At 60.2% G+C, this 111,509-nt stretch carries 114 protein-coding genes, 1 tRNA gene and 3 pseudogenes (1 of these 118 cut by a window edge); 45 read left to right on the forward strand and 73 right to left on the reverse strand.

Annotated elements, in window-relative coordinates:
- Positions 1-119 precede the first annotated feature (119 nt).
- The 4 genes from guaA to AB7933_RS27960 form a co-directional block, all read right to left on the reverse strand.
- On the reverse strand, positions 120-1,697 hold the full coding sequence (gene guaA, locus AB7933_RS27945) for a glutamine-hydrolyzing GMP synthase (RefSeq protein WP_024077274.1): 1,578 nt from the start codon (positions 1,695-1,697) through the stop codon (positions 120-122).
- Between the two features lie 82 nt (positions 1,698-1,779).
- Positions 1,780-3,249 (reverse strand): IMP dehydrogenase, encoded by a 1,470-nt coding sequence (guaB, locus tag AB7933_RS27950; RefSeq protein ID WP_017530001.1) that lies wholly within the window; start codon positions 3,247-3,249, stop codon positions 1,780-1,782.
- A gap of 104 nt (positions 3,250-3,353) precedes the next feature.
- Positions 3,354-3,902, reverse strand: a complete 549-nt coding sequence (locus tag AB7933_RS27955) for a hypothetical protein (RefSeq protein WP_024077275.1) — start codon at positions 3,900-3,902, stop codon at positions 3,354-3,356.
- Positions 3,903-4,039: 137 nt separating this feature from the next.
- Positions 4,040-4,807, reverse strand: a complete 768-nt coding sequence (locus AB7933_RS27960) for a sulfite exporter TauE/SafE family protein (protein ID WP_024077276.1) — start codon at positions 4,805-4,807, stop codon at positions 4,040-4,042.
- 99 nt (positions 4,808-4,906) lie between these two features.
- Between AB7933_RS27960 and AB7933_RS27965 the strand changes: the two genes are divergently transcribed.
- The 4 genes from AB7933_RS27965 to leuA all read left to right on the forward strand — a co-directional run bounded on the left by AB7933_RS27965 (position 4,907) and on the right by leuA (position 10,015).
- Positions 4,907-5,797 (forward strand): LysR family transcriptional regulator, encoded by an 891-nt coding sequence (locus AB7933_RS27965; RefSeq protein WP_024077277.1) that lies wholly within the window; start codon positions 4,907-4,909, stop codon positions 5,795-5,797.
- Between the two features lie 10 nt (positions 5,798-5,807).
- Complete coding sequence (xseA, locus tag AB7933_RS27970) at positions 5,808-7,187, forward strand: exodeoxyribonuclease VII large subunit (RefSeq protein ID WP_024077278.1); 1,380 nt, start codon at positions 5,808-5,810, stop codon at positions 7,185-7,187.
- Positions 7,188-7,190: 3 nt separating this feature from the next.
- Positions 7,191-8,012, forward strand: a complete 822-nt coding sequence (locus AB7933_RS27975; RefSeq protein WP_024077279.1) for a peptidoglycan DD-metalloendopeptidase family protein — start codon at positions 7,191-7,193, stop codon at positions 8,010-8,012.
- Between the two features lie 323 nt (positions 8,013-8,335).
- Positions 8,336-10,015 (forward strand): 2-isopropylmalate synthase, encoded by a 1,680-nt coding sequence (gene leuA / locus AB7933_RS27980; protein WP_024077281.1) that lies wholly within the window; start codon positions 8,336-8,338, stop codon positions 10,013-10,015.
- Positions 10,016-10,185: 170 nt separating this feature from the next.
- On the opposite strand, the gene AB7933_RS27985 is transcribed toward leuA, so the two are convergent.
- The 21 genes from AB7933_RS27985 to trmJ form a co-directional block, all read right to left on the reverse strand.
- Positions 10,186-10,977, reverse strand: a complete 792-nt coding sequence (locus AB7933_RS27985; protein WP_024077282.1) for an amidohydrolase — start codon at positions 10,975-10,977, stop codon at positions 10,186-10,188.
- Complete coding sequence (locus tag AB7933_RS27990; protein WP_024077283.1) at positions 10,965-12,113, reverse strand: pyridoxal phosphate-dependent aminotransferase; 1,149 nt, start codon at positions 12,111-12,113, stop codon at positions 10,965-10,967. Before AB7933_RS27990 ends, AB7933_RS27985 begins: the two co-directional genes overlap by 13 nt.
- Positions 12,114-12,227: 114 nt before the next feature.
- On the reverse strand, positions 12,228-13,697 hold the full coding sequence (gene der, locus AB7933_RS27995; protein WP_041161016.1) for a ribosome biogenesis GTPase Der: 1,470 nt from the start codon (positions 13,695-13,697) through the stop codon (positions 12,228-12,230).
- Positions 13,698-13,957: 260 nt separating this feature from the next.
- Positions 13,958-15,109, reverse strand: a complete 1,152-nt coding sequence (gene bamB, locus AB7933_RS28000; RefSeq protein ID WP_024077286.1) for an outer membrane protein assembly factor BamB — start codon at positions 15,107-15,109, stop codon at positions 13,958-13,960.
- Complete coding sequence (locus AB7933_RS28005; RefSeq protein ID WP_305452419.1) at positions 15,102-15,743, reverse strand: YfgM family protein; 642 nt, start codon at positions 15,741-15,743, stop codon at positions 15,102-15,104. Before AB7933_RS28005 ends, bamB begins: the two co-directional genes overlap by 8 nt.
- 41 nt (positions 15,744-15,784) lie before the next feature.
- Entirely contained in the window at positions 15,785-17,074 is a 1,290-nt protein-coding gene (gene hisS / locus AB7933_RS28010) for a histidine--tRNA ligase (RefSeq protein ID WP_024077288.1), read from the reverse strand.
- Positions 17,075-17,097: 23 nt separating this feature from the next.
- On the reverse strand, positions 17,098-18,207 hold the full coding sequence (gene ispG, locus AB7933_RS28015; RefSeq protein ID WP_024077289.1) for a flavodoxin-dependent (E)-4-hydroxy-3-methylbut-2-enyl-diphosphate synthase: 1,110 nt from the start codon (positions 18,205-18,207) through the stop codon (positions 17,098-17,100).
- 2 nt (positions 18,208-18,209) lie between these two features.
- The gene (locus tag AB7933_RS28020) at positions 18,210-19,232 is read right to left on the reverse strand and encodes a RodZ domain-containing protein (protein ID WP_024077290.1); all 1,023 of its coding nucleotides are present in this window, start codon (positions 19,230-19,232) and stop codon (positions 18,210-18,212) included.
- A complete protein-coding gene (pilW, locus tag AB7933_RS28025) occupies positions 19,232-19,990 on the reverse strand; it encodes a type IV pilus biogenesis/stability protein PilW (RefSeq protein WP_024077291.1) in 759 nt (252 codons plus the stop codon). The genes AB7933_RS28020 and pilW overlap by 1 nt, the downstream gene beginning before the upstream one ends.
- Before the next feature lie 12 nt (positions 19,991-20,002).
- Positions 20,003-21,151 (reverse strand): 23S rRNA (adenine(2503)-C(2))-methyltransferase RlmN, encoded by a 1,149-nt coding sequence (gene rlmN, locus AB7933_RS28030; RefSeq protein ID WP_024077292.1) that lies wholly within the window; start codon positions 21,149-21,151, stop codon positions 20,003-20,005.
- Between the two features lie 28 nt (positions 21,152-21,179).
- Positions 21,180-21,605 (reverse strand): nucleoside-diphosphate kinase, encoded by a 426-nt coding sequence (gene ndk / locus AB7933_RS28035; RefSeq protein WP_017846179.1) that lies wholly within the window; start codon positions 21,603-21,605, stop codon positions 21,180-21,182.
- A 91-nt stretch (positions 21,606-21,696) separates the two neighbouring features.
- A complete protein-coding gene (gene iscX / locus AB7933_RS28040; protein ID WP_017846180.1) occupies positions 21,697-21,897 on the reverse strand; it encodes a Fe-S cluster assembly protein IscX in 201 nt (66 codons plus the stop codon).
- Positions 21,898-21,911: 14 nt separating this feature from the next.
- Positions 21,912-22,253: an ISC system 2Fe-2S type ferredoxin gene (gene fdx / locus AB7933_RS28045; RefSeq protein WP_003175958.1), complete on the reverse strand. Its 342-nt coding sequence runs from the start codon at positions 22,251-22,253 to the stop codon at positions 21,912-21,914.
- Between the two features lie 3 nt (positions 22,254-22,256).
- Positions 22,257-24,119: a Fe-S protein assembly chaperone HscA gene (gene hscA / locus AB7933_RS28050; protein ID WP_024077293.1), complete on the reverse strand. Its 1,863-nt coding sequence runs from the start codon at positions 24,117-24,119 to the stop codon at positions 22,257-22,259.
- Between the two features lie 51 nt (positions 24,120-24,170).
- Positions 24,171-24,692 carry a co-chaperone HscB gene (gene hscB, locus AB7933_RS28055; protein ID WP_024077294.1) on the reverse strand — a complete coding sequence of 174 codons (522 nt, stop codon included), beginning with the start codon at positions 24,690-24,692 and terminating at the stop codon, positions 24,171-24,173.
- A gap of 8 nt (positions 24,693-24,700) precedes the next feature.
- Complete coding sequence (gene iscA / locus AB7933_RS28060; RefSeq protein ID WP_024077295.1) at positions 24,701-25,024, reverse strand: iron-sulfur cluster assembly protein IscA; 324 nt, start codon at positions 25,022-25,024, stop codon at positions 24,701-24,703.
- A gap of 28 nt (positions 25,025-25,052) precedes the next feature.
- Positions 25,053-25,439: a Fe-S cluster assembly scaffold IscU gene (gene iscU, locus AB7933_RS28065; protein ID WP_003209682.1), complete on the reverse strand. Its 387-nt coding sequence runs from the start codon at positions 25,437-25,439 to the stop codon at positions 25,053-25,055.
- A 99-nt stretch (positions 25,440-25,538) separates the two neighbouring features.
- Positions 25,539-26,753, reverse strand: a complete 1,215-nt coding sequence (locus AB7933_RS28070; protein WP_024077296.1) for an IscS subfamily cysteine desulfurase — start codon at positions 26,751-26,753, stop codon at positions 25,539-25,541.
- 50 nt (positions 26,754-26,803) lie between these two features.
- On the reverse strand, positions 26,804-27,295 hold the full coding sequence (gene iscR / locus AB7933_RS28075) for a Fe-S cluster assembly transcriptional regulator IscR (protein ID WP_003238451.1): 492 nt from the start codon (positions 27,293-27,295) through the stop codon (positions 26,804-26,806).
- A 301-nt stretch (positions 27,296-27,596) separates the two neighbouring features.
- Positions 27,597-28,379 (reverse strand): serine O-acetyltransferase, encoded by a 783-nt coding sequence (gene cysE, locus AB7933_RS28080; protein WP_024077298.1) that lies wholly within the window; start codon positions 28,377-28,379, stop codon positions 27,597-27,599.
- Positions 28,380-28,381: 2 nt separating this feature from the next.
- Positions 28,382-29,152, reverse strand: a complete 771-nt coding sequence (trmJ, locus tag AB7933_RS28085; RefSeq protein WP_024077299.1) for a tRNA (cytosine(32)/uridine(32)-2'-O)-methyltransferase TrmJ — start codon at positions 29,150-29,152, stop codon at positions 28,382-28,384.
- A gap of 145 nt (positions 29,153-29,297) precedes the next feature.
- Here trmJ and suhB point away from each other — a divergent pair, with 145 nt between their 5' ends.
- Positions 29,298-30,113: an inositol-phosphate phosphatase gene (gene suhB / locus AB7933_RS28090; RefSeq protein WP_003175971.1), complete on the forward strand. Its 816-nt coding sequence runs from the start codon at positions 29,298-29,300 to the stop codon at positions 30,111-30,113.
- A 128-nt stretch (positions 30,114-30,241) separates the two neighbouring features.
- Here suhB and AB7933_RS28095 read toward each other — a convergent pair whose 3' ends face one another.
- From AB7933_RS28095 to queA, 6 genes are all read right to left on the reverse strand, one after another.
- The gene (locus tag AB7933_RS28095) at positions 30,242-30,784 is read right to left on the reverse strand and encodes a glycine zipper 2TM domain-containing protein (RefSeq protein ID WP_024077300.1); all 543 of its coding nucleotides are present in this window, start codon (positions 30,782-30,784) and stop codon (positions 30,242-30,244) included.
- 124 nt (positions 30,785-30,908) lie between these two features.
- Positions 30,909-31,823, reverse strand: a complete 915-nt coding sequence (secF, locus tag AB7933_RS28100; protein ID WP_024077301.1) for a protein translocase subunit SecF — start codon at positions 31,821-31,823, stop codon at positions 30,909-30,911.
- A 9-nt stretch (positions 31,824-31,832) separates the two neighbouring features.
- Positions 31,833-33,701, reverse strand: coding sequence for a protein translocase subunit SecD (gene secD / locus AB7933_RS28105; RefSeq protein WP_041161017.1), 1,869 nt, complete (start codon positions 33,699-33,701; stop codon positions 31,833-31,835).
- 62 nt (positions 33,702-33,763) lie between these two features.
- Positions 33,764-34,102: a preprotein translocase subunit YajC gene (gene yajC / locus AB7933_RS28110; protein ID WP_003175975.1), complete on the reverse strand. Its 339-nt coding sequence runs from the start codon at positions 34,100-34,102 to the stop codon at positions 33,764-33,766.
- Between the two features lie 43 nt (positions 34,103-34,145).
- A complete protein-coding gene (tgt, locus tag AB7933_RS28115) occupies positions 34,146-35,261 on the reverse strand; it encodes a tRNA guanosine(34) transglycosylase Tgt (protein ID WP_003238437.1) in 1,116 nt (371 codons plus the stop codon).
- 5 nt (positions 35,262-35,266) lie between these two features.
- Complete coding sequence (gene queA / locus AB7933_RS28120) at positions 35,267-36,316, reverse strand: tRNA preQ1(34) S-adenosylmethionine ribosyltransferase-isomerase QueA (protein WP_024077304.1); 1,050 nt, start codon at positions 36,314-36,316, stop codon at positions 35,267-35,269.
- Positions 36,317-36,424: 108 nt separating this feature from the next.
- Here queA and AB7933_RS28125 point away from each other — a divergent pair.
- From AB7933_RS28125 to AB7933_RS28140, 4 genes are all read left to right on the forward strand, one after another.
- Positions 36,425-36,509, forward strand: a tRNA-Leu gene (locus AB7933_RS28125).
- A 250-nt stretch (positions 36,510-36,759) separates the two neighbouring features.
- On the forward strand, positions 36,760-37,887 hold the full coding sequence (locus AB7933_RS28130; RefSeq protein WP_024077305.1) for an AAA family ATPase: 1,128 nt from the start codon (positions 36,760-36,762) through the stop codon (positions 37,885-37,887).
- Complete coding sequence (locus AB7933_RS28135) at positions 37,884-38,558, forward strand: DUF4276 family protein (protein WP_024077306.1); 675 nt, start codon at positions 37,884-37,886, stop codon at positions 38,556-38,558. The genes AB7933_RS28130 and AB7933_RS28135 overlap by 4 nt, the downstream gene beginning before the upstream one ends.
- 36 nt (positions 38,559-38,594) lie before the next feature.
- Positions 38,595-38,924, forward strand: a complete 330-nt coding sequence (locus AB7933_RS28140; RefSeq protein ID WP_024077307.1) for a hypothetical protein — start codon at positions 38,595-38,597, stop codon at positions 38,922-38,924.
- Positions 38,925-38,932: 8 nt separating this feature from the next.
- On the opposite strand, the gene AB7933_RS28145 is transcribed toward AB7933_RS28140, so the two are convergent.
- Positions 38,933-39,568: a LysE family translocator gene (locus AB7933_RS28145; RefSeq protein WP_024077308.1), complete on the reverse strand. Its 636-nt coding sequence runs from the start codon at positions 39,566-39,568 to the stop codon at positions 38,933-38,935.
- A 156-nt stretch (positions 39,569-39,724) separates the two neighbouring features.
- Between AB7933_RS28145 and AB7933_RS28150 the strand changes: the two genes are divergently transcribed.
- Positions 39,725-40,096 (forward strand): PH domain-containing protein, encoded by a 372-nt coding sequence (locus AB7933_RS28150; RefSeq protein WP_024077309.1) that lies wholly within the window; start codon positions 39,725-39,727, stop codon positions 40,094-40,096.
- A gap of 80 nt (positions 40,097-40,176) precedes the next feature.
- Here the strand turns inward: AB7933_RS28150 and AB7933_RS28155 are convergent, their stop codons facing one another.
- Positions 40,177-40,695, reverse strand: a complete 519-nt coding sequence (locus AB7933_RS28155) for a hypothetical protein (protein WP_024077310.1) — start codon at positions 40,693-40,695, stop codon at positions 40,177-40,179.
- Between the two features lie 244 nt (positions 40,696-40,939).
- Here AB7933_RS28155 and AB7933_RS28160 point away from each other — a divergent pair, with 244 nt between their 5' ends.
- Genes AB7933_RS28160 through AB7933_RS28170 form a run of 3 tightly spaced genes read left to right on the forward strand, consistent with a single transcriptional unit; the run spans position 40,940 to position 43,007 of the window.
- Complete coding sequence (locus tag AB7933_RS28160; protein WP_024077311.1) at positions 40,940-42,094, forward strand: S-type pyocin domain-containing protein; 1,155 nt, start codon at positions 40,940-40,942, stop codon at positions 42,092-42,094.
- Between the two features lie 7 nt (positions 42,095-42,101).
- Positions 42,102-42,359: a colicin E3-like toxin immunity protein gene (locus tag AB7933_RS28165; protein ID WP_024077312.1), complete on the forward strand. Its 258-nt coding sequence runs from the start codon at positions 42,102-42,104 to the stop codon at positions 42,357-42,359.
- Positions 42,360-42,383: 24 nt separating this feature from the next.
- A complete protein-coding gene (locus AB7933_RS28170) occupies positions 42,384-43,007 on the forward strand; it encodes a DUF3916 domain-containing protein (protein WP_024077313.1) in 624 nt (207 codons plus the stop codon).
- Here AB7933_RS28170 and AB7933_RS28175 read toward each other — a convergent pair.
- From AB7933_RS28175 to AB7933_RS28185, 3 genes are all read right to left on the reverse strand, one after another.
- Positions 43,004-43,576, reverse strand: coding sequence for a hypothetical protein (locus AB7933_RS28175; RefSeq protein ID WP_024077314.1), 573 nt, complete (start codon positions 43,574-43,576; stop codon positions 43,004-43,006). The genes AB7933_RS28170 and AB7933_RS28175 overlap by 4 nt on opposite strands.
- A gap of 199 nt (positions 43,577-43,775) precedes the next feature.
- The gene (locus tag AB7933_RS28180) at positions 43,776-45,128 is read right to left on the reverse strand and encodes a sensor histidine kinase (protein WP_024077315.1); all 1,353 of its coding nucleotides are present in this window, start codon (positions 45,126-45,128) and stop codon (positions 43,776-43,778) included.
- Positions 45,125-45,787 carry a response regulator gene (locus AB7933_RS28185; protein WP_024077316.1) on the reverse strand — a complete coding sequence of 221 codons (663 nt, stop codon included), beginning with the start codon at positions 45,785-45,787 and terminating at the stop codon, positions 45,125-45,127. Before AB7933_RS28185 ends, AB7933_RS28180 begins: the two co-directional genes overlap by 4 nt.
- A 147-nt stretch (positions 45,788-45,934) precedes the next feature.
- On the opposite strand from AB7933_RS28185, the gene AB7933_RS28190 reads away from it, so the two are divergent.
- The 5 genes from AB7933_RS28190 to AB7933_RS28210 all read left to right on the forward strand — a co-directional run bounded on the left by AB7933_RS28190 (position 45,935) and on the right by AB7933_RS28210 (position 50,737).
- Positions 45,935-46,201, forward strand: coding sequence for a PepSY domain-containing protein (locus AB7933_RS28190; RefSeq protein ID WP_041161018.1), 267 nt, complete (start codon positions 45,935-45,937; stop codon positions 46,199-46,201).
- Positions 46,201-46,746 carry a cytochrome b/b6 domain-containing protein gene (locus tag AB7933_RS28195; protein ID WP_024077318.1) on the forward strand — a complete coding sequence of 182 codons (546 nt, stop codon included), beginning with the start codon at positions 46,201-46,203 and terminating at the stop codon, positions 46,744-46,746. Before AB7933_RS28190 ends, AB7933_RS28195 begins: the two co-directional genes overlap by 1 nt.
- A gap of 22 nt (positions 46,747-46,768) precedes the next feature.
- On the forward strand, positions 46,769-48,037 hold the full coding sequence (locus tag AB7933_RS28200; protein ID WP_024077319.1) for a sialidase family protein: 1,269 nt from the start codon (positions 46,769-46,771) through the stop codon (positions 48,035-48,037).
- The gene (locus AB7933_RS28205; RefSeq protein ID WP_024077320.1) at positions 48,037-48,648 is read left to right on the forward strand and encodes a hypothetical protein; all 612 of its coding nucleotides are present in this window, start codon (positions 48,037-48,039) and stop codon (positions 48,646-48,648) included. The genes AB7933_RS28200 and AB7933_RS28205 overlap by 1 nt, the downstream gene beginning before the upstream one ends.
- 67 nt (positions 48,649-48,715) lie before the next feature.
- On the forward strand, positions 48,716-50,737 hold the full coding sequence (locus AB7933_RS28210; RefSeq protein ID WP_024077321.1) for an LTA synthase family protein: 2,022 nt from the start codon (positions 48,716-48,718) through the stop codon (positions 50,735-50,737).
- On the opposite strand, the gene AB7933_RS28215 is transcribed toward AB7933_RS28210, so the two are convergent.
- Together AB7933_RS28215 and AB7933_RS28220 are read right to left on the reverse strand one after the other, a co-directional pair.
- The gene (locus tag AB7933_RS28215; protein ID WP_024077322.1) at positions 50,738-51,112 is read right to left on the reverse strand and encodes a c-type cytochrome; all 375 of its coding nucleotides are present in this window, start codon (positions 51,110-51,112) and stop codon (positions 50,738-50,740) included.
- Between the two features lie 43 nt (positions 51,113-51,155).
- Positions 51,156-51,698 carry a demethoxyubiquinone hydroxylase family protein gene (locus tag AB7933_RS28220; RefSeq protein WP_223817888.1) on the reverse strand — a complete coding sequence of 181 codons (543 nt, stop codon included), beginning with the start codon at positions 51,696-51,698 and terminating at the stop codon, positions 51,156-51,158.
- A 211-nt stretch (positions 51,699-51,909) separates the two neighbouring features.
- Between AB7933_RS28220 and AB7933_RS28225 the strand changes: the two genes are divergently transcribed.
- From AB7933_RS28225 to AB7933_RS28255, 7 genes are all read left to right on the forward strand, one after another.
- On the forward strand, positions 51,910-52,290 hold the full coding sequence (locus AB7933_RS28225; RefSeq protein WP_024077325.1) for a response regulator: 381 nt from the start codon (positions 51,910-51,912) through the stop codon (positions 52,288-52,290).
- 195 nt (positions 52,291-52,485) lie between these two features.
- Complete coding sequence (locus AB7933_RS28230) at positions 52,486-53,100, forward strand: biliverdin-producing heme oxygenase (RefSeq protein WP_024077326.1); 615 nt, start codon at positions 52,486-52,488, stop codon at positions 53,098-53,100.
- Positions 53,097-55,340, forward strand: coding sequence for an ATP-binding protein (locus AB7933_RS28235; protein ID WP_024077327.1), 2,244 nt, complete (start codon positions 53,097-53,099; stop codon positions 55,338-55,340). The genes AB7933_RS28230 and AB7933_RS28235 overlap by 4 nt, the downstream gene beginning before the upstream one ends.
- Before the next feature lie 193 nt (positions 55,341-55,533).
- Positions 55,534-55,737, forward strand: a complete 204-nt coding sequence (locus AB7933_RS28240) for a hypothetical protein (RefSeq protein WP_102668308.1) — start codon at positions 55,534-55,536, stop codon at positions 55,735-55,737.
- A gap of 120 nt (positions 55,738-55,857) precedes the next feature.
- Complete coding sequence (locus tag AB7933_RS28245) at positions 55,858-57,753, forward strand: alkaline phosphatase D family protein (RefSeq protein WP_024077328.1); 1,896 nt, start codon at positions 55,858-55,860, stop codon at positions 57,751-57,753.
- A gap of 138 nt (positions 57,754-57,891) precedes the next feature.
- Positions 57,892-58,905: a sensor domain-containing diguanylate cyclase gene (locus AB7933_RS28250; protein WP_024077329.1), complete on the forward strand. Its 1,014-nt coding sequence runs from the start codon at positions 57,892-57,894 to the stop codon at positions 58,903-58,905.
- A gap of 217 nt (positions 58,906-59,122) precedes the next feature.
- Positions 59,123-60,373, forward strand: a complete 1,251-nt coding sequence (locus tag AB7933_RS28255) for a 2-aminoadipate transaminase (protein ID WP_024077330.1) — start codon at positions 59,123-59,125, stop codon at positions 60,371-60,373.
- Here the strand turns inward: AB7933_RS28255 and AB7933_RS28260 are convergent.
- Positions 60,370-60,525: pseudogene (locus AB7933_RS28260) on the reverse strand (hypothetical protein); the annotation flags it as partial. The gene AB7933_RS28255 and the pseudogene AB7933_RS28260 overlap by 4 nt on opposite strands.
- 364 nt (positions 60,526-60,889) lie before the next feature.
- Here AB7933_RS28260 and AB7933_RS28265 point away from each other — a divergent pair.
- Complete coding sequence (locus AB7933_RS28265) at positions 60,890-61,606, forward strand: hypothetical protein (protein ID WP_024077332.1); 717 nt, start codon at positions 60,890-60,892, stop codon at positions 61,604-61,606.
- Between the two features lie 59 nt (positions 61,607-61,665).
- On the opposite strand, the gene AB7933_RS28270 is transcribed toward AB7933_RS28265, so the two are convergent.
- The 10 genes from AB7933_RS28270 to hmpA form a co-directional block, all read right to left on the reverse strand.
- The gene (locus AB7933_RS28270; protein ID WP_024077333.1) at positions 61,666-61,980 is read right to left on the reverse strand and encodes a helix-turn-helix domain-containing protein; all 315 of its coding nucleotides are present in this window, start codon (positions 61,978-61,980) and stop codon (positions 61,666-61,668) included.
- Entirely contained in the window at positions 61,977-62,321 is a 345-nt protein-coding gene (locus AB7933_RS28275; RefSeq protein ID WP_024077334.1) for a toxin HigB-2, read from the reverse strand. Before AB7933_RS28275 ends, AB7933_RS28270 begins: the two co-directional genes overlap by 4 nt.
- A gap of 93 nt (positions 62,322-62,414) precedes the next feature.
- Positions 62,415-63,506, reverse strand: a complete 1,092-nt coding sequence (locus AB7933_RS28280; protein ID WP_024077335.1) for a pyridoxal phosphate-dependent aminotransferase — start codon at positions 63,504-63,506, stop codon at positions 62,415-62,417.
- 147 nt (positions 63,507-63,653) lie between these two features.
- Positions 63,654-64,541, reverse strand: coding sequence for a heme o synthase (gene cyoE / locus AB7933_RS28285; RefSeq protein WP_024077336.1), 888 nt, complete (start codon positions 64,539-64,541; stop codon positions 63,654-63,656).
- Between the two features lie 11 nt (positions 64,542-64,552).
- Entirely contained in the window at positions 64,553-64,888 is a 336-nt protein-coding gene (gene cyoD, locus AB7933_RS28290) for a cytochrome o ubiquinol oxidase subunit IV (protein WP_003176003.1), read from the reverse strand.
- The gene (locus tag AB7933_RS28295; protein ID WP_024077337.1) at positions 64,888-65,514 is read right to left on the reverse strand and encodes a cytochrome o ubiquinol oxidase subunit III; all 627 of its coding nucleotides are present in this window, start codon (positions 65,512-65,514) and stop codon (positions 64,888-64,890) included. Before AB7933_RS28295 ends, cyoD begins: the two co-directional genes overlap by 1 nt.
- 3 nt (positions 65,515-65,517) lie before the next feature.
- Entirely contained in the window at positions 65,518-67,536 is a 2,019-nt protein-coding gene (gene cyoB / locus AB7933_RS28300) for a cytochrome o ubiquinol oxidase subunit I (protein WP_024077338.1), read from the reverse strand.
- Positions 67,537-67,539: 3 nt separating this feature from the next.
- Positions 67,540-68,481, reverse strand: coding sequence for a ubiquinol oxidase subunit II (gene cyoA, locus AB7933_RS28305; protein ID WP_041161019.1), 942 nt, complete (start codon positions 68,479-68,481; stop codon positions 67,540-67,542).
- Positions 68,482-69,271: 790 nt separating this feature from the next.
- Complete coding sequence (locus tag AB7933_RS28310) at positions 69,272-69,778, reverse strand: disulfide bond formation protein B (protein WP_024077340.1); 507 nt, start codon at positions 69,776-69,778, stop codon at positions 69,272-69,274.
- A 230-nt stretch (positions 69,779-70,008) separates the two neighbouring features.
- Entirely contained in the window at positions 70,009-71,190 is a 1,182-nt protein-coding gene (gene hmpA / locus AB7933_RS28315; protein WP_024077341.1) for an NO-inducible flavohemoprotein, read from the reverse strand.
- 146 nt (positions 71,191-71,336) lie between these two features.
- Between hmpA and norR the strand changes: the two genes are divergently transcribed.
- Complete coding sequence (gene norR / locus AB7933_RS28320) at positions 71,337-72,881, forward strand: nitric oxide reductase transcriptional regulator NorR (protein ID WP_024077342.1); 1,545 nt, start codon at positions 71,337-71,339, stop codon at positions 72,879-72,881.
- A 313-nt stretch (positions 72,882-73,194) separates the two neighbouring features.
- On the opposite strand, the gene AB7933_RS28325 is transcribed toward norR, so the two are convergent.
- Positions 73,195-74,097: a DMT family transporter gene (locus AB7933_RS28325; protein ID WP_041161020.1), complete on the reverse strand. Its 903-nt coding sequence runs from the start codon at positions 74,095-74,097 to the stop codon at positions 73,195-73,197.
- A 138-nt stretch (positions 74,098-74,235) separates the two neighbouring features.
- Here AB7933_RS28325 and AB7933_RS28330 point away from each other — a divergent pair, with 138 nt between their 5' ends.
- Entirely contained in the window at positions 74,236-75,111 is an 876-nt protein-coding gene (locus AB7933_RS28330; protein WP_024077344.1) for a helix-turn-helix domain-containing protein, read from the forward strand.
- Here the strand turns inward: AB7933_RS28330 and AB7933_RS28335 are convergent.
- The 8 genes from AB7933_RS28335 to AB7933_RS28370 form a co-directional block, all read right to left on the reverse strand.
- Complete coding sequence (locus AB7933_RS28335; RefSeq protein ID WP_024077345.1) at positions 75,108-77,615, reverse strand: LuxR C-terminal-related transcriptional regulator; 2,508 nt, start codon at positions 77,613-77,615, stop codon at positions 75,108-75,110. The genes AB7933_RS28330 and AB7933_RS28335 overlap by 4 nt on opposite strands.
- 226 nt (positions 77,616-77,841) lie before the next feature.
- Positions 77,842-79,209 (reverse strand): DUF1329 domain-containing protein, encoded by a 1,368-nt coding sequence (locus tag AB7933_RS28340; RefSeq protein ID WP_024077346.1) that lies wholly within the window; start codon positions 79,207-79,209, stop codon positions 77,842-77,844.
- 24 nt (positions 79,210-79,233) lie between these two features.
- On the reverse strand, positions 79,234-81,000 hold the full coding sequence (locus AB7933_RS28345; RefSeq protein WP_024077347.1) for a DUF1302 domain-containing protein: 1,767 nt from the start codon (positions 80,998-81,000) through the stop codon (positions 79,234-79,236).
- Between the two features lie 519 nt (positions 81,001-81,519).
- A complete protein-coding gene (locus tag AB7933_RS28350) occupies positions 81,520-82,431 on the reverse strand; it encodes an SDR family oxidoreductase (protein ID WP_024077348.1) in 912 nt (303 codons plus the stop codon).
- Between the two features lie 136 nt (positions 82,432-82,567).
- Positions 82,568-83,470, reverse strand: a complete 903-nt coding sequence (locus AB7933_RS28355) for an alpha/beta fold hydrolase (RefSeq protein WP_024077349.1) — start codon at positions 83,468-83,470, stop codon at positions 82,568-82,570.
- The gene (locus AB7933_RS28360; protein ID WP_024077350.1) at positions 83,470-84,252 is read right to left on the reverse strand and encodes a class II aldolase/adducin family protein; all 783 of its coding nucleotides are present in this window, start codon (positions 84,250-84,252) and stop codon (positions 83,470-83,472) included. The genes AB7933_RS28355 and AB7933_RS28360 overlap by 1 nt, the downstream gene beginning before the upstream one ends.
- A gap of 150 nt (positions 84,253-84,402) precedes the next feature.
- Complete coding sequence (locus AB7933_RS28365; RefSeq protein WP_024077351.1) at positions 84,403-85,089, reverse strand: LrgB family protein; 687 nt, start codon at positions 85,087-85,089, stop codon at positions 84,403-84,405.
- The gene (locus AB7933_RS28370) at positions 85,079-85,465 is read right to left on the reverse strand and encodes a CidA/LrgA family protein (protein WP_024077352.1); all 387 of its coding nucleotides are present in this window, start codon (positions 85,463-85,465) and stop codon (positions 85,079-85,081) included. The genes AB7933_RS28365 and AB7933_RS28370 overlap by 11 nt, the downstream gene beginning before the upstream one ends.
- 99 nt (positions 85,466-85,564) lie before the next feature.
- On the opposite strand from AB7933_RS28370, the gene AB7933_RS28375 reads away from it, so the two are divergent.
- Complete coding sequence (locus AB7933_RS28375) at positions 85,565-86,461, forward strand: LysR family transcriptional regulator (RefSeq protein WP_024077353.1); 897 nt, start codon at positions 85,565-85,567, stop codon at positions 86,459-86,461.
- Here AB7933_RS28375 and AB7933_RS28380 read toward each other — a convergent pair.
- Entirely contained in the window at positions 86,442-86,897 is a 456-nt protein-coding gene (locus AB7933_RS28380; protein ID WP_024077354.1) for a flavodoxin, read from the reverse strand. The two genes, AB7933_RS28375 and AB7933_RS28380, sit on opposite strands and share 20 nt — an antisense overlap.
- A 129-nt stretch (positions 86,898-87,026) precedes the next feature.
- Between AB7933_RS28380 and AB7933_RS28385 the strand changes: the two genes are divergently transcribed.
- Both AB7933_RS28385 and AB7933_RS28390 read left to right on the forward strand, forming a co-directional pair.
- A complete protein-coding gene (locus AB7933_RS28385; RefSeq protein ID WP_024077355.1) occupies positions 87,027-87,494 on the forward strand; it encodes a PAS domain-containing protein in 468 nt (155 codons plus the stop codon).
- Between the two features lie 60 nt (positions 87,495-87,554).
- Entirely contained in the window at positions 87,555-88,160 is a 606-nt protein-coding gene (locus AB7933_RS28390; protein ID WP_024077356.1) for a hypothetical protein, read from the forward strand.
- A 2-nt stretch (positions 88,161-88,162) separates the two neighbouring features.
- Here the strand turns inward: AB7933_RS28390 and AB7933_RS28395 are convergent, their stop codons facing one another.
- Complete coding sequence (locus AB7933_RS28395) at positions 88,163-89,122, reverse strand: MerR family transcriptional regulator (RefSeq protein ID WP_024077357.1); 960 nt, start codon at positions 89,120-89,122, stop codon at positions 88,163-88,165.
- Between the two features lie 212 nt (positions 89,123-89,334).
- Here AB7933_RS28395 and AB7933_RS28400 point away from each other — a divergent pair, with 212 nt between their 5' ends.
- From AB7933_RS28400 to AB7933_RS28425, 6 genes are read left to right on the forward strand one after another with little or no spacing between them, the layout of a single operon-like run.
- Positions 89,335-89,895: an antibiotic biosynthesis monooxygenase gene (locus AB7933_RS28400; protein ID WP_024077358.1), complete on the forward strand. Its 561-nt coding sequence runs from the start codon at positions 89,335-89,337 to the stop codon at positions 89,893-89,895.
- Positions 89,896-89,952: 57 nt separating this feature from the next.
- Positions 89,953-90,663 carry a dihydromonapterin reductase gene (gene folM / locus AB7933_RS28405; RefSeq protein ID WP_024077359.1) on the forward strand — a complete coding sequence of 237 codons (711 nt, stop codon included), beginning with the start codon at positions 89,953-89,955 and terminating at the stop codon, positions 90,661-90,663.
- 20 nt (positions 90,664-90,683) lie between these two features.
- Entirely contained in the window at positions 90,684-91,244 is a 561-nt protein-coding gene (gene folE, locus AB7933_RS28410; protein ID WP_024077360.1) for a GTP cyclohydrolase I FolE, read from the forward strand.
- Between the two features lie 2 nt (positions 91,245-91,246).
- A complete protein-coding gene (gene folX / locus AB7933_RS28415) occupies positions 91,247-91,618 on the forward strand; it encodes a dihydroneopterin triphosphate 2'-epimerase (RefSeq protein WP_003194073.1) in 372 nt (123 codons plus the stop codon).
- A gap of 23 nt (positions 91,619-91,641) precedes the next feature.
- On the forward strand, positions 91,642-91,938 hold the full coding sequence (locus AB7933_RS28420; RefSeq protein ID WP_024077361.1) for a DUF1244 domain-containing protein: 297 nt from the start codon (positions 91,642-91,644) through the stop codon (positions 91,936-91,938).
- Positions 91,931-92,272 (forward strand): HopJ type III effector protein, encoded by a 342-nt coding sequence (locus AB7933_RS28425; protein WP_024077362.1) that lies wholly within the window; start codon positions 91,931-91,933, stop codon positions 92,270-92,272. Before AB7933_RS28420 ends, AB7933_RS28425 begins: the two co-directional genes overlap by 8 nt.
- 166 nt (positions 92,273-92,438) lie before the next feature.
- Here AB7933_RS28425 and trxB read toward each other — a convergent pair whose 3' ends face one another.
- Complete coding sequence (trxB, locus tag AB7933_RS28430) at positions 92,439-93,401, reverse strand: thioredoxin-disulfide reductase (protein WP_024077363.1); 963 nt, start codon at positions 93,399-93,401, stop codon at positions 92,439-92,441.
- A gap of 294 nt (positions 93,402-93,695) precedes the next feature.
- On the opposite strand from trxB, the gene cysZ reads away from it, so the two are divergent.
- Positions 93,696-94,460, forward strand: coding sequence for a sulfate transporter CysZ (cysZ, locus tag AB7933_RS28435; protein ID WP_024077364.1), 765 nt, complete (start codon positions 93,696-93,698; stop codon positions 94,458-94,460).
- Positions 94,461-94,514: 54 nt separating this feature from the next.
- Complete coding sequence (locus AB7933_RS28440; protein ID WP_041161021.1) at positions 94,515-95,693, forward strand: glycosyltransferase family 4 protein; 1,179 nt, start codon at positions 94,515-94,517, stop codon at positions 95,691-95,693.
- Positions 95,694-95,877: 184 nt separating this feature from the next.
- Here the strand turns inward: AB7933_RS28440 and AB7933_RS28445 are convergent, their stop codons facing one another.
- The 7 genes from AB7933_RS28445 to rplU all read right to left on the reverse strand — a co-directional run bounded on the left by AB7933_RS28445 (position 95,878) and on the right by rplU (position 101,475).
- Positions 95,878-96,981, reverse strand: coding sequence for an NADH:flavin oxidoreductase (locus AB7933_RS28445; protein WP_024077366.1), 1,104 nt, complete (start codon positions 96,979-96,981; stop codon positions 95,878-95,880).
- Positions 96,982-97,122: 141 nt separating this feature from the next.
- Positions 97,123-97,605: a glutathione peroxidase gene (locus AB7933_RS28450; protein ID WP_024077367.1), complete on the reverse strand. Its 483-nt coding sequence runs from the start codon at positions 97,603-97,605 to the stop codon at positions 97,123-97,125.
- Between the two features lie 101 nt (positions 97,606-97,706).
- On the reverse strand, positions 97,707-98,171 hold the full coding sequence (locus AB7933_RS28455; RefSeq protein WP_015885841.1) for a CreA family protein: 465 nt from the start codon (positions 98,169-98,171) through the stop codon (positions 97,707-97,709).
- A gap of 16 nt (positions 98,172-98,187) precedes the next feature.
- On the reverse strand, positions 98,188-99,306 hold the full coding sequence (proB, locus tag AB7933_RS28460) for a glutamate 5-kinase (RefSeq protein WP_041161022.1): 1,119 nt from the start codon (positions 99,304-99,306) through the stop codon (positions 98,188-98,190).
- A gap of 127 nt (positions 99,307-99,433) precedes the next feature.
- Complete coding sequence (gene cgtA, locus AB7933_RS28465; RefSeq protein ID WP_024077369.1) at positions 99,434-100,657, reverse strand: Obg family GTPase CgtA; 1,224 nt, start codon at positions 100,655-100,657, stop codon at positions 99,434-99,436.
- A gap of 193 nt (positions 100,658-100,850) precedes the next feature.
- Positions 100,851-101,126, reverse strand: coding sequence for a 50S ribosomal protein L27 (gene rpmA, locus AB7933_RS28470; RefSeq protein WP_024077370.1), 276 nt, complete (start codon positions 101,124-101,126; stop codon positions 100,851-100,853).
- A 34-nt stretch (positions 101,127-101,160) separates the two neighbouring features.
- The gene (rplU, locus tag AB7933_RS28475; protein ID WP_017847748.1) at positions 101,161-101,475 is read right to left on the reverse strand and encodes a 50S ribosomal protein L21; all 315 of its coding nucleotides are present in this window, start codon (positions 101,473-101,475) and stop codon (positions 101,161-101,163) included.
- A gap of 239 nt (positions 101,476-101,714) precedes the next feature.
- Between rplU and AB7933_RS28480 the strand changes: the two genes are divergently transcribed.
- From AB7933_RS28480 to AB7933_RS28490, 3 genes are all read left to right on the forward strand, one after another.
- Positions 101,715-102,683 (forward strand): polyprenyl synthetase family protein, encoded by a 969-nt coding sequence (locus tag AB7933_RS28480; protein ID WP_024077372.1) that lies wholly within the window; start codon positions 101,715-101,717, stop codon positions 102,681-102,683.
- Between the two features lie 145 nt (positions 102,684-102,828).
- Positions 102,829-103,170 carry a zinc ribbon domain-containing protein YjdM gene (locus tag AB7933_RS28485; RefSeq protein ID WP_024077373.1) on the forward strand — a complete coding sequence of 114 codons (342 nt, stop codon included), beginning with the start codon at positions 102,829-102,831 and terminating at the stop codon, positions 103,168-103,170.
- Between the two features lie 159 nt (positions 103,171-103,329).
- The gene (locus AB7933_RS28490) at positions 103,330-103,587 is read left to right on the forward strand and encodes a hypothetical protein (protein ID WP_024077374.1); all 258 of its coding nucleotides are present in this window, start codon (positions 103,330-103,332) and stop codon (positions 103,585-103,587) included.
- 135 nt (positions 103,588-103,722) lie between these two features.
- Here the strand turns inward: AB7933_RS28490 and AB7933_RS28495 are convergent, their stop codons facing one another.
- Positions 103,723-104,340, reverse strand: coding sequence for an FKBP-type peptidyl-prolyl cis-trans isomerase (locus AB7933_RS28495; RefSeq protein WP_003176055.1), 618 nt, complete (start codon positions 104,338-104,340; stop codon positions 103,723-103,725).
- 264 nt (positions 104,341-104,604) lie between these two features.
- Between AB7933_RS28495 and AB7933_RS28500 the strand changes: the two are divergent.
- Both AB7933_RS28500 and AB7933_RS28505 read left to right on the forward strand, forming a co-directional pair.
- Positions 104,605-105,669: pseudogene (locus tag AB7933_RS28500) on the forward strand (methyl-accepting chemotaxis protein); the annotation flags it as partial.
- Between the two features lie 261 nt (positions 105,670-105,930).
- Positions 105,931-106,524 (forward strand): annotated as a pseudogene (locus AB7933_RS28505) (methyl-accepting chemotaxis protein); the annotation flags it as partial.
- Positions 106,525-107,128: 604 nt separating this feature from the next.
- Here the strand turns inward: AB7933_RS28505 and AB7933_RS28510 are convergent.
- Genes AB7933_RS28510 through AB7933_RS28525 form a run of 4 tightly spaced genes read right to left on the reverse strand, consistent with a single transcriptional unit; the run spans position 107,129 to position 111,268 of the window.
- A complete protein-coding gene (locus AB7933_RS28510; RefSeq protein WP_041161023.1) occupies positions 107,129-107,497 on the reverse strand; it encodes a glyoxalase superfamily protein in 369 nt (122 codons plus the stop codon).
- A 29-nt stretch (positions 107,498-107,526) separates the two neighbouring features.
- On the reverse strand, positions 107,527-108,990 hold the full coding sequence (locus AB7933_RS28515) for an N-acyl-D-amino-acid deacylase family protein (protein WP_024077377.1): 1,464 nt from the start codon (positions 108,988-108,990) through the stop codon (positions 107,527-107,529).
- Between the two features lies 1 nt (position 108,991).
- A complete protein-coding gene (locus tag AB7933_RS28520) occupies positions 108,992-109,852 on the reverse strand; it encodes a MurR/RpiR family transcriptional regulator (protein ID WP_024077378.1) in 861 nt (286 codons plus the stop codon).
- Positions 109,853-109,864: 12 nt separating this feature from the next.
- Positions 109,865-111,268, reverse strand: a complete 1,404-nt coding sequence (locus tag AB7933_RS28525; RefSeq protein ID WP_024077379.1) for a gluconate:H+ symporter — start codon at positions 111,266-111,268, stop codon at positions 109,865-109,867.
- Between the two features lie 192 nt (positions 111,269-111,460).
- On the opposite strand from AB7933_RS28525, the gene AB7933_RS28530 reads away from it, so the two are divergent.
- On the forward strand, positions 111,461-111,509 hold the start of the coding sequence (locus tag AB7933_RS28530; protein ID WP_024077380.1) for a lysozyme inhibitor LprI family protein. The gene runs 332 nt beyond the window's last position; the window shows 49 of its 381 coding nt (coding positions 1-49); the start codon lies at positions 111,461-111,463; the stop codon falls past the right edge of the window.

Below are 111,509 nucleotides of genomic sequence, written 5' to 3' on the forward strand. Positions count from 1 at the left end.
GTGCTTGGCGATGCACAAAGCTGCCAGAATTTGCCAGACCCAAAAAACCAAAAGCCCGCATTTACGCGGGCTCCAGGGCACTTCTTGCTAGTTGGTGCCGGACAATGCCGGACGTCCCATCATTCCCACTCAATCGTCGCCGGCGGCTTGCTCGACACGTCATACGTCACGCGCGAGATGCCTTCGATCTCATTGATGATACGGCCGCTGACAGTTTCCAGCAGTTCGTACGGCAGGTGTGCCCAACGAGCGGTCATGAAGTCGATGGTTTCCACGGCACGCAGGGCCACGACCCATGCGTAACGACGGCCGTCGCCGACCACGCCAACCGATTTCACCGGCTGGAACACCACGAATGCCTGGCTGACCTTGTGGTACCAGTCGGCCTTGCGCAGTTCTTCGATGAAGATGTGGTCGGCGCGACGCAGCAGGTCGGCGTATTCCTTCTTCACTTCACCGAGGATCCGCACGCCCAGGCCCGGGCCTGGGAATGGGTGGCGGTAGACCATGTCGTACGGCAGGCCCAGTTCCAGGCCGAGGCGGCGGACTTCGTCCTTGAACAGTTCACGCAGCGGTTCTACCAGCTTGAGGTTCATTTCCTCAGGCAGGCCACCCACGTTGTGGTGGGACTTGATCACGTGGGCCTTGCCGCTCTTGGCGCCGGCCGATTCGATCACGTCGGGGTAGATGGTGCCCTGGGCGAGGTACTTGATGTTGTCCAGTTTGTTGGACTGGGCATCGAATACGTCGATGAAGGTGCGACCGATGATCTTGCGCTTCTTCTCCGGGTCGGACTCGCCGGCCAGGTTGTTCAAGAATTGATCTTCAGCGTTGGCGCGGATCACCTTGACGCCCATGTTCTCAGCGAACATGGCCATCACTTGCTCACCTTCGTGCAGGCGCAGCAGGCCGTTGTCGACAAACACGCAGGTCAGTTGGTCACCGATGGCCTTGTGCAGCAGCGCGGCAACCACGGAAGAGTCAACGCCGCCGGACAAGCCCAGCAGGACGTTGTCGGTGCCGACCTGGGCGCGCACCTGGGCGATAGCGTCTTCAGCGATTTTCGACGGTGTCCACAGGGCTTCACACTCGCAGATGTCGAGGATGAAGCGCGACAGGATGCGGCCGCCTTGCTTGGTGTGGGTCACTTCCGGGTGGAACTGCACGCCGTAGTAACGACGCTCGTCACTGAACATGCCAGCGATCGGGCAACTTGGGGTGCTCGCCAGGATGTGGAAGTCCTGCGGCATCTTGGTGACCTTGTCACCGTGGCTCATCCATACGTCGAGGCCGAACAGGCCGTCGGCGTCGATGTGGTCTTCAATGCCGTCCAGCAGTCGGCTCTTGCCGACCACGTCGACACGGGCGTAACCGAACTCACGCAACTCGGAACCTTCAACCTTGCCACCCAGTTGCTCGGCCATGGTCTGCATGCCATAGCAGATACCGAACACGGGCACGCCCAGGTCGAATACGGCTTGTGGGCAGCGCGGGCTGTTGGCTTCGTGCACGGACTCGGGGCCACCGGCGAGGATGACGCCTTTCGGTGCGAATTCGCGAATCGCTTCGTCATCCATGTCGAACGGATGCAGTTCACAGTACACACCGATTTCACGCACGCGGCGGGCGATCAGTTGGGTGTACTGGGAACCGAAATCGAGGATCAGGATACGGTGGGCGTGAATGTCGAGGGCCATGAGATCAGTCTCGTCTAATGAATCAGAAACAACTCGGGGCTGAATAAGACAGCCCCGGTTACTTAACTATTTGCTGGAAGCATCAACCTACGCGGTAGTTTGGCGCTTCCTTGGTGATCTGCACGTCGTGGACGTGGGATTCGGCCATGCCGGCACCGGTGATCCGCACGAACTCAGGCTTGGTGCGCATTTCTTCGATGTTGGCGCTACCGGTGTAGCCCATCGAGGAGCGCAGGCCGCCCATCAGTTGATGGATGATGGCGCTCAGGGTGCCCTTGTAGGGAACACGGCCTTCGATGCCTTCCGGTACAAGCTTCTCGGCGCCTGCCGAGGAATCCTGGAAGTAACGATCGGAAGAACCTTGCGCCTGGGACATGGCGCCCAGCGAACCCATGCCACGGTAAGCCTTGTACGAACGGCCCTGGAACAGTTCGATCTCACCTGGCGCTTCTTCGGTACCGGCGAACATCGAGCCCATCATCACGCAGGAAGCACCGGCAACGATGGCCTTGGACAGGTCACCGGAGAAACGGATGCCGCCGTCGGCGATCAATGGAACGCCAGTACCTTCAAGGGCTGCAGCGACGTTGGCGATGGCGCTGATTTGCGGCACGCCCACACCGGCGACGATACGCGTGGTGCAGATCGAACCAGGGCCGATACCGACCTTGACGGCATCCGCGCCCGCTTCGGCCAAGGCCTTGGCGGCAGCGCCGGTGGCGATGTTGCCGCCGATAACCTGCACTTCAGGGAAGTTCTGCTTGACCCAACGAACGCGGTCGATCACGCCTTTGGAGTGACCGTGGGCAGTGTCGACCACCACCACGTCAACACCGGCCGCAACCAGGGCCGCTACACGGTCGCCGGTGTCTTTACCGGTACCGACCGCAGCGCCAACGCGCAGGCGACCTTGGTCGTCCTTGCTGGCCAGCGGGTAAGCCTTGGCTTTTTCGATGTCGTTGACGGTCATCATGCCTTTGAGGGCGAATTTGTCGTCGACAATCAGCACGCGCTCGATGCGGTGCTTGTGCAGCAGTTCGCGCACATCGTTCTTGTCGGCGCCTTCCTTGACCGTGACCAGACGCTCTTTGGGCGTCATCACTTCGCGGACGGTGACTTCAAGACGGTTCTCGAAACGCACGTCACGGGAGGTGACGATGCCGACCAGGTCGCCATCATGCAGCACCGGAACGCCGGAGATGTTGTGCAGGCGGGTCAGGTCGAACAGGTCGCGCACGGTGGCGTCGGCTTCGATGGTGATTGGATCTTTCACCACACCGGCTTCGTAACGCTTGACCTTGCGCACTTCGGCAGCTTGCTGCTCGATGGTCATGTTCTTGTGGATGATGCCGATGCCGCCTTCCTGAGCCATGGCAATGGCCAGACGGGCTTCGGTGACGGTGTCCATGGCAGCGGAAACCAGGGGAATATTCAGCTCGATGCCACGGGTTAGGCGGGTCTTGAGACTGACTTCGTTAGGAAGTACCTCGGAATAACCGGGCACTAGGAGAATGTCGTCGAATGTCAGAGCTTCTTGGCTGATACGCAGCATCGCGGGGGCTCCCGAGCGGGAAAATGGAAGCGCGCCATTATACTCAGACACCCCCCAGGTCTCAATGTAAAACTCTGACATATTTGGGAATAGTGATAGAAGGGCTACAACTCGACTTTGACCCAACTCATCTTCTGATCCAACCAGTCGGCGAATTCATCGATAAAGCTCTGCTTGAACCCCGCCTCCGCCCAGTTGTTGAAGATGAACCCGAGGTTGGAAAACCCACATTCCTGGAGGAATAAAAAGCCATTGATGTCATCTTCATGCCCACACAACGGACAGGTGAAGTTGTCGGTGTGGCCAGGCATCCAGTCTTCCAGGCTTTCGAAGAGCGCCTCGCCGACTTCCTTGAGGCATTCCGGGCAGCCGGCCTCTTCGAGAAACCCCTTGGCGGGGGTATAGATGCAGCGCTTATAGATGATTTCCAACCCATTGACCGGCTCGTTGAACGGCAGCGCCTCGGGATGCAACACCACCGCGCGGGCGCCGTCGGCCAAGGCATAGGCCATGCGGTTGCCGGTGCGCCCGCAAGTGGTCAGCTCTTCCTTGACGATGTTCTTGCGCACCAGCCAGCGCACGATCGCCCGTGCGCGCGGTTCGTGGACCGGCAAGGTGGAGATTTTCGGGACAAGGATGCTTTGGGAGTTCATGAGAGTCCTGCGGTGTGGCTTCTGGCCTCATCGCGGGCAAGCCCGGCTCCCACATTGGAACGCAATCAACTGTGGGAGCCGGGCTTGCCCGCGATGACGCCCGGGAGGACGGCAGCTTAATCCCTGAAGAAATCAGGTCAAGTACTCAAATACCGTCCGATCAAAGCAATCCCACTGGCCAGCACCAGCCAGGTCACCAACCGCACAAACGCCTCGCGCGACATACGCATCGTCAGCCGACGCCCGCACCACAGCCCCAGGACCATCGCCGGCAGCAGGCACAACGCCAACATCAACAGCGGCAAGTCGGCGTACACCCCAGCAATCAGGAACAGGCTCAGGCGCACCACCGTGCTGCAACTGATCAGCGCACTCTGAGTGGCACGGGCCGCGTCCTTGGGTAAACGACTGTTCAGGTAGATCGCATATAAAAAGCCGCCACTGCCGAACAGCGCGCCAAACAGACCGCCGACCGTGCCCATGGGTATCGACCACCCCGCCGCCAGCTGCGCCGGCCGGGCTTTCACCGCCAGGCTGTAGATTGCGTAGGCGCTGATAAACAGCCCCATCAACAGCAACAACAGATCGGAATGCAGGTTGAGCAAAAACACCACGCCCAGGGTGCAGCCAATCGCCATGCACGGCAGCAGTCGCAATAACTCCGGCTTGTTCACCTCACGTCGCGATTGCAGGAGGTTGCCGAACGCCGCGACAAAATCCAGTAGCACCAGCAACGGAATGATCTTCGACAGTGGCATAAACACAATCAGGATCGGCCCCGCCACCAGTGCCGTACCGAAGCCGGCAATGCCAAACACGATATAGGCCACCGCGGTACCCAGGCCGATCACCAGCCAATCAACGCCGCCAAACGACCACTGACTCATCAGCTCAATCGGGCCCATGGGTTATTCCTTGAAAGAGATGGCTATCACTTTAGCCATCCGCGAGGGTTGCGACTAATATCTTCAAAGCCACTCACCCATCTCGAAAAGGCATGACATGTGATTTCCACTCGCCAACTGCGCTACTTCGTCGAGATCGCCGACAGCGGCAGTTTCAGCGCCGCCGCCGAGCGCCTGTTCATCGCGCAATCGGCCCTGAGCAGGCAGATCAAGGCACTGGAAACCCAGCTGCAAACCCCACTGTTCGAACGCACTGCGCGCCAGCCCAAGCTGACGGCCGCCGGCGAAGCCTTTTACCCACGGGCACGCAACCTGCTGGGCGAACTGCACAAGGCCAGTAACCTGGCGACCCAGGTCGGTAACGGCCAGCTCGGCACCCTGCGCCTGAGCCATTCGAGCACCGTGCCGATGAACGGTGCGCTGTTGCAAGGCATCAGCACCTGGCTGGAACGCTGCCCTGGCGTGTCGATGGATATCGCCAAACTGTCCTCCGAAGCGCAGCTGGAGGACATCGCCGACGGTCGCCTGGACGTCGGCCTGTTGCGCTTGCCGGTGTTGCGCCAACGTGAAGGGGTGCGCGTCGTGCCTTTATATACCGAGCGATTGCTCCTGGCGGTACCGCCGAATCACCCATTGGCGCGCAATGACGAGGCCGTCGACCTGGCCCAGCTCAAGGATGAGGCGTTTATCTCGATCCCCCACCCCCAGCGCGGCGGCCTGAGCTATCTCTCCGCCGAGCTGTGCATGCGCGCCGGATTTTTCCCCAAGGCCGCGCGGGTGATGTCGCGCAAAACCACGCAGTTGCAGTTGATCCAGGCCGGCTTCGGGATTGCCCTGCTACCAGAGTCCATGCAAGACATCGCCCCGGCCAGTCTGCACTTTTTACCCCTGGCCGACCCGGACTGCCTGAGTACCGTGGCGCTGGCCTGCCCCCAGGCGCCGAGCGCGCTGGTGGAGCAATTCTGTCAAACCTTGCACGAATGCCTATAAACTGCCGCCCATGATTAAAGATCCCTTTGCCCGTCTGGGCCTGGACCGCGAAGTCCTGACTGTCAGCCAACTCAACGGCCGCGCGCGGGTGTTGCTGGAGGACGTGTTCACCAATATCTGGGTCGAAGGCGAAATCTCCAACCTCGCCCGTCCGGCCTCCGGCCATGTGTATTTCACCCTCAAGGACAGCAGCGCCCAGGTGCGTTGCGCATTGTTTCGCAACAATGCCGCACGGGTGCGCCAGGCGTTGAAAGACGGCTTGGCGGTCAAGGTGCGCGGCAAGGTCTCGTTGTTCGAGGGCCGTGGCGATTACCAGCTGATCCTCGACACGGTGGAGCCGGCGGGTGACGGCGCGCTGCGCCTGGCCTTCGATGCCTTGAAGGAGAAACTCAGCGCCGAGGGCCTGTTCAGTGCCGAGCGCAAGGTGCCGCTGCCGGCCCATCCACGGCGCATCGGCATTATCAGCTCGCCCACCGGCGCGGTGATCCGCGACATCATCAGCGTGTTCCGCCGCCGTGCACCGCAGGTGCAATTGACGCTGATCCCCACGGCCGTGCAGGGCCGTGAAGCCATCCCGCAAATTGTGCGGGCATTGAAGCTGGCTGACGCGCGCGGCTTCGACGCGCTGATCCTGGCCCGTGGGGGTGGTTCGCTGGAAGACCTCTGGTGCTTCAACGAAGAGGCTGTGGCGCGGGCGGTTGATGCCTGCGTGACGCCGATCGTCAGCGCCGTCGGCCACGAGACCGACGTCTCCATCAGTGACTTCGTGGCTGACGTCCGCGCGCCCACGCCTTCCGCCGCAGCCGAACTGCTCGCGCCTGACGCCAGCAACCTGGTCCGCCAGGTCGAAAGCCTGCATCGTCGCCTGGTGATGCTGATGCGCAACCGGCTGACCCACGACCGCCTGCGCCTGGAAGGCATGGCCCGTCGCCTGCGCCACCCCGGCGAGCGTCTACGCCAGCAGGCACAGCGCCTGGATGACCTGGACATGCGCCTGCGCCGCGCCTTCGAACGCAGCCTCAATACCCGTCGCGAACGTTTGATCCGCCTGGAAACCCGTCTCGCCGGCCAACACCCTGGCCGCCAATTGGCCCTGCTGCGCCAGCGCCTGGACAGCCTCGCCGAACGCCTGCCCCGCGCCATGCGCGAGGGGCTCAAGGCGCGCCGCCTGCAACTGCAAAGCCAGGTGCAGACGCTGCATGTGGTCAGCCCCCTGGCGACCCTGGGCCGTGGCTACAGCATCCTGCTGGACGAGCGCGGCCAGGCCATCCGCAACGCGGCACAAACCCAAACAGGCCAGCGCCTGACCGCACGCCTCGGTGAAGGCCAATTGCAAGTGCGGGTGGAAGACAACCACCTGACGCCCGTTACCCTTTCGCTTCTGGATTGATCGATGCCACGTCTATTTAGCCTGTTGATGCTGCTGTGCCTCACCGTTAACGCCCAAGCCGACAGCTATATCACCCGAACCCTGAACAAACCGGTGCCGGGCGGGGTTGCCGTGGTCGAACTCGGCCCTTCAGCCACCGTGCCGAAAGCCACGTACCAGGGCAAACCGGTACTGGTCGTGAAGGAGCAGGACAACTGGCTGGCGATTGTCGGCATTCCGCTGACGGTCAAGCCGGGCAATGAACGCATCAGCAGTGGCGGGCGCAACCTGCCGTTTATCGTCGGCTACAAGCAATACCCGGAACAGCACATTACCTTGAAGAACAAAAGCCAGGTCAACCCCGACCCGGTGCAGCTCAAGCGCATCGAAGCCGAACTCGCCGTGCAACTCAAGGCCTACCGCAGTTTCAGCCCGACCCTGCCGAGCAACCTGGTGCTGGACAAACCGGTGAACGGCCCGCTGTCGAGTAAATTCGGGGTGCGCCGTTTCTTCAATGGTGAAGAGCGCAATCCCCATTCCGGCCTGGACTTTGCCGTACCGGCCGGCACGCCAATCAAGACACCGGCGAACGGCAAGGTGATTCTGGTCGGCAACTACTTCTTCAACGGCAACACCGTGTTCGTCGACCACGGCCAAGGCTTTATCAGCATGTTCTGCCATATGTCGAAGATCGACGTGAAGGTGGGCCAGCAACTGGTACGCGGCGCAGTGGTGGGCAAGGTGGGCTCGACGGGCCGTGCGACCGGGCCGCATATGCATTGGAATGTCAGCCTCAACGATGCCAGGGTCGATCCGGCGATCTTTATCGGCGCCTTCCAGCCCTGAATGGCTCAATTGCGCGCCCGATAATCGGCGCGCAATTAAAAATAGGCCAAGGACAGATTCCAACCATAAAATCTCGTTTCACGCGCCAATAGAAGAACTTCTCTCAATTTTTATCGACTGCTTGCCATCTTTCACCCCTGAGGTTAGGGTTGGGCTTATGAAAACCTCTCACACCCTCATTCAGCTCCGCCAGCACCGCAGCCTGTGCCTCGTCAGCGCACGACTGCCAGGCTGAATCGATCTGCCTCGTCTTTAGCTTTATCCCCAAAAACAGTTCTACGGCAGGCCGCCTTTTCTCGGCCCCTACAACAAAGGATTTCCCGATGAGCATGCTCAAAGACCCGTCTTCGAAGTACCGCGCGTTTCCGACCATCGATATTCCGGACCGCACCTGGCCATCGAAAACCATCACCACCGCGCCGATCTGGTGCAGTTCCGACCTGCGCGATGGCAACCAGTCGCTGATCGAACCGATGGACGCGGTGAAGAAGCTGCGCTTCTGGAAGACCCTGGTCGCTGTCGGCGTGAAGGAAATCGAAGCCTCGTTCCCGGCCGCATCGCAAACCGACTTCGACTTCGTGCGCACCCTGATCGAAGACAACCACATCCCCGAGGACACCACCATCCAGGTGCTGACCCAGGGCCGTGAAGACTTGATCGCACGCACCTTCGAATCCCTGCGCGGCGCCAAGAAAGCCATCGTGCACTTGTACAACGCCACGTCGCCGTCGTTCCGCCGCATCGTGTTCAACCAGGACAAGGACGGCATCAAGGCCATCGCCGTCAACGCAGCCAAGCTGTTCGTCAAATACGCCGCCCAGCAGCCGGAAACCCAGTGGACCTTCGAATACTCCCCGGAGACCTTCAGCGCCACTGAGCTGGAGTTCGCCAAGGAAGTCTGCGATGCCGTGATCGAGGTGTGGAACCCAACGCCCGAGCACAAGATGATCCTCAACCTGCCAGCCACTGTGGAATGCGCCACGCCGAACATCTATGCCGACCAGATCGAGTGGTTCGGTCGCCATATCAACCGTCGTGACAGCGTGATCATCAGCCTGCACACCCACAACGACCGTGGTACCGGCGTCGCCGCCACCGAGCTGGGCCTGATGGCCGGCGCCGACCGCGTCGAAGGCTGCCTGTTTGGCAACGGCGAACGTACCGGTAACGTCGACCTGGTTACCGTGGCACTGAACCTGTACACCCAGGGCGTCAATCCTGAGCTGGACTTCTCCGACATCGACGGCGTGCGCAAAGTCGTCGAAGAGTGCAACCAGATCCAGGTACACCCACGTCACCCGTATGTGGGCGACCTGGTGCATACCGCGTTCTCCGGCTCTCACCAGGATGCAATCCGCAAGGGCTTCGCCCAGCAGAAACCCGACGCATTGTGGGAAGTGCCGTACTTGCCGATCGACCCGGCCGACATCGGCCGCAGCTACGAGGCAGTGATCCGGGTGAACAGCCAGTCGGGCAAAGGCGGCATCGCCTACCTGCTGGAGCAGGAATACGACATCAGCCTGCCACGTCGCATGCAGATCGAATTCAGCCAGGTGGTACAGGCCGAAACCGACCGCGTGGGCCTGGAAATGACCGCACCGCAGATCTACGCCTTGCTGCAGCGCGAATACCTGCAAGCCAACACCCCGTATGCGCTGGTCAGCCATCGCCTGCAGGAAGAGAACGGCAACAGCACCGTGGAAGTGGAAGTCTCGGGCAAAGGCCAGGGCGAAACCAACCTGCGTTGGCAGGGCAAGGGCTACGGCACCCTGGAAGCACTGGTCGCCGCCCTGCCGATCAAGGTGGAGATCATGGACTACAACGAACACGCGATCGGTGCAGGCACCAATGCCAAGGCAGCGGCCTACATTGAATTGCGCGTGAACGGTGAGCGTCCAGTGCATGGCGTGGGCATTGATGAAAACATCACCACCGCCAGCTTCAAGGCCGTGTTCAGCGCGCTGAACCGCTCGTTGAGCCAGCTGGAAGCGAAAGCGGCGTAAACCTTAGCGCCGTAATGCAGAAGGCCCCTGGGTGAGAATCCAGGGGCCTTTTTATTGAGTTTCAGATTGGGGTGGCCTGTCAGGGACTCATCGGGGGCAAGCCCCCTCCCACATTTTGAATGTATTCACAAATCAAAGTGTGGGAGGAGGCTTGCCCCGATAGCGGTCTATCAGACCAACTCAAAGGTATCGGCATCCAGGTTCGCCGGGAACCGCGTGCGATAAGCCGCCAGTTCAGCTGCATCGAGGCACACCTGGAACACCCCGTCCGCCTCCCCTGCGCTCAGCAAGGTCTCACCCTGGAAGTCCAGCACCTGGCTGTCGCCGGTATAAGCGAAACCCTTTCCATCCGTACCCACCCGATTCACCGCCGCCACGTAACACAGGTTCTCGATCGCCCGCGCCGGCAACAACCGGTTCCAGTGCAGACGCCGCGCTCCCGGCCAGTTGGCGGTGTACAGCAACAGGTCGGTGTCCTGGGCATCGCGGCTCCACACCGGGAAGCGCAGGTCGTAGCAAATCAACGGACGAACCCGCCACCCCTTCAGCTCGAACTGCACCTGGCGCTCGCCGGGCGTGTAGTGATGGTGTTCGCCGGCCATGCGGAACAAGTGGCGCTTGTCGTAGTGCAACACCTCGCCATCCGGCCGCGCCCATAACAGGCGGTTGCGGTGGCTGCCATCGGCGGCCTGGATGATCACGCTGCCAGTGATCACCGCACTGTATTTTGCCGCCTGGGCCTGCATCCAGTGATGGGTGGGGCCGTTTTCCGGCTCGGCGAGGGTTTGTGAGTCCATGGAGAAACCGGTGGTGAACATCTCCGGCAGCACTATCAGGTCGGCGCCCCGTGCCTGTTCCAGCAGCAGATCAAAATGCTCAAGGTTCGCCTGGCGGTCGTGCCAGGCCAGGGTGGTCTGGACCAGGGCGATATTCAGGTTCGGTAATACAGTCAGATCACGCATAGTTTTTCGGCTGCTTGCCGCAGCGTCTCCTCGCGTTTGGCAAAGCACAGGCGCACCAGGCGCTGGCCTTGGGGTGGGTTCTGGTAGAACACCGAGACAGGGATGGTTGCCACGCCGTGTTCGCGGGTCATCCACAGGGACATGGCGACGTCATCCAGGTCAGGACGAATACGGGAGTAATCCACCAGCTGGAAGTAGGTACCGGTGACGCGGGTAAAGCTGAATCGGGACGCTGCCAGCAGGTCGCAGAACAGATCGCGCTTGGCCTGGTAGAACGCTGGCAGTTCGTCGACGTGCTCCGGGTGTTCAGCCATGAAGTCGGCCAGCGCGTATTGCAACGGGGTGACGCCACAAAAATTGACGTATTGATGCACCTTGCGCAGTTCGGCTGTCAGGGCCGGGGGAGCGACCACATAGCCGGTTTTCCAGCCGGTGACGTGGTAGGTCTTGCCAAAGGAGCTGACCACGAAAGCACGCGAGTACAGCTCTTCGTGGGCCAGCACACTGATGTGGGGCACGCCATCGAACACCAGGTGCTCGTAGACCTCATCGCTGACCAGGTAGATATCGCGGTCGCGGATCAGTGCCGCCAACAGGTCCAGCTCGGCACGGCTGATCAGCGCGCCAGTGGGGTTGTGCGGTGTGTTAAGGATGATCATGCGCGTGCGGGGCGACAGCGCAGCCTGGATCTTTTCAAAGTCGAGGGTGAAGTCTTTCAGGTTCAATTGCACATGCACGCAGCGACCACCGGCCAGCTCGACCGAAGGTTCATAGCTGTCGTAGCACGGGTCGAACACGATGACTTCGTCGCCGCTGCGAATCACCGCCTGGATCGCGCAGAAGATGGCCGCCGTGGCGCCTGGGGTGATGGTCACTTCACTGTCGGCGTTGACCGTGGCGCCATAACTGCGGGCGATTTTGGCCGCCACTTGCTGACGCAGGCCCGGCAGGCCGGTCATGGGTGCGTATTGGTTGTGGCCACTGGCAACGTGTTTGCCCACGGCATCGAGCAAAGCCTGGGGGCCATTGAAATCGGGAAAGCCCTGGGACAGGTTGAGCGCGCCAGTTTCGGCAGCGAGTTGCGACATGGTGGTGAAAATGGTCGTGCCGACATTTGGCAGCTTGCTGTTGATCATCGGAGGCCCCTGCAGGTGAGCCTCAAGTTTTAAGCTGCCAGCCTCATGGGGTCAAGGCTCAAACCTGCGCGCACAAAAAAGGGCTCGTCGAGAGCCCTTTTTTCGACGACGAAATCAGCGCTTGTCGCGGCGCTTCTTGTCGGCCTTCTTGTGGTGAGTCATCAAACGACGCTTCTTGTTCACCTGACGGTCGGTCAGTGTGTTCTTGTTGCCTTCGTATGGGTTCTCGCCACCCTTGAACTCGATGCGGATCGGCGTACCGACCAGCTTCAAGACACGGCGGTAGGTGTTTTCCAGGTAACGCACGTAGGACTTCGGCACCTTCTCGATCTGGTTACCGTGGATCACGATAATCGGCGGGTTGGCACCACCCAAGTGGGCGTAACGCAATTTGATCCGGCGGTTGTTGACCATCGGCGGCGCGTGCTCGCCAACAGCATCTTCCAGGATCTGGGTCAGGCGGTTGGTTGGCCAACGGGTGACCGCGGACTTGAACGAGTTCTGTACCGAGGCGTAGAGGTTACCCACGCCTGTGCCGTGCAGGGCCGAGATAAAGTGGATATCGGCGAACTCCACGAAGAACAGCCGACGTTGCAGCTCGATCTTGACGAAATCGCGCTCGCTCGGCGTCATGCCGTCCCACTTGTTGATCGCGATCACCAGTGCCCGACCGGCTTCCAGGGCGAAGCCCAGCAGGTTGAGATCGTGATCCACCACGCCTTCGCGGGCATCCATCACGAAGATCACCACGTTGGCGTCTTTGATCGCCTGCAGGGTCTTCACCACCGAGAACTTTTCGACTTCCTCGTGGATCTTGCCGCGCTTGCGCACACCCGCGGTGTCGATCAGGGTGTACTTCTCGTCATTACGCTCGAACGGGATGTAGATACTGTCGCGGGTGGTACCGGGCTGGTCGTAGACGATAACCCGGTCTTCACCGAGCATGCGGTTGACCAGGGTCGACTTGCCGACGTTCGGGCGGCCGATGATGGCGATCTTGATACCGTCTTTTTCACTCGGGCCAGGAATGCGCTTGGCTTCCTCACCTTCGGCGACGATCTCTTCTTCGCCCTCTTCTTCCTCGGCGTCATCCTTAGGAAAATCGCGCAGGGCGATTTCCAGCATCTGGGTGATACCGCGACCGTGGGCACCCGCGATCGGGATCGCGTCGCCCAGGCCCATTGGGCTGAATTCGGCGCGGGCCATTTCAGGATCGATGTTGTCGATCTTGTTGGCGACCACGTAGGAACGCTTGTTGCGCTTGCGCAGGTGCTCGCCAATCATCTGGTCGGCAGCGGTGTAGCCCGCACGGGCATCCACCAGGAACAGCACCACATCGGCTTCTTCAATGGCCAGCAGCGACTGCTCGGCCATCTTTTCGTCCATGCCATGCTCGTCACCGGAGATACCACCGGTGTCGACAATAATGTAGGAGCGCCCTTGCCACTTTGCCTCACCGTATTGGCGATCACGGGTCAGACCAGACAAGTCGCCGACGATGGCGTCGCGAGTCCTGGTCAGGCGGTTGAACAAGGTGGACTTGCCGACGTTAGGTCGGCCCACCAGGGCGATTACGGGAACCATGCGGCTCTCCACTTCGTTATTTCAGAAAATACAAAAGCCGCTGCAAGGCAGCGGCTGGTGCTCGGGGCGGCATTTGAAATGCCACATACCCTGCCCGACACCGATTCCTGTAGGAGCGAGCTTGCTCGCGAAAAACCTGAGGACGCCGCGTTTATCCGGAAAAACCGCGTCAGCGTTGACGTCCTTCGCGAGCAAGCTCGCTCCTACAGTAAGCAATGAAGCAGGGCCGCCTGGGGGTAACCCCAAGCATAGTCAAACCTTTACTTGATGGTCAGGGCTTCCAGCTTGCCGCTGTTGCCAAACACATAAAGCATGTTACCCACGACCAGCGGACGGGCACGCAGGCCATCGCTGTCGATACGCTCACGACCTACAAAGCGACCGTCCACCTGGCTCAGCAGGTGCAGGTAACCTTCGAAATCGCCTACCGCTACATAGCTGGAGAACACTTCCGGTGCCGACAGTTGACGGCGAGCCAGGGAGTCATTGCTCCACAGCGCAGTGGTGGAACGCTCGTCGACACTTTCAACAGTACCGGACGCCAGGCTTACGTAGACGCTGCCAAACCCTTGGGCGACACCCGCGTAGCTGGAAGCATCACGCTGCCAGTTGATGCGACCGCTCTGAAGGTCCAGCGCGGCAACGCGGCCCTGGTAAGTGGCGACGTAGAGGGTTTCACCCGACAGCAGCAAGCCGCCGTCGATGTCCACGACGCGATCCAGCTCGGAACGACCTTGCGGGATAGCCACGCGGGTTTCCCACGCAGGTACGCCATTCTGGGTGTCCAGGGCGACCACTTTACCGGTCGACAGGCCTGCAACGGCCAGATTGTTGGTCACAACCGGACCACTGGTACCGCGTAGGGTCAACACCGCAGGGGTGCTGTCATACAACCAGCGCTGTGCGCCGGTGCTGGCGTCGAGGCCGATCACACGGTCGTCCTGGGTTTGCACCACGACGATATCGCCGTTGGTAGCAGGCGGTGCGAGGACTTCACTGGTCACGCGAGCGCGCCATTTCTCTTCACCGGTGCTGGAGTCCAGCGCCACGACTTCGCCCTTGAGCGTGCCGAGCATCACCAGACCGTAACCCACGCCTACGGCGCCGGACACAGGCAGTTCCAGGTCTTTCTTCCATTTCACGTCGCCGTTCATGCGATCCATGGAGATCACCACGCCGGTCACGTCAGCCGCCACAATGTTGTCACCGTCGATTGCCGGTACCAACATGTTGTAGGTTTCGCCCTGGCCGTCACCGATGGAGCGGCTCCATTGCTTTTGCAGGACGACTTCTTCCTTGAAGCTGGTCAGCTCGGCCGGAGGCAGTTCTTTTTTACTGTTGCTGCTGCAACCCGCGGCCAGAACGGCCAGAGCCAGCAATGCTGCATGTTTCCAACGGATCACGTCACGCATCCCCTTTGGCCAAGTCGTCGAGCTTGATTTGTAAGCCACCGACCGCCGCTTCATCAGACAGCGCCGCCTTGGCTTTTTGGTACGCAGCATTGGCTTCGTCGGTACGACCCAATTGGACCAACAGGTCCCCCTTGAGCTCTTCGCGAGTGGCTACAAATGCCTTGTCAGCATCGCCGTCGAGCAGTTCGAGTGCTTCGTCGGCCTTGTTCTGTGCCGCCAATACCTGGGCCAGGCGCTGACGTGCGATTTCACCCAGGGTCGGGTTGGTCGGCTTGTCGGCGACGGCCTTCAGTTCAGCGGCTGCATCGTCCAGCTTGCCGGTATCGACCGCGACTTTCGCGACGAACAGGCTGCCGTATTGGGCGTAGGTACTGCCGCCAAATTCGTTCTTCAGCTTGCTTGCCAGGTCAGCCACCTGTGCAGGATCGGGCTTGCCGTCCGGCGTAAGGGTGGTTTCCAGCAATTGCTGATAGAGGATCGAGGCGCCTTGGGATTGGTTGGCCTGATACTTGTGCCAGGCTTGCCAGCCGAACACCACCACTAAAGCCAGCAGGCCACCGGTAACCAGGGGCTTGCCGTTACGCTGCCACCAGTCCTTGAACTCGGCCAACTGCTCATCATCAGTACTCGACACCCCAATACTCCTTAATCGCTAAATTCGGCTGTTCGACAGCTTCAACCCTGCACGACGCAGGTGGCCAAGTGCGCGGCGAGCGCATCGAAGGCAATGTTCTGTTGCTCACCCTGGCCACGCAGGGGTTTGAAACCTATCACTTGCTGGGCCAGTTCGTCATCGCCGAGGATCAGTGCATACAGCGCACCGCTCTTGTCAGCCTTCTTGAACTGGCTCTTGAAGCTGCCCGCGCCGGCATTGACCTGCAGGCGCAGGTTCGGCAGCTGGTCGCGCACTTTTTCGCTCAGGGCCAGGGCAGCCAGTTCGGCGGCCTCGCCGAAGGCGCACAGGTACACGTCCACCTGACGGGAGATTTCTTCCGGGACCTGTTCCAGGGTTTCGAGCAACAGGATCAGGCGCTCGATGCCCATGGCAAACCCCACGCCAGTGGTCGGCTTGCCGCCCATCTGCTCGACCAGGCCGTCGTAACGGCCACCGGCGCACACGGTGCCCTGGGCGCCGAGCTTGTCAGTGACCCACTCGAATACGGTCTTGCTGTAGTAATCGAGGCCGCGTACGAGTTTCGGGTTGATCACGTAGGGGATACCCACCGCGTCCAGGCGAGCCTTGAGGCCCTCGAAGTGCGTACGGGACTCGTCGTCCAGGTAGTCGGCCATTTTTGGCGCGTCGACCAGTACGGCTTGCGTGTCGGCATTCTTGGTATCGAGGACGCGCAGCGGATTGGTCTTCAGGCGGCGCTGGCTGTCTTCGTCAAGTTTGTCCAGGTGGGCGGACAGGTACTCGACCAAGGCAACCCGGTAGCGGCCGCGAGATTCGCTGGTGCCCAGGCTGTTGAGCTCAAGCTTGACCGCGTCGCGGATACCCAGCAGGCCCCATAGGCGCCAGGTCAGCACGATCAGCTCGGCGTCGATGTCCGGACCGTCGAGGTTGAACACCTCCAGGCCGATCTGGTGGAACTGGCGATAGCGGCCTTTCTGTGGGCGCTCGTGACGGAACATCGGGCCGATGTACCACAGTTTCTGCGGCTGGCCACCACCGGTAAGGCCATGCTCAAGCACGGCGCGCACGCAGGCGGCAGTCCCTTCCGGACGCAGGGTCAGGGAGTCGCCATTGCGGTCTTCGAAGGTGTACATCTCTTTTTCGACGATGTCGGTCACTTCACCGATAGAGCGCTTGAACAGCTCGGTGAATTCGACGATCGGCATGCGGATCTGCTTGTAACCGTAGTTATCCAGCAGGCGCGCGACAGTGCCTTCGAAATAGCGCCACAGCGGCGTCTGCTCCGGCAGGATGTCGTTCATGCCACGTATGGCTTGCAGAGACTTGCTCACATCAAATCCTTAAATTCGTTCAATCAGCCGCGCGCGATCAGCGCTGCGTCAGCCGCGACCTTTTCGGCCGCTTTCTGGCGGATCAGTCTTTCGAGCTCATCCACCAGATTGTCATTCGTCAACTTCTGCGACGGCTTACCGTCGATATAGATCAGGTTCGGCGTGCCGCCGGTCAAGCCGATATGGGCTTCCTTGGCTTCACCCGGGCCGTTGACCACGCAACCGATTACCGCAACATCCAACGGTACCAGCAGGTCCTCGAGGCGCCCTTCCAGTTCGTTCATGGTTTTCACCACGTCGAAGTTCTGCCGCGAGCAGCTCGGGCAGGCAATGAAGTTGATGCCACGGGAACGCAAATGCAGGGATTTGAGAATGTCGTAACCGACCTTCACTTCCTCTACCGGGTCTGCCGCCAGGGAGATGCGGATAGTATCGCCAATCCCTTCGGCGAGCAGCATACCGAGACCCACCGCAGATTTCACTGTGCCTGAGCGTAAACCGCCGGCTTCGGTGATCCCCAGGTGCAGCGGCTGCACGATTTCCTTGGCCAGCAGGCGGTAGGCTTCTACTGCCATGAAGACGTCGGACGCCTTTACGCTGACCTTGAAGTCCTGGAAATTCAGGCGTTCAAGGTGCTCAACGTGGCGCAGTGCCGACTCAACCAACGCGGCAGGAGTGGGTTCGCCGTATTTCTTTTGCAGGTCTTTTTCGAGGGAACCGGCGTTGACGCCGATACGGATCGGAATCCCGCGGTCACGGGCAGCATCCACCACGGCACGCACGCGGTCTTCACGACCGATGTTGCCCGGGTTGATGCGCAGGCAATCGACGCCGAGTTCGGCCACGCGTAGCGCGATCCTGTAGTCGAAGTGGATGTCGGCAACCAACGGCACCTTGACCAATTGCTTGATACGGCCAAAGGCTTCGGCAGCGTCCATGTCCGGCACGGAAACCCGCACGATGTCGACGCCAGCCGCTTCCAGACGATTGATCTGGGCGACGGTAGCTGCGACATCATTGGTGTCGCTGTTGGTCATGCTTTGTACTGCGATGGGGGCATCGCCACCCACCGGCACCGAGCCGACCCAGATCTTGCGCGATACGCGACGTTTGATTGGAGATTCGCCGTGCATGACTATTGTCCCAACTTCAGGCGAGCGGTCTCGCCACTGGTGAACGGCGCCACGTCCACAGGCTGGCCGTTGTAGGCCACTTGCGCGCCACGGGCAAAGCCCAGACGCAGCGTCAAAGGTGGTTTGCCGCCCTGGTCGAGCGTGTCGCCCTTACGCTTCAGACCGCTGAACAGCACTTTGCCATTGCCATCGGTGAGCTGCGTCCAGCAATCAGCAACAAAGGTGATTTGTACGTGCCCGTCACCCGCGATCAACGCAGGTGTGGTGGGCGGCGAAATCGCTGGCGCCGCCGGGGCAGCTGGGGCGGTAGTCGCAGGAGCCTGGGCGGGAACAGCCGGTGCATGGGCCTGGGCAGCAGGCGCTACCGGAGTATGAGCAGGTACGGCCGGGGTACTTGGAACGGCCGGTGTAGCCGGAGCAGGTACTACGGCGGTTGCAGTGCCTGCATCCGGTATCGGTTGCTCGGTGGCGGGCGGCACCTGGGGCGCAGCCTGGCCTTCGACAACAGCCTGGTCTTCCGGCTCGTCGAGCGGGTGAATCTGGGTGGTGCCGTCGGCGCTCTCGACTTCGACGTGCTCCATGCTGTTACTGGCCAGGTCCTTGCCGCGCTGGGAAGTCTGGTCCTGCCACCAGAGGAAGCCACCACCGATGACGGCGATCAACAGTAACAGGCTGACAATACGCAAGATCGTGTGGGAAACCCGCACCGGCTCTTCGATGCGACCCAGGCCATGGACATTGCTGCCCTGGGAGTCGGTACCGGTGAACTGGTCGAACTCCTGGACCAGGACGGCCTGGTCGATGCCCAGCAATTTGGCGTAGGCGCGGATATAGCCGCGGGCAAAGGTATGCCCAGGCAGCTTGTCGAACGCGCCGGCTTCCAGGTTGCCCAGGGACGTGGTGGTCAAATTGAGCTTGAGGGCCACTTCTGCCAGCGACCAACCATTGCTTTCGCGGGCCTGACGCAAGGTCTCGCCTGGGTTTACGCGATTAGCTGCTACAACTTCCGGGTGCGCCGCTTTCATCATTGCTCCGACAGGTATTGCTGATATTCCGGGGTACCGGGATAGAGTCGTTCGAGTTGCTGGCCAAAACGTGCGGCCGTGTCGCGTTCTTCATGAACCGTCGCCAGGCGCACGCCGAGCAATAGACTACGTGCATTTTGCCCGCTGAGCAGGCTAAAACGCTCGTAATAGTCACGTGCCGGCACATAATGCCTGTCTTCGTAGGACAACTCAGCCATTTCGAGCAAGGCTCGTGGCTGGCGACTGTTCAGGTGCAGGGCTTTTTCCAACTGCTGGCGCGCGCTGTCGCGCAGACCGAGGCGCTTGGAGGTCACTCCCAGGTTCTCGAAAACGCGCGAGCGCTCAGGATAGAGGGTATCGGCGCTGGCTTGCTGGAAATAACGAGAAGCCTGGTCATAGCGTTTCTGCTCGAACAGAAAGCTGCCGTAGTTGTTCAGCAGCCGTGGGTCGGCAGGACGGGAGGCCAGGGCCTTGTTGAAATACTGGTCGGCCAGTTCAGGCTCGGCCTGGGCCTGGAACACCAAGGCCAGTGCAGCATTGGCGTCGGCATCGTCGCGGTCCAGCTCAATGGCCTTTCTCAACGGCACCTTGGCTTGCTCGCTCATGCCTTGGCGCAGGTAACCCAGGCCCAACTGAACATAGGCCGCTCGCGCCTCTTCACGGCCCTTGCCGGTTTGCAAAGGGCTGTCATGGCCCGATGAAACACAACCGGCCGCAAGACCGGTAACCAGCAGGAGCAGCGCAAGGCGCAAGGGCATAGAGATCCTCTCTCAGGTTCGATTCGCAGCGCTTTGCGGCATATCGTCGGTGGCACTCAGTTCGCGCACCGCGATATAACGTTCGCTGCGACGGGTGCGATCCAGCACCTGTCCTACCAATTGGCCACAAGCGGCGTCGATGTCTTCACCACGGGTGGTACGTACGGTGACATTGAAGCCCGCCTGGTGCAGTTGATCCTGGAAACGGCGGATGGCGTTGTTGCTCGGCCGCTCGTAGCCAGAATGGGGAAACGGGTTGAACGGAATCAGGTTGATCTTGCACGGGATGTTCTTGAGCAACTCGATCATCTCGACCGCGTGTTCGACCTTGTCGTTGATGTCCTTGAGCAAGGTGTACTCGATGGTCAGCACGCGCTTTTCGCCCAGGGACGACATATAGCGCTGGCAAGATTCGAGCAGCATCTTAAGCGGATACTTCTTGTTGATCGGCACCAATTGGTTACGCAATGCGTCATTCGGTGCGTGCAGCGACAACGCCAGGGAGACGTCGATGTGCTTGGACAGCTCATCGATCATCGGCACCACGCCGGAAGTCGACAGGGTCACACGGCGCTTGGAGATGCCGTAGCCCAGGTCGTCCATCATCAGGTGCATGGCCGCAACCACGTTGTCGAAGTTCAGCAGCGGCTCACCCATGCCCATCATCACCACGTTGGTGATGGCACGGTCGACGGTCGCCGGGACGCTGCCAAAGGATTTGTTGGCAATCCACACCTGGCCAATGACTTCGGCGGCGGTGAGGTTGCTATTGAAGCCTTGCTTGCCGGTGGAGCAGAAACTGCAATCCAGGGCACAGCCTGCCTGGGACGAAACGCACAAAGTGCCGCGTTTGCCCTGGGGAATGTATACGGTCTCGACGCAGCTGCCGGACGCCACGCGCACCACCCATTTACGGGTGCCGTCGCTGGAGATGTCCTCGCTGACAACTTCCGGACCACGGACCTCGGCAATGGCCTTGAGCTTGTCACGCAGGGCCTTGCTGACGTTCGTCATGGCATCGAAATCGTCGACGCCAAAGTGGTGAATCCACTTCATTACCTGACCGGCACGGAAACGCTTCTCCCCGATTGAGTCGAAGAATTTTTCCATTTCCTGTTGAGTCAGACCCAGCAGGTTGGTTTTTACAGTCGATGTAGTCATGGATTCACCTTCACTCTTAAGCCAATGCTTAGCGAGTGGTTACTTCAGTAGCTGCGAAGAAGTACGAGATTTCGCGAGCAGCAGCGGCTTCGGAGTCCGAACCGTGTACAGCGTTGGCGTCGATGGAGTCAGCGAAATCAGCACGGATGGTGCCGGCAGCTGCTTCTTTAGGGTTGGTAGCACCCATCAGTTCGCGGTTCAGAGCGATAGCGTTTTCGCCTTCCAGAACCTGAACAACGACAGGACCGGAGATCATGAAGGCAACCAGGTCGCCGAAGAAGCCACGAGCGCTGTGCTCAGCGTAGAAACCTTCAGCTTCAGCCTTGGACAGTTGCTTGAGTTTCGAAGCTACAACCTTCAGGCCGGCTTTTTCGAAACGAGTGGTGATCTCGCCGATGACGTTTTTTGCAACAGCGTCAGGCTTGATGATGGAGAAAGTACGTTGAACAGCCATGGTGTAACTCCAGAAACGGTAATTTACGAAAAATTAAACCCGCGAATTATACGCGGGTTCTTGGGTATTGCCTAACTGCGTAAGGGAGGCGTCAGTCCTGTTCTTCTTTCCAGGCTGTCTGAATAGCTTCCAAAACCTTTTCGCCACCGCGATCACGCTCATCGTCAAAACCTGGCAAGGCCATGACCATGTCACGCAAAGCAACAAAGTTCAGCGAATAGGGATCCATATCCGGGTTGCCGTCGGCCAACAGGATAGCGATTTCTTGCACATCAACCCATTTAAGACTCATGACACTTCCTTGAATCAGTGCGGCGCTTCGGCCGCATGGTTGAGGGAATATTTCGGGATTTCGACGGTGATGTCTTCCGTTCCGACCTTTGCCTGACAGCTTAGGCGAGAAGTCGCTTCCAGGCCCCAGGCCCGGTCAAGAAAGTCCTCTTCCAACTCGTCCGCTTCTTCCAGAGAGTTGAACCCCTCACGAATGATGCAGTGGCAGGTGGTGCAAGCGCACACTCCACCACAGGCACTTTCGATCTCGATGTGGTTGTCATGGGCAACTTCGAGGATGGACTTGCCGGTCTCAGCCTCAACAACCATACCGTCCGGGCAGTGCTCGGCGTGTGGCAGAAAAATGACCTGCGGCATTGATTATTCCTCGATTTCATTCAGGTTGCGCCCGGCCAGTGCGGCTTTCACCGTCTGATCCATGCGGCGGGCGGCAAAGGCGTCAGTCACCTGCGACAAGCGCTTGGTCTGTTGCTCGATGGCGTAACCATCGTTGCCTTTCATCAGTTCGGCCAGTTCCTGCATCTGCAGGTCGATGACCATGCGCTCTTCGGCATCCAGCAGGCGCTCGCCGTCGGCGTCAAGGGCGCCCTGCACCGCTTCGAGCAGGCGCTGGGCATCCACTTGTTGCTCACGCAGTACGCGCGCGACCTTATCGTCACCGGCGTACTGGAACGAGTCCTTGAGCATCTTGGCGATTTCGCCGTCAGTCAGGCCGTAGGACGGCTTGACCTGGATGCTCGCTTCGACGCCTGACGCCAATTCACGCGCAGCCACGCTGAGCAGGCCGTCGGCGTCGACCTGGAAGGTCACGCGAATCTTCGCGGCACCGGCAACCATGGCCGGGATACCGCGCAATTCGAAGCGCGCCAGCGAGCGACAGTCGCTGATCAGCTCGCGCTCACCTTGCAGCACATGAATCATCATGGCCGTCTGGCCATCTTTATAGGTCGTGAAATCCTGGGCGCGGGCAACAGGGATGGTGGTGTTGCGCGGAATCACCTTCTCCATCAAGCCGCCCATGGTTTCCAGCCCCAGGGACAACGGAATCACGTCGAGCAGCAACAGCTCGCCACCATCGCGCTTATTGCCGGCCAGGGTATCGGCCTGGATCGCCGCACCGATGGCGACCACTTGATCCGGATCGATTTCGGTCAGCGGCTGGCGGCCAAAAGCTTCGGCCACGGCTTCGCGAACACGTGGTACGCGGGTCGAACCGCCGACCATGACCACGGCGACTACGTCTTCCAGCTCGACGCCGGAATCACGCACGGCGCGCCGGCAGGCTTTCAGGCTGCGGGCGACCATCGGCTCGATCAAAGCATCGAAGGCTTCACGGGTCAGTTGGGCCGACCAGCTACCATAGGACACTTCAACCGATGCAGCATCAGTCAGCGCTTCTTTAGCAGCGCAGGCGGTTTGCAGCAGGTTGCGCTGCGCGCCCGGGTCCAGATCGGCGGACAAGCCGGCACTGGTGATGATCCAGCCCGCGATGGCGTGATCGAAGTCATCGCCGCCCAGGGCTGTATCGCCACCCGTGGCCAGTACTTCGAAGACACCGCCAGTCAGGCGCAGGATCGAAATATCAAAGGTGCCGCCGCCCAGGTCGTAAATGGCGACCAGGCCTTCGGCATGCTGGTCCAGGCCATACGCCACAGCGGCTGCCGTCGGCTCGTTGAGCAGGCGCAGCACGTTCAGGCCGGCAAGCTTCGCCGCGTCCTTGGTGGCCTGGCGCTGAGCATCATCGAAATAGGCCGGAACCGTGATCACCGCCCCGACCAGCTCGCCGCCCAAGGTGGTTTCTGCACGCTGGCGCAGCACCTTGAGGATATCGGCCGACACTTCCACCGGGCTCTTCGGGCCCTGGACGGTGTCGATGAACGGCATGTGGGACTCGCCACCGACAAAGCGGTACGGCAGTTGGTCGCCCAGCTGCTTGACGTCGGACAGACCACGACCCATCAAGCGCTTGACCGACAGTACGGTATTCAGGGGGTCGGTAGACGCCGCCAGCTTGGCCGACTCGCCCACTTCGGTGCGATCGGCGTGATAACGCACAGCGGACGGCAGGATCACCTGGCCATCGGCGTCGGGCAGCGGCTCGGACAGGCCGCTGCGCAAGGCAGCGACCAGGGAATTGGTGGTGCCCAGGTCAATCCCCACCGCCAGGCGACGCTGGTGCGGTTGAGGGCTTTGGCCGGGTTCGGCGATTTGCAGTAGAGCCATGGTAATCAGGTCTTATCTGTCTATCAGGCGTGCATCACGGGCAGCACTGGGTTAATCGTCGAGGCGCTCTTCTAGCTGGCGCACTTCGTAGGAGAGCTTGTCGAGGAACTGCATGCGCCGCATCAGGCGTTCGGCCTGTTCACGTTGCGCCGCATCATTCCAACAGGCTGCGAAGCTTTCGTTGAGCTCATCCTGGGCGGTTTTCAAACGACGCTTGAAGACCGCGACACCCGCCAGATCGGCTTCGTCCTGCAAGTCTTCGAGCTCTTCGCGCCACTGCATCTGCTGCATCAGGAAGTCCGGGTCGTGCACCGTGACTTCCAACGGCAACTCGCCACCATTCATCGCGAGCAGGTAACGCGCGCGCTTGGGGGGACTTTTGAGCGTCTGATAGGCTTCGTTGAGGCTGGCCGATTGCTCCAGCGCCAGGCGTTGCTCACGCTCGGAAGCGTCAGCGAAGCGGTCCGGATGCACCCCACGCGCCAATTCACGGTAGCGCGTGGCAAGCTGCTCGAGGTCCAGCCGAAAGCTCGGCTGCAGCTCGAATAAAGCGAAATGACAAGGAGTGCCCACAAATAGCCTCAGATGTTGAAGCTTTCGCCGCAGCCACATTCACCGCGTACGTTGGGGTTGTTGAACTTGAAGCCTTCGTTCAACCCTTCCTTGACGAAATCGAGTTCGGTGCCGTCCAGATAGGTGAGGCTTTTAGGGTCGATAATCACTTTCTCGCCGTGACTTTCGAACACCTGGTCCTCATCAACCACCTCGTCGACAAACTCCAGCACATAGGCAAGGCCGGAACAGCCCGTGGTGCGCACACCCAGACGAATCCCCTCACCTTTACCGCGCCCATCCAGGGAGCGTCGCACGTGCCGTGCAGCCGCTTCTGTCATGCTGATAGCCATCGTTGACTCCTTACTCGTCGCCAAATGCTTAGATCAAGCCTTTCTTCTGCTTGTAGTCGCGAACGGCCGCCTTAATGGCGTCTTCTGCGAGTACGGAGCAGTGGATTTTCACTGGCGGCAGGGCCAGTTCTTCGGCCAGTTGGGTGTTGCTGATCGTCACAGCCTCATCCAGGGTCTTGCCTTTCATCCATTCGGTCGCCAGGGAGCTGGAGGCGATGGCCGAACCGCAGCCGTAGGTCTTGAACTTGGCGTCTTCGATAACGCCCGCCTCGTTGACCTTGATCTGCAGGCGCATCACATCGCCGCACGCCGGAGCGCCGACCATGCCGGTGCCGACATCTGGGTCTTCCGCGTTCATCTTGCCGACGTTACGCGGGTTTTCGTAGTGGTCGATGACCTTTTCGCTGTAAGCCATGGTACTGAATCCTCACTCATCAGGGCCGCTCTGTAACCCTGTAGAAACGCCTGCGTTTTCCGCCACGTTCCTACAGAGCTGGGGTGGCGGCTTCTATAGTTAGTGTGCCGCCCACTCGATCTTGGAAATGTCGACACCGTCTTTGTACATGTCCCACAGCGGCGACAAAGTGCGCAGCTTATTGACGGCTTCGCAGACTTTCTGCGCCGCGTAGTCGACTTGTTCTTCGGTGGTGAAGCGGCCAAACGTAAAGCGGATCGAGCTGTGCGCCAGTTCGTCGTTGCGGCCCAGGGCACGCAGCACGTAGGACGGCTCAAGGGAGGCCGAGGTGCAGGCCGAACCGGACGAAACCGCCAGGTCCTTGAGCGCCATGATCAGCGACTCGCCTTCGACGTAGTTGAAGCTCAAGTTCAGGTTGTGCGGTACACGGGCGGTCATGCTGCCGTTGATGTACAGCTCTTCAAGGTTTTCGACCTGCTTGTAGAAGCGCTCGCTCAGGGCCTTGATGCGCAGGTTCTCGGCAGCCATATCTTCCTTGGCCACACGGAAAGCTTCGCCCATACCAACGATCTGGTGGGTCGCCAGGGTGCCCGAACGCATGCCGCGCTCGTGACCGCCGCCGTGCATGGTGGCTTCGATACGTACGCGGGGCTTACGGCTCACGTAGAGCGCGCCGATGCCTTTAGGGCCGTAGGTCTTGTGGGCCGAGAACGACATCAGGTCGACTTTCAGCTTCGACAGGTCGATATCGACCTTGCCGGTGGACTGAGCAGCATCGACGTGCAGCAGGACACCTTTGGAGCGCGTCAGCTCGCCGATGGCCGCGATGTCGTTGATGGTCCCGATTTCGTTGTTCACGTGGATCACGGAAACCAGGATGGTGTCTTCACGCAGCGCGGCTTCGATCATGGCCGGGGTGACGATACCGTCGGTGGTTGGCTCGAGGTAAGTGACCTCGAAACCTTCACGCTCCAGTTGGCGCATGGTGTCGAGGACAGCCTTGTGCTCAATCTTGGTAGTGATCAGGTGCTTGCCTTTGGTCGCGTAGAAATGCGCCGCGCCCTTGATTGCCAGGTTGTCGGATTCGGTGGCGCCGGAAGTCCAGACGATTTCGCGCGGGTCTGCACCGACCAGGTCAGCGACCTGGCGACGAGCGTTCTCCACCGCTTCCTCGGCTTTCCAGCCGAAAACGTGGGAGCGGGAGGCCGGGTTGCCGAAGTTTCCGTCGACCAGCAGGCATTCGCTCATCTTTTGTGCGACACGCGGATCAACCGGCGTGGTCGCTGAGTAATCAAGGTAAATCGGCAATTTCATGGACTTTCTCCTAAATCAGGCTGGCTGGCGTGCCGTTAGCTCTTCGGCTGTCACTCGACGGCGGACGCTTCAATCTTGTCCAGACGCGGCGCCTTGGTGTTGCAACGGCGCTGGTCCTGACGCTGGGCTACTTCTTGCACCTCACGGCGAGTCACAAGATCAGCCAAGCTGATACCACTCAAAAACTCATGGATCTGCAGGCTCAAGTCACACCACAAGTGATGCGTCAGGCAAGTGTCGCCGGCGTGGCAGTCACCCAGGCCCTGGCATTTGGTCGCATCGACGGATTCGTTGACCGCGTCGATGACCTGGGCCACCTGGATGCCCTGCATCTCGCGGGACAGTTGATAGCCGCCACCTGGCCCACGCACACTGGAAACCAGATTGCTGCGGCGCAATTTGGCGAACAGTTGCTCAAGGTAGGACAGGGAAATGCCTTGGCGCTCGGAGATATCGGCCAGGGACACCGGCCCAGTTTGCGCGTGCAAGGCCAAGTCAAGCATGGCGGTTACCGCGTATCGGCCTTTTGTAGTCAGTCTCATGGACAAGTACCAAGGTGTTTCAGAATGGGAGCAAGTATGCGATTCCCGAGTATTTAAGTCAACTATAAGACCTAGTACTTTAGTCAGGATTACCCGTAAAAAGGGCGCGCGAATCATAGCAGGATGGGGTGGGGACGAACAGCGGGAACAGGACCGGATGGGAATTGCTGGATCAACGGAGATCAAATGTGGGAGGGGGCTTGCCCCGATAGTGGTCTGACAGCTGACGAATGCGTCGACTGACCCACCGTCATCGAGGGCAAGCCCCCTCCCACAGGGGTTTTGTGGTGACGATGAGACTTCAGCCGGCCTTGCTTGCAGCTTCGTCCTTGATCTCGGCGAAGTCCTCTTCGCGCAGCTCAGGCAAGTCTTTCGCACAGTAGCTGCTGCCCAGCTCCTTCAGCGCGCCACACATGCCGTCCAACTTGCCGTCCACCGCTTGCAGGTGGTCAAGCAACTGGCCGATGGCGCGCGCCACCGGGTCGGGCATGTCTTCGCTGACACCGTAGGCATCGAAGCCGATCTTCTCGGCCATGGCCTTGCGCTTGGCTTCCTGCTCATCGCCCACTTCCGGCTTGACGATGATCCGCCCGGGAATACCCACCACGGTGGCGCCGGCCGGCACGGCCTTGGTCACCACGGCGTTGGAACCGACCTTGGCACCAGCCCCTACCGTGAACGGGCCAAGCACCTTGGCGCCCGCGCCCACCACCACGCCGTTCCCCAGCGTCGGGTGGCGCTTACCCTTGTTCCAACTGGTGCCGCCCAAGGTCACTCCCTGGTACAGGGTCACGTCATCACCAATCTCGGCAGTCTCGCCAATCACGATGCCCATACCGTGATCGATAAAGAAGCGACGCCCCACCTTGGCCCCCGGATGGATCTCGATCCCGGTCAACCAGCGACCGAAGTTCGACACCAGTCGCGCCAGCCATTTCCAGCCCATATTCCACAACGCACCGGACAGGCGGTGGATCCAGATAGCGTGCATGCCCGGATAGCAGGTCAGCACTTCAAAGGCATTGCGTGCTGCCGGGTCACGATGGAAAACACTCTGGATATCTTCTCGCAAACGCTCGAACATTTTTAATCCTTCCGCTTAAGAAGCTCGCCACGGGCCGCTTTCTGGGTTTCCGTGAGGATGCCACGCAATATATTCATTTCCGCTCGACTGACCGAGCTGCGCCCGTACAACCGACGCAGGCGCGCCATCAAGTGCCGTGGTTTTTCCGGATCGAGAAATTCGATGGCCACCAGGGTTTGCTCCAGGTGTTCATAGAACCGCTCCAGCTCGTCCATGGTGGCCAGTTCGCCACTTTTGGTCGACGCAACTTCATCCTTCTCGACCTTGCTCGGCTGGCCTTCAGCAGCCAGCCAGGCCATGCGCACCTCGTAACTCAGCACCTGCACCGCTGCCCCGAGGTTCAGCGAGCTGAACTCAGGGTCTGATGGGATGTGCACGTGATAATGACATCGCTGCAGCTCTTCATTGGTCAGGCCGGAGTCTTCGCGACCGAAGACCAGGGCGATTTCAGCGCCACCGACCGCCTCTTCCACCACTTTGGTCCCGCATTCACGCGGATCCAGCAGTGGCCACGGAATGCGCCGGTCGCGGGCGCTGGTGCCGAGCACCAGATTGCAGCCGACCAGGGCGTCTTCCAAGGTGGCGACGATCTGGGCACTTTCAAGGATGTCATTGGCGCCAGATGCACGAGCATCAGCCTCGTGGTGCGGGAACACGCGTGGTTCGACCAGCACCAGGCGCGTCAGCCCCATGTTTTTCATGGCTCGCGCCACCCCGCCGATATTGCCGGGATGACTGGTATTGACCAGGACGACACGAATGTTTTGCAGCAAGGGAGGCGCTCTCGGACACAGGAAAGGGGAGCAAATCTTACAGAACAGCCTAAGGTTATGCCATGAAAGCTCACGTCGTCCTTCACCTGAAGAAAGTTTCTGCTAGAATGCTCGGCTTTCTTTAACAACCTTAGGTGACACATCCATGCAGCCCATGCTGAATATCGCGCTGCGCGCCGCCCGCAGCGCCAGTGAATTGATCTTCCGCTCCATCGAGCGCCTGGATACCATCAAGGTCGACGAAAAAGACGCCAAGGATTATGTATCCGAGGTGGATCGCGCCGCCGAACAGAAAATCATCGACGCCCTGCGCAAGGCCTACCCGACCCACGGCATCCTCGGTGAAGAAACCGGCCTGCACAAAGGTAGCGGCGAAGGCGAAGACTACCTGTGGATCATCGATCCACTGGATGGCACCACCAACTTCCTGCGCGGCATCCCGCACTTTGCCGTAAGCATCGCGTGCAAATACCGCGGCCGCCTGGAACACGCCGTTGTCCTCGACCCGGTTCGCCAGGAAGAATTCACCGCCAGCCGTGGCCGTGGCGCCCAGCTCAATGGCCGCCGCCTGCGCGTCAGCGGTCGCACCAGCCTGGACGGCGCCCTGCTGGGCACCGGCTTCCCGTTCCGCGATGACCAGATGGACAACCTGGAAAACTACCTGGGCATGTTCCGCGCCCTGGTTGGCCAGACCGCCGGCATCCGCCGCGCCGGTGCAGCCAGCCTGGACCTGGCCTACGTGGCTGCCGGCCGTTTCGATGCGTTCTGGGAATCAGGCCTGTCCGAGTGGGACATGGCTGCAGGCGCCCTGCTGATTCAGGAAGCAGGCGGCCTGGTGAGCGACTTCACCGGCGGCCATGACTTCCTTGAAAAAGGCCACGTCGTTGCCGGCAACACCAAATGCTTCAAGGCGGTCCTGACGGCGATCCAGCCGCACCTGCCAGCCTCGCTGAAGCGCTAAGCGAGCGAGCACAAAAAAGCACCCCTCGGGGTGCTTTTTTTATGCCTGGGATTTGAAGACCAGTAGCAACACACAACAAATATGGGAGGGGGCCCCTCCCATACTTTGAACTGAACCAGGCTTTGGGATTACTGCTGGTTCTGGCCCAGGACGAGACGCCCTTCCTTGTCGACCGGAATTTGGCCGCCTGGATCACGGTCCATACGTACCGAGCCTTCCTTGCCATCCAAGGTGTAACGCACGTCGTACCCGACTACCTTGTCACTGATGTCGTTAACGGTGTTACAGCGCGTTTGCGTGGTGGTGTAGGTATCGCGGTTCTGCATGCCTTCCTGAACCTTGTTACCGGCGTAACCACCACCGACAGCACCGGCCACGGTGGCCAGTTTCTTACCATTACCGCCGCCGATCTGGTTACCCAACAAGCCACCAGCCAGCGCACCGACCACCGTACCGACGATCTGGTGTTGATCCTGCACCGGCTTCTGCCGGGTCACTGCGACGTCCTTGCAGACCTCGCGAGGCGTTTTAATCTGGGTTTTCACCGGCTGCACTGCCAGCACTTGCGCATACTCAGGGCCGCTTTTTACCAGGCTGTAGGTGGCAACAGCACCCCCGGCAGTTACACCGACAGCACCCAATACCGCACCAACCAGTAACGACTTGTTCACGTTGAACCTCCTGACCATCACAAACGGACCGAAAGATCCGCGCTATACCCAGCCTTGGAGCAAAAAAAAAGGCACGAGTTCAATACTCGTGCCTTTTTTGTAACAGCTGATCAACAAACGCCCATCAAGGACGGTCGTCGACCTCCTTGCCGGTGCTGGCCGGAGGGATCAGGTCTTCGCTGTTGAGGTTCAGCCAGATCAGTACCACGTTGGCGATGTAGATCGACGAGTAGGTACCCGCCAGGACGCCAATAAACAACGCCAGGGAGAAGCCCCACAGGTTGTCGCCACCAAAGATCATCAGGGCCGCGATCGCCAGCAAGGTGGAGATCGACGTCGCCATGGTCCGCAGCAGGGTCTGGGTGGTGGAGATGTTGATGTTCTCGATCAGCGTCGCCTTGCGCAGCACCCGGAAGTTCTCACGAACCCGGTCGAATACCACGATGGTGTCGTTGAGCGAGTAACCAATGATCGCCAGCACCGCGGCCAGCACGGTCAGGTCGAAGGTGATCTGGAAGTACGCCAGGATACCCACGGTCACGACCACGTCGTGGATCAGCGACACAATGGCGCCGACGCCGAACTTCCACTGAAAGCGAAAGGCCAGGTAGATCATGATGCCGACCAGCGCCATCAGCATGCCGAGACCGCCCTGGTCGCGAAGCTCTTCACCCACTTGAGGGCCGACGAACTCGACGCGCTTGACCGACGCCGGGTTATCGCCGCCGACCTTCTGCAAGGCTTCGGCGACCTGATGACCCAGTTGTGGGTCTTCGCCAGGCATACGCACCAGCAGGTCAGTGGTTGCACCAAAGCTCTGCACGATGGCTTCGTGATAGCCGGCCTTGACCAGCTCACTGCGCACCAGGGTAACGTCGGCCGGCTTCTCGTAGGTCAGCTCGATGAGCGTACCGCCGGTGAAGTCCAGACCGTAGTTCAGGCCCTTATGGAACCAGCTGAACAACGCCAGAACGGTAAGGAGCACGGTGACGCCGAACGCAATATTGCGAACGCCCATGAAGTTGATTGTACGTAACATGGCAGCCCCTTAAATCCACAACTTCTTGAAGTCACGCCCGCCAAAGATCAGGTTGACCATTGCGCGGGTCACCATGATGGCCGTGAACATCGAGGTAAAGATACCGAGGGACATGGTTACCGCAAAACCTTTGACGGGGCCGGTGCCCATGGCAAAGAGAATCCCGCCGACCAGCAATGTGGTCAGGTTGGAGTCGAGAATCGCGGTAAATGCCCGGCCGAAGCCTTCGTTGATTGCACGCTGTACGGTCATGCCGGCGGCGATCTCTTCACGAATCCGCGAGAAGATCAGCACGTTGGCGTCCACCGCCATACCCATGGTGAGTACGATACCGGCGATACCTGGCAGGGTCAGCGTAGCGCCCAGCAGCGACATCAGGGCCAGCAGCATCACCATGTTGCCCGCCAGGGCCACGGTGGCGATGATGCCGAAGAAGCGGTAGATGGCGATGATGAACAACGAAACGAACAGCATGCCCCACAAGGCTGCGTCGACGCCCTTGGTGATGTTGTCGGCGCCCAGGCTCGGGCCAATGGTGCGTTCTTCAGCGAAGTACATCGGTGCAGCCAAGCCACCGGCACGCAGCAGCAGGGCCAGCTCCGAGGATTCGCCCTGGCCGTTCAGGCCAGTGATGCGGAATTGAGCACCCAGCGGCGACTGGATGGTCGCCAGGCTGATGATCTTCTTCTCTTCCTTGAAGGTCTGTACCGGCACGTCTTTCTCGACGCCGTTGACCATTTGCTTGGTGTAGGTAGTGATCGGACGTTGCTCGATGAAGATCACCGCCATACTGCGACCGACGTTACTGCGCGTGGCGCGGCTCATCAGTTCGCCGCCGTGGCCATCCAGGCGGATGTTCACTTCAGGGGTACCGTGCTCGCCGAAACCGGCCTTCGCGTCGGTGACCTGGTCACCGGTAATGATCAAGCCACGCTCGATCTGCGCCGGAGGGCGGTTGCCTTCACGGAACTCGAAAGTCTCGGAAGTGGCCTTGGAAGCACCCGGCTCGGCGGCCAGGCGGAATTCCAGGTTGGCGGTTTTACCCAGGATACGCTTGGCTTCTGCGGTGTCCTGCACGCCCGGCAGCTCAACCACAATGCGGTTGGCGCCCTGACGCTGAACGATCGGCTCGGCCACACCCAGCTCGTTGACGCGGTTACGTACCGTGGTCAAGTTCTGCTTGATCGAGTATTCGCGGATTTCCGCCAGCTTGGCCGGGGTCATCGCCAGACGCAGCACCGGTTGACCATTGAGGTCGGCCGGTACGATGTCGAAATCGTTGAAGTTCTTGCGGATCAGCGCACGGGCCTGTTCGCGGGACGCTTCGTCAGAGAAGCCCAGCTGGATGGCACCGTTGAGCTGCGGGAGGCTGCGATAACGCAACTTCTCTTTACGCAGCAGGCTCTTCACGTCGCCTTCGTAGACTTTGAGGCGTGCGTCGAGGGCCTTGTCCATGTCCACTTCCAGCAGGAAGTGCACACCACCGGACAAGTCCAGACCCAGCTTCATCGGGTGCGCGCCAATGCTGCGCAGCCATTTTGGCGTGGTCTGTGCCAGGTTGAGCGCGACAACGTAGTCGTCGCCCATGGCCTTGCGCACAACATCCTTGGCCGGCAATTGGTCTTCTTGCTTGGTCAGGCGCAACAAGCCGCCTTTCGCATCAGCTGCCAACGTTGCCGCCTTGACCTGGATGCCCGCATCGGTGAGCGCCTTGCTCGCACGTTCCAGGTCAGCCTGATTGACCTTCAGCGAAGTGCTGGCGCCAGAGATCTGGATCGCAGGGTCATCAGGATAGAGATTGGGAGCGGAATAAATAAAACCGATCGCCAGCACCGCCAGGATCAGTACGTATTTCCACAGAGGGTATTTGTTCAGCATCACGCCGCCCGCTTATAACGCGGGGCGCCTTGCGCGCCCCGTCGATTGGTAAAGGTTGTTGCTTAGATCGCTTTGAGCGTGCCTTTAGGCAGCGTGGCGGCGATAGCGCCCTTCTGGAACTTCATTTCTACGGTGTCGGAGACTTCCAGGACCACGAAAGCGTCGGAAACCTTGGTGATCTTGCCGGCGATACCGCCAGTGGTCACGACTTCGTCACCTTTCTGCAAGCTGCCCAGCAGGTTTTTCTGCTCTTTGGCGCGCTTGGCCTGTGGACGCCAGATCATCAGGTAGAAGATGACCAGGAAACCGACCAGGAAAATCCACTCGAAACCACCGCCCATAGGGCCGGCAGCAGCAGGCGCAGCGGCGTCAGCCATGGCGTTAGAGATAAAAAAGCTCATTTAGCACTCCAGTTGCAAATAGTGAATCTTAGGGTCGGAAAACTCAGTCCAAGGGCGGCACAGGGAGCCCGCGCTTGGCATAGAAGGCATCGACGAAGGCGGCCAATGTACCCTGTTGAATAGCCTCGCGCAAACCAGCCATCAGGACTTGGTAGTGACGCAAATTGTGGATGGTATTCAACATGCTACCCAGCATTTCCCCGCACTTGTCCAGATGGTGCAGATAAGCACGGGAGAAGTTCTGGCAGGTGTAGCAGTCACAGGTGGGATCCAGCGGCGATTCATCATGGCGATGGAACGCGTTACGGATCTTCAGCACGCCTGTATCGATGAACAGATGCCCATTGCGGGCATTACGGGTTGGCATCACGCAATCGAACATGTCCACACCGCGGCGCACACCCTCTACGAGATCCTCCGGTTTGCCAACGCCCATAAGGTAACGAGGTTTTTCAGCGGGCATCAGGCCCGGCAGATAATCCAGCACCTTGATCATTTCGTGCTTGGGTTCGCCCACGGACAGGCCGCCAATGGCAAGACCGTCAAAGCCGATCTTGTCGAGGCCTTCCAGCGAGCGCTTGCGCAGGCTTTCATGCATGCCGCCCTGGACGATACCGAACAGCGCCGCGGTATTGTCACCGTGGGCGTTTTTCGAGCGCTGGGCCCAACGCAGCGACAGCTCCATGGAAATCCGCGCGACGTCTTCGTCAGCCGGGTACGGCGTGCATTCGTCAAAAATCATCACGATGTCGGAGCCCAGGTCGCGCTGGACCTGCATCGACTCTTCCGGGCCCATGAACACTTTGGCACCGTCCACCGGCGAGGCGAAGGTCACGCCCTCCTCCTTGATCTTGCGCATGGCCCCCAGGCTGAACACTTGGAAACCACCGGAGTCGGTGAGGATCGGGCCTTGCCACTTCATGAAGTCATGCAGGTCGCCGTGCTTCTTGATCACTTCCGTGCCCGGACGCAGCCACAAGTGAAAGGTGTTGCCCAGAATAATCTCGGCGCCGGTGGCGACGATGTCGCGCGGCAGCATGCCTTTGACGGTGCCATAGGTGCCCACGGGCATGAAGGCCGGGGTCTCTACCGTACCGCGCGGGAAAGTCAGGCGACCACGACGGGCTTTGCCGTCGGTGGCGAGCAATTCAAACGACATACGACTCATAGTTGTTCCTCTGGGCCGCGCGGCGCCGGATTACGGGTGATAAACATCGCATCACCGTAGCTGAAAAAACGGTACCCATTGTCGATGGCGGCCTGATAAGCGGCCATGGTCTGCGGATAACCGGCAAATGCCGACACCAGCATCAACAGCGTGGATTCCGGCAAATGGAAGTTGGTCACCAGGGCGTCGACCACGTGAAACGGCCGGCCTGGGTAAATAAAGATATCGGTGTCGCCACTGAACGGCTTGAGTACGCCATCGCGCGCCGCGCTCTCCAGGGAACGCACACTGGTAGTGCCCACTGCAACGACGCGCCCGCCACGCGCCTTGCACGCATTCACCGCGTCCACGACGTCCTGGCTGACCTCCAGCCATTCGCTGTGCATATGGTGGTCTTCGATCTTATCCACACGCACCGGCTGAAACGTGCCGGCCCCCACGTGCAGGGTCACATAGGCGCTCTCGACGCCCTTGGCGGCGATTGCATCCAGCAGCGGCTGGTCGAAATGCAGCCCGGCAGTCGGCGCGGCAACCGCCCCCAGGCGTTGCGAGTACACCGTTTGATAGCGCTCGCGGTCCGAGTCTTCGTCGGGGCGATCTATATAAGGAGGCAACGGCATATGACCGACGCGCTCCAGCAGCGGCAACACTTCCTCGGCAAACTTGAGTTCGAACAACGCATCATGGCGCGCAACCATCTCGGCTTCGCCACCGCCATCGATCAAGATCGTCGAACCCGGCTTGGGCGATTTGCTGGAACGCACATGGGCCAGCACGCGATGGTTGTCCAGCACCCGTTCCACCAGAATTTCCAGCTTGCCGCCGGAGGCTTTCTGGCCAAACAGCCGCGCCGGAATCACCCGGGTATTGTTGAACACCATCAGATCTCCTGGGCGCAAATGCTCAAGCAAATCAGTGAATTGACGGTGTGCGAGGGCACCGCTCACCCCGTCCAGGGTCAGCAGTCGACTGGCGCGACGCTCGGCCAAAGGGTGGCGAGCGATCAGCGAATCAGGGAGCTCAAAAGTAAAGTCAGCAACGCGCATGATGGGGTTCGTCTAGCAGGGCCGGGAAGTCTAGCGGAAATAGTCAAAATTGACCATGAAACGTGATTGACCAACGGTAATCTCATCTCTATACTTCGCCGCCATTGAGCCCTGATGGCGGAATTGGTAGACGCGGCGGATTCAAAATCCGTTTTCGAAAGGAGTGGGAGTTCGAGTCTCCCTCGGGGCACCATCTTAAAAAAAGACCTTGAAATTCAAGGTCTTTTTTTTCGCCTGAAGAAAAGTGGTTGCTGGCTTGCCTCAGCTGTCTTAGCCGCAATGACCACCACTCAAAGCGTTGGTATTAGGTAGAAAAGATTAGCGTTAGGATGAAGCTATCAAGTGACGAGCCAGTCTCTAAAATCAATGGCAAACTCCGCGACAGCTATCAATGACAGCAGCCTGGTCTCGACGAATAGCGGCGCTAAAGGAATCAAGCAGCAATGAGCACAAAGAACCCCATCAGTCGGCTGACGATCAAGGGATTTAAGTCAATCAAGAACCTTGAAGACTTCCGCCTGGAAAGCTTGAACGTACTGCTGGGTGCCAATGGCGCAGGCAAGAGCAGCTTCGTTGCTTACTTTCGTATGCTCAGCGAAATGATGGAGTCGCGCCTACAGACATGGACCACCCAACAAGGCAAGGCAGATCGAATTGTCAGCTTCGGGGTGAAGGAAACGACGAGGATCTTCTCCTACGTTCACTTTGGCCTTAACGGTTATGAGTTCGAGCTGGAGTCGACCGTTGATGGAGGGTTTGTTTTTGCCAATGAACGACTTTTTTTTGAAGGCCCCATGTATGGGTCTGAATGGATTCCCCTCGGCTCAGGACACCAAGAGGCCAAACTCAAAAAAGCGTTCGACGTAAAACAATTCCAAGCCCCTTACAAAAATAACGTCGTAGCGTACTGCTATGAATCGATTTCCAGCTGGAAGGTTTTTCACTTCCATGACACCAGCGAAACAGCAAGTGTCAAACGCTACGGCCCTGTTCACATCAACGACTACCTAAGGCCCGACGCCTCGAACCTGGCGGCTTATCTGCATCGCCTATCCACTGAGACGCCTGAAGTCTACGACCAGATCCGCAAGACCATCCAACTGGCGATCCCGTTCTTCGACGATTTTGTACTCCGTCCGGTGCGCTTAGACACACAAGAAGAACTGATCAATTTGCAATGGCGACAAAAGGACAGCGATTACACCTTCTGGCCCAGTCAACTCTCGGACGGCTCGATTCGTTTCATGTGCCTGGTAACCGCCCTCCTTCAGCCCGACCCACCATCGACGATCATCATCGATGAGCCGGAGTTAGGCCTGCACCCTTATGCAATCACTTTGCTGGGTTCGCTGTTACGGTCTGCCTCTACGCGAATGCAGGTGATTGTTTCAACGCAATCAGTCCCACTGGTAAACGAGTTCTCTATCGATGACTTGATCATCGTTGAGCGGGAAAAGGGAGCAACTGTCTTCAAGCGTCTGGACGAAAAAGCTTTCGAAACGTGGTTAGACGACTACTCAGTAGGCGAGTTGTGGGAGAAAAACATCTTGGGCGGGAGGCCGCGTAAATGATTCGAGTGCACGTCATTTGCGAGGGCCAGACAGAGGAGATGTTCATCAACGAAGTGTTGGCTCAAGCCTTTCACCACTTGGGTATTTACCTGATGCCAGCGCTGATCGGTAAACCAGGCCACAAAGGCGGCAACTTTCGCTTTGAGCGCCTGCTCAGCGATGTTGAAAAACGCCTGCTCGGCGACCGCCAAGCCTATTGCACCACGTTCTTTGATTTTTATGGTCTGCCCGAAGAGTTTCCTGGAAAAGCGAATGCCGCCGGCAAAAACTCCATGGATGAAAAAGCCGATTGCCTGCTAGAAGCCATGGTGGAAAGGCTAGCGATCGAATTAGGTGATGACGCCATGCGCCGATTCATTCCCTATGTGCAGATGTACGAATTCGAAGGTTTGCTTTTCAGTTGTCCACGGCGACTTGCCACGGGCATCAACCAGCCCAACCTTGAAGATCGGTTTATGCACATACGGAATGAGTTTGAAACGCCGGAAACCATCAATAACAGCCCGATGACGGCGCCGAGCAAAAGGCTTAAGACGCTTTATGCGGGTTACGACAAGCCGCTGCACGGCTCGTTGGCGGCCATTGAAATCGGCCTGCCAGCGATACGCGAACAGTGCAGTCGCTTCGATACCTGGCTAAGTGAAATGGAAGCTTTGCAGCCGGTTGCCTGAGGCGCCTGCTGGCGACACATTAAGGTAAACAGCACCATGGAATTGCAACTGGAAGCAGTCGCCTTGTTCTCGCACAAACTGGCCTATGAAACAGAAGGTGAGAGTCCGATACTGCGTGATGACCCGATCATGAGCGAATACGAGCGCGAGGTATTCGGGCTGTTGGTCCGCAACGGCGAGATCAATATCATCCAGCAAAAACTGGACGAATGCCTGGCAGTGGCACTCAGCTCCTTGGGCGGCGTGAATACCGTGATGGGTCGCGAGCTGCAACGGCTGACGTTGGATGTGCGCCAAGCATCGACACTGCACGAACTCAATGCCCCACTCAACGCACTCAAGGATTACCTGAAGGCGATCCAGTAACGTGCGGTTCAGCGACGCCCTTCCACCGCCATCCGCACCGCCAGCCCCATCAGCACCGACCCCATCAGCCAGCGCTGCACCACCTGCCAACCCGGTCGGGTGACGAAAAACACCGCGATGGAGCCGGCCATGGTGGCAATCACTGCGTTGACGCTCACGCTGATGAAAATCTGCGTAAACCCCAGCACCAGGGATTGGGTCAGCACACTGCCATGACCGTTCGGGTCGATGAACTGGGGCAGTAACGACAAATACATCACCGCCACCTTGGGGTTCAGCAGGTTCGTCACCAGGCCCATGGTGAACAGTTTGCGTGGGCTGTCCTTGGGCAAATCCCGCACCTGGAACGGCGATCGCCCACCCGGCCGAATTGCCTGCCAGGCCATATAGGCCAGGTACAACGCACCGCCGAAGCGCAGTGCGTCATAGGCAAATGGCACCGCCATGACCAAAGCCGTGATCCCCAAGGCCGCGCACACCATGTAAACCAGAAAACCCAACGCCACGCCGCCCAGGGAAATCAACCCGGCCGTGCGGCCCTGGCAGATCGAGCGGGAGATGAGGTAAATCATGTTCGGGCCGGGCGTGAGCACCATGCCGAGTGAAATAAGCGCATAGGCCAGCCAGCTGGACAGTTCGGGCATTGTTGGGCTCCTGGGGTGTTATTTTGTCGACGTGAAACATTTGGCCAAGGTTATAGGCTTGGACCCAATGGTAGGGCGTTCAAAATGCGCGCGTTAGATACAGATCCGCGAGCAAAACGGCATACACCACCGCACCACTCACCCAAGGCCAGGCCCATGATCGACTTCAACAACAAAGGCTTTTTCAAACTCAAACAGAACAACGAATACGCCGAACGCGTATCGGCCCTGCTGCTGGACGGCGAAGAAGTGATCGACGCCTACAAAGCCATGCGCGACGGCGTGGTCTTCACCACCAAGCGCATCATCGCGGTGAATGTGCAGGGGATTACCGGCAGCAAGAAGGACTTCACCTCACTGCCGTATAAAAACATCGTGGCGTATTCGGTGGAGACGTCCGGGACGTTTGATCTGGATTCGGAGTTGGAGATTTACTTCTCGTCGCTGGGGAAAGTGAAATTCGAGTTCACCGGCAAGACCTCGATCGTTGAAATCTCCCGGCTGATTTCCAAACACCTGTTGACTTGATCACCACACAAAAAAAGACCTTGGCCCCCAAGGTCTATCGCTGCCGAGACGCTATGAGTGGCGCGGGCGGTACTCAAACCTCACGCCACTTCCCAGACTTTGATAACCACTTCTCCATTACCGCCATCATCCAGGATGAGCGTTTCGCTCTTATCCCCCCAGAAGCTAATCCGCTGGTACCAATCCAGCCAGTTGCTCTCCAGGTCTTTCTGCTCACTGGAGCAAGAGATGACGACCTGGATTTTCAGCGTCTTTTCAGCTTTGGGTACCCACTTCGCCAACTTCAGCCGGTCATTGAGGATCTTGTTTCTCCATTTACTTTGGGTCCACGCATGCGCTGTCGCAACCTCAAGGAATACCTGCGTCCCCTCGTTTCCACAGACGCGCAGGTCCCCGAGAAACTTTGATGTGTTGTCCGCAAAAGACTGCTTGTAAGCAGGCTTGGGAAAGGCTTCGTAACCCCGGTCAACAAAAGCAGTAAAAATCTCCCAATTGACCCACTCTTCAAATGAGTAGCCGGTATGTGCAAAGCGGGTGACTTGTTTGGCTTTCGGGGCGAAGTGATCAGAGAGAATCTGGCAAAAGTCCTGCAGGGTCATAAGGTCTTCCTTGGGAGTAGTGATAGAGGGTGCCTCAACAACTGATTTACGCGGCTACCCCACGCATTGCTTTATCGTCATGAGGCTGGAAAACATGAAGAGTCGCCTCAAAGGTAGAAAAATACTCGTCAAGACTCGTCGCGTTTCAGCTGACTTTTCTCACGTACTTCATCGAACATTGCGAGTGTCAGGTTTCCGTTATCGTTAATAGGCTCACTCCCTCGCACAAGGAAGTGAGCCCGTCATGTCAGAACGCGCGTATCCCATCACCGAAGAAGAACAACTCAAGCAGCGCATCCTGAGCCGACAGCCGACGCCAGCACCCTATTTTCCGGCAATCGACATATTCGCCCCTCCCCCAGCGCCAACCTCGGCACCCGCCAAGCCAGCCGGTTGCGTGTTCACCAAACCCTGCAAGCTGCCCGACGGCATCATTCGCTACGCAAACCCCACCGGCTACGTACCGCTTGAGCTGATCAAGGACTACGGCCATTTCAGCCTGTTGGGCGGGCGCGAAGTCGGTACCCGGGGCGTCGTTGCCCTAAGCAAGATCAGCGGCAGCGCCCTGCCTGTTGGCCTGGGGCAGCTGGCGTTGCGCTCGGCAGTTCTGGAATCGACGGCGGCGGCTGCCGGCACGATGGCGGGGGGTCTGCTCGCCGGTCTGGTGGCGTTGGTGTGGCCATCGGAACTGGGCGATAGCGCGCTGTACAGCGAGGAACAATTGCGTTCGTTGCAAAAAGCGCGCTCGCAAATGCGTCTGCACATTGAGCAGGGCGAGGACGGCACCCTCAAGGGGTATGGGTTTTACACGGGCAACCATGCCGATTGGCAGATGATTGATGTGGTGCAGTTCCAACACCGTGGCGATCAATTCGTGGCGGATTTGGATGAGGGCGTGGAGCTGATTTGGACGCCCGCGGTTGATCCAAGTGACACGCTGGGTATTCCGGCCTTGGAGGCTGCGCCGCAAGCGCCGGTGATCTGGATTTACCCGCCGACGGAGAAGGCAGCGCAGATTCTGGTGAACCCGATTTATCCGTCGGAGTATCGGGATTTTATTCTGGTATTCCCGGTGGAGTCGGGGGTTCGGCCGCTGTATGTGGTGGTTAGTGTTAAGGCTGGGGATCACAAGTACCACAAGGCTCCTAATACGGAACAAATAACTGGCTTTGAAAGCCTGATAAAAGCAAAACCCATGACTCCCAGACAGGGAGGTGCCGGGCTGAGAGAGCGTTGGATTGAGGAAAAAGGCCGGAGGATCTATGAATGGGACTCGCAACATGGAGAGTTAGAAGTTTATCTAGCAAGTGATGGGAGCCATTTAGGTGCGTTCAGCCACATAACCGGCGAGCAGCTAAAAGGACCGAAAAAAAAACGAAACATCAAAAAATATCTATGAGGACCACATGGGGATAATAGTGAGATTGGAATGGTTCGACAGAACCACAGAGTGGCTACGCGGAACGGAGAACTCAGCGGACTTAGGAAACGACTACTCCGTTATTTCTAAACTTGGGCTGTCGGTAGACGAGGACGTCAATAACGGCATGTTTGAACTGCGGCGGGAATGGCTATCACTAATACAGACACACTTCGCTCATGAGATTGCTCTTTCAGAAAGCGACTACTTCATCGCGTTTGATTACGAAGATACAAACGAATAACGCAGACTTGGAGAATTCAGCTTCATGCGCAGACTGTCACTGACAAACAAAAAACTCCGCAACATCCCCAGGCACCTCAGAGCCCTGACCCGCTGGGCAGATAGCTTCGAAGGCTGCTTTTACGAAGAGTTACCGTCGCAACCCGACTACGTAAATGAAAGAATCCCCGTTATCGAAAATCTTGTGGAAGGTAATCAAACCACACCGAAAATCCTGGCGCATTGCGCTCAACAGTTGATCAAGGTTGCAGGCCACCTGGTTGAAGCACGATCAGACGAAGACCCTGAGTGCTGGGTTGTTGCCTGCATTATGGTCCCGGACATGTTCTCCAGCCGAGTCTGTGTCTACACCGACAAAGCCCGCTATCTCGGCCACACCCAACCCTTCGACTACGAGTACTTCCGCCAAACCCGTATCACCGGCCGAAGCCTTGCTCGTGAATGGGAGTTGGTCGTTCCGCCAGGCATCCACGAAGCTGGCTTTCACTTCATCCACGAGGACGAAAAAGGAAACGTTTTCGAATCAGAGCATTGGTACTTCGGCGAAGTCAGCACGACCGATGAAGACCCCGGCGGAGAGCGCTGGAAGTATCAAACCTTCAGGTCCTTCCAAGCGCAGCACTCGCATTTGTTCGGGCCGGCCATCTAACCCTCTTTCGCCTCACTCCCCTCCCCCCCAATCAACACCCGATTCGCCGGATCCGTAATATCAAACACCTGCTGCGCACACCCAGAACGGTCAAACTTGAACTGGAACTCCACCAGATACACCTTGGCCTTCTCCGGGCTGAACGTGCTCATCACCGGCCCGCAGCTGTAGTAAGCCCCGGTGCCCTGGCTGCGCGCCGAGCTGGACACGGTAAGTTTCTTGCCAGGATCCGCCTGGATCTCCAACTGTGGAAAACGCTTGAACCCGGCGCTGGCGACAGTCTGGTTGAGCTTGGCGATCCAGTTGAAGACCTTGCCTTCGCCGGTGTCCATCACGGTGCCAAGCGTTTCCGGGCGTTGGTCGGGGTCGCCTTCGCGGCGGATGGCGAATTCGACGGGGTTGGTGCCGCCGCTGGCCTTCATGATGACTTTGGCGTGGTCCGCGTCGACGGCCACGGTTTTCTGACGGAACTGGATACCGTCCTTGAGCAGGCTGGGCGATGAGTCACGTTGGTTCGATTGGCAGGCGCACAGGGCCAGGGCGAGGGAGAGCAGCGCGATTCGCTTCACGGGAGGATGTCCTTATCAGGGTGAAAGACGATGATAACTGGACCGGTGATTAAACAGAATGTTCCGCAGTGGAAAGTCCGCGATGCAGGGCTGCGGCCTGACAGGCTTACCGAGGTGATCCCATCGCGGCCTCGCCGGGGCTCGACAGCTCCCACATTTGATCTTCGTCGCGACTGACATTGCGTTCACACATTTCGCGTCAGCTCTCGTCAAACACCAACCGCGCGCACAACCCGCCTCGCTCACGATTATGCAGCGCCAACCGACAGCCGATCTTGCCGACGATCATCTGCACAATCGCCAGTCCCAGCCCTGCGCCATTGGCGTTGCCCTGGCTGTAAAAGCGCTCGAACAAGCGCCCGATTTGCGCCTCATCAATCCCCGGGCCCTGGTCTTCCACGCTCAAGCAATGGACGCCAATCACCACTTTCACCTCGCCCCCCAGCGGGGAGAAGTTGAGGGCGTTGGTCACCAGGTTCTGCAACGCAATGGCCAGCGCCACGGGGTCGGTCTCGACCCAGCACTCCTCGTTCCCTTCCAGCACCAATTCCACGTCTTTTTCCATGGCCAGCGGGGTCAACTCGGCGAGCTCTTCGCGCACCAACTCGGTCAAGTGCACACGGCTGCGCGTAGGGTTGTTCAGTTGCGGTTCGATGCGCGCCATTGTCAGTAACTGGCTGCCAATGCGCGTCGCACGATCGACCCCATTGACCAGAAAATCCAACGCCTCACGCCGTTGTTCTTCAGTGCCGGCGATTTGGGCGTTTTGCGCATGGATCCGCAGGATCGCCAGCGGTGTGCGCAGCTCATGGGCCGCGTCAGCGATAAAACGGCGTTCGCGTTCGAGCAGTTCGTCGACTTGGACCAACAACCGATTGAGCGCGGTTTGCATGGGCTCCAAGTCGCTGGGCAAGGGCTTGAGGTGCAGCGGCTGCAAGGTGTCGGTGTTGCGCCCGCGAATCTTGCGGGCCATGGCACGCAAGGGCTTGAGGCCCCAGCCGATCACCAGCCAGATCAACAGCGCCAGCAGCGGCACGCCGATCAGGGTCGGCCAGAGGGTGTGGCGCACGATGCGCTGGATCAGGTCCTGGCGAATGTCGTCGCGCTCGCCCACCCAGATCAGCAGGCCCTGTTGCGGGTCGGCGAGGAGGAACGCGCACCAGTCGTTGCCGTTGTCCACAATGTCATGGGCGCCGAGGGTAGCCGGTGGGGCCGCCAGCACGGGCGCCTCGGTGGAACGCACCAGCAACTCACCATCGGTGCGCCACACCTGGAAGGTCAGGCGGGTTTCATAGGGATGGGCAACGCCCTCCTCACCCACGCGGCTCATGGCCTGGTCAAACGCCTCATACAAGCGGTTCCAGTCCGCTTCGCCGGGGTCGCGTTGGCGCAGGACGCCTTGCAACAAGCGTGCGCTCTGGGCGAGTTGCGCGTCGTAGACTTCTTCGATTTCGTGGTGACTGTCGCGCAGCACCAACCAGCTGATCAGGGCGTCGCCGAGCAGGATCAGTACCAGGACGGGAACGAGGATGCGCGCGCGAACGGAAGTCATGGTTTGAGCACCAGCACATAGCCCACGCCGCGCACGGTGCGAATCAGCTCGGTGGATAACTTCTTGCGCAGGTTATGGATCAATACTTCCAGGGTGTTGCTCTCGACACGGTCCTGCCAGCCATACAACGCGCGCGACAGCCGCTCGCGGGTCACGACTTTGCCGGGGCGCACCATCAGTTGGTGCAGCAGTTGGTATTCCATGGGGGTGACGATGATGTCCTCATCCTGATAGCGCACTTGCTGGGTGGCCGGGTCGAGGCTGATGCCAGCGTGTTCCAGCATCGGTTGCGCACGGCCCTGGCTGCGGCGCAACAAGGCGCGCACACGGGCCTTGAGCTCCTCCACGTCGAACGGCTTGACCAGGTAATCATCGGCACCGGCGTCCAAACCGGCGATGCGCTCGGCGGTGCCGTCGCGGGCAGTGAGGATCAGCACCGGCAGGTCGTGCTGCTCGGCGCGCAGTTGCTGCAACAGATCCAGGCCATCGAGGCGCGGCAGGCCGAGGTCGAGCAGCAACAGATCGAAGCTTTCCGTGCGCAGGGCATGCAAGGCCGCGACGCCATCCTGCAGCCAGTCGAGGGTGTAGCCCTCAGCGCCCAAGGCCACCCGGATCCCTTGGCCGAGGGCACGGTCATCTTCGACAAGCAGCAGGCGCATAACGAATTCTCTGTAGGAAACGGCGGCATCATGCCGGGTTCTGAGCGGGGCTATTTCGGGAAAGATGTTACGACTCGTTGCCAACTAAGCTTGCACTAAGGTTGGTTTTGCACTGTGAAATCTCCCACAACTGCTGAGAGCTTTTCCATGCGCAAAATTCTCCTGCTGTCCCTGGTCATCGCCAGCCCCCTGGCCCTCGCCGGCCCGCAGTGCACCACCGCCGAGCGTTCGCAATGGCAAGACGAAAAGGTCTTCCAGGACAAGCTCAAGGCCGAAGGCTACGAGATCAGCAAATTCAAGGTCACCGACGGCAACTGCTATGAGATCTATGGCTTCGACAAAGACAAACGCAAGGTCGAGATCTACCACGACCCGGTCACCGGCAAAGCCGTGAAGACTGAGATCAAAGGCTGATGCCAGGCGAATCCCTGCGCCTGTGGGACCCGCTGGTGAGGCTGTTTCATCTGTCCATCGCCGGGGTCTTCGTTGCCAATTACTTCTTTAACGAAGCGGGCGACGACTGGCACGTCTGGCTGGGCTACTACGCCATGGCCTGGCTGCTGGTTCGAACAGTGTGGGGATTCATCGGGCCGCGCAGTGCGCGTTGGGCAGATTTCTGGCCGACGCCAAAGCGGCTCAATGCCCATGTACGCTCGCTGTTCAATGGCCGGCCGCACCACCGCCTGGGCCATTCGCCGCTGGGTGCGCTGGTGATGCTGCTGATGTTGCTGGCCCTGCTGACCATCGGCATCAGCGGTTTCCTGATGCAGGAAGTCGACGCCTTGTGGGGCGCCGACTGGCCGCTGCAGACCCACGAGACCGCAGCCAATCTACTGCTGGGCTTGGTGAGTGTGCATGTGCTGGCGGCGGTATTCGAAAGCATCCAGGTACGGGACAACCTGCCGTTATCCATGCTCACCGGTCGCAGGAAGCGCCTGCCGGATGAGCGTGCGCAGTAATCCTTTTCCCGACAGGTGCTCTATGCGCTCCGCTCTATTGATTTGCAGCCTGCTCGCGGTGTTTTTCGCCGCCTGGCAGAGCCATCCGCCCCATGTACTGGCACCGTTTGCCGAGGCCAGCCCGAACACCGCCAAAGTTGCGGCGCCCGCGCAGTACAGCAGCCGGTTCGTGTCCTCCCAGCTCACCGACTTTGTGCATTCCTCTTCCGTCACTGCCCTGCCTGGCGGCGACCTGATGGCCGTGTGGTTCGCCGGCTCGCGCGAAGGCGCCGCCGATGTGCAGGTGCGCACCGCACGCTTCGATGCACGCACCGGGGAATGGGGCGCCGAGCAGGTGCTGGCGACCCGGGAAAGCACCCGCGACGGCACCCAGCGTTATATCCGCAAACTGGGCAACCCGGTGATCGCCATGGCGCCGGACAAACGCCTGTGGATGTTTTATGTGTCGGTGTCGGTCGGCGGCTGGGCCACCAGTGCGATCAACGTGATGGTGTCGGACGACCTCGGTGCGAACTGGTCGGCACCGAGGCAACTGGTGACCTCGCCGTTCTTTAACATCAGCACCCTGGTGCGCGCCGCGCCGGTGTTCCACGCTGACGGCTCCATCGGCCTGCCGGTGTACCACGAGTTCATGGGCAAGTTTGCCGAGTACCTGTACTTGAGCGCCGATGGCGCAGTGATCGATAAATTCCGCATCAGCCGCGGCAAGAACTCCCTGCAACCGACCATCGTGCCGCTGGACGGCAAGCGCGCCATCGCAATGCTGCGCTACGCCGGCGACACCCATCACCGCGTCCTGGCCAGCCGCACCGAAGATGCCGGGCAGACCTGGAGCGAGCCCTATCCGCTGGAGCCGGCCAACCCCAACTCGTCGCTGGCGGCAGTCGGCACGGTGGACGATGGTTTGCTGGTGGCCCTCAATGACCTGCAAGACGGCCGCTTCAAGCTCAGCCTCTACGGTACCGACGCCCAGCTCAGCCAATGGCGCACGGTGGCGCAGTTGGACCAGTCTCCGGACCCGCTCGGTCAACCGTTCTCTCCCGAAGCTTACAAAGCGATCATTGGCGAAGGCTTCCGCGCCTCCAGCGGCGCCAAGCGCCTGCCCTTGGAAGAGCGCTTTCTCAGCAGCCTGGATTACCGCGTATGCAAACCCCGTGGTTGCGATTTCGAGTACGAGTACCCCTATTTCAGCCGCAGCCCGGACGGCATGTACCACCTGGTGTACTCATGGAATAACACCTTCATCAAACATGTCAGCTTCAACGAAGCCTGGCTGGAGGAGCGTCTCTGATGGTTTCTCTGTGGCAAGCCCATTTGAGTTTTGTGCTGCTGGGGTTTGTGGCGCTGTGCGCCCTGCGCGTCACCGCACCTTGGCGACCGTGGTTGCTGCCGGTGCTGGTGGCGGTGAGTTTTATCCCAGTCAACGAGCTGCCACTGGCGGCGTATGTACGCAGTTTTACCGATGACTTGGCGATCAGCACGTTGGTGTTGCTGGCGTGGGTGGGGCTGTGTCGATTGGGGGTGGTGCAGCCGCTCAGGCGCCCCCATCAGGTGCAGATGTTGCTGCTGTTTGGCCTGCTGAGCCTGGTGCTGTATCCGGCCACGTTGGGCCTGACGTATGTCGACCCGTACCGCTGGGGTTTCAACCCGCGGCCGATGATCGTACTGGTGGCGGCCACCGCCCTGTTGATGCTGTGGCTGCGGAATACGCTGGCGGTGTGGATGTTGGCGATGGGCACGTTGGCTTTTGCGTTACGGCTCAAGGCGTCAGAAAACTATTGGGATTATCTGGTCGACCCGCTCTTGGCGGGCTACTGCGTGGTCGCTGGACTCATGCAACTAAAACTGTGGGAGGGCGCTTGCTCCCGATGGCGGCGTGTCAGTCAGTACATCCGGCACTGAACGCCCCCCATCGGGAGCAAGCCGCTCCCACATTGGACTTGTGTTGTTTTAAACAATGGGAAAATAGATGAGTGCGTTGCAATCACGCCGCCTGCGCTATGGCGTGGGCGCGATCGGGTGGGTGTTTGTGTTGCTGGCGGCATTGCGGCTGGTGTTTGTGCTGGGTTTTTCCGGCCTGGATTTGAACACCCCGGCGCTGTTGGAAACCCTGGGTATCGGCCTGCGTTTCGACCTGCGCCTGGCGGTATTGATCCTGCTGCCGCTGGCCGTGCTGGCGTGGTTGCCGCGCTGGAACCTCACCACCCTGCCGGCCCTGCGCTGGCTGGCGCGCGGTTATCTGGCCATCGCACTGGCGGTGGTGGGGCTGGTCTACATCATCGATTTCGGCCACTACGCCTACCTCGGCGTACGTATCAATGCGACGGTGCTGCGTTACCTGCAAGACGCGCAAATTTCCCAGCAGATGGTGTGGGAAACCTACCCGGTGCTATGGATAACCGCCTGCTGGCTCGCGGCGGTGGCGCTTTGGGTCTGGGCGTTGGTCCGCCTGGAGCGGTTGACCCTGGATCGAGCGCCCACCGCCATCGGCAAGCCGGCACTGGCGGTGGTGAGTGTGATGGGTGTCGTCGCGGTGCTGCTCGCCCTGCTCGGGCGTGTCGCCCATCTCAACCTGGAAAACCCGGTCCCCCTGCGCTGGAGCGATGCATTCTTTTCCGGCAACAGCCAACTGGCCGCCGTGGGCCTGAACCCGGTGCTGTTTTTGTACGACACACTCAAGGTCGGCCAATCGCAGTTCGATGAAGCCCAGGTCCGCCAGTATTACCCGCAAGTCGCCCAGTACCTGGGCGTGGCCCAGCCCGATGCCCAGTCCCTGAGTTTCATCCGCGAACAAGGCGTGCAACCCTATCGGCTGGGCGGCGAGCAACCGCCCAACGTCATCTTCGTGATGCTCGAATCCCTCGGCACCAGCGCCGTGGGCGCCTATGGCAACCCGCTCAACCCCACACCGAACCTGGACCAGCTGGCCACACAAAGCTGGTTTTTCAAACACTTCTACGTCCCCGTCACCGGCACTGCCAAAACCGTGTGGGCCAGCATCACCGGTGTGCCGGATGTCACCCGTCAGGAGACGGCCACGCGTAACCCGCTGATCACTCGGCAACACACGCTGATCAATGCGTTCGAGGGGTACCAGAAGTTCTACATGATCGGCGGCAATGCCGGCTGGGCGAACATCAATGCACTGATCCGCCAGAGCATCGACGGCGTGCAGCTGTTTGAAGAAAGCCACTGGCGCTCGCCCCGGGTCGACGTATGGGGCATATCCGACCTGGACCTCTTCAAGGAAGGTGACGCGCTGTTACGTGCCGTGCCCAAGGGCCAACCGTTCTTCGCCTACCTGCAAACCTCGGGTAACCATCGGCCCTTTACGATCCCCAAGTTCAACGACGGCTTCGAGGTCAAACACCTGTCGCTGGAGCAAGTCCAGGCCGCCGGCTCGCGCAGTGTCGAGCAGTACAACGCCGTGCGCCTGCTGGACTACAACATCGGGCGGTTGATGGAGATGGCCAAGGCGGGCGGCTATTACGACAACAGCATTTTTGTGTTCTTCGGCGACCACAACACCCGCATCAGCCAGATCCCGCATATGGCGCCGGCTTTCGAGCAGTTAGGCTTGGAAAGCAATAACGTGCCGCTGCTGATCCACGCGCCCGGCCTGTCACCACGGGTCATCGAAGAGGCCGTCGGCCTGGCGGATCTGCTGCCCACGGTGGCCGGCATGGCGGGCATTCCTTTTCGCAACGGCACACTGGGCAGGGATATCCAGCAACCCGCACCGGAGGGCGAGCGCATGGTGCCGTTGGTGTTGCGCGAAGGCACATTCCCGATCATCGGTGGCGTAACCCAGGACTTCCTGTTGCAGATGCAGCACGACGGCAGTTCCCCCACCCTGCATGACCTGGCATCAGCGACGCCCCGTGACGACGTCGCCAACCAGCACCCCGAGGCCTTTCAACGCCTGCAGGCGCTGACCCGGGGGCTGCATGAGAGTGCGCGGTTGATGCTGTTCAGGAATGTGCGGGAATGATCACTGGGGTTGGAATGTCTCGAGGTAGGCCAGGATATTGTCGATCTTTTCCGGGTCACTGATGCCCCAGAAAATCATGCGCGTGCCGCTCACCACCTTCTTCGGCGCCTCGATATAGGCCGCAAGCTTGTCTCGGGTCCAGACCACGCCGGAGTTCTTCATCGCGTCTGAATACTGGTAGTCGGTGGTGGTGCCGGCGGGGCGGCCGATGATGCCGTTGAGTTCGGGGCCAAACCCACCGCGGGCCCCTTCGCCGATGCTGTGGCAACCGCCGCAGGTCTTGGCGAACAGCTTGCCGCCCGCCTCGGCATCACCGGCGGCATACGCCGAGCCCGTACTGAGGACCAGGGCGAGGGAAAGGAAGGCGTACTTCATGAGTGACTCCACATCGGACGGTACCGGTCATTATGCCTGCTTGTCAGGAACGCATGCCCATCCAGATCACCGCTTCGGTCCAGGCGGTGACCACGGGCGTCAACAGCCTGAACCATGGGTCACTCACATCAATCTGCGCCGCCGATTGGTCATGGTGGTGCTGCTCTTCAGCCACGATGGACGCAATGGCACTGACCGCCTGCGGGTCGATGTCACGTAGGGTGTGCAACTGATGAGCCAGGTGCTTGAGCACGACGCTTTCGACCGCGACGGTGGTGGTCATGATGGCTTTGCGGCCGCACAGGCCGGTGATCAGCCCCAGCACCAGGCCACCAAGCCCGCACAGCCAATAGCTGCGGCAACGCGGATAGCCGCGGCGCTGTAGTTCAGCCTTGAATACCGCCCGGTGGCGGCGTTCGTCGTCGAGAAACTGCGTGAGTTCGGCCACCAGGGCCGGGTTGAACAACCGCGCCATGAACCGTTGGCCACTATAGATGCAGATCGCACCGTGCTCACCCGCGTGGTCGACCTTGATCATGCGGTTGCCGAGGGTGTTGTCCAGTAAGGGCGAGGCGGGGGCATTCACGGTTGACGACCTTGTTCAAATGGCTCGGATATCGGGCCTGTCCCTGATTTTCGCGCAGGGTATCCTGGCGCAGGCACTCTGCGCCAGGCAAACGAGCGAACCTGGCCTGCCAGGCTTCGATTGACCATCCATCGCATATAAAACTTCCAATCGAACCTATTCGACCAGCGTCCACTCCACCCTACTGAACCCTGATGGTGGAGTAAGGATCATGGCTCAGCCATCGATTTTGGTATTGGAAGACGACGAGATCATTCGATCGTTGATGGTGGATGTACTGGAGGAATTCGGGGCGCTCGTGACCTCGTTTCCTTCGGCGGATGAAGGCATGATTTTCCTGGAGCGGGCCGATGACCGGGTGGACCTGATTGTCAGCGATATCCAGATGCCTGGCCTGTTGAACGGCTATGACTTGAGCCGCGTGGTGGCGCACCGTTGGCCATCCGTCCCGGTGGTATTGACCTCAGGCAACCGGGCCATGGCTTCGCAATTGGGCGCCAGCGTGAGGTTTTTGCCCAAGCCGTGGAGCACGGAGCACCTGCTCGAATGCGTGCAAACGGCCTTGACCCAACAGGAATCTTCCATGCACTAATAGCGTCGCGACATCACGTGTGCCGAACTTCGGCACCGGCATCGGGGTCATTAATGAGGCAGGGAGCGACTTTTCTGATCCGCTGGTCAGCACATTCGCCTTTCTCGTTCAGTTGACGGCCATCGGTTGTGTAGAATCGCCGCCCATTTCCACGCGTCATTCATGGTCGCAAGACCCACAGTCCGAGCTCACCGAATGCACTCACAGGCCCATGACGTAGATGCGCCCTCCTTACTCGAAGCGCTGCGGGCGGGCACTGCCCTGCTGCATGTCGTCCTCGAAAAGCGTCTGCCATTTTTCTCCGAGCGCCTGGATGCCCACTGGTACGAGCGCCTGCTCCGGGCGTACTACGGGTTTTATCGCCCGATGGAAGCCGCGTTGTACGACAGTGACTTGATCCCCGACGGATTCGACCAGGCCATGCGTGTGAAAACGCCCACCCTGGTCAGCGATCTTCACGCCCTGGGCTTGAGTGACGCTACCATTCATACCCTGCCGCCTTGTACAGACCTGCCCCGCCTCGACACTCCCGCTGCCTGCCTCGGTGCCCTGTATGTACTGGAAGGCGCGACCCTGGGCGGCCAGGTGCTGCGCCGGGAAATGGCTCAGCGCCTGGGCCTGGACGCGGATAACGGCGCTGCGTTTCTCGATGTGTACGGCGCCGAGACCGGTCGGCGCTGGACGGATTTTCTCGACTTTCTAGGCCGCCAGCCATTGGACACGCCCGCCAGACAGCGCGCGGTAGACGCGGCCCGTTCAACATTCAGCTGCTTTGAGCAATGGCTCGACAGCCAGGAGGTACTGCTATGAAACCCGAAGATTTTGAAAAGCTGCTTACCAACTGTGCCAACGAGCCGATCCGTTTTCCGGGGGCGATTCAACCTCACGGCGTGCTACTGACGCTGTCAGAACCTGAGCTGAATATCATCCAGGTCAGCGCCAACGTGGGCACCTTGTTCGGCCACGCACCCGAGACACTGCTGGGCCAACCCTTGCATATGCTGATCGGTGCCGAGCACGGCCAAGCCGTACAGGCCATGGCTGAGCACAACAGCTTTTTCGACGCGCCGCCGCTGCTCGTCAGCCTGAACGGCGCAGCGTTCGAAGGCCTGCTGCACCGTCACCAGGGTGTGCTGGTACTGGAGTTCGAACCGCACCTCAAGGATTTCCACCCACGGGCGCTGAATGGCCGCACCAGTGACTTGGGCAAGATGCTGCAACGCCTGCAATCAGCGAAAACCCTGCAAGCGCTGTACGAAATCAGCGTGACTGAAATCCAGGCCATGACCGGCTATGACCGCGTGTTGATCTATCGCTTCGAAGAAGAAGGCCATGGCCAGGTGATCGCCGAAGCATCGGCACCGTCCATGGAACGGTTCAACGGGCTGTTCTTCCCCGCGTCCGATATCCCGGAGCAGGCCCGCGAGCTGTACCGCACCAACTGGCTACGCATCATCCCGAACGCCGCCTACGAGCCGGTGCCACTGCTGCCCAAACTGCGCCCGGACAACGGCGAGCCCCTGGACCTGAGCTTCGCCACTCTGCGCAGCGTGTCGCCGATTCACTGCCAGTACATGCAGAACATGGGCGTGCTGTCGTCCATGAGCATCTCGTTGATGAAGGGTGACACACTCTGGGGCCTGATCAGTTGCGGCAATCGCGAACCGCTGCTGGTGCCCAATGAATTGCGCATCGCCTGCCAGACCATCGGCCAGGTGCTGTCGCTGCAGATCAGTGCCATGGAGGCCCTCGACCTGAGCCGTCAACGCGAAGAAAAAGTCGAAACGCTGGCGCTGCTCGATGCCGCCATGAAAGCCTCTGAGAACACCGTGTTCGATGGCCTGGCCCAGCACGGCCAATGGCTCATGGACCTGACCCTGTCCGGCGGCGTGGCGATCATCGAAGACAAACAACTGCACCGCTACGGTAACTGCCCGGAGCCGGCGCAGATCCGTGCGCTGCATCAGTGGTTGCAGGAAAGCGGCGAGCCGGTATTCGCCAGCCATCACCTGGCCTCGGTCTACCCACCGGCGGCGGCGTTTCAAAAGGTCGCCAGCGGGGTATTGGCCATGAGCCTGCCTAAGCCGGTGGACAACGGTGTGCTGTGGTTCCGCCCGGAAGTGAAAGAAAACATCAACTGGAGCGGCGACCCGAGCAAACCGCTGGACCTGGAAAACTCCGACGCCGGCCTGCGCCTGCGCCCACGCACCTCGTTTGAAATCTGGAAAGTGGAAATGGCCGGCATCTCCACCAAGTGGAGCCATGGCGACCGCTTTGCGGCCAACGACCTGCGCCGCTCCGCACTGGAAAATGACCTGGCGCGACAGGTACTGCGCGAGCAACAGGCGGTGCGGGCCCGTGATGAACTGGTGGCGGTGGTCTCCCACGATCTGCGCAACCCGATGACGGTCATCTCGATGCTCTGCGGCATGATGCAAAAGACGTTCAGCTCCGAAGGCCCCCACACCTCGCGACGAATTTCCTCGGCGATCGACACCATGCAGCAAGCCGCCGCGCGCATGAATGTGCTGCTGGAAGACTTGCTCGACACCTCGAAAATCGAGGCGGGACGCTACGTGGTCAAGCCGGTGGCGCTGGACGTTGGCCAGATGTTCGAGGAGGCCTACTCCCTTCTCGCGCCGCTGGCGCTGGAAAAAGGCATCGACCTGTCCTTCAACGCCGAGCCCGGCCTGCAGATCAATGGCGACCCGGAGCGTCTGTTCCAGGTGCTGTCGAACCTGATCGGCAACGCCATCAAGTTCACCCCGCGCCAGGGCAATATCGGCATCAGCGCCATGAGCAACGGTGAAGAAATTGTGGTCTCGGTACGCGACTCCGGTGATGGCATTGCACCGGAGCAGTTGCCCTATGTGTTCGACCGCTACTGGACCCAGACCGAAAACAATCCCACCGGCAGCGGGCTGGGGCTGTATATCACGCAGGGCATTGTCCAGGCCCACGGAGGAAAAATCGTTGCCGAAAGTGAGGTGGGGCGTGGCAGTGAGTTCCGTTTTACCGTGCCCAAGGTGATTGAAGGCACTCACACCTGATGCTTGAAGATCGGGGCCCGGACGGATGTTCGAACCTGCATGACCGAGCCATTGCGCTGCATGGCCATGGCTCGATAACGATCACCGGGTCATGTCTTGACGCAAGGCGTTTATAGGCCAGCCCTTTCCCTCTCTGTAGGTTCGATGTGCGTTGATCACGCTGATTCAACGCCCCGACAGAGCAGAGGTTTTCATGATCGATATCTTTTTTGGCTCTACCGCTAACTACTTCAACCCCCACCGGCAAGTCGAAGCCGCGCCTGAACCACAACGCCGACCGACGCAGCAGCAAACGCCGGAGCAGGAATCGACCACTGATACCCACAACCAGGGCACGCCCCGGCGAAACACTCGCTCTGGCAACCTGGAGAGCCTGGGTAACGGTAACGTGCTTTAAGCAGTAAAGAGAGGGGCCACTTTTACCGGCCCCTTTCCTTTGCTCGACATCCCGCCTTGACAAAAAAGCGACATCCGCTGGTTTACCCTTGAGGCCCTTTACCACCGAGCCGCTATTCCTATGCTTCAAGCTGGCACCCTGCCCGCCGTCCTCGCCGGCCCTATGCTGCGACGTCTCGAGCCCCAGCGCCTGGTGATGTGGCTGATGGGCAGCCGTGAACTGGCATTGACCCTCAAGCTGCAGGTTGCCGGGCAGACACTGGCGTTCCCACTGGCTCAAGCGCAATGCCAAGTCGTGCCCGTAGGGCGCCATGCGTTTATCCATTTGATCGACCTCCCACTGGCCGATGCCCTGCCCCAGGATGTGATGATCGGCTACGACCTGCTGGTCGATGGCACCGGCATTGCCGAGTGGGCGCCACACTTGCTGTATGGCAACGCCGACACCCCGGGTTTTGTCCTGCATAGCCGCATTCGCCAATTGGTGCACGGCTCCTGCCGCAAACCGCACCACCCTGCCGACGAAGGCTTGCTCTGCGTCGATCGCCTGCTGGCCAGCGCGCCCACGCCGGCGGAGCGCCCCGCGCTGTTGATGATGAGCGGCGACCAGGTGTACGCCGACGATGTGGCCGGGCCGATGCTGCGGGCGATTCACGCCTTGATCACATGCCTGGGCCTGTTCGATGAATACCTGGAAGGCGCGGTGGTGGACGACAGCGCCAGCCTCTATGGGCATCGCGCGAGCTATTACCACCGAGCGGACCTTTTGCCCGCGCTGGACAGCAACGAGACCCTGCGCGAACGCTTTTTTGGCGGCGTGAAGAAACCGATCTTCACCAGCAGCACTGCCGACAACCACCTGGTGACCTTCGCCGAAGTGATGGCGATGTATTTGCTGGCCTGGTCGCCCGCGCCCTGGCGCCTGATCACACCGCAGCCACCGCAACTGAGTGCCGATGAACAGCACCGGTATGCCCGAGAGCAGGTGCAACTCGATCGATTTCGCGATGGCCTGCCGGGTGTGGCACGGGTATTTGCCCATCTGTCCACATTGATGATCTTTGACGATCACGACATCACCGACGACTGGAACCTCAGCGCCCAGTGGGAAGAAACTGCCTATGGCCACCCCTTCTCCAAACGCATCATCGGCAATGCCCTGCTCGCTTACCTGCTGTGCCAGGGCTGGGGTAACCAGCCCGAGGTGTTTGACGCGCTGGTAGCGCAAACCCAGGCGTTGGCCGCCCAGGCGCGCGGCAACCACCTGGACGCCGCCGCCCAGGATGCGCTACTTGAAGCCCTGCTGAAATTCCAGCAATGGCATTACAGGCTGCCCACCACTCCCGCCCTGGTGGTGCTCGACACCCGCACCCGTCGCTGGCGCAGCGAATTCAACCTCAAACAACCCTCCGGCCTGCTGGACTGGGAGGCCTTGAGCGAACTGCAACAGCAACTGCTGGACCACCCCTCGGCCATCATCGTCTCGCCCGCGCCGATTTTTGGCGTCAAGCTGATCGAGACCGTGCAGAAGGTGTTCAGTTGGTGCGGCCACCCGCTGCTGGTGGATGCCGAAAACTGGATGGCCCATCGCGGCGCCGCCCAAGTCATCCTCAATATTTTCCGCCACTCCCGCACGCCGGGTAACTACGTGATCCTCTCGGGCGACGTGCATTACTCGTTCGTGTACGAAGTGCTGATCCGCCACCGCAACGCCGGCCCGAACATCTGGCAGATCACCAGCAGCGGCATCAAGAACGAATTCCCGCCACGCTTGCTGGAATGGTTCGACCGCCTTAACCGCTGGCTCTACTCCCCTCGTTCCCCCCTCAACGGGTTCACCCGCCGTCGCACCATGCAAGTGGTGCCGCATATCCCGGAACATGCCCAGGCCGGCGAACGTTTATGGAACTCAGCAGGCATCGGCCAGGTGTTTTTCAACGAACAAGGCCAGCCTGAAGCGATCTACCAGCACAACGCCGACGGGAAGCCTCGGACGAGGATGGTGGCGCCCAAATAATGGCCCATAGCCACACACTGGAGCCGTGCATCCGCCCTATTCAAAGCGTGCAAGGCCCGTTGTACAGTAGCGTCAGCCACGGAGTATCGGTGTCAATATCGCTGGTCCCAAGTGCCAGCCAACGCAGGGAGCGCACAGATGGACGATACACCTGGCAGCAATTCGTTGAGGAATGACTTTTCTGACCTCAACGCCGATATGTTGCATGCCGTCATGGAACTGGTCAGCGATGGCATTTGGGACTGGAACGCCAATACGGGGTTCGTCTACCGCAACCCGGGTTGGTATGAAATGCTCGGCTACCCCCCCCACTCCCTGGAGAACAGCGTGTTCACCTGGGAGAACATCATCCACCCGGACGATTACCCTCGCGTCATGGCAGTGTTTGATGACTACCTCCAGCGTCGGTCCCCCCATTACCAAATCGAGTACCGTTGCCGCAAAAAAGACGGCACTTACCTGTGGATCGAAGACCGTGGCTACATCATTGCGCGCAACCTCGATGACTCGGTAGCGCGGATGGTGGGCTCCCACCGCAATATCCAAACGCGCAAAAGCTCCATCGAGCAGCTCGAACGGCGCAATCAATCCCTTGAGGCCCTGGTGGCCGAGCGCACCCGCGAGCTGTCACGGGTCAATCAGCAACTGCAATTGCAATTGGAGGAAAACCGCTCCCTGGCCGAGCGTGACGCCCTGACCCGCGTCGCAAACCGTTATCGCCTGGAGAAAGTGCTGCTGGAGGAATGCGACCGGGCAGAACGCTTTCGTTTGCCGCTGGCCTTGGTCGCCATGGACATCGATGACTTCAAGCTGATCAATGATCGACACGGCCATGGCGTGGGCGACCAGACCCTCGTGCGGGTGGTGGAAGGGTTGGAAACCTGCATGCGCCAGGGCGATTTGCTGGCGCGCTGGGGCGGCGACGAATTTATCGTGGTACTGCCCAAAAGCCCGCTGGAGGCGGCGAAAGCGTTGGCCGAGCGCATCCGCCAAAGGATCGCGCAACTGCCCGCCGTGGGCGATTTCAACGTCACCCTGAGCCTCGGCGTGGTGGAGCGGCGTACGGGGGAACCGCCGACCGCCCTGATGGCTCGCGCCGACCAGGCGCTGTACCGATCCAAGGCGGCAGGCAAGGATATCGTGTCGGAATAACGCCCGAGGGCAACGAACCGGCTGCTCGGTGTTGAGCACATCGCACCGATCTCTATGTTGCCCGGCAGTATCAAGGGCTTTGCGGCGTTGCCACAAACGACCTTTTGGCAACAGCTCCTTCCGATTTGGAATGACCCGGCGACTTTATTTCGTTTGCCCCAGGGCCGGGCTCACGGCTTAGATAAAAACACGCCCAACATTGCCGAGTCCGAGATTCATGAGCCGCGAAACCATCAGCCAATCGATTTCCGTCGTCCACCCCATCAGCCTCAGCCACGGCAGGAACGCCGAGGTCTGGGACACCACGGGCAAGCGCTATATCGACTTCGTCGGCGGCATCGGCGTGCTCAACCTCGGTCATTGCCATCCGGCGGTGGTAGAGGCCATTCGCGACCAGGCAACGCAACTGACCCACTACGCCTTCAACGCCGCGCCCCATAGGCCCTACATTGAATTGATGGATCGACTGACGGCCTTCATTCCGGTGGACTACCCGGTCAGCGGCATGCTGACCAACAGCGGCGCAGAAGCGGCGGAGAATGCCTTGAAGATCGTCAGGGGCGCCACCGGCCGCAGCGCCGTCATCGCTTTTGACGGCGCCTTCCACGGGCGCACCCTGGCCACCTTGAACCTCAACGGCAAGGTCGCGCCTTACAAGCAAAAGGTCGGTGTCTTGCCCGGCCCGGTGTATCACCTGCCCTACCCCAGCGCCGACAACGGTGTGACTTGCGCCGAAGCACTCAAGGCCATGGACCGTCTGTTCAGCGTGGAAATCGACGTCAACGACGTGGCCTGTTTCATTATCGAACCGGTGCAGGGCGAAGGCGGTTTCCTGGCCCTGGATATCGAGTTCGCCCAGGCCCTTCGGCGTTTTTGCGATGAGAAAAATATCCTGCTGATTGCCGATGAGATCCAGTCCGGCTTCGGTCGCACCGGCCAGCGCTTCGCCTTCTCGCGCCTGGGTATCGAACCGGACCTGATCCTGCTCGGCAAAAGCATCGCCGGCGGCGTGCCGCTGGGGGCAGTGGTCGGGCGCCAGGCGCTGATGGACAACCTGCCCAAGGGCGGCCTCGGCGGCACCTACTCCGGCAACCCGATCGCCTGTGCCGCGGCGCTGGCCACCCTTGAAGTCATGACGGACGCACATTTACAGGTGTGGGGTGCACAGCAGGAAGCCGCGATCATCAGCCGCTATGAGCGCTGGCGCGCGCAGCGCCTGTCACCCTACCTGGGCCGTCTGACCGGCGTCGGCGCGATGCGCGGCATCGAACTGGCGCAAGCCGACGGCACGCCTGCGCCCCAGCAACTGACACAGCTGCTGGGCCTGGCACGCGCCGCCGGCTTACTGCTGATGCCCAGCGGCAAATCGCGACACATCATCCGCCTGCTCGCACCGTTGACCATTGAGCCGGCAGTGCTGGAGGAAGGCCTGGATATCCTCCAGGCCTGCCTCAAGCAACTGGACTAGTCGGGCGCATCCGCCGGATTGCCACCGTTGGGCCAGTCCTTGACCTTGTCCGGGAAGCCCAGACGCGGTTGGCCCGAGCAGTATGCGGCCACGTCCACAGCGGCCTGGTCCGACAACCCGCCCTGCCCGAGCGGGAAGTTCTCATGGAGGCCATCGGCATAACCACTTTTCAGCCCCTGACAAATCTCCCTGTGGCGAGCGGGCTTGTCCCGCGTTGGGCTGCGAAGCAGCACCAAAACCAGCCTCTACAGAGTGTCTGATACACCGCGTTCTTCTTTACTGGGGCTGCTACGCAGCCCAACGCGGGACAAGCCCGCTCGCCACAAGCCCGCTCGCCACAGGCCCGCTTGCCACAACACCGCTCGCCACAACAGCCCTATCTGCCGGACGTTCAGCGTTGAGTCAAAGTTGTGTAGATACCTGCCCATCAGCCGGAACCTGCCTTGACCTGATCCCCTGCCCCCCTGAAAATGCGCGACGCTTTTTTGTTCCGCTTACTGAAGTAGTGAAATTTCAATGTCCGATTCCTACACCGCAGAATCCGCCGAAGAATCCGTAGTCGCCTTGCAATCCAAAGCTGAATACGAAAACGCCATCAATCTTTCACAGCACCTGCCTGCGGCCAAGATCATCAGCGAGATGGTGCTGGACGCGTTCCACACCTCCAAGGAAAGCGACCAGATCCGCGAACTGCGCGTGGCGATCCGCCAGGCTCACGATGCCTTCGACGACGACAAAGCCTACGACCTGATGGGCCAGCTCAAGCAACTCAAGGACGCCGAGGCCGCCGATAACGCCGCCCTGGAAAACCTGAGCAGCCAGTTCTCGATCAGCCGCATCCTGTCCAGCTTCAAGGACGACCCGGAGTTCCAGGAGCTGGTCTACGGACTGGCCCTCAAGGTGCTGAACCAGTCCCACCAGGCCATCAGCAACCCAAGCGCCGGCAAGGGCAAGGCCGCACGGCCCAAGAAAGAAGCCGAAGTGTTTGTGATCAGCAAGGACGGCATCAGCGTCACCCTGCCACTGCGCACGCCACGCTCCAAACTGAATGTCGACCGGGCCGCGTTCGAGTTCCTGGGCTTCAGCTTTGTGGGTGAAGGCGACGAGGCCGAACTGGAGGTTGAGAGCTTTGTGGATAACTCCGGCGCCGAACAGCCGCTGAGCCGCAAGAGCGTGATAACCGCATTGCAGCAGCAGACAGCGTTTGATGGGTACAGCATCGCGCAGCAGTAACCTGAAGCCAAAAAGCCCCGCACGGTGTTGCCAATGCGGGGCTTTTTGTTGCCGATGATTCAGACGGTCGCCAATCGATCCACCATATCCGGAAACTTTTCAACCAGCCTGATCAGGAGTGCGGCCTGAGCATTGGGTTTGGATTTGTCCTGTTCCCAGTTTCTCAGCGTGCCGGGGCTCGTCCGTATGCTCCGGGCAAACACCGACTGTGACATATGCAATTTATCCCGCAGTGCCACGATCTCTTGGGCTGACACCTCAGGAACGGGCTTGTCCTCCACAGTGCTTTGCCGAAGAGTGATTTTGCCTTCTCGGTGAGCAGTCATGTCGCTAACGCCCTGCATCAACTCTGCAAACAGATCGCGCTTTTTCATGGGGTACCTCGTTTTTTCAGTTCGGCCTCTATGGCCTTTTTAAGTGCCTTCTCTTGATCGGCAGTCAAATTTTCCAATTCGTCTTTGTTGTAGATAGCAAACATCCAAAAGTGACCATCAGTGGTGAGCCAGTAGTAAATAACCCGTAAGCCACTACGCTTTCCTTTACCACGCTTGCCATCTGACCACCGTAGCTTGCGAAACCCTCCTGTACGGGGCATCACATCGCCAGCCAAAGGGTTCCACTGCATCTCGTTTTGCAGCAATCGATATTCATCATCCGTCAGGTAATGACCTACGGTGGCGGTAAACGATGAAGTCTCGAAGAAAATAGAACGCATGGGAAAACTATAGGCAACTTGCCTATAGTTTTACAAATCGAAATTCAGCTTTCTGACGAACTGCCCAAATGTCAGCCAAGAGGGTACGCCTGTTTAAACAGACGACATCTGCGCCGCAAACACCTCACGAAACCGCGCCATCTCGCGCTTGCTCCCCACCGTGACGCGTACCCACTGCGGCCAGTTCTTCCACACCCGTCCAATCAGCACACCTTGCCCGGCCAGCTTCTCGATCACCTGCTCGGCCGGTTGCTTCACATCGATCATAAAGCAGTTGCTCTGGGACGCCGTGCAGGTGAACCCACGGGCCTTGACCCAGGTAATGGTCTCCTCACGCCGTTGGGCATTGAGCGCCTTGCGTTGCGGCAACAGCTTGACGTCTTCCAGGCTGGCGCGCGCGCCGAGCAAGCCGGTGCCTGCCGGTACGTTGTCGCCGCCGAACACCGCGAGGCGCTCCAGCAGCGCCGGGGCACCGATTGCCAGGCCAATGCGGGCGCCGGCCATGCCGTAGATTTTCGAGAAGGTGCGCAACACCAGCAGGTCGTCGTGTTCCTTGACCCAACTCACGCAGCTGGGGGCGTCCGAGAAATCGATGTAGGCCTCATCCACCACCAACACACTGCCTTTGGGCTTGTCCGCCAGCGCCTTGCGGATGGCGTCGGTCGGGGTCATGGTGCCGGTCGGGTTGTTGGGATTACACACGTAGAGCATACCGGCCTGGGGATCGGCGGCGAGCATGGCGGGGATATCGTGGGCGTGCTCGGTATTGAGGTCCACCTCGCGCACCGGTGCCTTGCGCGACTCGGCCGCCTGGCGCGGCACCTCGTAGGACGGCGTGGCCATCACCAGGCCGCGGGTTTCACCGGTAAACGCCAGGACGGCATAGCGTAGCGCCGCCATGGAGCCGGAGAACACCGCGACCTGTTCTTCGGCAATCCCCTGCTGCTGGGCGAACAGCGCGGCCAGGCCGTACATGTGGCCGTAGGGATAGCGTCCGGCAGTGGCAATCGCCTCTCGCATCGCTTCGCGGGCAGCACCTGAAGGGCCGTAGGGGCTTTCGTTGTAGTTGAGCCGCACCTTGTCCGCCTTGGCCGGCGGCGGGCTGGCAACCGCCCAATCCAGGCGCCCCAACAAGGGCAGGGCCGCGCCCAGGGCGAGAAGGGAGCGACGACTGACGCTGACCATGGTGACAACTCCTTGTACGCGGGTAATGGATTCGCACGGCTCATACAGTGAGGTATGACGAGAAAGCCGCCAGCCGATTTAACCCGCGCCCAAGAAAAAGCCCCGCGCTTCTCACGAAGGCGGGGCTTGTTCACTGCTTGGAACCACTCAGGGCGCGTAGGTCAGCAACAACTCTCTCGGCACCTGGAAATCCAGGGACATCATCACGCTGAGCGCGGTGATGGTGAAGATCGAGAACACGAACAGCTTGCGTGCCCAGACGGTGTCGTCCACCGCCTTGTAGCCCGTCCAGGCCATGTACAACCAGTACATGCCCATGGCGGCGGCGACAGCGAGGTAGCTCATGCCGGCGTAGCCACTGAAGGTCAACATCAAGGTCGCCACGAGGAAGGCCAGGATGTAGAGCAGGATGTGTTTCTTGGCCACCTGGATGCCGCGCTTGACCGGAAGAACCGGAATCGACGCAGCCAGGTAGTCGTTGAAACGGAAGATCGCGATGGCATAGGAATGCGGCATCTGCCACAGGCTGAACATCACCAGCAGCACCAGCGCGGCCATGTCGAAGCTATTGGTCACAGCTACATAACCAATCACCGGCGGCATCGCCCCCGACAGACTGCCCACCAGCGTGCCGTGAACCGACTTGCGCTTGAGGTACAGGCTGTAGAGGCCGACGTAGATGACGAAGCCGATCACGGCAAACAGCGCCGCCAGCGGGTTGGCCACCTTGTACAACAACACCACGCCGGCAACACCCAGGACGGTCGCGAAGATCAGTGCCAGTTTCAGGGAGATAAGCCCCTGGACCAGCACGCGATTCTTGGTGCGTTCCATCTTGATATCGATGTCGCGGTCGATGCAGTTGTTGAACACACAACCGGAAGCTACCACCAGGGACGTACCGATCATTGCAGCCAGGAAGATGGCCAGATCGACATGTCCCTTGGAGGCCAGGAAGAAACCGCCTGCCACAGAAAGCACGTTACCGAAAATGATCCCCGGTTTGGTGATTTGGATAAAGTGCTTAAGCGACATCGGGTCTTACCTCACTTCGCCATCATGTAGGTGTGGATGCTGAACATGATCCACAGCGACAGACCAACCAGCAGAACGATCACCAGGCCTGCGAACACGAACGCAATCACGTTCTCACGCTGGGCCTCGGAGCGGTCCAGGTGCAGGAAGTACACCAGGTGAACCAGGACCTGAATGACCGCGAACGCCAGGACGATCATCAACGTGATCGACTTCGGCAGGGTTGGGTACATCACCAGGCCGAACGGGATCAGGGTCAGGATGACCGACAGGATGAAGCCGATAGCGTAAGACTTTACGCTGCCGTGGCTCGCATCATGGCTGTCATGGGAGTGTGCATTAGCCATTACAGAGTCCCCATCAAGTAGACGACGGTGAATACGCAGATCCAGACTACGTCCAGGAAGTGCCAGAACAGGCTCAGGCAGCTCAGGCGAGTCTTGTTGGTGTTGGTCAGGCCGTGCTTATTGACCTGATACATCATCACCGCCATCCACAGCAGGCCAGCCGAAACGTGCAGGCCGTGGGTGCCTACCAGCGTGAAGAACGCCGACAGGAAACCACTGCGGTGCGGGCCGTAGCCTTCGGAGATCAGCAGGTGGAACTCGTTGATCTCCATGCCGATGAAGCCCAGGCCGAACAGGAAGGTCAGTGCCAACCAGCTCAGTACGCCCTTCTTGTTGCCCTTGTAGAAGGCCAACATGGCGAAGCCGTAGGTGATCGAACTGAACAACAGCAAGGCGGTTTCGCCGAGCACGTAAGGCAGTTCGAAGATGTCGTGGCCCGACGGGCCACCCGCTACGTTGTTTACCAGTACCGCGTACACCGCGAAGATCGACGCAAACAAGATGCAGTCGGTCATCAGGTAGAGCCAGAAACCGAAGACGGTCATTGGCCCCGAGTCGTGGTGATGGTCATCGTGCCCATGGTCATCGACATGGGCGTGTCCAGCATTGGTCACTAAGTTCGACATGGTTTAAGCCTGTTCCAACGAGGTTTCGACACGGTTGGCCGGGATTTTCTTCTCGGCGACCAGACGAGCGTGCTGCTCGGCTTCGATGCGCTCGATCGTTTCGACCGGCACCATGTAGCCTTGATCATCACGTGCAGCGTGGACAATGAAGTAGCCGATGGTGCCCACCAGGCTCACGATTGCCAGCCACCAGATGTGCCAGATCATCGCGAAACCGAACACGGTCAACAGCGCGCCCATCACCACGCCAGTGGCGGTGTTGCTTGGCATGTGGATCGGTTCGTAGTGCTTAGGTTGCTGGTACGCAGTACCGTCTTCCTTGGCTTCGGTGAACGCATCGATGGTGGTCGCAGTAGGAATCACAGCGAAGTTGTAGAACGGTGGTGGCGACGAGGTCGACCATTCCAGGGTGTGGCCGTTCCATGGATCGCCCGACTCGCACATGTTCTGCTTGCGATCACGCACGCTGACATACAGCTGGATCAGCTGGCAGGCGATACCGACCGCGATCATCAGCGCACCGAACATGGCGACGTACAGGTACGGCACCCACTCAGGGTTGGTGGTGGCGTTCAGACGACGGGTCATGCCCATGAAGCCCAGTGCATAGAGCGGCATGAACGCGACGAAGAAGCCCGAGATCCAGAACCAGAATGCAGCCTTGCCCCAGCCTTCGTGCAGCTTGAAGCCGAACGCTTTCGGGAAGTAGAAGCTGAAGCCAGCGATGTAACCGAATACCGCACCGCCGATGATCACGTTGTGGAAGTGCGCGATCACGAACAGGCTGTTGTGCAACACGAAGTCAGCACCCGGGATGGCCAGCAGTACGCCGGTCATGCCGCCGATGGCGAAGGTCACCATGAAGCCCAGGGTCCACAGAACCTGGCTGGTGATACGCAGACGGCCGTGGTAGATGGTGAACAGCCAGTTGAATAGCTTCACCCCCGTCGGGATGGAAATCAGCATCGTCGCCAGGCCGAAGAAGGCGTTGACGCTGGCCCCCGAACCCATGGTGAAGAAGTGGTGCAGCCACACCATGAAGCCCAGTACCGAGATCGCGCCAGAGGCGTAGACCATCGAGTGGTGACCGAACAGGCGCTTGCCGGTAAAGGTCGAGATCACTTCGGAGAAGATACCGAACGCTGGCAGGATCAGGATGTACACCTCAGGGTGACCCCATGCCCAGAACAGGTTCACGTACATCATTGGATTGCCACCAAGTTCATTGGTGAAAATGTGGAAATCCAGGTAACGGTCAAGCGACAGCAGCGCCATGGTAGCGGCCAGGATCGGGAACGAAGCCACGATCAGTACGTTTGCCCAGGTGCAGGTCCAGGTGAAGATCGGCATGTCCATCAGTTTCATGCCAGGGGCGCGCATTTTCAGGACGGTGGCCAGGAAGTTGACCCCCGTCAGCGTCGTCCCCAGTCCTGATAACTGTAGCGCCCAGATGTAGTAGTCCACACCCACGCCCGGACTGTACTGAATGCCCGACAATGGCGGATACGCAACCCAACCGGTCTTGGCGAATTCGCCGACGCCCAGGGAAACGTTGATCAGCACCACGCCGGAAACCAGCAGCCAGAAGCTCAGGGAGTTCAGGAACGGGTAGGCAACGTCACGCGCGCCGATCTGCAGCGGCACTGCAAGGTTCATCAGGCCGGTGAAGAATGGCATCGCCATGAAGATGATCATGATCACACCGTGAGCGGTGAAGATCTGGTCATAGTGTTCAGGTGGCAGGTAGCCAGGCGAACCCTCGGTGGCCATGGCCAACTGGGTACGCATCATGATGGCGTCGGCAAAACCACGCAGCAGCATGACCATGGCAACGATGATGTACATCACGCCGATTTTCTTGTGGTCGACCGACGTCAGCCACTCGGTCCACAGGTAGGTCCACTTCTTGAAATAAGTGATTGCTGCAAACAGTGCCAGACCACCCAGCGCGATCATGGCGATGGTAATCATCACAATCGGCTCGTGGAACGGGACCGCATCCCAACTTAATTTACCAAACATCGTTTACTCCTCTGCCCCAGCAGTTGAATGCGAGCCCGTGTCAGAACCTTCAACCGCAGCCACTTCTTTCTTCTCGTGCTTGACCGGCTTGCCTGGTTTCATGCCTTCGTACTTGTCGACGATCTTCTGAAACAGGTCAGGCGTGTAAGCGGAGTACAGCGCGACAGGGTTGTTCTGGCTTGGTTTGGCAAGGGCTTCGTATTCAGCTTGATCAAGCTGTTTAGGTGCGGCCTTGACTTCGGCTACCCAGGCGTCGAAATCTTCCTGGCTCGTCGAGATCGCTTTGAATTTCATGCCGGTGAAGCCAGCGCCGCTGTAGTTGGCGGAGATGCCTTCCATTTCAGCTTTCTGGTTGGCGATCAGGTGCAGCTTGGTCTGCATACCTGCCATCGCGTAGATCTGGCCGCCCAGGGCTGGGATGAAGAACGAGTTCATCACGGCGTCGGAGGTGATCTTGAAGTTCAGCGGGGTGTGCTCCGGGAACCGGATCTGGTTGACGGTGGCGATACCCAGGTCCGGGTAGATGAACAGCCACTTCCAATCCAGCGCGACCACTTCGATATTGATCGGCTTGGCGTCCGATTCCAGCGGACGGTATGGGTCCAGCGCATGGGTGGACTTGTAGGTCACATAACCCAGGGCAATGATGATGAGGATCGGGACCAACCACACCGCGATTTCGATCTTGGTGGAGTGCGACCACTTCGGCGCGTAGGTGGCGCTGGTGTTCGACGCGCGGTATTTCCAGGCGAAGGCGAAGGTCATGATGATCACGGGGACCACGACCAGCAGCATCAGCAGGGTGGCGGTGATGATCAGGTTTCGTTCATCCAGACCGACCTGTCCTTTTGGGTCGAGCAAGGTCCACTTGCAGCCTCCCAGCATTAACATCATGCCAAGCAGCGGCAAAAAGCCTAGTAATCGGGGGTACCTGTTTTTACTCATCTCACGACCTCTAAAGCAGCTTGCGCAATGCAGTTGGGTTTTGATCGCCAACACTTCACCCTGCCAAGGGTTGGCATTTCTCTTCGATTGAATAAGAGCCTGCCCGCGCGCCCTAATCGGACGTGTCACGGACCTGCGGTGAGTTCTTATTCGATTTCGTGGTTAAAGGCCTTGTTACAGACCAATTCCATTTGGTGCGGATAGTTGAAAGGCTGCCGGAACCTGGGGTCGCACAGAGCCATCCATCTGCCCCTCGACCGCTCCAATGCTCAAAGTTTGAACAGCACCGGACATTCAGTGCGGGCGATTGTAGTTAGCTAGCGATGTATAAACCATGTCTTATAAAGAAATAATTTTTATTGATTCCAGCAACAATCCTTCACCAATATCGCAAAGGTTCGCGATCTTATCGCGTTCGATTCTCAACAAAAACCACAAAAATTGCCGTGTTATTGGGCAAAGCGCCACACCCCTCCGCCTCCACAAAGGCCTGCAAATCGCATCCAAGTCCCCATAAAACAAGGCATTCACAGAGCCCTCAAAGGCTTGGACGGCGCGACATTCGTGGGGTCGCCCAGACGACGAACTGACAGCATAAATTGACCGCCTGGCGCAAATTTATGCGACGGTTCAACGCGTCAGAAATGTCCTGCGACAGCTTCTGTGTGACAACATGTCGCACGCTGCCCGCCGTCAAAATTGTCCGGCGTCACTGTCCTTTCACAAATCCCTACACACAAAAACGCCCCGGCCTTCTTTCAAAAGGACCGGGGCGTTTTGGTCGATAGGCTCAGGCTGCGCGCTTGCGGTTCCGGTATATGCCCAGGGGCACCAGGATTACCGTCAGCACGAACGCCACCAGCGCCCATTGCGCCAGGGACAGGCCAAGGATCGGCGGGTAAGGCGTGCTGCAGAAGCCGTCGACCTGGAAGCCCAGGGGGAAGACCTTGGCCAGGGGCAGGTCGTCGACGATCGGTTGCAGCACATCGACGCCACAGCTGACTTGCGGGAAAAATTGGGTGTACACATGATGGCCAGCCGCCGCCACCCCACCGAGGGCGCTGAGTACCACCAGGCCTTCAAACAGCGTGATCGCGCCCTTGGTGCGCATCGCCGCGCCGATAAACGCAAAAATCGCAATCAACAGCAAGGCGTAGCGTTGCAGGATACACAGCGGGCAAGGCGCCTCGCCCAACACCACTTGCATGTATAACGCGCCGCCGATCAGCGCCAGGCAGATGATGCCCAGCAACACCAGAAAGCGCCGCTCCCTGCCCAAACGCATTTCGTCACTCATCTCCGTATCCCTTTGCCTGATTGTGGTTGGCCTGATGGCCGCAAGTTTACACACAGAGAGTGGTTTAAACAGAGAGGGGTTAACGGGGGATTAATCGGGAGGAATGGAGAACTGAATGTGGGAGGGGGCTTACCCCCGATGGCGGTGTGCCAGCCACCGATAAGCTGACTGATCCACCGCTATCGGGGCAAGCCCCCTCCCACATCTTGAGCAGTGTTGCGCTGGAGATGTTATTCCAGGGCCGCCGCCGGGCCGAAGAATTCATAGCGGCTTTGTTGATCAGGCACACCCAATGCCTTGAGGTGGCGCTTGATCGCCGCCATGAAGCCTTTAGGGCCGAGGAAGTAGGCATCCAGGTCGCGCTGCTCGGGCAACCACGCCGCCAGTTGCTCCTGGCTGAGCAGGCCGACCTTGTCCGCCGCCGGGCTCACGCCATCATCCTCGTCATAGCAATAGAAGCGCTTGAGCTGCGGGTGCTTGACCGCCAAGGCGTCCACCCACTCCCGAAACGCATGCACCCCGCCGTTACGCGCGCAGTGGATAAAGTGCACCGGGCGCTCGGTGGCCAGGGCGGCCTCGAGCATCGGCAGCGTTGGCGTGATGCCCACCCCGCCACTGATAAGCACCAGTGGTTTATCGCTGGCGGCCAGGGTGAACTCACCGGATGGCGGGAACAGGTCAAGGGTCGCCCCCACCTGCAACTGGTCGTGCAGGTAGTTGGACACCCGGCCACCGGCTTCGCGCTTGACGCTGATACGGTACTGGCCGGCATCGCTCAAGGCCGACAGGGAGTAATTGCGGCGCACTTCCTCGCCATCCAGGTGTAACGTCATGCCGATGTATTGGCCTGGCGCGGCCGCGAGAATCGGGGCGTTGTCCAGCGGCGCAAAATAGAACGACGTGATCTCGGCGCTCTCGTCCACGCGCTTGACCAGCTTGAACGGCCGCGCACCGCGCCAGCCGCCCGGCGCCTGGGCTTTCTCTTCGTAAATGGCCGCTTCGGCGCCAATCAGGATATCCGCCAACTGGCCGTACGCAGCGCCCCAGGCACTCATGACCTCAGGGGTGGCAATTTCGCTGCCCAGTACTTCGGAAATGGCACGCAGCAGGCACGCGCCAACAATCGGGTAGTGTTCCGGCAGGATCTGCAAAGCCACGTGCTTGTTGATGATCTTGGCAACCAGGTCGCCCAACTGATCCAACTGGTCGATATGCCGCGCGTACATCAATACGCCGTTGGCCAGAGCGCGAGGCTGGTCGCCGCTGGCCTGGTGGGCCTGATTGAACAGCGGGCGAACCTGCGGGTACTCGGAGAGCATCATGCGGTAAAAATGGGTGATCAGCGCTTCGCCGCCGCTTTCCAGCAAGGGCACGGTAGATTTGACGATGGCACGGTCTTGGGCACTAAGCATGGAGCCTCCTGGGCTTCTTTACTGATTGCCATGGAGTACTCAGTATTCGTGCCAACTAATAAAACGTTTAAATTCAATAGCTTAAATTACGCGTAGTCAGTATGACCTCCTACACCTTATAGTCATAAGGACTACAAGGAGTCATTATGACTGCGCAATCGCTGCTCACCACCCTGCTCCCCCTCGTCGCCGACCTGTCCCGCGAACTCCCCGAAGGCGAGCGTTACCGTCGCCTGTTGCAAGCCATGCGCGCCTTGCTGCCCTGCGACGCCGCCGCGCTGTTGCGCCTGGACGGTGAGTCGCTGGTACCGCTGGCGGTAGACGGCTTGAGCGCCGATACCCTGGGCCGACGCTTCAAGGTCAGCGAACACCCGCGTTTCGCCGTGCTGCTCGGCAGCCCCGGCCCGACGCGTTTCGACAGCGACAGCGAATTGCCCGACCCCTACGATGGCCTGGTGGACGGCCTGCACGGGCACCTCGAAGTTCACGACTGCATGGGCTGCCCGCTGTTTGTCGATGATCGCCCTTGGGGCCTGCTGACCCTGGACGCCCTCGACACGGAGCGCTTCGAGCGGGTCGAGCTCGACGCCCTGCAAGCCTTTGCCAGCCTCGCCGCCGCCACGGTCAACGTTGCCGAGCGCATCGAACGCCTGGCCCTGCGCGTGGAAGACGAACAGCAGCGCGCCGAAATCTACCGCCAGGCCAGCGGCCAGCAGCACAAGGAAATGATCGGTCAGAGCAAGACCCACAAGCGCCTGGTGGAAGAGATCAACCTGGTGGGCGGCAGTGACCTGACGGTGCTGATCACCGGCGAAACCGGGGTCGGCAAGGAGCTGGTGGCCCAGGCGATCCACGCGGCATCGTCCCGCGCCGACAAACCACTGATCAGCCTCAACTGTGCAGCACTGCCGGAAACCCTGGTGGAGAGCGAGCTGTTCGGCCATGTACGCGGCGCCTTTACCGGCGCATTGAACGAGCGCCGGGGCAAGTTCGAACTGGCCAACGGCGGCACCTTGTTCCTGGATGAAGTCGGCGAGTTGTCGCTGAGCGTGCAGGCCAAGTTGCTGCGCGTGCTGCAAAGCGGCCAGTTGCAGCGGCTGGGCTCGGACAAGGAACATCAAGTGGATGTGCGCCTGATCGCCGCCACCAACCGCGACCTGGCCGAAGAGGTCCGCAACGGCCGCTACCGCGCCGATTTCTACCACCGCCTGAGTGTGTACCCACTGCAAGTGCCAGCCCTGCGCGAGCGCGGGCGTGATGTGTTACTGCTGGCCGGCTTCTTCCTGGAGCAGAACCGCTCACGCATGGGCCTGGGCAGCTTGCGCCTGACCAGCGACGCCCAGGCGGCGTTGCTGGCTTATAACTGGCCGGGCAATGTCCGGGAGCTGGAACACTTGATCGGGCGCAGCGCGCTGAAGGCCCTGGGTAACTGTCGCGAGCGTCCGAAGATTTTGAGCCTGAGCGCCCAGGACCTGGACTTGCCAGGCGTCAGCGCGCCCCAGGTCGAAGCGCCAGCCGATGCCGCCCCCCTCGTCAGCGGCGACCTGCGCCAGGCCACCGAGCACTACCAGCGTCAAGTCATCAACGCCTGCCTGGAACGCCACCAGCACAATTGGGCCAGCGCCGCCCGTGAACTGGGGCTGGACCGCGCCAACCTCGGGCGAATGGCCAAGCGCCTTGGAATAAAATAGCCAGGTCAACGTTTATCAAATGCAAAATAACTTATTGATTAATAAGGATTAATATCTTTATCAAACGACCGAACTGTGTAGCAAGCAAGCTGCTGTGGCGAGCGGGCTTGCCACAATGCCAGTCAGTTAAGCGTGCATCGCCTTTTGTAGGAGCGAGCTTGCTCGCGAAAAACGTCAACGATAATGCGTGCTTCCTGAATGAACGCGGCGCCTGTGAGTTCTTCGCGAGCAAGCTCGCTCCTACAAAAAAAAGCCTTCACTGACTGGCATTGTGGCAAGCCCGCTCGCCACGTTAGCGGGACCGCCTACATTGTTAGACGGCGTTCGCCTTGAGGGCAGGGCTCACAGGCCTGGGCTTACGGAACACCAGCACATTCCCCAGCATCACCAGCACCAACCCCGCCAACGCCGGCACGGTCCACTGATACCCCTCGGCAAAGGCCGACACATTCAGCGCCACCACCGGGAACAACACCGTGCAATACGCCGCACGCTCCGGCCCCATGCGCCCCACCAACGTGAGATAGGCGGTAAAGCCGATCACCGACCCTGGGATCACCAGGTACCACAACGCGCCGATATACCGCGCACTCCAGTCCATTTCGAACGGAATGCCGCGCACCAGGCAGTAGGTCGCCAGCATCAAAGAACCATACAACATGCCCCAGGCATTGGTGGTCAACGGCCTGAGCCCGGCCTTCTGTTGCAGGCTCGACAGCATATTGCCGGCCGAGAAACACATCGTGCCGAGCAGCGCCAGGCCCAGGCCAAGCAATGTCTGTGGGCTGGCGGTATGCCCCACCAGTTCCGGCCAGAACAACAGGCCCAGCCCCAGCAAGCCAAGGGCACCGCCCATCAAGACATTGCGCGCCACGCGCTGGCCAAAGAACACCCGGGCATTCAGGGCGTTCCACAGCGTAGCCGTGGAAAACACCACCGCCACCAACCCGCTGGGGATCCATTGGCTGGCGGTCAGGAAACACATGAAGTTGACGCAAAAAAGGCACAGCCCCTGGGCCAGGCAGATCACGTGCCCGCGCCGGTTCATCACCTGCAACTTACGGCTGAGCAGCAACAGGGCAAACAGCACCAGCGCCGCCAGGCCGAAGCGATAGACGATCGACACGGGGATCGCGACAACGCCCAATTGCCACTTGAGGGCGATCCAGGTGGTACCCCAGATCAGCACGGTGAGTAAATACAGGAAAAGGTTCATGGCGGGCTCCGGTGGTTGAGCCACAGTGTCACCTTCAACCACGCACGGGCACTTGCACAATCTTGCGCTTTTGTCGGCCCGAGTGATCACAGCGCCAGCCCGGCGGAGTAGGATGCAAGGCGTCGGAGAGTACACACCATGCCAGCACTGGAATCCCTGCACGTCTTTCAAGCCCTCAACCGCTCGCCCAACGCACGCCTCGAAGCCTGCGCCGAGCTGGGTGACGGCGTGTCTGCGGCCCTGTGGAGCAACCATCACGACGCCCAGGACTACCAGGCGCCCAGTCATCACACACTGTCCTGCTACATCGGCGGCGGCACTGGCACCTTTCGCCGCGAGCAGCCGGGCACCAAGGGTGGGCCGGACAAGTTGTGCATCCTGCCGGCTGAGCACCAGTCGGCCTGGGTGATCAATGGTGAAATTCGCCTGGCCCATGTGTATTTCAGCCCGGAGCAATTTGCCCTCGGCTGCGTCACCCTGCTTGACCGCGAACCGCGCACATTGCAATTGCGGGAAAGCACCTTTCTCGAAGACCCCAGCCAGGCCCGGCGCTTTCACCAGTTGATTGCCCTCAACTGGCAAGAGCCTGCCGAGCGCCTGCTGACCAGCAGCCTGGCCCATGAAATGCTCAGCCACACCCTGCTCAGCCAGGTCGGCGTGCGCGATGGGCTGCACTTGAAGGGCGGCCTGGCGGCCCACCTGCGCCGACGCCTGGTGGAATACATCGAGCACCACCTGGAAGACCCGATCAGTCTCGGCCAATTGGCCGGGATGTGCGCCCTGTCGGAATATCACTTCGCGCGGATGTTTCGCCAAAGCTTCGGCTTGCCGCCCCATCAATACCTGCTGGCACGCCGCCTGGCCCGTGCGCAAACCCTGTTGCGCGGCGCCAGCCTGCCCCTGGGCGAAATTGCCTTGGCGTGCGGGTTCTCCAGCGCCAGCCACTTCACCCACCGCTTTCGCCAGGCCCTGGGCGCGACACCCGGGGAATATCGCCAGGCGTTCTGCGCCTAGGCCATCAAGCCCAACGTCTTGGCCTTGGCCACCGCCTGGGTGCGCCGCTCCACCCCCAGCTTGCTGTGGATACGCCGCGCGTGGGTCTTGACGGTATGCAGGGAGATAAACAGCCGATCGGCAATTTCCAGGTTGGAATTGCCCAGGGCGATCAGTTGCAATACTTCCAGTTCGCGCTGGCTCAGGGGGTTGTCCGTCGCGCTCGTCGCAGATGCCTGTGGCTCCAGGCCCAGTTCACTGAGCAGGCCGGGCGAACGCAAACGCAGTTCACGGATCGCCTGCTGCACCTGGCAGCGCGCCGCCAGCTCCAGGCCCGCCTGCAACGAGCGACGGGCCAACGCCCCGTCACCGAGTTGCCAGGCCACCTCCCCCAACACCAGCTGCAATTCGGTTTCCAGGCACAGCATGCCGCGTTGTCGGGTGGTCTCCAGCAATGCATTGAGCCGCGCGACCGGTTGGTCGGCACCGCCCAGTTTCACTTCCGCCAGCACCAACAGGTATTCCAGGCGCGGGATCAATTCCAGGGTGGCCGGCGGTGCCTGCTTGGCATTCGGCCCGCGGAAGTGACGCAGCACACGGCGCACCGCTTGCGCCGTCAACTCGGCGCGGCCCTGCTGCAACCAGAAATGCCCGCTGACCAATAGCAACACCGCGCGATACACCGTGTCCGGTACCTGGCGTTGTTGCATCAGGCGCTCAGCATCGCGCAGCTGGATAAAGGCCTGGGCGTAATCGCCGCGGTTGGCCGCCAGCAGCGCCAGGCCGAGGAAGCCGTACAACACGCGCTTGTCCTGGCTGTGCAGGCACATCGTCAAGCCTGTCTCGAAGCACTCGGCCGCCAACGCGTCCTGCCCCTGGCGCAACGCCAGGTGCCCACGGCGCAACGCGATGCGCCCCACCAACGGCCCAGCCTTGAGGTGTTGCTGCAGCAACATTGCCTGCACGCTCTCCAACAGGCTCTGCGCCCGGTACGGTGCACCGCGCTGTTCCAGCAACTGGGCGTGATCCAGCTCCAACAGCGCCTCCAGCAACAACGAGCCATGGGCGCGGGCCAGGCACAGCGCTTCGCGATTCAGGGCCTGGGCCACGTCCAGCTCGCCGCGCAGCAAGGCTTGCTGGGTCAACCCCGACAGGCACATCAGGCGCGATGTCCATGCACTGTCGGGCAAGGCTTGCAGCGCCTCGAGGAAATGCTCGCGGGAGCGTTCGGCATCGCCCCCCAGGTGCAACAACCAACCCCATTGCGCCTGCCAGCGCGCCAGCAAGTGCCGCTGCGCCGCCGCCGTGGGTTGCGGGGCGAAACGCGCCAGTTGATCGATGCATAACGCCGCCTGGTCGAAACGCCCGGCAAACAGCAACGCCGCCGTGACCAGCCCCACCAATTGCGCGGAACACAGCATCAGTTCATCGCCATGCTGCTCATGCAGGCGCAACAGCAGCACGGCGTTCTGTTGGCGGAACAGGTCTTCGAAACTGAAGTGCTGCAACAGGCTGACCGCCACTTCGTACTCTTCGGCCAACAGCGCCTGTTCGAAGGCAGCTTGCCAGTCGCTCTGGGCGCTGAACCACTGACAGGCGCGCCGGTGCCAGGAGCGCTTGGCCGGCCAGGGCTCATCACGCAGCAATCGCGCCAGCGGCGCAAACACCTGCAGCCAGTCGGTGGCATCTTCACAGGGCTGGATAAACGCGCCGAGGGCCTGCAATTCGCACAGGTAGTGCGCGCCATCACCAAAGCCGAACAGGTGCTCACACAAACTCACATTGAAGCGCGGCAGATGGGCCAGCACGCGCCAGGCTTCGGCCAGTTCCGCCGGCAAGGTGCTGAACAGTTCGTGTTGCAGGTAATCGAGCAAGGTCTTGTCGGGATGACCGTCGCCCAGCAGCGCGATACGCACCCCGGCGCACCAGCCGGCGCTGAAGTGCAGCACGTTCTCGAGCGTCTGGTCGGGCGCCTGGCTGAGCAGTTGCTGGATCTCCTCGGCGTTGAACCCCAACTCGGCACCGCTGCATTCCAACAGTTCATCATCGAGCAGCAGCCGGGGCCAGTTGCACACCGGACGCCGCCGCGCGCCCAGCCACCAGGTCAGCGCCGGGCTACTGGCACTGAGCAGGCGGTCGAGCAAGGCGTCCAGTTCGGGGGCGGGCAGGCGGCAGAAATCATCCAGGAACAGCCACGCGGGCGTCTGCCAGCGGCTGAGGTCCAGCAGTAGCGTGGCTTCGTCGGTAAACCCCAGGCCAAGGTTTTGCGCCAGGCGCTGGCAGAGTTCGATGGGGCTGAGCACGACACCATTGAGCGCCATCCAGTAAACCTGGCACCCCGCCGGCGCCTGCAACGCGCACTCGGCGAACAGCGCGCTCTTGCCACTGCCACCCGGCGCACACAACAACTTGACCCGAACCTGCGCCGCCAGCAACGGCTCGGCCAGGCGTGGACGCAACAGATGGTGGGCGGACAGCCGTGGCATGAATCCAGGACGGTCCAGGCAGCGTGTCATGGCGGTCATTGCTGCATCCTGCGTTTTTATTGTTATGCAACTTGATCCCTACCCTAGTCCTGTGGGCGGCGGTTGTTGAAGAAGTATTCAGCACACTGATTAATAGCCATGCACAAAACCCAATGTGGGAGGGGGCTTGCCCCCGATAGCGGAGTGTCAGCTACAGATAGCTGACTGATACACCGCCATCGGGGGCAAGCCCCCTCCCACATTGGGATTGCATTTCAAACAGGCATCAGCGCACGCCTTCAGACCTCAAGGCCGCCGGTGTGTAATCCGCCGCCTTCGCCGCGAAGCCGAACACGAAGCTGCTCTTCTCCTCGTTCTTCATGCCCAGGGCGATGTAGCGCCCGGCGATGATGTCGTACAGGGTTTCCACGGTGTACGCCGGCACCTGATGGTCGTAGTAGAACTGCGCATGCCCCTCGGCGACGCGCCACAACTGGCCACGGCCGTCGTAGTGATCCACCAGCGCCACCTGCCAGCTGTCTTCGTCGATGTACATGTGGCGCTTGGCATAGATGTGCCGCTCGCTCGGCTTGACGGTGCCGACCACTTCCCACACACGGTGCAGCTCATAGCGGGTCAGGTCCTGGTTGATATGCCCGGCCTTGATGATGTCGTCGTACTTGAGGGTCGGCGAATCGAGCTTGTAGCTGTTGTAGGGGATATACATCTCTTTCTTGCCCACCAGTTTCCAGTCATAGCGGTCGGGGGCGCCGGAGAACATGTCGAAGTTGTCGGTGGTGCGCAGGCCGTCCGACGCCGTGCCCGGACCGTCATAGGACACTTGCGGCGCACGCCGCACACGGCGCTGGCCGGCGTTGTAGATCCAGGCCAGGCGCGGCTCCTTCACTTGGTCGAGGGTCTCGTGCACCAGCAGCACGTTGCCCGCCAACCGCGCCGGCGCCGTCACCGATTGCTTGAAGAAACTCAGTACGTTGGCCGCCTTGGCCGCGTCGATATCCGGGATCGCCTGGGGCACCGCCACTTCTTCCTCGAAGCGGATTGGCGTGTAGCTGCCGTTGGTCTGCGGGGTGGCCTGGGTGATGATGCGTCGCAGGTTACCGCCGTGGTAACGGGTGATGTGGTTCCACAGCACCTCCACGCCATTCTTCGGAATCGGGAAGGCGTAGTAACGGTTACCGGTGAAGTTTTCCAGGCCGTTGCCGTCGTTGATCGCATGCACGTTCAGCGCGCTGCGCTTGATCGACTCGTAGATGTCCGGCGGCAGGTTCACCGTGCGGTGGCTGGGGTACACCGGGATCTTGTAAGTCTCGGGGTAGCGCTTGAACATCGCCACCTGGCCATCGGAGAGTTTGTCCTTGTACTTGTCCACCGTCGCGGCGGTGATCACGAACAGCGGTTTTTCGTTGGCGAACGGGTCGGCGAGGAAGCCTTTGCTGTCCACGGCACCGGCGTTTTTCGGGATACCGCCGGTCCAGGCCGGGATCGAGCCGTCGGCATTACCGGCTTTTTCCGCGCCGACGGGGGTAAGCGTGGTGCCGAGCTTGGCGGCTTCCTCGGGCGATACCGCGGCCATCACGTTGGCGGCCAGCAGACTGAGGGCCAATACGCCACATTGCAGAATCATCTTGCGCATAAAGTCGTCCTTATCAAACCGTGATCAGAAGTTCGCGCCGACGCTGAGGGCGAGGAAGTCGCGGTCGGTCAGGGTGTTGTAGTGGCCACCGAAAAAGTCGGTGTAGCTCAGGCTGGCGGTGTAGGTGTTGCGGTAGTCGGCATCGACCCCAATGCTGACCGCCTTGGCCCCTTCGTTGAACAAGCCGTTGGGGCCATAACCCTTGACGTCATGGGACCACGACAGGTTGGGCTTGAGGTTGACCCCGGCGAACACGTTGCTGTAGTCAAGGATCGCGCGGGCGCGGTAGCCCCAAGAGGTCGCGGTGACAAAGCCATCATGATCGCCCTGGTAGCCGTAGACGCCGTAGACCGAGTCACGGCCATAACGCAGCTTGCTCTTGGCTTCCAGGCCCGCCACGTAGGTGACGCCGGCTTCGCCCACCAGCGTCAGGCGATCGGCGCCCATCACTTGGTCGAAGAACTGCGTCAATGTGGTTTGCGCCTGGGTGACTTGCTTGCGGCGGTAACCGGTGTTGTCTGCACCCGCCGAGGAACTGATCACCGAGGTGCCGGGAGCGGCCGGGTTGACCAGGGCCAGGGTCAGGTCGGTGGTGTTCAACTGCACCGGTGCATTCGGCCGGTAGCTGATCTCACCACTCCAGGCGGTGCCGGTGGGCAAGGTGGTCGAGAAGCTGGCGCCGTAGAGCCGAATGTCTTCCGGGTATTCGAGGTAGTACTGGCCACGGCCAAGCATCACGCTTGAAGCCAGCGAAGGACGTAGCGCGCCCGGCACCAGAGGCAGCATGCCGCCCAAAGCAGTAAGCGTGCTCTGCCCTGCACTGGTGGTGCCGACGGTCGGCGTACGGCTGTGGTAGTTCATGAAGTACACCGCGTACTCGGTGTCGTCCCCCAGCCAACGCAATGCAGCGCCCCATTGGCCGCTGTCCCGGGCATCGCGGTCCTTGCCGCGTTGCACCACGATGCCTTCCTGCGTCACCTGGTAGCCTTGCCCGAACGCATTGGCCAGCGGCTGGAAGCCCGCCGCCGCCGCGCTGCCGACGGTGTAGTTGTTGTTGCAGCCGTGGGCCACCACATCGTTGCCAAAGAAGGTGCCGCAGTTATCCACCACGGTGTTTTCCCAGTTCAACTGGTAGAAACCTTCCACCGTCAATTGGTTGGTCAGGCTTTGGGAGGCGAACAGCATGTTCACCGGGATCAGCCCTTCCTTGATCTCCGCACCGGGGCGGCGGAAGGCCGAGACGTCGATGGGGTTGATGCTGTTGATGGAGTTGCCGATAAAGGTGCTCTCACCCCAGCTGACCACCTGCTTGCCCACGCGCACGTTGCCCGGCAGGTCGCCGATGGAATAGTTGTGATAGACGAACGCGTCCAGCAGCTCGTAGCCGGAAGAACGTGCGCCTTCGTCGCGATGGTGGTTACTGATCTGCTTGAACTCACGGTCTTCATCCTGCAGCTCGAAGTCGTACCAGTACTTGCCGCGCACGAACACACCGCTGTCGCCGTACTTGAGCTCCAGGTCATGAATGCCCTTGAAGATTTTCGAGAAGGTCTCGCCCTTCTTGAAGTTCAACCGTCCGTCATCCCCGGTCGACGCCTGGCCGGTACCGCCGTTGGCCACGCCCACCAGCTTCTTGTCGGCATCGCGCATGCCCCAGCTGGCGCCGACCGACAGTGAGGAATCGAATTGCCCTTCGATCTCGCCAATATTGAACGAAACAGCCTGTGCCTGGGCGCAGCAGCCCAGTGCAACCGCTGCAGCCAGCGCCTGTGGCGTGAAGATGGCGCGCATTGTTGTTTTTGTCATGCGTCTTCCCCGGTGAGTGACAGAAGGCCTCACCCTACTGCCGCCCAACGGGAGCGATAAGCGCACCAAGGAGGTATTCGTGTTGTCGCTCGAAAGGATGAATGGGCGCTCTGGCCGGGGTTTGGGCGGGGCCATGGATTGGATGGATGGCGGGTTATCAGGGGAATGGATGGGCGGCTTGGCGGCAGGACGGGCACCGCGAAGGTACTGTTGCTGATTCAGTAACAGTCCTTGTCACGAAGCGGGATTACTCATTTTGTTACAAGCGACTATTCTTACCTGGCTTTCAGGGCAAACAGCCCACTCCCGCAACCGGGAGACAAGCCAGACTTCGATAGATTGGTGCCTGTTTTCAATCTGTTACCGCTGTTCACTGACGTTGATTTATCGCTCCTTGATCCAACGTCTTACTTCGGCCGCTGCTTTGCAGCGGCCTTTTTTATGCCCGCAATAAAACGGGGCGCCCTCAGCGCCCCGTAGTATTTAATAACGATCACGTAATGATCAAAGGCTGAATTTCTGCAAATTGGCCATCATCTCCTTCAACGCCTCGATATTGTCCTTGGGGTGAGCGGCGCCTTCGAAGTCACAGATCTGCTGCCAGTGCGCGGCCACATCGTCCGGCGAGAACCCGGCCTCCGGGTCGAAGCCCACACCCAGGCTGCGCTCCCAGCGGGTCTTGCCGATCCAGCCGCCGCCGACTTCGAACAGCCCGGCGGTTTCCTGGCACGCCTCGCTGCCCAGGTACACCACCAGTGGGCTGACCAGTTCCGGCTTGAGACGCTCGAATACCTGCGGCGGGATCAAGCCTTCAGTCATGCGCGTGCCGCCGGTGGGCGCGATGGCATTGACCAGGATGTTGTTCTTGCGGCCTTCCAGGGCCAGGGTACGGGTCAGGCCATACAGGCCAAGCTTGGCCATGCCGTAGTTGGACTGGCCGAAATTGCCGTAGATGCCTGAGGTGGACGCCGTAAAGATCACCCGGCCATAGCTTTGCTCACGCAGATGAGGCCAGGCGGCGCGAGTGACTTTATAGGCGCCTTCGACATGCACGCGGTAAACCAGGTCCCAGTCGCTGTCGTCCATCTTGTGGAAGGTTTTGTCGCGCAGGATGCCCGCGTTATTGACCACCACGTCGACACGGCCGAAGACGTCCAAGGCGTTCTGGACGATTTTCTCGCCGTCGGTGACGGAATCATGGTTGGCTTCGGCAATGCCGCCAGCGTCGCGAATCTCGGCCACCACGCGGTCGGCCGCTGATGCGTTCGCCCCCTCGCCCTGGGTGGAACCGCCGAGGTCGTTGACCAGCACCCTGGCTCCGTGCCGCGCGAACAGCAGTGCATGGGCACGGCCCAACCCGCCGCCGGCGCCGGTGACGATCACGACCTTATCCTGGAACTGCACTGACTGACTCATACCAAACTCCAATGGGGACAATGGGAATGGGTCGAGTGTCAGGCACCGCGCTTGCAGTCACAATAAATACAGCCACGGCTGAATGGTGCGCGATAAGGCAGCAGGATGATCACCCGCCTACAAGGGGAAGCACCTCTCAGGAATAAGCCCTGCGCGGCGCCACTTGCCCAATCCGCTCGCGAAAGGCCAGATAATGCTTGAGCACCTGCACCGGCGCCTCGATCTGCGGGTAGTGGCCGATATTGGCCAACAATACCGTGTCGGCGTGGGGCACCAATTGCTGGTAGCGCTCGACCATGTGGGCTCCGGAGATCGGATCGATTTCACCATCGATCACGCGCAACGGCACCTCGCCGCGCTGCATCGCCTCCACCCACCGCTCACGCAGGCGCCGACGCTGGGGAATGTAGGCGATCAACTTGTGCAGGATGCGCGGGCCGTCGTTGCAGTTGATCAAGCTCCAGAAATCATCGAGGGCGCTTTCGCTGGGGAGGGTGTCGGGGCCGAAAATCTGGTTGAAGCTGTCGGACAAGGCGCTGCGCCCGAACGCGCGGCCGATCATCCAGCCCACGGGGCTGAGCAACAGTTTCTGTACCAGCGCAGCGCGATGGGTTTCGGGGAACAACCCGCCGTTGAGAAACACACAACTGGCCATCTGAAACCGGCCTTCGTAGTGCCGCGCCAGCAACTCCTGGGCGACGCTGTCACCGTAGTCATGGGCCAACACGTGCACCGGCTGCCGCACGCCCAGGTGTTCGAGCAGCGCCTGTTGCACATCCGCCTGTTCCAACAGGCAATAGGTGTGGTCCAGCGGCTTGGCTGAATCGCCAAACCCGAGCATGTCGCAGGCGATCACCAGGTTACGCTGGGCCAGGGGCTGCCACAGGTAATGCCAGTCCCAACTGGCGGTCGGGAAGCCATGGATCAATAGCAACGGCTCGCCCTGCCCGGCCACCCAGTAACGAAGGGTACGGCCGCGAAAGACGAAATCCTGGCCACGCTTGCGCCAGGCTCTGAGCGGGATCTCGGCGAGTGGCATCAGCTTTTATACCCGGGGTCTTGAAGCTCGAGTTTGCGCAGCAGCGCCGGCCAGGCCAGCGCGCCTCCCATGCCTTGGGCACTCTTTGTGACCGCCGCCGCCATTGCCTTGGCACCGGCAAGGATCTGCGGCGCGATGGTAATCAGTTCAGCCCCGCCATTTTGCGCCAGCACCTGGATATCGCAGGCGCGCTGGAAGATGAACATCATCAGGAAGGTATCGGCGATGGTGCCGCCACACGTCAACAGACCGTGGTTGTGCAGCATCAGGAAGTTGTTTTCACCGAGGTCCGCCTGCAAGCGGGCCTTTTCCTCATGGTTCAGCGCCACGCCTTCGTAGGCGTGATAGGCCAGGCTCGACAGCACGAACAGTGACTGCTGGCTGATTGGCAATACGCCCTGCTTTTGCGCGGCCACCGCGACACCGGCGGCCGTGTGGGTATGCAGCACGCAGACCACGTCATGGCGCACTTCGTGGATCGCGCTGTGGATGGTGTAGCCCGCCGGGTTGATCTCGTAGGGACTGTCCATCCGTTTGTTACCGGCCTGATCGACCTTGACCAGGCTCGAAGCAGTGATCTCGTGGAACATCAGCCCGTACGGGTTGATCAGGAAATCGTCGGTACCCGGCACCTTGGCCGAGATATGGGTGAAGACCAGGTCATCCCAACCATGCATCGCCACCAGGCGGTAGCAGGCGGCCAGGTCGACACGGGTTTGCCATTCGACGGCACTGACCTGGTCTTTGACGTTCTGTGGCAATGGTGCAGGGGCTAGGCTCACGGCAATGACCTCCTTGACACGTTTTTTATTATTTTTCTTGAGTGAAGGGCCAGTCTAGTCAGACCTCATGGCTGCCGTAGTTGCCTTGGCAGCCAGCTTGATGACCGAACGAGTCAGCACAGAGAATAGTTGAACTTTGTTTAATTGGCGTCAGAGAAGCGCCGCCAATAAAGGCGCGGCGAACAGGTTGAGCAACCCTGTCAACACCATCACCAGCCCCGCGACAGAGCCCTCTTCGCCGCCCACTTCATGGGCCCGGCTGACGCCCGCACCATGGGCGCCCACGCCAAATAACGCGCCGCGCGCCAGCGGTGTACGCAGCGGCAGCCACTTGAGCAACACGCCGCCGAGCATGGCGCCGAACACGCCGGTGAGCATCACGAACACCGCCGTCAGTTCCGGTACGCCGCCCAGGTCGGACGACACGGGCATGGCAAACGGTGTGGTGATGGAGCGCGGCACCAGGGACATTGTCACAGCGCTGTCCAGCGCCAGCGCTTTGGCCAGGCCGAACGAGGTGCCGATCGACGCCGCGCTGCCCGCGACCATGCCCAGCAACAGCGCCGGCCAATGCCGCGCCAGCAAGCGCCGCTGCTGCCAGATCGGCACGGCGAACGCCACGGTAACCGGGCCCAGCACCGCCATCAGCCAGTGGGTGTCGGTCGCGTATTCGGCGTAGGCGGTTTTCAGCGGTACGGCCACCGCCAGCAGCAGCACTGGCACCAGAATCAGCGGCGACAACAGGTAGCGGCCGGTTCGCCGGTAAATCCAGCGACTGAAAACATAGGTGCCCAGGGTCAAGGCCAGCCAGAACACCGGCATCAGTTCAAGCTTCATGGCGCAGCCTCCAACGGCACACCCATTCCACGGTGAACGCCGTGACCAGCATCACCGCCAAGGTGCTCAGGCCAATGACCAACAAGATGCGCCAGCCTTCGTTGCGCAGCAGACCACCGTAGTCCAGCAGGCTCATCAAGGCCGGAATAAAGAACAGCAGCATCTCGGCCATCAACACGCCGGCACCCAATTGCAGGGCTGCCGGCTTGACCAGGCCCGTGGCGAAGGTCGCCAGCAACAGGCCCAGGCCAACCACGCCGCCGGGGACTGGCCACGCCAGCCAGACGGCCAACTGGGTGCCCAGCAGGTAAATGGCCAGCAGCACGACCAGTTCGGTGAGTAAACGGCTGAAATGTTTGAAGCGGAAACGTTTCATGGGCTTTGGATCCTCGCAGGCCTCCATTTTAGAGAAGCTTCCCCCATCCCCACAGCGAATTGTTAGACTGCCAGCCATTCCAAACTGGAATCATGACTGATGGAATTCAAACAGCTGCGCAGCTTTGTCGAAGTGATCCACCGGGGTGGTTTTACCCAGGCCGGGAAAACCCTGCATATCAGCCAGTCGGCCGTCAGCAAGCAGGTCGCGCAATTGGAACAAAGCCTCGGCACGCCGCTGCTGGACCGCATCGGCTCGCAGATCCGCCTGACCGCCGCCGGCCAGGTGGTGCTGCAACGTGCCGAAGCGATGCTGCGCCTGCAAACCGAGCTGCTCAGCGAGCTGGACGACATGCACCAACTGACCCGTGGCGAACTGCGCCTGGGCCTGCCGCTGCTGGGGGGCGATACGCTGTTCGCCGGACTGTTTGCCGAGTACCGGCGGCGTTATCCGAACGTGACGATCCAGTTGCTGGAGGGCGGCAGTCGCAATATCGAGCAGGCGATCCTCAATGGTGAACTGGAAGTCGGCGGGAGCTTGAAGCCCAATGACCCGGCATTCGCCTGGCAGGCTTTCTGCGATGAACCGCTGGACGCGTTGCTGCCGATTGATCATCCCCTGGCGGAAAACGCCCAGGTACGCCTGGAGGAACTGGCCGACACGCCGTTCCTGATGTACCAGCGCAGCTTTGTGCTCAACGACCGACTGATGCAGGCGTGCCGGCAACTGGGTTTTACCCCGAAGGAAATCGGCCGCAGCGGCCAGGCAGATTTTCTCGCGGCGCTGGTCGCCGCTGGCCAAGGAGTGGTGTTGTTGCCCAGCGTGGTCGCCCGTGGACTGGTGCGACCGGGGGTGGTACGCCTGACGCTCAAGGCGCCGGACTACCTACGCTGGGACATTGCCTTTATCTGGCGCGAGGGCGCCTATCTTTCGAGAGCCGCGCAGGCCTGGCTGGCATTGCTGCGCGAATTCCCGGTCAACCGCGCAGTGCAGTGACCAGCTCGGTCAGCCATGGCTCGGCGTCGGTTTCGGGGGTGACGCTTTCGCTGGCGTCCAGGCGCAACATCGGCAGCACCTCACGCAGGCCCAGTTCGGCGAACAACTCGCGCATTTGCTCGCCGCCACCACAGAAGGTGTCGCCGTAGCTGGCGTCACCCAGGCCGATCACCGCACCGGGCAAGCCACGCCAGGCAGCGGGCAACTGGTCGCGAATAGTCGAGTACAGTGGTTGCAGGTTGTCAGGCAGCTCGCCCATGCCGGTGGTGGAGGTCACCGCCAGAAACGCCTCAGGGGCAAATGCCTGCACGTCCGCCAGGGTGGCGCGCGGGTTGTGCCAGGCTTCGAAACCGGCCGCGTTGAGGATGCCGGCGGCGTGGCGGGCGACTTCTTCAGCCGTGCCGTACACCGAGCCGGAAAGGATGGCGACTTTCATCAATCTGATCCTGTGGTTGAGCGAAAGCCTGGGATATTAGCAGCTGGCGCAAAATTTTCGGCGCACGCCGTGCAACATTCAAGGCATGTCATAAACTGCCAGTTCCACCCACAAGCCATGGACCGCTCAATGATTAACGCCCGACTGATGCAAATGGTGATCAACGCTTCCAACGACGGCATCGTTGTCGCGGAGCGTGAAGGCAAGGACAAGCCACTTATCTACGTCAACCCGGCATTCGAACGCCTGACCGGCTACACCCTGGATGAAATCCTCTATCAGGACTGCCGCTTCCTGCAATCGGGCGACCGCGACCAACCGGCCCTGATAGCCATCCGCGATGCCCTGGAACAGGGCGGTACCTGCCGCGAAATCCTGCGCAACTACCGCAAGGACGGCAGCCACTTCTGGAACGAACTGTCGTTGTCGACGGTGTACAACGAGGCCGACAAGCAGACGTATTTCGTCGGTGTGCAAAAGGACGTGACCCTCCAGGTCAAGGCCCAGCAGCGCGTCGCGCAATTGGAAGCCGAACTGGCCAGCGTCAAGGCCGAGCTGGCGGCGCTCAAGGCGACGAGCGGATCTAACAAAATTTAGAAAATACGGTCATTAAAGCGGATAATGGCATTTTAATACTTCCCCCCGTGGGCATGACCGATGCAACGCGACACGCTTCTGACTCAGGACGAACTGGATTTCATCCAGAACATGCAGCACAACCCGCAGCTCAACCTGCGGGATCCGTCGTCGAGCCTGACTGTCAACGGCGGTGCGCAGCTTCGCGACTTGCTCACGCGACTGGCCGCTCACGACCACGTCACTCTCCAGGCGCAATTCGATAACCAGCAACTCACCTTTCCCCTGCACCTGGTGGAAGATGAGTTTCATGCGGTGCATTTGCGCCTGGGCGTACCCAGCATTTTCGAAGACGGGCCGATGATCCGCCCATGGCGCCTGGCCCTGGAAACACCGGTAGCACTGGAAAACATCAGGGGAACACCCAGCGCACTCTGGGTGCATGAGGTGTCTTTCAAAGGCGTGTTGGTGGAGATTCGTGGCCGGCTCAGGCCGCCGAAAACCTTTTCCCTGTGGTTCAGCCCCTCGGGCTATGAACGCATTGCCCTGCGCGGCACCTTCGAGCGGGAAACCGCACGAGGCCTGTTTGCCTATCGCCTGAGCCAAGGTGACGTGGATGAAACTGAGCGCCTGCGCCAATTCATCCTGCACCAGCACCGCCTGGTCCACCCACAAATGCACGCCTGATATCAGGTATCCAGCCCGCCGCTGAGAAACTGTTGCAAGCGGCGCCGCATCAGGCGACCTTCATTGCCAAGACAGCCAACGGACGTGCCGGCCAGGTTGTCCTGGGCAAGATCCGAAGCCGCACCGGCAAGAAACAGCGGGCAATCCAGGGTCAACGCCAAGCGGTTCAAGCGCCCGGCAAAGTCATGGTTATGCGAGTAATTGGAGAAGAGGATCAGCGCCTGTGGGCGAGTCTTCTCGCAGACCAGTGTCAACTCGTCAAACGGCTGCCCCATGCCCAGCACTTTCACGGCCAGGTCATCTCGACTCATCAAGAGCGCCGCCACCAGCAACTCCAACTTACGGCACTCGCCAGCCATGGCCGCCAGCAATACCCGCGGCACGGGTGAAGCACACGCCAATTGCAGGCGCTCCAAGGCACGTACGCGCAGGAAGTTGTCGAAGAACAACCATTCGCTCGCCTGGCCGAAACGCCCCTCATGACGCAACAGCTCATTCCACAGAGGCATCAGAATGTCCTGGAACACCACGTCGAGTGGGTAGGTAGCCAGAACCTGCCCATACAAACGTTCCAGTTGACGGTCGTCAAAGTCGCTGATGGCCTGTATCAGCCGCGCCTGCCACTGCGGCCATTCGCCCTCTTCGACGACATCGCGCTCCGCACGAACGGCCTTGGCCTGCTGATCGTCGCGAGCGAGAATCTTGCCCACTTTGCTCACGGCTACGCCGCGCTCGATCCAATCGAGAATACGATGGACTGTCTCTATATCGCCCTTGGAATAGAGGCGATGCCCACTTTCAGTGCGCGTGGGCTGGATCAAGCCGTAACGACGCTCCCAGGCACGCAAGGTGACCGGATTGATGCCTGTCAGTCTCGAGACTTCACGGATCGGAAACAGCTTATCGGAAACCGTTGAATCCAGATGCGAAGCACTATCATGCGGAGCAGTAATCACGGGCATTTTTGACCAAAAAACCAACGTTAACTGGGCGCTCATTTAACGCCTTTACACCTGTCTTTTTCAAGTTCTCCGATTTTCGGACCAATGTCGCTGGTGTATTTGGGTAAAACGGGAATAATCCTTGCCTGTTTTTTTGCGCAGCCGCAACACCCCGCGACTACGCCTGTGTGCCACCTACCCGGTTCCGCACACCCGAATATTGGAGATACACAATGTCTACCTCACCCGTCACCCTGATGGTTGCGCGCCGCGTGGCCAAAGGGCGCTATGAAGAACTGATGGCCTGGCTGCGCGAAGGCGAGCAATTGGCCACCGATTTCCCCGGTTACCTGGGCTCCGGCGTGCTGGCCCCACCGCCCGATGACGATGAATTCCAGATCATTTTCCGTTTCGCCGATGAAACCACCTTGCATGCCTGGGAGTTCTCCGCTTCACGCAGCGCGTGGTTGGGCCGCGGCAGCGAGCTGTTTGCCGACCCGTCCGAGCATCGCGTGCGTGGCATCGACGGTTGGTTTGGCGCCGCAGGTGCGCGACCGCCACGCTGGAAACAGGCGGTAGCGATCTGGCTGGCGTTTTTCCCGGTGTCGCTGCTGTTCAATTTCGTCCTGAACCCGCTGCTCAGCGAGCTGGAGCTGGCTCCGCGCGTGCTGGTCAGCACCCTGGCCCTTACGCCGCTGATGGTGTACTGGTTCATCCCGCTGTCGACACACCTGCTGGCGAACTGGTTGCATCCCACACCGCCACCGCGCAAGGCCACCGAAGCCGCAGCGTGAATACAGGGGCGGCCGGTCGCTGGTATAGTTCCAACCTGCCAGCGATTCGAGCCTCCCATGACCGCACCAAACGCCCCCATCCTGATCACCGGTGCCGGCCAGCGCGTCGGCCTGCATTGCGCCCAGCGCTTGCTGGATGAAGGGCAACCGGTCATTTTCAGTTACCGCAGTGAACGCCCCGGTGTACACGCCCTGCGCGAGCGTGGTGCGATCGGCCTGTTTGCCGATTTCTCCAGCGAGGCCGGCATCCTGGCCTTTATCGCTGAACTCAAGAGCCAAACTGATAGCCTGCGGGCCATCATCCACAACGCCTCGGCCTGGGTTGCAGAAACCCCTGGCGACGAAAGCCGTGCCTTGACCGACATGTTCAGTGTGCACATGCTTGCGCCGTACCTGATCAACCTGCATTGTTCACCCTTGCTGCAACGTTCTTCACCCGCCGACATCGTGCATATCAGCGATGATGTCGTGCGCAAAGGTAGCCGCCAGCACATCGCCTACTGCGCCACCAAGGCCGGGCTCGATAGCCTCACGCTTTCGTTTGCCGCGCAATTTGCGCCGCGGATCAAGGTCAACGGCATCGCCCCGGCGATGGTGATGTTCAACGAGGGCGATAACGCGGCCTACCGCGCCAAGGTCCTCGCCAAGTCGGCGCTGGGCATCGAGCCCGGGCCCGAGGTGATCTACCAGAGCGTGCGTTACCTGCTGGACAACCCCTATGTCACCGGTACCACCCTGACCGTCAACGGCGGGCGGCATATCAAGTAAGCCGTTTGTGAGGATGTTGTATGACCTTATCCCTGCCCCACCATTACCGCGAGATCCTCAAGGGCCTGGGCGAAGACCCGGAACGCGAAGGCTTGCTCGACACCCCCAAGCGCGCCGCCAAGGCCATGCAGTACCTGTGTCATGGCTACGAGCAGAACCTCGAAGAAATCGTCAACGGCGCGCTGTTCGCCTCCGACAATGACGAGATGGTGATCCTCAAGGACATCGAGTTGTACTCGCTGTGCGAGCACCACCTGCTGCCCTTCATTGGCAAGGCCCACGTGGCCTATATTCCGACCGGCAAGGTGCTGGGCCTGTCAAAGCTGGCGCGCATCGTCGACATGTTCGCGCGGCGCCTGCAGATCCAGGAAAACCTCACGCGGCAGATCGCCGACGCCATCCAGGAAGTGACCCAGGCCGCCGGCGTGGCCGTGGTGATCGAAGCCAAGCACATGTGCATGATGATGCGCGGCGTGGAAAAACAGAATTCAACCATGAACACCTCGGTGATGCTCGGCGCCTTTCGCGAGTCGAACACCACGCGCATGGAGTTCCTGCAACTGATTGGACGGAGCAAGTAGCAATGCCACAACTTCAACCAGGCATGGCGCGCATCCGGGTCAAGGACCTGTGCCTGCGCACCTTTATCGGCATCAACGAGGACGAAATCCTCAACAAGCAGGATGTGCTGATCAACCTGACCATCCTGTATGCCGCCCAGGAAGCCGTGCGTGACAACGATATCGACCACGCGCTGAACTACCGCACCATCACCAAGGCGATCATCGCCCATGTCGAAGGCAACCGCTTTGCCTTGCTCGAACGCCTGACCCAGGAACTGCTGGACCTGGTGATGAGCAACGAATCGGTGCTGTACGCCGAAGTCGAAGTGGACAAGCCCCATGCGCTGCGCTTTGCCGAGTCGGTGTCGATTACCCTGGCGGCCAGCCGCTAACCTCTTGAATCTGCGTGAGCCCTATGAACGACCAACAACGCCTCGAACTTGAAGCCGCCGCCTTTCGCCGGTTGGTGGCGCACCTGGACAGCCGCAAGGATGTGCAGAACATCGACCTGATGAACCTCGCCGGTTTCTGCCGTAACTGCCTGTCGAAGTGGTACAAGGCCGAGGCCGACGAGCGCCAGATCGAGCTGAGCCTCGATGACGCCCGCGAAGTGGTGTACGGCATGCCGTACGCCGAGTGGAAAGCCCAATACCAGAAAGAAGCCAGCGCCGAGCAACAGGCGGCGTTTGCCCAAGGAAAAACCCATGACTGATTTGAATACCCTGCGCGCCAGCCTCAACAGCGGCGAACATGCCTTTGCCGATACCCTGGCGTTCGTCACTGCCGGTTATGACTACCAGCCGCAGGCCTTTACCAATGGCACCGTGGAAAACGCCGCCGGGCAGAACGAAGGTTCATGCAAGACCCTGGGCCTGGCGCTGCTGGAAGGCTTGAGCGATCAGGAAGCACTGCTGGCCTTCGGCGAGCATTACCGCTCGGTGGTGGCGACGCCCGAGGGCAGCGACCATGGCAATATTCGGGCGTTGATTGCCCATGGGTTGGCAGGCGTGAAGTTCGCCGCCCAGCCACTGACCCGCAAATCCTGAGTCAGATGTCGATCAACATGTGGGAGGGGGCTTGCCCCCGATAGCGGTGTCTCAGCTAACGAATACTTGGCTGAAAGACTGCTAGCGGGGGCAAGCCCCCTCCCACATTTAAATCGCACTCACAAAAAAACCGGCCTCGCAGCCGGTTTTTTTTTGCTCAACGGATTTAGAGCGAAGCGTTGCCCAAACCGTCGAGGTAACGCTCGGCATCCAGCGCCGCCATGCAGCCGGCGCCGGCCGAGGTGATAGCCTGGCGATAGACGTGGTCGGCCACGTCACCGGCAGCGAAGATACCTTCGATGTTGGTCGCGGTGGCATTGCCCTCACGGCCGCCCTGTACCACCAGGTAACCGTCCTTGGCGTCCAGCACGCCTTCGAACAGCGAGGTGTTCGGGGTGTGGCCGATGGCGATGAACACGCCGTCGACTTTCAGCTCGTCGAAGCTGCCGTCGTTGTTTTTCAGGCGGGCACCGGTCACGCCCATGTTGTCGCCCAGGACCTCGTCCAGGGTGGCATTGAGCTTGAGGATGATCTTGCCTTCAGCGACACGGGCATGCAGTTTGTCGATCAGGATCTTCTCGGCGCGGAAGGTTTCGCGGCGGTGAACCAGGGTCACGGTGCTGGCGATGTTGGCCAGGTACAGCGCTTCTTCCACCGCGGTGTTGCCACCACCGACCACGGCGACCGGCTTGTTGCGGTAGAAGAAACCGTCGCAGGTCGCGCAGGCGGACACGCCCTTGCCCATGAACGCTTCCTCCGAAGGCAGGCCCAGGTAGCGGGCGCTGGCGCCAGTGGCGATGATCAGCGCATCACAGGTGTAGACGCCGCTGTCGCCGGTCAGGCTGTAAGGCTTTTTCGAGAAGTCGACGCTGTTGATGTGATCAAACACGATCTCGGTTTCAAAGCGCTCGGCGTGCTCTTTCATACGCTCCATCAGCACCGGACCGGTCAGGCCGTGGACATCGCCCGGCCAGTTGTCGACTTCAGTGGTGGTGGTCAACTGACCGCCCGCCTGCATGCCGGTGATCAGCAGCGGCTTGAGGTTGGCCCGGGCAGCGTAGACAGCAGCACTGTAACCGGCAGGGCCGGAACCGAGAATAATCACTCGCGAATGACGGGTATCAGACATGAATCACTCCTATCGACCGCCCGGACCACAAGACGGCTGGAATAAAAAAGGGACCACGAAGCACTTGGGGAAGGCTTTCACTCGCAGACCCTGAAAAATAATGGGTGCAGCGTATCGAGGGAGGCAAGATTAAGGAAATACGGAATAACAATCCAGCTCATAGGTGGTCTCTATGCTGTCGACCCGATTAATCGACGCCTTTGTTACCGTTGATGTCGTCATACCAGCCGCGCTTTCGCCCTGCCGGCAAAGCCGGTAAGGTCGGCGCGTTCGTCATCCTGTTCGGAGTCCTCCATGCCCGCCCCCGCTCTTTCCGGTCCGCAATATTTGCGCGAAGGCCTCAAACTGGTCCTCAGCCCTGGCCTGCGCCTGTTTGTGCTGCTGCCGCTGGCGATCAACCTGGTGCTGTTCGTCGGCTTGATCTATTTCGCCGGCCATCAGTTCAGCCTGTGGGTCGACACCTTGATGCCGACCCTGCCCGGCTGGTTGAGTTTCCTCAGCTATATCCTGTGGCCCTTGTTCGTGGTGCTGGTGGTGCTGATGGTGTTTTTCACCTTCACCATGCTCGCCAATATCATCGCGGCACCGTTCAACGGTTTTCTCGCCGAGAAGGTCGAGGTCGTGGTGCGCGGCACCGATGACTTCCCGCCGTTCAGTTGGGGCGAACTGGTGGCCATGGTCCCTCGCACACTGGCCCGGGAAATGCGCAAGCTGGGCTACTTCCTGCCACGGGCCATTGGCCTGTTTATCCTGTCATTCATTCCGGTGGTGAACCTGATCGCCGCGCCGCTGTGGCTGTTGTTCGGCGTGTGGATGATGGCAATCCAGTACATCGACTACCCGGCCGACAACCACAAGCTGGGCTGGAACGAAATGCTCGCCTGGCTGCGCCAGAAACGCTGGCAGAGCATGAGTTTCGGCGGCATCGTCTACCTGGTGTTGCTGGTGCCGGTGGTCAACCTGTTGATGATGCCGGCGGCAGTGGCCGGGGCCACATTGTTCTGGGTACGCGAGCAGGGCGCCGAGGCGATGGCCACGCCAAAGGCAATCAAGTCATAAATCCATCATCTCAATGACACAATGACGACATGGCCCACGGCGACACTGTGGGTCATGACGACAGCTTCGCTTCACATCACCCTGATCACCGAAACCTTCCCGCCAGAGATCAACGGGGTGGCCAATACCCTTGGCCGCCTGTGTGACGGTTTGCGCGCACGCGGCCATCAGGTCGAGCTGGTGCGCCCACGCCAAGGCACCGATCAGAGCCGGACCAGCGACGACCAGTTGTTGCTGTGCCGCGGCTGGCCGTTGCCTGGCTATCCAGGCCTGCAGTGGGGGCAGTCGTCAATGCACAAGCTGCTACGACGCTGGACACGCCAACGCCCGGACGTGCTGTACATCGCCACAGAAGGCCCGCTCGGGTTATCGGCGCTACGCGCCGCGCGTCGCCTGGGGATCAGCGTGGTCAGCGGCTTTCACACCAATTTCCAACAGTACTCGAACCAGTACGGCATGAGCCTGTTGAGCCGCGTGGTCACGCACTACCTGCGCTGGTTTCATAACCGCTCGACCTTGACCCTGGTACCCAGCGCCAGCCAACGCCTGGAACTGGAACGCCGGCACTTCGAGCGCCTGGGGATGTTGTCGCGTGGGGTGGACAGCCAACTGTTCAACCCGGCCAAGCGCGATAACGCATTGCGCGAGAGCTGGGGCCTGGGCAATGACGATATTGCGGTGCTGCATGTCGGGCGCCTGGCGCAGGAAAAGAATCTGGGCATGCTCAAGCGTTGCTTCGATACCCTGCGCGATACTTATCCACAGCGTCGCCTGCAACTGATCGTGGTCGGTGACGGGCCGCAACGTGCGCTGCTGGAGCACGATCTGCCGCAAGCCATATTCTGCGGTACCCGGCGCGGCGAAGAACTGGCGCGCCACTACGCCTCGGGGGATCTGTTCCTGTTTCCCAGCCTGACGGAAACCTTCGGCAATGTGGTGCTGGAAGCCATGGCCTCCGGGCTCGCGGTGGTGGCATACGACCAAGCGGCCGCGACCCAGCACATCCGTCATGGTTACAACGGTGTGCTGGCGATGCCCGGCGATGAGGAAGCGTTCTGCGATGCGGCCAATTGGCTGCTGGAAGATCGTGAGCATTTACGCAGGGCACGTCTCAATGCCCGTCGGCATGCCAGTCACCAGGGCTGGCCGGCAATTATCGAGCAGTTCGAGAACCAGCTACGCGGTGTGTGCGGAGAACCTTTTGCTGTTCCCACCCTGCCTTACGTTCGTTGAACGATCGGCGAATGACGTCAGTCGGTTCGCCCTCCTGCCAGCCTAGCCCTTGAATAATGGCTTGCACGACATGACACCTACCAGATGAGGGGAGTACCCATGGAGCGCGCTCAAAAAAGAGGCAGGTCATTCATGATCGACAAACAATAGAGAGCCCGCTGGCAATCAGCGGGCGCCCAGCCTTTTACACCAGGCTCATCAACGCCTCACGACTGAACGGCAGGATGTCGCCCTCGCGGCCTTCGCGCACCTTCACTGCCCAATCCGGGTCCACCAGCAAGGCGCGGCCCACGGCGACCAGATCGAACTCATCATTGTTCAAACGCTCCAGCAGTTTTTCCAGACTGGCCGGTTGCGCAACCTTGTCGGTGTTGACCATAAATTGCAGGAACTCGCCATCCAGACCGACACTGCCGACCGTGATGGTCGGTTTACCGGTGAGCTGGCGAGTCCAGCCGGCGAGGTTGAGGTCGGAACCTTCAAATTCAGGCTCCCAGAAACGACGCGTGGAGCAGTGGAATATGTCCACGCCGGCGTCAGACAACGGCTTGAGAAATTCGCCCAGCGCCTCGGGGGTTTGCACCAGACGTGCGCTGTAGTCCTGCTGTTTCCACTGGGAGAAACGGAAGATGATCGGAAAGTCCGGGCCAACTGCGGCGCGGGTTGCCTGGATCAGCTCGATGGCAAAGCGCGAGCGGTTGGCCAGGCTGCCACCGTATTCGTCGGTACGCTGGTTGCTGCCTTCCCAAAAGAACTGGTCGACCAGATAGCCGTGGGCACCGTGGATTTCCACGCCGTCCATGCCGATGCGTTGGGCATCCTTGGCCGCCTGGGCGAAGGCGTTGATCACGTCTTTGATGTCTTGGGTGGTCATGCCGTGAACGACCACGTTGCCATCCTTGAGTTTTTCCATCGGGCCATACGCCGGCACGCTGGCATCAGGCTCAGTACCGATACGGCGCACGCTGCCCACATGCCACAACTGCGGGACGATCTTGCCGCCTTCGGCGTGCACGGCGTCGACCACCTTCTTCCAGCCGGCCAGCGCCGCTTCGCCATAGAAATGCGGAACATTCGGGTAGCCGTTGGAGGCCAGGTGACCGACCACGGTGCCTTCGGTGATGATCAAGCCCACGCCTGCGGCGGCACGGCGGCGGTAGTACTCGATGACCTTGGCGTTAGGCACGCCACCTGGGGAAAAAGAACGGGTCATCGGCGCCATGACCACACGGGTCGACAGCTGCAGTGCACCGAGCTGGAACGGTTTGAACAAGGCTTGGACAGGCATGGGAGCACTCCACGGGAGACGGGGTTTATGATGCGGATAATATGAGGAGTGCAAAGGGCTGAGTAGCACTATTGATCTGGGTGATTAAGGGATAAAAGTAGAAGCCCGCCGGTTGTCACCAACCTGTGGCGAGCGTGCTGTTCAAGCCAGGGCTTTTTCGATGGCCTGGACGACTGTCGGATCTTCCGGCGCGGTACGCGGCGAAAAGCGCGCAAGCACCCGACCATCCTTGCCCAATAGGAATTTCTCGAAGTTCCAAGTGATATCCCCTGGAAACTCGGCCCCCTCGCCCGCCAGCAAACGGTACAACTGATGACGCTCAGGGCCGTTTACATCGAGTTTGCTGCCCAGGGGGAAGGTCACGCCGTAGTTCAGGTCGCAGAACTCGCGGATTTCCTCTTCGGTGCCCGGTTCCTGGCTTGCAAACTGGTTGCACGGCAGGCCAAGCACGGTAAAACCCTGGTTCTTGTATTGCTGGTAGAGGTTTTCCAACGCCGCATATTGCGGGGTCAAGCCACATTTGGAAGCCACGTTGACCACCAGCACAACTTGCCCCTTGAAGGGCGCCAGCGCCAGCTCTTGTCCGTCCAAAGCTTTGAGTTTCAGATCGTGGAAAGCACTCATGACGAACTCCAGATATCCCATGTTCTTAGCATTGCGGCTGTTCGAGATTACAACCCGCAAGTCTGCAATCATAGACGCCGATTACAAAACTCGCCTGCGAACTACTGAGCGGTCGGCCACGGCAAAATCGGTATCGCGGTGACTGCGTTCTGTGGGCTGCCTTCGATCAGGCGGTCGCTGTAGACCAGGTACACCAGGGTATTGCGCTTCTTGTCGAGGAAACGCACCACCTGCATGGTCTTGAACACCAGCGAGGTACGTTCCTTGAATACTTCGTCGCCATCCTTGAGTTCACCCTTGAAGCGGATCGGCCCGACCTGACGGCAGGCGATCGATGCCTCGGCACGGTCTTCGGCCAAGCCCAGCCCGCCTTTCACGCCGCCGGTCTTGGCGCGCGACAGGTAGCAGGTCACCCCGTCGACCTTGGGGTCATCGAACGCTTCGACCACGATCCGGTCGTTGGGGCCGACAAATTTGAACACCGTCGAAACCTGGCCAATCTCTTCGGCCGAGGCCAGCAATGGCATGGCCAACAGCAGGCCGAGCAATCCCTTCATCACGCGCATCGTGTATTCCTTTCGTTTAAACCAGGATCAGGTTGTCGCGGTGCACCAGTTCCGGTTCCGCCATGTAACCCAATAGACCGACAATCGCATCAGACGACTGCCCAATGATTTTCTGCGCTTCCAGGGCACTGTAATTGGCCAGGCCACGGGCGATTTCGCGTCCGTCCGACGCCACGCACACCACCATCTCGCCGCGGCGGAAGCTGCCCTGCACCAATTTGACGCCCACCGGTAGCAGGCTCTTGTTGCCTTGGGACAGTGCCGATACGGCGCCATCATCCAGCACCAGGGTGCCACGGGTTTGCAGATGCCCGGCCAGCCACTGCTTGCGCGCCGCCAGCATGCCACGCTCGGGCGACAACAGCGTGCCGATGCGTTCACCGGCCTTGAGGCGATCCAGCACACGTTCCAGGCGCCCACCGACGATGATGGTATGGGCGCCGGAACGTGCAGCCAGGCGCGCGGCGCGCAGCTTGGTCTGCATGCCACCACGCCCCAGGGCGCCGCCAACGCTGCCAGCCACGGCGTCCAGCGCCGGGTCATCGGCGCGGGCTTCGTAGATCAGTTGGGCATCAGGGTTGTTGCGGGGGTCGGCGTCGAACATGCCGTCGCGGTCGGTAAGGATGACCAGCAAGTCGGCTTCCACCAGGTTGGCCACCAGGGCAGCCAGGGTGTCGTTGTCGCCGAAACGGATTTCGTCGGTGACCACCGTGTCGTTCTCGTTGATCACCGGGATGACCTTGAGCTCCACCAGGGCGCGCAAGGTACTGCGGGCGTTGAGGTAACGCTTGCGGTCTGACAGGTCGTCGTGGGTCAGCAGGATCTGCGCCGTATGGCGACCGTGCTCGGCAAAGCTGGACTCCCAGGCTTGCACCAGGCCCATCTGGCCGATAGCGGCGGCGGCTTGCAGTTCGTGCATCGCGCTGGGTCGCGCGGTCCAGCCGAGGCGGCTCATTCCGGCGGCAACCGCCCCGGACGAGACCAGTACCAACTCGACACCCGCCTCATGCAAGGCCACCATCTGCTCGACCCAGACGCTCATGGCTGCGCGATCGAGCCCCTTGCCATCCGCCGTCAACAGCGCACTTCCGATCTTTACGACCCAGCGCTGCGCACCTGTCACTTTGCTCCGCATCATCTTCAACCTTAGATAGAGGGCTGCACGCGACCCAGCGCCGCCCATAACGTTATTAGTGACTACAGGTATACCCAGATACCAAAACGCCGCTCCTGGGAGCGGCGTTCAAGTTTATCGCAACGGATCAGTCGCGCACGTAAATGATTTCCGGACCGTCTTCATCATCCACGTCTTCCTCGTCCCAATCATCGTCGCCGATGTCATGGACCGACTTCACGCCGCTGCGACGCAGGGCACGCTGGTCATCCAGAGCCTGCAGCTGGGCACGGGCTTCGTCTTCGATGCGCTGGTCGAGCTCGGCGAGTTCGGCCTTGAACACCGGGTCGGCCGCCAGGCGGTCGGCGCGGTCTTCCAGGTAGCGCATGATGTCGCGGGTCAGGCGCTCGGTGCCTTCTTTGGCGATGGCCGAGATCACGTAGACCGGACCTGTCCATTCCAGGCGATCGACGATTTCCTTGACGCGCTCCTCGTGCTCTTCTTCGAGGATCTGGTCGCATTTGTTCAGCACCAGCCAGCGATCCCGCTCAGCCAGGGACGGGCTGAACTTGGTCAGCTCGCTGACAATCACTTCGGCGGCGTCCGGTGCACTGGTGTCATCCAGCGGCGCCATGTCGACGAGGTGCAGCAGCAAACGGGTACGCGACAAATGCTTGAGGAAGCGAATACCCAGACCAGCACCATCGGAAGCACCTTCGATCAGGCCGGGGATGTCAGCAATCACGAAGCTTTTCCAACGATCGACACTGACCACACCCAGGTTCGGCACCAAGGTGGTGAACGGGTAGTCGGCGACTTTCGGCTTGGCGGCAGAGACCGAGCGGATGAAGGTACTTTTGCCGGCGTTTGGCAGGCCCAGCAGGCCCACGTCGGCGAGGACTTTCATTTCCAGCTTGAGGTCACGCTGTTCGCCCGGCTTGCCCGGCGTGGTCTGGCGTGGCGCACGGTTGGTACTGGACTTGAATCGGGTGTTACCCAGACCGTGCCAGCCGCCCTGCACAACCATCAGCTTCTGGCCGGCCTTGGTCAGGTCCCCAATAACTTCCTGGGTGGCGGAGTCGATGATCGTGGTGCCGACCGGTACGCGCAGTACCAGGTCTTCGCCTTTTTTACCGGTGCAATCGGTGCTGCCACCGTTGGAGCCACGCTCGGCATCGAAGTGCCGGGTGTAACGGTAGTCCACCAGGGTGTTGAGGTTTTCGTCGGCCATCATGTAGATGGAACCGCCGTCACCGCCGTCACCGCCGTTGGGGCCACCGTTTTCGATGAATTTTTCGCGACGGAAACTCATGCAACCGTTACCGCCGTCGCCTGCTTTTACTCGGATGGAAACTTCATCAACGAACTTCATAACAAAACGCCTCTCGCCGCACGGACGAGCTTAAGAAACCAAGACATAAGACTCTTGCAAAAATGAGCGCAGCGACCTCAATCAACGACCGCAAATCCAGCGCTTGAGCCCATTACAAACAGCTTTGCAAGAGACTCACCCCACAAACGAAAAAGCCCCGTCGCGAGACAGGGCTTTTCCAGCAACTACGTAATTATGCCGCGACGACGTCAGTCTTCGGGACAATGCTCACGTAACGACGACCGAAGGCGCCTTTTACTTCGAACTTGATCACGCCTTCGACTTTAGCGAAGAGAGTGTGATCTTTACCCATGCCAACACCGTAACCGGCGTGGAATTGGGTGCCGCGCTGACGCACGATGATGTTGCCCGGGATGATTACCTGGCCGCCATACATCTTCACGCCAAGGCGTTTGGCTTCTGAGTCGCGACCGTTACGGGTACTACCACCAGCTTTTTTGTGTGCCATGAGTCAATTCTCCTAGTGAGGAATTAGGCTGAAATTAAGCCTGAATACCGGTGATTTTGATCTCGGTGTACCACTGGCGGTGGCCCATACGCTTCATGTGGTGCTTACGACGACGGAACTTGATGATGCGGACTTTATCGTGACGACCTTGGGAGATCACTTCAGCCACAACGGTAGCGCCAGCAACAACTGGAGCGCCGATGTTCACGTCATCGCCATTGGCGACCAACAGAACGCGATCAAAGGTAACGGAGTCGCCGGTAGCGAGTTCCAGTTTTTCGATCTTCAGGTATTCACCTGGGGCGACCTTGTATTGCTTGCCACCAGTAACAATTACTGCGTACGACATGGTATTTCTCCGATAATCCTGCTCACCCAGCGCTTTATAAGAAGAGGTATTGGCTGGCATGGCTGCATGGGATGGACGTCCCGAATGCAATTGCGTAAGGCAGGTGCTGCCCAGGAAGTTCAGGGTGCGCGATTGTACGCAAGCCTTTGACGCCTTGCAAGTGGCCGTCTATCGTGCCTTGACACTCGGGGGTCAGGGTCCTAGCATGCCGCGCAACCCTTCTGGAGCGACTGTCGCTGATGCAACCCCAAGCTTTCTACCGCGCGGTCGCGGACGATTTTAGCGCCGTCGACGGCATCATCAAGCAGCAGCTGACTTCTAAAGTGCCGCTGGTCTCCAAAATTGGCGACTATATTACGTCGGCGGGCGGCAAGCGCCTGCGTCCTTTATTAGTGTTGCTGTGTGGCAAGGCCCTGGGCCGCGAAGGCGATGACCTGCGCCTGCTGGCCGCCACCATCGAATTCCTGCACACCGCCACCCTGCTGCATGACGACGTGGTCGACATGTCCGGCATGCGCCGTGGCCGTGAAACTGCCAATGCCATGTGGGGCAATGCGCCCAGCGTGCTGGTCGGCGACTTCCTGTACTCGCGCTCATTCGAAATGATGGTCGAACTGGGTTCGATGCCGGTGATGAAGATTCTTTCACAGGCCACGCGCATCATCGCCGAAGGCGAAGTGCTGCAGCTGTCGAAGGTTCGCGACGCCAGCACCACCGAAGAAACCTACATGGAAGTGATTCGCGGCAAGACCGCGATGCTCTTCGAAGCCTCGACCCACAGCGCCGCAGCCCTGTGCGAAGCGACTGCCGAACAGGCCGAAGCCCTGCGTACCTTTGGCGACCACCTGGGCGTGGCGTTCCAACTGGTGGACGACTTGCTCGACTACCGTGGTGACGCCGAAACCCTGGGCAAGAACGTCGGTGACGACCTGGCCGAGGGCAAACCGACCTTGCCGCTGATCTACACCATGCGCGAAGGTACGCCGGAACAGGCGGCCCTGGTGCGCAAGGCGATCCAGAAAGGCGGGATCGAAGACCTGGAAAGCATCCGCGCAGCCGTGGAAGCCTCGGGCTCGCTGGAATACACCGCACAACTGGCACGCGACTACGTGGCCCGTGCGATCAAGTGCCTGGAAGCCCTTCCAGCCAGCGAATACCGGGACGCCCTGGTGGAGCTGAGTGAGTTTGCGGTCGCGCGCACGCACTGACACCTGCAGACTCGGGCCAATGTGGGAGGAGGCTTGCTCCCTCCCACACTTAGTTTGTACTCCCCATCCAAGAGCGCGCCCTGCCTCACTGCAATTCCCTATATAATGTGCGACTTTTAGCCATCCTGACCTTTAAGGAGCTTTAGTGAGCACGTTGCCACCCTGCCCGAAATGCAATTCCGAATACACCTACGAAGACGGCGCACAACTGATCTGCCCGGAATGCGCCCATGAGTGGTCCGCCACAGGCGAGGCCGAAGCGGCCGGCGATGAAACCGTGAAGAAAGACTCTGTGGGCAACGTCCTGCAGGACGGCGACACCATCACCGTGATCAAGGACCTCAAGGTCAAGGGCACCTCCCTGGTGGTCAAGGTCGGCACCAAGGTCAAGAATATTCGCCTGTGCGACGGCGACCACGATATCGACTGCAAGATCGACGGTATCGGCCCGATGAAACTCAAGTCCGAGTTCGTTCGCAAAGTCTGATCCTGTTGCCTCCATCCCGCGCCCGCCGCGGGATGGCGTTTCGCCCTCCGCGTTGATCGAACGCAATACCCACACAGAAAAATCCACAAACCGCCAATAGGCACTTGCTATTCCACGAATAAGAATTATTCTCATTGAAACCCATCAAGGAGAACGACCATGACTTATTTGATAGATGCCTGGCTGGACCGTCCCCACCCTTACCTGCGAATCCTTCATCGGGAAACCGGAGAAGTCTGTGCCGTGCTGGAGGAGGAAGCGTTGAACGAACTGCAGGACCAAGGCGACCTGGACGTGAATGGCCTGAGTTCCAGTGAACCCGGTGTACTGAAGGAAGTGGTGCGTAACCTGTTTCTATTCTGCTATGCCCGGGCATTGCGCCCGACGACAGAGCTCAATGGCAAGTTTCATCCATGAGCAACCCTGCAAAATCCTGTAGGAGCGAGCGTGCTCGCGAAGAACGCACAAGCAACGCGTTCATCCAGGATGCCCGCGTCATCGTTGACGTGTTTCGCGAGCACGCTGGCTCCTACAGGTAATCAAAAGCAGGTCTTACAGAACGTCGAGCAGCTCGACGTCGAATACCAGAACGCTGTGCGGCGGGATGCTGCCAACGCCTTGAGCGCCGTAAGCCAGCTCGCTCGGCACGTACAGGCGCCATTTGCTGCCAGCATTCATCAGTTGCAGCGCTTCGGTCCAACCGGCAATCACGCCGCCAACCGGGAATTCTGCTGGCTGGCCACGCTCGTAGGAGCTGTCGAACACAGTGCCGTCGATCAGGGTGCCGTGGTAGTGCGTACGCACCTGGTCTTCACGGGTCGGCTTGGCGCCATCACCGGCAGTCAGTACTTCAAATTGCAGGCCGGAAGCCAGAGTGGTGATGCCATCACGCTTGGCGTTTTCAGCCAGGAAAGCCAGGCCAGCGCCAGCAGCGGCTTCAGCCTTGGCAGCGGCTTCGGCTTGCATGATTTCGCGGATGACCTTGAAGCTGGCGGCCATTTGCTCTTGGTCAACACGGCTTGGCTTGCCGGCGAACGCGTCGGTCAGGCCCGCCAGGATCGCGTCAAGGCTTACACCGGGTGGTGGGTTGTCGCGCAGTTGGTCGCCCAACTGACGGCCGATGCCGTAGCTGACGCGGGTTTCGTCGGTGGACAGATTAACTTCGGACATGAAGAGGCTCCGCTGTAGGGCAGCTGGTTTCCCGTACTACCCAGAACTAAAAGGGCCAGCAGACTAGCACAGAAAATGAGTGCGGGATGAGAGCCGCCGTCATGCCTGCCTGGGGCCGGCGCTCGGTTATACCGGGCTCCACGCGTCGGTTTGCAAATTAATCGTTTCAGTTTCCCGCCCCCCCGCCGATATGGCCTGAACACCTTGGCTGGCTCAAACAACAACACCGTCCAGCAGACAGACATCAACTTTGCGGAGCATTAGATGAACAGCTGGTTCGGTAACATCAGCGTCAACCTCAAACTGGGCCTGGGCTTCGGCCTGGTGCTTGTCCTCACCTCGATCCTGGCGCTGACCGGCTGGACCAGCCTGGGCAGCCTGATCGACCGTAGCAACTGGATGAGCGATATCACCCAGCTCAACGCCTCCCTGACCAAGCTGCGCATCGTGCGCCTGCAATACATGCTGGCCAACGGCGATGAAGCCGTTGCACAAAACGTACAGACCAGCCTGGACGCGTTCGCCGCCCAGCAGCAAAAGCTCCTGGACAGCTTCAAGAGCCCGGAGAACGTCAAGCTGCTCAATGAGCAAAAGGCTATCATCACGGCATATCAGCAGTCCCTGAACAAGATGCGCGAGGCCTACCGCAACGGCAACGCCGCACGCCAGGTAATGGGCGATAAGGCCGATATAGCTAACGCACAGATCGACGCACTGGACACCAACGTGCAACAGATGCCCGAAAGCCCGGAACGTTTCACTCAGTTCCAGGCCGTGACCCATGCCAAGCAAGAGTTCCAGTTGGCCCGCTACGAAGTGCGCGGCTATACCGGTAACGTCAACGCCGATACCGAAGCCCGCGCAGCGGCACAAATCGAAAAAGCCATCAGCGGCCTCAAGGGCCTTGGCGCAGCGTTCGGTACCAGCCAACAGAGTGCGCTCAGCGCACTGGAAAGCGCCCTCGGTGCCTATCGCAGCGCCGTGCAGAACTACAAGGCAGCCAATGCCAATATCGTCTCGGCACGCGCTGAAATGACCACCCAAGGTGCCGATATCGTCACCATCAGCGACAAGCTCTACGACATCCAGCTGGCTCGTCGTGACGCTGAAAGCGCCCAGGCCCGCAGCCTGCAATTGATCAGCACCTTGCTCGCCCTGCTGGTGGGCATCATCGCCGCCCTGGTTATCACCCGCCAGATCACCCGCCCGATCCAGGAAACCCTGGCCGTGGTGGAACGCATTGCTTCCGGCGACCTGAGCCACAATATCCAGGTCACCCGCCGCGATGAACTGGGCGTATTGCAACAAGGCATCCAGCGCATGGGCACGACCCTGCGTGAGCTGATCAGCGGCATTCGCGACGGCGTAACCCAGATCGCCAGCGCCGCCGAAGAGTTATCGGCCGTCACCGAGCAGACCAGTGCCGGTGTGAACAGCCAGAAGATCGAGACCGATCAGGTCGCCACGGCGATGCACGAAATGACCGCCACCGTGCAGGAAGTTGCACGCAACGCCGAACAAGCCTCCCTGGCCGCAGCCGATGCCGATGGCCAGGCCCGTGCAGGCGACAAAGTGGTGGCCGAGGCCATCGCCCAGATCGAACGCCTGGCAGCCGAAGTGGCGCGCTCCACCGACGCCATGGCGCACCTGCAACAAGAGAGCAACAAAATCGGCAGCGTGATGGACGTGATCAAGGCCGTGGCCGAGCAAACCAACCTGCTGGCCCTCAACGCGGCGATTGAAGCGGCGCGTGCCGGTGAAGCCGGTCGCGGGTTTGCCGTGGTCGCCGACGAAGTACGTGGCCTGGCCCAGCGCACACAGAAATCCACCGAGGAAATCGAAGGCCTGGTGGCCGGTTTGCAGAACGGCACCCAGCAAGTGGCCAACGTGATGAACAACAGCCGCAGCCTCACCGACAGCAGCGTCGAACTGACCCGCAAGGCCGGTGTGTCGCTGGAGAACATCACCCGGACGGTGTCGAACATCCAGTCGATGAACCAGCAGATCGCCGCCGCCGCCGAACAGCAAAGCGCCGTGGCCGAAGAGATCAGCCGCAGTATCGTCAATGTGCGTGATGTGTCGGAACAGACCGCCACCGCGAGCGAAGAAACGGCCAAGTCGAGTGTGGAACTGGCGCGCCTGGGTAGCCAGTTGCAGCAGATGGTCAGCCACTTCCGGGTGTAAGAAACCAAAAAGCCGCTTCGGTATTAACCGAAGCGGCTCCACTTCTCAGACCTTACAGGTCATCGAAGCTGTCCCGCAGGAATGTCCACACGTGATAAACACGTACGGCATTCACTACGAGGTTCCATGTACGTCGTGCAAACCTAGACATACTCGGCCCTCCGTGAGTTGGGCCTTACCTCCAGCACACTTACCGGAACACGTGAGCCTTTGGATGCACGTCAGTGCTCCTGTGAGGCGGCTGGGTTGATGGTCCTCCCGCATTAATCCGGCACGGATTGCAAGCCCGTGGCAGTCGGTCCAAAATTTGCGCGCGAACCCAGCCAACCTTCCTCACGATGAACGCAGAACGGGGGTGATGCTAGCTCAGCCACCTACGCCAAGGTGTTGCAAGTAACAGTTGATCACCCTCAAAAGTTGTTGCTGTTCTTTGCAATTAAAAACCAACAAAACCAGTTATCGTCAGCCCTTGTATAAAACCTTAAAGCAGCAGTAGTATCTCCAACACGTCAGTGCTCCTGTGAGACAGCAACCCCAGCCGCAAACTGGGATTGCAAAAAAAACCGCCTACCAAGGCGGTTTTTTATTACCTGCGATTTGCCTCTCAGCCCTCGCCTTCCTCAACAAACACCAGCCGATTCCCAAACGGATCCTTGATGCTCATCTCCCGCGAGCCCCAAGGCGTTTGCTCCACCCCAGGCTTGGCATACCGGTAGCCCTTGCCCACCAACTGCTGCTGGTACGCGTCCACCCCTTGCGCCTGAATCCGCACCGCCGCGCCCGGCGAAGCATCGCCATGATGCTCGGACAAATGCAGCACACACTCGCCCAATGACACCTGCAGGTACAACGGAAAATTCGCCTCGAAGCGATGCTGCCAGTCGACCTTGAACCCGAGGAAATCGACATAGAATCCTAACGCCTTGGCCTCATCGAAAATCCGCAGGATGGGAATGACTTTTCCTAAGTGCATGGCAACCGCTCCGTGTATAAGAGCGCCCACTATAGAGTCGAAAACCCACCCCGCAAATCCCCGCTGCGCGCCAAAAAGCGGCCCGGTCGCTGACCATTCGCCTGCCCCTCGCGGTAGCTCAACACGCCATTGACCCACACACCGTCAATGCCCTCGGCGGCGCGTTGCGGTTGCTTGAAGTCCGCCACATCGCGTATGCGCAGCGGGTCGAACAACACCAGGTCGGCCCAATGCCCTTCACGTATTTCACCCCGTTCGGACAAGCCAAATCGCGCCGCCGACAACCCGGTCATTTTATGTACCGCCGTGTGCAGCGGGAACAGGCCGACATCGCGGCTGAAATGTCCCAACACCCGTGGGAATGCGCCCCACAAACGCGGATGCGGGAACGGATCTTCAGGCAAACCATCCGAGCCGACCATCGACAACGGGTGCGCCAGGATCCGCCGCACATCCGCCTCATCCATGCCGTAATACACCGCGCCGGCCGGTTGCAGGCGCCGCGCCGCGTCCATCAGCGAGACGCCCCACTCACCCGCAATGTCCTGCAAGTCACGCCCGCCCATGCCAGGGTGCGGCGTCGACCAGGTAATCGTGATACGGAACGCATCGGTCACCTGCTTGAGATCCAGGGTCGATGAACTCGCCGCATAGGGATAACAATCACACGCCACCGGGTGGGTTTTCGCCGCCGACTCCAACGCTGCCAACAGCTGTGGACTACGTCCCCAGTTCCCGGCTCCTGCACATTTGAGGTGGGAAATAATCACCGGTATCCGTGCATGCCGGCCGATCAGAAAAGCCTCGTCCATCGCCTCCAGCACCGGTTCGAATTCGCTGCGCAGATGGGTGGTGTATACCGCACCGTAGGCCGTCAGTTCTTCACTCAGTTGCAGCACTTCATCGGTCTCGGCATTGAACGCGCTGGCATAGGCCAGGCCGGTGGATAACCCCAGTGCACCGGCGTCGAGACTGTCCTTCAACTGCACACGCATCGCGGCGATTTCACCAGCAGTGGCGGTGCGATGCAGATCATCCATGTGGTTGCTGCGCAGTGCCGTATGACCGATCAGCGCTGCCACGTTGACCGCCGGATGGGCGTTTTCCACTGCGCGGCGGTAATCGCTGAAACGCGGATAGGCGAACGCCTCGCGCTGCCCCAGCAGGTTCATCGGGTCCGGCGGATCACCGCGCAAACTGACCGGAGAAGCACTGATCCCACAGTTACCGACGATCACCGTGGTCACCCCCTGGCTCAGCTTGGGCAACATCTGCGGATGACGGATCACCACCGTGTCATCGTGAGTGTGTACGTCAATAAAGCCCGGTGCCAATACGCGGCCGGCGGCATCGAATTCATGCTCGCCATGGGCCGCTGACAAATCGCCAATCGCCGCAATACGCCCGTCGCGCATCCCCACATCCGCAACGTAGCCAGGGGTGTTGCTGCCATCGATGATCAACGCCTGGCGAATCAGCGTGTCGTACTTCATATCAGTCTCCAAGCGGCAGGCTGTCAGGGCCGCCGCGGTAATCGTCCAGGGCCAGCTTGATGCGGCGCAGGCGCTCCTGGTTGTCGTCCGGCATGGCCAGTGCCAGCTCGGTGGCGAGCAGGTCGATGGCCAACAGCATGCCGTAGCGCGCCGCCGTGGGTTTGTAGATGAAGCTGGTTTCGGCCGGTTGCAGCGGCAGCAACACATCGGCCAACTGCGCCAACGGTGAATCCGCCAGGGTGATGGCGATGATGCGCGCGTCGTAGCTGCGCGCCAGCGTCACCACGTCGAGCAATTCGGGGGTCAGGCCAGTGAGCGAACAGACGATCAGCGCATGTTCGGCCCCCAATGTTGCCGCCGTGACGCGCATCATCACCGGGTCATGGCACGTGGCAATCGGATACCCCAGGCGTACCAACCGTACCTGCAACTCCTCGCTGCACAGGCTTGAGGGGCCGCCCATGCCGAAGGCGTGGATCATCCGCACCTTGCCCAGCAGGTTGACCGCATCGACAAAGCTGGCTTGATTGAACCCCGACAAGTGCTGGCGCAACGTCGCCTCGATATCGCCGAGGATCTGGCGGTGAAACGCCGACTGTTCCGGCAAGCCCGCCGGGTCCAGGAAGCGGCTGCCGACACCGCTGGCCTGGGCCAATTGCAAGCGCAGGTCGCGCAAGTCCCGACAGCCGACACTGCGGGCAAACCGTGACAGGGTCGCGGTGCTGACCTCGGCCCGTTGGGACAACGCTTCCAGGCTGGCCGATGCAGCGAAGCCCACGTCATCCAGCATCAGCTTGGCGATACGGCCTTCGCCGGCGCTGAAGGAGGCCTGGCGGGCGCGGATCTGATAGAGGATGTCCATGGGGGCTCCGGGTTACAAAATACAGGACAGGCCGTACGTCAGACCGAAGGCGACCACTGAAATCAGGGTCTCCAGCACGGTCCAGGTCTTGAAGGTCTGGATTACCGTCATATTGAAGTATTCCTTGATCAGCCAGAAGCCGCCGTCGTTGACGTGGGAAAAGATCACCGAGCCAGCACCTGTGGCCAGCACCAGCAATTCCGGGTGTGGATAACCCAGGCCCAGGGCGACCGGTGCCACCACACCCGACGCCGTGGTCATGGCCACCGTGGCCGAGCCCGTGGCAACCCGCATCAGCGCGGCGAACAACCAGCCCATCAGCAGCGGCGACAAGTTAAAGGCATTGGCCAGGCCGAGGATCTCATGGGTGACGCCGGCATCCACCAGGATGCGGTTCAAACCACCACCGGCACCCACCAGCAAGGTGATGCTGGCGGTCGGCGCCAGGCATTCATTGGTGAACTTGAGAATCGACTCGCGGTTGAAGCCCTGCGCCAGGCCCAGGGTCCAGAAACTCACCAGGGTCGCCACCAACAGGGCGATCACCGAGTTGCCGATAAACAACAGGAACTGGTTGAACGCAGTGCCCGGCGTGGACAGCAGGTTGGCCCAGCCGCCGATCATCATCAGCACCACCGGCAACAGGATGGTGCCCATGGTCAGGGCGAAGCTCGGCAAGCGAGTGCGCGGTTCGCGGTCGATAAACTGGCGTTCCAACGGGTTTTCCGCCGGTAAGTGGATGCGCGGCACGATGAACCTGGCGTACAGCGGGCCGGCGATGATCGCCGTCGGGATACCGATCAGGATCGCATAGAGCACGGTCTGCCCGACCGATGCGTTATACGCCAGCACCGCCATCATCGCCGCCGGGTGCGGCGGCACCAGCGCATGCACCACCGACAAGCCGGCCACCATGGGCAAGCCGACCATCAGGATCGACACCCCGACGCGCCGCGCCACGGTAAAGGCGATCGGCACCAGCAACACAAAACCGACCTCGAAAAACAAGGGCAGCCCCACCAGGAAGGCAATGCACACCATCGCCCAGTGCGCATTGCGCTCGCCGAACCGGTTGATCAGCGTACGCGCCACCTGCTCGGCGCCGCCGGACTCGGCCATCATCTTGCCGAGCATGGTGCCCAGCGCCACCACCAGGGCGATATGCCCCAGGGTCTTGCCGACGCCCGCTTCGTAGGACCCCATGATGGTATCCGCCGGCATCCCGGCCATCAGTGCCAGGCCGATGGACACCAGGGTGATGACGATAAACGGGTTGAGTCGGTAGCGTGCTATCAGCACGATCAAAGCAATGATGGCGATGGCAGCGTATGCCAATAGCCCGAAGCCCGGTGATGCGGCCATGCGGTACTCCTCGGAAAGGGTCACGTCGAATAGGTTGTGAAACTCATAAATCATTACCGGGACTGACTTTCAATTTTTATGAAAGTAATTTTCGCGCAGGGATAAGCGCCGTCGCATTGGGACATGCCCAGCGCCAGTGCATGAAAATTCGGGGGGTGTTCTTACATGAAGATCAGACAACGCCGGAAACTCACCGAGCGCCATCGAGTCATAGAATGCGCACTCACTCATGCCCAGGAACCGACCATGATTCGCACCTCACTCGCCGCCAGCGCCGTGCTTCTCGCCCTGTGCG

It is taken from the genome of Pseudomonas gorinensis (genome assembly GCF_042015035.1).
Taxonomy (GTDB): Bacteria; Pseudomonadota; Gammaproteobacteria; order Pseudomonadales; family Pseudomonadaceae; genus Aquipseudomonas; species Aquipseudomonas gorinensis.

What these genes read in the sequence shown, in the direction of transcription:
- guaA (WP_024077274.1), bottom strand. Translation starts at nt 1,697, where the DNA reads ATGGCCCTCGACATTCACGCCCACCGTATCCTGATCCTCGATTTCGGT.
- guaB (WP_017530001.1), bottom strand. Translation starts at nt 3,249, where the DNA reads ATGCTGCGTATCAGCCAAGAAGCTCTGACATTCGACGACATTCTCCTA.
- AB7933_RS27955 (WP_024077275.1), bottom strand. Translation starts at nt 3,902, where the DNA reads ATGAACTCCCAAAGCATCCTTGTCCCGAAAATCTCCACCTTGCCGGTC.
- AB7933_RS27960 (WP_024077276.1), bottom strand. Translation starts at nt 4,807, where the DNA reads ATGGGCCCGATTGAGCTGATGAGTCAGTGGTCGTTTGGCGGCGTTGAT.
- xseA (WP_024077278.1), top strand. Translation starts at nt 5,808, where the DNA reads ATGATTAAAGATCCCTTTGCCCGTCTGGGCCTGGACCGCGAAGTCCTG.
- AB7933_RS27975 (WP_024077279.1), top strand. Translation starts at nt 7,191, where the DNA reads ATGCCACGTCTATTTAGCCTGTTGATGCTGCTGTGCCTCACCGTTAAC.
- leuA (WP_024077281.1), top strand. Translation starts at nt 8,336, where the DNA reads ATGAGCATGCTCAAAGACCCGTCTTCGAAGTACCGCGCGTTTCCGACC.
- AB7933_RS27985 (WP_024077282.1), bottom strand. Translation starts at nt 10,977, where the DNA reads ATGCGTGATCTGACTGTATTACCGAACCTGAATATCGCCCTGGTCCAG.
- AB7933_RS27990 (WP_024077283.1), bottom strand. Translation starts at nt 12,113, where the DNA reads ATGATCAACAGCAAGCTGCCAAATGTCGGCACGACCATTTTCACCACC.
- der (WP_041161016.1), bottom strand. Translation starts at nt 13,697, where the DNA reads ATGGTTCCCGTAATCGCCCTGGTGGGCCGACCTAACGTCGGCAAGTCC.
- bamB (WP_024077286.1), bottom strand. Translation starts at nt 15,109, where the DNA reads ATGCGTGACGTGATCCGTTGGAAACATGCAGCATTGCTGGCTCTGGCC.
- ispG (WP_024077289.1), bottom strand. Translation starts at nt 18,207, where the DNA reads ATGCACGGCGAATCTCCAATCAAACGTCGCGTATCGCGCAAGATCTGG.
- AB7933_RS28020 (WP_024077290.1), bottom strand. Translation starts at nt 19,232, where the DNA reads ATGAAAGCGGCGCACCCGGAAGTTGTAGCAGCTAATCGCGTAAACCCA.
- pilW (WP_024077291.1), bottom strand. Translation starts at nt 19,990, where the DNA reads ATGCCCTTGCGCCTTGCGCTGCTCCTGCTGGTTACCGGTCTTGCGGCC.
- rlmN (WP_024077292.1), bottom strand. Translation starts at nt 21,151, where the DNA reads ATGACTACATCGACTGTAAAAACCAACCTGCTGGGTCTGACTCAACAG.
- ndk (WP_017846179.1), bottom strand. Translation starts at nt 21,605, where the DNA reads ATGGCTGTTCAACGTACTTTCTCCATCATCAAGCCTGACGCTGTTGCA.
- iscX (WP_017846180.1), bottom strand. Translation starts at nt 21,897, where the DNA reads ATGAGTCTTAAATGGGTTGATGTGCAAGAAATCGCTATCCTGTTGGCC.
- fdx (WP_003175958.1), bottom strand. Translation starts at nt 22,253, where the DNA reads ATGCCGCAGGTCATTTTTCTGCCACACGCCGAGCACTGCCCGGACGGT.
- hscA (WP_024077293.1), bottom strand. Translation starts at nt 24,119, where the DNA reads ATGGCTCTACTGCAAATCGCCGAACCCGGCCAAAGCCCTCAACCGCAC.
- iscA (WP_024077295.1), bottom strand. Translation starts at nt 25,024, where the DNA reads ATGGCTATCAGCATGACAGAAGCGGCTGCACGGCACGTGCGACGCTCC.
- iscU (WP_003209682.1), bottom strand. Translation starts at nt 25,439, where the DNA reads ATGGCTTACAGCGAAAAGGTCATCGACCACTACGAAAACCCGCGTAAC.
- AB7933_RS28070 (WP_024077296.1), bottom strand. Translation starts at nt 26,753, where the DNA reads ATGAAATTGCCGATTTACCTTGATTACTCAGCGACCACGCCGGTTGAT.
- iscR (WP_003238451.1), bottom strand. Translation starts at nt 27,295, where the DNA reads ATGAGACTGACTACAAAAGGCCGATACGCGGTAACCGCCATGCTTGAC.
- cysE (WP_024077298.1), bottom strand. Translation starts at nt 28,379, where the DNA reads ATGTTCGAGCGTTTGCGAGAAGATATCCAGAGTGTTTTCCATCGTGAC.
- suhB (WP_003175971.1), top strand. Translation starts at nt 29,298, where the DNA reads ATGCAGCCCATGCTGAATATCGCGCTGCGCGCCGCCCGCAGCGCCAGT.
- secF (WP_024077301.1), bottom strand. Translation starts at nt 31,823, where the DNA reads ATGTTACGTACAATCAACTTCATGGGCGTTCGCAATATTGCGTTCGGC.
- secD (WP_041161017.1), bottom strand. Translation starts at nt 33,701, where the DNA reads ATGCTGAACAAATACCCTCTGTGGAAATACGTACTGATCCTGGCGGTG.
- yajC (WP_003175975.1), bottom strand. Translation starts at nt 34,102, where the DNA reads ATGAGCTTTTTTATCTCTAACGCCATGGCTGACGCCGCTGCGCCTGCT.
- tgt (WP_003238437.1), bottom strand. Translation starts at nt 35,261, where the DNA reads ATGTCGTTTGAATTGCTCGCCACCGACGGCAAAGCCCGTCGTGGTCGC.
- queA (WP_024077304.1), bottom strand. Translation starts at nt 36,316, where the DNA reads ATGCGCGTTGCTGACTTTACTTTTGAGCTCCCTGATTCGCTGATCGCT.
- AB7933_RS28130 (WP_024077305.1), top strand. Translation starts at nt 36,760, where the DNA reads ATGAGCACAAAGAACCCCATCAGTCGGCTGACGATCAAGGGATTTAAG.
- AB7933_RS28135 (WP_024077306.1), top strand. Translation starts at nt 37,884, where the DNA reads ATGATTCGAGTGCACGTCATTTGCGAGGGCCAGACAGAGGAGATGTTC.
- AB7933_RS28140 (WP_024077307.1), top strand. Translation starts at nt 38,595, where the DNA reads ATGGAATTGCAACTGGAAGCAGTCGCCTTGTTCTCGCACAAACTGGCC.
- AB7933_RS28145 (WP_024077308.1), bottom strand. Translation starts at nt 39,568, where the DNA reads ATGCCCGAACTGTCCAGCTGGCTGGCCTATGCGCTTATTTCACTCGGC.
- AB7933_RS28150 (WP_024077309.1), top strand. Translation starts at nt 39,725, where the DNA reads ATGATCGACTTCAACAACAAAGGCTTTTTCAAACTCAAACAGAACAAC.
- AB7933_RS28155 (WP_024077310.1), bottom strand. Translation starts at nt 40,695, where the DNA reads ATGACCCTGCAGGACTTTTGCCAGATTCTCTCTGATCACTTCGCCCCG.
- AB7933_RS28160 (WP_024077311.1), top strand. Translation starts at nt 40,940, where the DNA reads ATGTCAGAACGCGCGTATCCCATCACCGAAGAAGAACAACTCAAGCAG.
- AB7933_RS28165 (WP_024077312.1), top strand. Translation starts at nt 42,102, where the DNA reads ATGGGGATAATAGTGAGATTGGAATGGTTCGACAGAACCACAGAGTGG.
- AB7933_RS28170 (WP_024077313.1), top strand. Translation starts at nt 42,384, where the DNA reads ATGCGCAGACTGTCACTGACAAACAAAAAACTCCGCAACATCCCCAGG.
- AB7933_RS28180 (WP_024077315.1), bottom strand. Translation starts at nt 45,128, where the DNA reads ATGACTTCCGTTCGCGCGCGCATCCTCGTTCCCGTCCTGGTACTGATC.
- AB7933_RS28185 (WP_024077316.1), bottom strand. Translation starts at nt 45,787, where the DNA reads ATGCGCCTGCTGCTTGTCGAAGATGACCGTGCCCTCGGCCAAGGGATC.
- AB7933_RS28190 (WP_041161018.1), top strand. Translation starts at nt 45,935, where the DNA reads ATGCGCAAAATTCTCCTGCTGTCCCTGGTCATCGCCAGCCCCCTGGCC.
- AB7933_RS28195 (WP_024077318.1), top strand. Translation starts at nt 46,201, where the DNA reads ATGCCAGGCGAATCCCTGCGCCTGTGGGACCCGCTGGTGAGGCTGTTT.
- AB7933_RS28200 (WP_024077319.1), top strand. Translation starts at nt 46,769, where the DNA reads ATGCGCTCCGCTCTATTGATTTGCAGCCTGCTCGCGGTGTTTTTCGCC.
- AB7933_RS28205 (WP_024077320.1), top strand. Translation starts at nt 48,037, where the DNA reads ATGGTTTCTCTGTGGCAAGCCCATTTGAGTTTTGTGCTGCTGGGGTTT.
- AB7933_RS28210 (WP_024077321.1), top strand. Translation starts at nt 48,716, where the DNA reads ATGAGTGCGTTGCAATCACGCCGCCTGCGCTATGGCGTGGGCGCGATC.
- AB7933_RS28215 (WP_024077322.1), bottom strand. Translation starts at nt 51,112, where the DNA reads ATGAAGTACGCCTTCCTTTCCCTCGCCCTGGTCCTCAGTACGGGCTCG.
- AB7933_RS28225 (WP_024077325.1), top strand. Translation starts at nt 51,910, where the DNA reads ATGGCTCAGCCATCGATTTTGGTATTGGAAGACGACGAGATCATTCGA.
- AB7933_RS28230 (WP_024077326.1), top strand. Translation starts at nt 52,486, where the DNA reads ATGCACTCACAGGCCCATGACGTAGATGCGCCCTCCTTACTCGAAGCG.
- AB7933_RS28235 (WP_024077327.1), top strand. Translation starts at nt 53,097, where the DNA reads ATGAAACCCGAAGATTTTGAAAAGCTGCTTACCAACTGTGCCAACGAG.
- AB7933_RS28240 (WP_102668308.1), top strand. Translation starts at nt 55,534, where the DNA reads ATGATCGATATCTTTTTTGGCTCTACCGCTAACTACTTCAACCCCCAC.
- AB7933_RS28245 (WP_024077328.1), top strand. Translation starts at nt 55,858, where the DNA reads ATGCTTCAAGCTGGCACCCTGCCCGCCGTCCTCGCCGGCCCTATGCTG.
- AB7933_RS28250 (WP_024077329.1), top strand. Translation starts at nt 57,892, where the DNA reads ATGGACGATACACCTGGCAGCAATTCGTTGAGGAATGACTTTTCTGAC.
- AB7933_RS28255 (WP_024077330.1), top strand. Translation starts at nt 59,123, where the DNA reads ATGAGCCGCGAAACCATCAGCCAATCGATTTCCGTCGTCCACCCCATC.
- AB7933_RS28265 (WP_024077332.1), top strand. Translation starts at nt 60,890, where the DNA reads ATGTCCGATTCCTACACCGCAGAATCCGCCGAAGAATCCGTAGTCGCC.
- AB7933_RS28270 (WP_024077333.1), bottom strand. Translation starts at nt 61,980, where the DNA reads ATGAAAAAGCGCGATCTGTTTGCAGAGTTGATGCAGGGCGTTAGCGAC.
- AB7933_RS28275 (WP_024077334.1), bottom strand. Translation starts at nt 62,321, where the DNA reads ATGCGTTCTATTTTCTTCGAGACTTCATCGTTTACCGCCACCGTAGGT.
- AB7933_RS28280 (WP_024077335.1), bottom strand. Translation starts at nt 63,506, where the DNA reads ATGGTCAGCGTCAGTCGTCGCTCCCTTCTCGCCCTGGGCGCGGCCCTG.
- cyoE (WP_024077336.1), bottom strand. Translation starts at nt 64,541, where the DNA reads ATGTCGCTTAAGCACTTTATCCAAATCACCAAACCGGGGATCATTTTC.
- cyoD (WP_003176003.1), bottom strand. Translation starts at nt 64,888, where the DNA reads ATGGCTAATGCACACTCCCATGACAGCCATGATGCGAGCCACGGCAGC.
- AB7933_RS28295 (WP_024077337.1), bottom strand. Translation starts at nt 65,514, where the DNA reads ATGTCGAACTTAGTGACCAATGCTGGACACGCCCATGTCGATGACCAT.
- cyoB (WP_024077338.1), bottom strand. Translation starts at nt 67,536, where the DNA reads ATGTTTGGTAAATTAAGTTGGGATGCGGTCCCGTTCCACGAGCCGATT.
- cyoA (WP_041161019.1), bottom strand. Translation starts at nt 68,481, where the DNA reads ATGAGTAAAAACAGGTACCCCCGATTACTAGGCTTTTTGCCGCTGCTT.
- AB7933_RS28310 (WP_024077340.1), bottom strand. Translation starts at nt 69,778, where the DNA reads ATGAGTGACGAAATGCGTTTGGGCAGGGAGCGGCGCTTTCTGGTGTTG.
- hmpA (WP_024077341.1), bottom strand. Translation starts at nt 71,190, where the DNA reads ATGCTTAGTGCCCAAGACCGTGCCATCGTCAAATCTACCGTGCCCTTG.
- norR (WP_024077342.1), top strand. Translation starts at nt 71,337, where the DNA reads ATGACTGCGCAATCGCTGCTCACCACCCTGCTCCCCCTCGTCGCCGAC.
- AB7933_RS28325 (WP_041161020.1), bottom strand. Translation starts at nt 74,097, where the DNA reads ATGAACCTTTTCCTGTATTTACTCACCGTGCTGATCTGGGGTACCACC.
- AB7933_RS28330 (WP_024077344.1), top strand. Translation starts at nt 74,236, where the DNA reads ATGCCAGCACTGGAATCCCTGCACGTCTTTCAAGCCCTCAACCGCTCG.
- AB7933_RS28335 (WP_024077345.1), bottom strand. Translation starts at nt 77,615, where the DNA reads ATGACCGCCATGACACGCTGCCTGGACCGTCCTGGATTCATGCCACGG.
- AB7933_RS28340 (WP_024077346.1), bottom strand. Translation starts at nt 79,209, where the DNA reads ATGCGCAAGATGATTCTGCAATGTGGCGTATTGGCCCTCAGTCTGCTG.
- AB7933_RS28345 (WP_024077347.1), bottom strand. Translation starts at nt 81,000, where the DNA reads ATGCGCGCCATCTTCACGCCACAGGCGCTGGCTGCAGCGGTTGCACTG.
- AB7933_RS28350 (WP_024077348.1), bottom strand. Translation starts at nt 82,431, where the DNA reads ATGAGTCAGTCAGTGCAGTTCCAGGATAAGGTCGTGATCGTCACCGGC.
- AB7933_RS28355 (WP_024077349.1), bottom strand. Translation starts at nt 83,470, where the DNA reads ATGCCACTCGCCGAGATCCCGCTCAGAGCCTGGCGCAAGCGTGGCCAG.
- AB7933_RS28365 (WP_024077351.1), bottom strand. Translation starts at nt 85,089, where the DNA reads ATGAAGCTTGAACTGATGCCGGTGTTCTGGCTGGCCTTGACCCTGGGC.
- AB7933_RS28370 (WP_024077352.1), bottom strand. Translation starts at nt 85,465, where the DNA reads ATGAAACGTTTCCGCTTCAAACATTTCAGCCGTTTACTCACCGAACTG.
- AB7933_RS28375 (WP_024077353.1), top strand. Translation starts at nt 85,565, where the DNA reads ATGGAATTCAAACAGCTGCGCAGCTTTGTCGAAGTGATCCACCGGGGT.
- AB7933_RS28380 (WP_024077354.1), bottom strand. Translation starts at nt 86,897, where the DNA reads ATGAAAGTCGCCATCCTTTCCGGCTCGGTGTACGGCACGGCTGAAGAA.
- AB7933_RS28385 (WP_024077355.1), top strand. Translation starts at nt 87,027, where the DNA reads ATGATTAACGCCCGACTGATGCAAATGGTGATCAACGCTTCCAACGAC.
- AB7933_RS28390 (WP_024077356.1), top strand. Translation starts at nt 87,555, where the DNA reads ATGCAACGCGACACGCTTCTGACTCAGGACGAACTGGATTTCATCCAG.
- AB7933_RS28395 (WP_024077357.1), bottom strand. Translation starts at nt 89,122, where the DNA reads ATGCCCGTGATTACTGCTCCGCATGATAGTGCTTCGCATCTGGATTCA.
- AB7933_RS28400 (WP_024077358.1), top strand. Translation starts at nt 89,335, where the DNA reads ATGTCTACCTCACCCGTCACCCTGATGGTTGCGCGCCGCGTGGCCAAA.
- folM (WP_024077359.1), top strand. Translation starts at nt 89,953, where the DNA reads ATGACCGCACCAAACGCCCCCATCCTGATCACCGGTGCCGGCCAGCGC.
- folE (WP_024077360.1), top strand. Translation starts at nt 90,684, where the DNA reads ATGACCTTATCCCTGCCCCACCATTACCGCGAGATCCTCAAGGGCCTG.
- folX (WP_003194073.1), top strand. Translation starts at nt 91,247, where the DNA reads ATGCCACAACTTCAACCAGGCATGGCGCGCATCCGGGTCAAGGACCTG.
- AB7933_RS28420 (WP_024077361.1), top strand. Translation starts at nt 91,642, where the DNA reads ATGAACGACCAACAACGCCTCGAACTTGAAGCCGCCGCCTTTCGCCGG.
- AB7933_RS28425 (WP_024077362.1), top strand. Translation starts at nt 91,931, where the DNA reads ATGACTGATTTGAATACCCTGCGCGCCAGCCTCAACAGCGGCGAACAT.
- trxB (WP_024077363.1), bottom strand. Translation starts at nt 93,401, where the DNA reads ATGTCTGATACCCGTCATTCGCGAGTGATTATTCTCGGTTCCGGCCCT.
- cysZ (WP_024077364.1), top strand. Translation starts at nt 93,696, where the DNA reads ATGCCCGCCCCCGCTCTTTCCGGTCCGCAATATTTGCGCGAAGGCCTC.
- AB7933_RS28440 (WP_041161021.1), top strand. Translation starts at nt 94,515, where the DNA reads ATGACGACAGCTTCGCTTCACATCACCCTGATCACCGAAACCTTCCCG.
- AB7933_RS28445 (WP_024077366.1), bottom strand. Translation starts at nt 96,981, where the DNA reads ATGCCTGTCCAAGCCTTGTTCAAACCGTTCCAGCTCGGTGCACTGCAG.
- AB7933_RS28450 (WP_024077367.1), bottom strand. Translation starts at nt 97,605, where the DNA reads ATGAGTGCTTTCCACGATCTGAAACTCAAAGCTTTGGACGGACAAGAG.
- AB7933_RS28455 (WP_015885841.1), bottom strand. Translation starts at nt 98,171, where the DNA reads ATGCGCGTGATGAAGGGATTGCTCGGCCTGCTGTTGGCCATGCCATTG.
- proB (WP_041161022.1), bottom strand. Translation starts at nt 99,306, where the DNA reads ATGCGGAGCAAAGTGACAGGTGCGCAGCGCTGGGTCGTAAAGATCGGA.
- cgtA (WP_024077369.1), bottom strand. Translation starts at nt 100,657, where the DNA reads ATGAAGTTCGTTGATGAAGTTTCCATCCGAGTAAAAGCAGGCGACGGC.
- rpmA (WP_024077370.1), bottom strand. Translation starts at nt 101,126, where the DNA reads ATGGCACACAAAAAAGCTGGTGGTAGTACCCGTAACGGTCGCGACTCA.
- rplU (WP_017847748.1), bottom strand. Translation starts at nt 101,475, where the DNA reads ATGTCGTACGCAGTAATTGTTACTGGTGGCAAGCAATACAAGGTCGCC.
- AB7933_RS28480 (WP_024077372.1), top strand. Translation starts at nt 101,715, where the DNA reads ATGCAACCCCAAGCTTTCTACCGCGCGGTCGCGGACGATTTTAGCGCC.
- AB7933_RS28490 (WP_024077374.1), top strand. Translation starts at nt 103,330, where the DNA reads ATGACTTATTTGATAGATGCCTGGCTGGACCGTCCCCACCCTTACCTG.
- AB7933_RS28495 (WP_003176055.1), bottom strand. Translation starts at nt 104,340, where the DNA reads ATGTCCGAAGTTAATCTGTCCACCGACGAAACCCGCGTCAGCTACGGC.
- AB7933_RS28510 (WP_041161023.1), bottom strand. Translation starts at nt 107,497, where the DNA reads ATGCACTTAGGAAAAGTCATTCCCATCCTGCGGATTTTCGATGAGGCC.
- AB7933_RS28515 (WP_024077377.1), bottom strand. Translation starts at nt 108,990, where the DNA reads ATGAAGTACGACACGCTGATTCGCCAGGCGTTGATCATCGATGGCAGC.
- AB7933_RS28520 (WP_024077378.1), bottom strand. Translation starts at nt 109,852, where the DNA reads ATGGACATCCTCTATCAGATCCGCGCCCGCCAGGCCTCCTTCAGCGCC.
- AB7933_RS28525 (WP_024077379.1), bottom strand. Translation starts at nt 111,268, where the DNA reads ATGATTTATGAGTTTCACAACCTATTCGACGTGACCCTTTCCGAGGAG.